This is a genomic window from Isorropodon fossajaponicum endosymbiont JTNG4 (genome assembly GCF_016592615.1).
Lineage (GTDB): Bacteria > Pseudomonadota > Gammaproteobacteria > PS1 > Pseudothioglobaceae > Ruthia.
On the sequence record NZ_AP013043.1, the window covers coordinates 1,147,560 to 1,262,902 of the forward strand.

Annotated in this window: 130 protein-coding genes, 2 tRNA genes and 18 pseudogenes (1 of these 150 only partly in view); 54 read left to right on the forward strand and 96 right to left on the reverse strand. The window is 37.1% G+C overall.

What is annotated here, in order from left to right; translation table 11 throughout:
• Positions 1–550 precede the first annotated feature (550 nt).
• The 3 genes and pseudogenes from CVFO_RS06710 to CVFO_RS06720 form a co-directional block, all read right to left on the reverse strand.
• Entirely contained in the window at positions 551–1,045 is a 495-nt protein-coding gene (locus CVFO_RS06710; protein WP_225879238.1) for a hypothetical protein, read from the reverse strand.
• 20 nt (positions 1,046–1,065) lie between these two features.
• A complete protein-coding gene (locus CVFO_RS06715; RefSeq protein WP_201339284.1) occupies positions 1,066–1,362 on the reverse strand; it encodes a hypothetical protein in 297 nt (98 codons plus the stop codon).
• A gap of 170 nt (positions 1,363–1,532) precedes the next feature.
• A pseudogene (locus CVFO_RS06720) lies at positions 1,533–2,258 on the reverse strand (16S rRNA (uracil(1498)-N(3))-methyltransferase).
• 66 nt (positions 2,259–2,324) lie between these two features.
• Between CVFO_RS06720 and CVFO_RS06725 the strand changes: the two are divergent.
• From CVFO_RS06725 to cysQ, 9 genes are all read left to right on the forward strand, one after another.
• A complete protein-coding gene (locus CVFO_RS06725; RefSeq protein ID WP_201339285.1) occupies positions 2,325–3,542 on the forward strand; it encodes an aminopeptidase P N-terminal domain-containing protein in 1,218 nt (405 codons plus the stop codon).
• Positions 3,543–3,546: 4 nt separating this feature from the next.
• Positions 3,547–4,566, forward strand: coding sequence for an anthranilate phosphoribosyltransferase (gene trpD, locus CVFO_RS06730; RefSeq protein ID WP_201339286.1), 1,020 nt, complete (start codon positions 3,547–3,549; stop codon positions 4,564–4,566).
• Between the two features lie 14 nt (positions 4,567–4,580).
• Complete coding sequence (orn, locus tag CVFO_RS06735) at positions 4,581–5,123, forward strand: oligoribonuclease (protein WP_201339287.1); 543 nt, start codon at positions 4,581–4,583, stop codon at positions 5,121–5,123.
• Positions 5,116–5,973: a 4-(cytidine 5'-diphospho)-2-C-methyl-D-erythritol kinase gene (gene ispE / locus CVFO_RS06740; protein ID WP_201339288.1), complete on the forward strand. Its 858-nt coding sequence runs from the start codon at positions 5,116–5,118 to the stop codon at positions 5,971–5,973. Before orn ends, ispE begins: the two co-directional genes overlap by 8 nt.
• Positions 5,953–6,027: transfer RNA gene (locus CVFO_RS06745), tRNA-Gln, on the forward strand. Before ispE ends, CVFO_RS06745 begins: the two co-directional genes overlap by 21 nt.
• A gap of 70 nt (positions 6,028–6,097) precedes the next feature.
• Positions 6,098–7,051, forward strand: a complete 954-nt coding sequence (locus tag CVFO_RS06750) for a ribose-phosphate pyrophosphokinase (protein ID WP_201339289.1) — start codon at positions 6,098–6,100, stop codon at positions 7,049–7,051.
• A gap of 102 nt (positions 7,052–7,153) precedes the next feature.
• Positions 7,154–8,965: an RNA polymerase sigma factor RpoD gene (rpoD, locus tag CVFO_RS06755; protein WP_201339290.1), complete on the forward strand. Its 1,812-nt coding sequence runs from the start codon at positions 7,154–7,156 to the stop codon at positions 8,963–8,965.
• Between the two features lie 8 nt (positions 8,966–8,973).
• Positions 8,974–9,050, forward strand: a tRNA-Ile gene (locus CVFO_RS06760).
• Between the two features lie 46 nt (positions 9,051–9,096).
• Positions 9,097–9,861 (forward strand): 3'(2'),5'-bisphosphate nucleotidase CysQ, encoded by a 765-nt coding sequence (gene cysQ / locus CVFO_RS06765; protein WP_201340435.1) that lies wholly within the window; start codon positions 9,097–9,099, stop codon positions 9,859–9,861.
• On the opposite strand, the gene nadC is transcribed toward cysQ, so the two are convergent.
• From nadC to aat, 6 genes are read right to left on the reverse strand one after another with little or no spacing between them, the layout of a single operon-like run.
• Positions 9,847–10,680, reverse strand: coding sequence for a carboxylating nicotinate-nucleotide diphosphorylase (gene nadC / locus CVFO_RS06770; protein WP_201339291.1), 834 nt, complete (start codon positions 10,678–10,680; stop codon positions 9,847–9,849). The two genes, cysQ and nadC, sit on opposite strands and share 15 nt — an antisense overlap.
• A complete protein-coding gene (gene lpxB / locus CVFO_RS06775; RefSeq protein ID WP_201339292.1) occupies positions 10,661–11,746 on the reverse strand; it encodes a lipid-A-disaccharide synthase in 1,086 nt (361 codons plus the stop codon). The genes nadC and lpxB overlap by 20 nt, the downstream gene beginning before the upstream one ends.
• A gap of 7 nt (positions 11,747–11,753) precedes the next feature.
• Positions 11,754–12,056 (reverse strand): ribosome assembly RNA-binding protein YhbY, encoded by a 303-nt coding sequence (gene yhbY, locus CVFO_RS06780; protein ID WP_201339293.1) that lies wholly within the window; start codon positions 12,054–12,056, stop codon positions 11,754–11,756.
• Positions 12,049–13,290, reverse strand: a complete 1,242-nt coding sequence (gene lysA, locus CVFO_RS06785; protein WP_201339294.1) for a diaminopimelate decarboxylase — start codon at positions 13,288–13,290, stop codon at positions 12,049–12,051. The genes yhbY and lysA overlap by 8 nt, the downstream gene beginning before the upstream one ends.
• A 6-nt stretch (positions 13,291–13,296) precedes the next feature.
• On the reverse strand, positions 13,297–13,428 hold the full coding sequence (locus tag CVFO_RS09165) for a hypothetical protein (protein ID WP_281064395.1): 132 nt from the start codon (positions 13,426–13,428) through the stop codon (positions 13,297–13,299).
• Positions 13,429–13,471: 43 nt separating this feature from the next.
• Positions 13,472–14,131 carry a leucyl/phenylalanyl-tRNA--protein transferase gene (gene aat / locus CVFO_RS06790; protein WP_201339295.1) on the reverse strand — a complete coding sequence of 220 codons (660 nt, stop codon included), beginning with the start codon at positions 14,129–14,131 and terminating at the stop codon, positions 13,472–13,474.
• Positions 14,132–14,846: 715 nt separating this feature from the next.
• On the opposite strand from aat, the pseudogene CVFO_RS06795 reads away from it, so the two are divergent.
• Positions 14,847–15,953, forward strand: a pseudogene (locus CVFO_RS06795) (IS3 family transposase).
• 79 nt (positions 15,954–16,032) lie between these two features.
• Here the strand turns inward: CVFO_RS06795 and CVFO_RS06800 are convergent.
• Positions 16,033–16,794 (reverse strand): annotated as a pseudogene (locus CVFO_RS06800) (transposase); the annotation flags it as partial.
• 134 nt (positions 16,795–16,928) lie between these two features.
• On the opposite strand from CVFO_RS06800, the gene CVFO_RS06810 reads away from it, so the two are divergent.
• Positions 16,929–17,273, forward strand: coding sequence for a PrsW family glutamic-type intramembrane protease (locus CVFO_RS06810; protein ID WP_201339242.1), 345 nt, complete (start codon positions 16,929–16,931; stop codon positions 17,271–17,273).
• Positions 17,274–17,398: 125 nt separating this feature from the next.
• Here CVFO_RS06810 and CVFO_RS09525 read toward each other — a convergent pair whose 3' ends face one another.
• From CVFO_RS09525 to CVFO_RS06820, 4 genes and pseudogenes are all read right to left on the reverse strand, one after another.
• A complete protein-coding gene (locus CVFO_RS09525) occupies positions 17,399–17,605 on the reverse strand; it encodes a DUF6685 family protein (RefSeq protein WP_425352097.1) in 207 nt (68 codons plus the stop codon).
• Positions 17,577–17,681 (reverse strand): annotated as a pseudogene (locus CVFO_RS09605) (hypothetical protein); the annotation flags it as partial. The gene CVFO_RS09525 and the pseudogene CVFO_RS09605, both read right to left, overlap by 29 nt.
• A gap of 192 nt (positions 17,682–17,873) precedes the next feature.
• Positions 17,874–18,113, reverse strand: a complete 240-nt coding sequence (locus tag CVFO_RS06815) for a hypothetical protein (RefSeq protein ID WP_225879240.1) — start codon at positions 18,111–18,113, stop codon at positions 17,874–17,876.
• On the reverse strand, positions 18,080–18,241 hold the full coding sequence (locus tag CVFO_RS06820) for a hypothetical protein (RefSeq protein ID WP_201339297.1): 162 nt from the start codon (positions 18,239–18,241) through the stop codon (positions 18,080–18,082). The genes CVFO_RS06815 and CVFO_RS06820 overlap by 34 nt, the downstream gene beginning before the upstream one ends.
• Before the next feature lie 64 nt (positions 18,242–18,305).
• On the opposite strand from CVFO_RS06820, the gene CVFO_RS06825 reads away from it, so the two are divergent.
• Both CVFO_RS06825 and CVFO_RS06830 read left to right on the forward strand, forming a co-directional pair.
• Entirely contained in the window at positions 18,306–18,593 is a 288-nt protein-coding gene (locus tag CVFO_RS06825) for a hypothetical protein (protein WP_201339298.1), read from the forward strand.
• A gap of 10 nt (positions 18,594–18,603) precedes the next feature.
• Positions 18,604–18,744 (forward strand): helix-turn-helix transcriptional regulator, encoded by a 141-nt coding sequence (locus tag CVFO_RS06830; RefSeq protein ID WP_342591006.1) that lies wholly within the window; start codon positions 18,604–18,606, stop codon positions 18,742–18,744.
• A 254-nt stretch (positions 18,745–18,998) separates the two neighbouring features.
• On the opposite strand, the gene CVFO_RS06835 is transcribed toward CVFO_RS06830, so the two are convergent.
• The 4 genes and pseudogenes from CVFO_RS06835 to CVFO_RS06850 all read right to left on the reverse strand — a co-directional run.
• Complete coding sequence (locus tag CVFO_RS06835) at positions 18,999–19,715, reverse strand: hypothetical protein (protein ID WP_201339299.1); 717 nt, start codon at positions 19,713–19,715, stop codon at positions 18,999–19,001.
• A gap of 146 nt (positions 19,716–19,861) precedes the next feature.
• Positions 19,862–21,025 (reverse strand): acylneuraminate cytidylyltransferase, encoded by a 1,164-nt coding sequence (locus CVFO_RS06840; RefSeq protein ID WP_201339300.1) that lies wholly within the window; start codon positions 21,023–21,025, stop codon positions 19,862–19,864.
• Entirely contained in the window at positions 21,022–21,903 is an 882-nt protein-coding gene (locus CVFO_RS06845) for an N-acetylneuraminate synthase family protein (protein WP_201339301.1), read from the reverse strand. The genes CVFO_RS06840 and CVFO_RS06845 overlap by 4 nt, the downstream gene beginning before the upstream one ends.
• Positions 21,904–22,207: 304 nt before the next feature.
• A pseudogene (locus CVFO_RS06850) lies at positions 22,208–22,390 on the reverse strand (integrase core domain-containing protein); the annotation flags it as partial.
• 164 nt (positions 22,391–22,554) lie between these two features.
• On the opposite strand from CVFO_RS06850, the pseudogene CVFO_RS06855 reads away from it, so the two are divergent.
• Both CVFO_RS06855 and CVFO_RS09535 read left to right on the forward strand, forming a co-directional pair.
• Positions 22,555–23,636: pseudogene (locus CVFO_RS06855) on the forward strand (IS3 family transposase).
• Positions 23,621–23,752, forward strand: coding sequence for an HPP family protein (locus tag CVFO_RS09535; RefSeq protein WP_201339302.1), 132 nt, complete (start codon positions 23,621–23,623; stop codon positions 23,750–23,752). The pseudogene CVFO_RS06855 and the gene CVFO_RS09535 overlap by 16 nt, the downstream one beginning before the upstream one ends.
• Positions 23,753–24,037: 285 nt before the next feature.
• Here CVFO_RS09535 and CVFO_RS06865 read toward each other — a convergent pair whose 3' ends face one another.
• Entirely contained in the window at positions 24,038–25,351 is a 1,314-nt protein-coding gene (locus CVFO_RS06865) for a DEAD/DEAH box helicase (protein ID WP_201339303.1), read from the reverse strand.
• 185 nt (positions 25,352–25,536) lie between these two features.
• Here CVFO_RS06865 and CVFO_RS09540 point away from each other — a divergent pair, with 185 nt between their 5' ends.
• Both CVFO_RS09540 and CVFO_RS06875 read left to right on the forward strand, forming a co-directional pair.
• Entirely contained in the window at positions 25,537–25,617 is an 81-nt protein-coding gene (locus CVFO_RS09540) for a hypothetical protein (protein WP_425352129.1), read from the forward strand.
• Positions 25,610–25,801, forward strand: coding sequence for a CPXCG motif-containing cysteine-rich protein (locus CVFO_RS06875; protein WP_201339304.1), 192 nt, complete (start codon positions 25,610–25,612; stop codon positions 25,799–25,801). The genes CVFO_RS09540 and CVFO_RS06875 overlap by 8 nt, the downstream gene beginning before the upstream one ends.
• A 13-nt stretch (positions 25,802–25,814) precedes the next feature.
• Here the strand turns inward: CVFO_RS06875 and CVFO_RS06880 are convergent, their stop codons facing one another.
• From CVFO_RS06880 to ccoS, 4 genes are read right to left on the reverse strand one after another with little or no spacing between them, the layout of a single operon-like run.
• A complete protein-coding gene (locus tag CVFO_RS06880; protein ID WP_201339305.1) occupies positions 25,815–26,045 on the reverse strand; it encodes a BolA family protein in 231 nt (76 codons plus the stop codon).
• Between the two features lie 3 nt (positions 26,046–26,048).
• Complete coding sequence (locus CVFO_RS06885) at positions 26,049–27,329, reverse strand: inorganic phosphate transporter (protein WP_201339306.1); 1,281 nt, start codon at positions 27,327–27,329, stop codon at positions 26,049–26,051.
• Positions 27,330–27,339: 10 nt separating this feature from the next.
• Positions 27,340–28,017, reverse strand: a complete 678-nt coding sequence (locus CVFO_RS06890; protein WP_201339307.1) for a TIGR00153 family protein — start codon at positions 28,015–28,017, stop codon at positions 27,340–27,342.
• The gene (ccoS, locus tag CVFO_RS06895) at positions 28,010–28,216 is read right to left on the reverse strand and encodes a cbb3-type cytochrome oxidase assembly protein CcoS (protein ID WP_201339308.1); all 207 of its coding nucleotides are present in this window, start codon (positions 28,214–28,216) and stop codon (positions 28,010–28,012) included. Before ccoS ends, CVFO_RS06890 begins: the two co-directional genes overlap by 8 nt.
• A 252-nt stretch (positions 28,217–28,468) precedes the next feature.
• Between ccoS and CVFO_RS06900 the strand changes: the two genes are divergently transcribed.
• Together CVFO_RS06900 and tilS are read left to right on the forward strand one after the other, a co-directional pair.
• On the forward strand, positions 28,469–29,419 hold the full coding sequence (locus tag CVFO_RS06900; protein ID WP_201339309.1) for an acetyl-CoA carboxylase carboxyltransferase subunit alpha: 951 nt from the start codon (positions 28,469–28,471) through the stop codon (positions 29,417–29,419).
• Positions 29,400–30,572: a tRNA lysidine(34) synthetase TilS gene (gene tilS / locus CVFO_RS06905; RefSeq protein WP_201339310.1), complete on the forward strand. Its 1,173-nt coding sequence runs from the start codon at positions 29,400–29,402 to the stop codon at positions 30,570–30,572. Before CVFO_RS06900 ends, tilS begins: the two co-directional genes overlap by 20 nt.
• Before the next feature lie 49 nt (positions 30,573–30,621).
• Here the strand turns inward: tilS and ybeY are convergent, their stop codons facing one another.
• Positions 30,622–31,059, reverse strand: coding sequence for an rRNA maturation RNase YbeY (ybeY, locus tag CVFO_RS06910; RefSeq protein ID WP_201339311.1), 438 nt, complete (start codon positions 31,057–31,059; stop codon positions 30,622–30,624).
• Between the two features lie 64 nt (positions 31,060–31,123).
• On the opposite strand from ybeY, the gene priA reads away from it, so the two are divergent.
• The 9 genes and pseudogenes from priA to nusB all read left to right on the forward strand — a co-directional run bounded on the left by priA (position 31,124) and on the right by nusB (position 38,499).
• On the forward strand, positions 31,124–33,088 hold the full coding sequence (priA, locus tag CVFO_RS06915) for a replication restart helicase PriA (protein WP_201339312.1): 1,965 nt from the start codon (positions 31,124–31,126) through the stop codon (positions 33,086–33,088).
• Between the two features lie 227 nt (positions 33,089–33,315).
• Positions 33,316–33,549 (forward strand): hypothetical protein, encoded by a 234-nt coding sequence (locus CVFO_RS06920; protein WP_201339313.1) that lies wholly within the window; start codon positions 33,316–33,318, stop codon positions 33,547–33,549.
• A gap of 151 nt (positions 33,550–33,700) precedes the next feature.
• Positions 33,701–34,807: pseudogene (locus tag CVFO_RS06925) on the forward strand (IS3 family transposase).
• 30 nt (positions 34,808–34,837) lie between these two features.
• Positions 34,838–35,119, forward strand: a pseudogene (locus CVFO_RS06930) (transposase); the annotation flags it as partial.
• Positions 35,120–35,280: 161 nt separating this feature from the next.
• The gene (locus CVFO_RS06935) at positions 35,281–35,895 is read left to right on the forward strand and encodes a YhjD/YihY/BrkB family envelope integrity protein (RefSeq protein ID WP_225879360.1); all 615 of its coding nucleotides are present in this window, start codon (positions 35,281–35,283) and stop codon (positions 35,893–35,895) included.
• The gene (locus CVFO_RS06940) at positions 35,896–36,474 is read left to right on the forward strand and encodes a riboflavin synthase (protein ID WP_201339315.1); all 579 of its coding nucleotides are present in this window, start codon (positions 35,896–35,898) and stop codon (positions 36,472–36,474) included.
• A 9-nt stretch (positions 36,475–36,483) separates the two neighbouring features.
• On the forward strand, positions 36,484–37,557 hold the full coding sequence (gene ribBA / locus CVFO_RS06945; RefSeq protein WP_201339316.1) for a bifunctional 3,4-dihydroxy-2-butanone-4-phosphate synthase/GTP cyclohydrolase II: 1,074 nt from the start codon (positions 36,484–36,486) through the stop codon (positions 37,555–37,557).
• Between the two features lie 10 nt (positions 37,558–37,567).
• Entirely contained in the window at positions 37,568–38,071 is a 504-nt protein-coding gene (gene ribH / locus CVFO_RS06950; RefSeq protein ID WP_201339317.1) for a 6,7-dimethyl-8-ribityllumazine synthase, read from the forward strand.
• 2 nt (positions 38,072–38,073) lie between these two features.
• Complete coding sequence (nusB, locus tag CVFO_RS06955; RefSeq protein ID WP_201339318.1) at positions 38,074–38,499, forward strand: transcription antitermination factor NusB; 426 nt, start codon at positions 38,074–38,076, stop codon at positions 38,497–38,499.
• 61 nt (positions 38,500–38,560) lie between these two features.
• Here the strand turns inward: nusB and CVFO_RS06960 are convergent.
• A pseudogene (locus CVFO_RS06960) lies at positions 38,561–39,339 on the reverse strand (FMN-binding glutamate synthase family protein); the annotation flags it as partial.
• Between the two features lie 163 nt (positions 39,340–39,502).
• On the opposite strand from CVFO_RS06960, the pseudogene CVFO_RS06965 reads away from it, so the two are divergent.
• Together CVFO_RS06965 and CVFO_RS06970 are read left to right on the forward strand one after the other, a co-directional pair.
• Positions 39,503–40,609, forward strand: a pseudogene (locus tag CVFO_RS06965) (IS3 family transposase).
• Positions 40,610–41,126: 517 nt separating this feature from the next.
• Positions 41,127–41,528 carry a hypothetical protein gene (locus CVFO_RS06970; protein ID WP_225879241.1) on the forward strand — a complete coding sequence of 134 codons (402 nt, stop codon included), beginning with the start codon at positions 41,127–41,129 and terminating at the stop codon, positions 41,526–41,528.
• A gap of 204 nt (positions 41,529–41,732) precedes the next feature.
• Here CVFO_RS06970 and CVFO_RS06975 read toward each other — a convergent pair whose 3' ends face one another.
• From CVFO_RS06975 to CVFO_RS07010, 8 genes are all read right to left on the reverse strand, one after another.
• The gene (locus CVFO_RS06975; protein ID WP_201339320.1) at positions 41,733–42,674 is read right to left on the reverse strand and encodes a carbohydrate kinase family protein; all 942 of its coding nucleotides are present in this window, start codon (positions 42,672–42,674) and stop codon (positions 41,733–41,735) included.
• A 65-nt stretch (positions 42,675–42,739) separates the two neighbouring features.
• The gene (gene ispH, locus CVFO_RS06980) at positions 42,740–43,666 is read right to left on the reverse strand and encodes a 4-hydroxy-3-methylbut-2-enyl diphosphate reductase (RefSeq protein ID WP_201339321.1); all 927 of its coding nucleotides are present in this window, start codon (positions 43,664–43,666) and stop codon (positions 42,740–42,742) included.
• Positions 43,663–44,070, reverse strand: a complete 408-nt coding sequence (locus CVFO_RS06985; protein ID WP_201339322.1) for an FKBP-type peptidyl-prolyl cis-trans isomerase — start codon at positions 44,068–44,070, stop codon at positions 43,663–43,665. Before CVFO_RS06985 ends, ispH begins: the two co-directional genes overlap by 4 nt.
• Positions 44,063–44,911: an acetyl-CoA carboxylase, carboxyltransferase subunit beta gene (accD, locus tag CVFO_RS06990; protein WP_201339323.1), complete on the reverse strand. Its 849-nt coding sequence runs from the start codon at positions 44,909–44,911 to the stop codon at positions 44,063–44,065. The genes CVFO_RS06985 and accD overlap by 8 nt, the downstream gene beginning before the upstream one ends.
• 20 nt (positions 44,912–44,931) lie before the next feature.
• Complete coding sequence (gene trpA, locus CVFO_RS06995; protein ID WP_201339324.1) at positions 44,932–45,729, reverse strand: tryptophan synthase subunit alpha; 798 nt, start codon at positions 45,727–45,729, stop codon at positions 44,932–44,934.
• Between the two features lie 6 nt (positions 45,730–45,735).
• Entirely contained in the window at positions 45,736–46,779 is a 1,044-nt protein-coding gene (gene hemE / locus CVFO_RS07000; RefSeq protein ID WP_201339325.1) for a uroporphyrinogen decarboxylase, read from the reverse strand.
• A 120-nt stretch (positions 46,780–46,899) separates the two neighbouring features.
• Positions 46,900–47,112 (reverse strand): 50S ribosomal protein L31, encoded by a 213-nt coding sequence (gene rpmE / locus CVFO_RS07005; RefSeq protein ID WP_201339326.1) that lies wholly within the window; start codon positions 47,110–47,112, stop codon positions 46,900–46,902.
• 74 nt (positions 47,113–47,186) lie between these two features.
• Positions 47,187–49,589 (reverse strand): heavy metal translocating P-type ATPase, encoded by a 2,403-nt coding sequence (locus CVFO_RS07010; protein ID WP_201339327.1) that lies wholly within the window; start codon positions 49,587–49,589, stop codon positions 47,187–47,189.
• A gap of 418 nt (positions 49,590–50,007) precedes the next feature.
• Between CVFO_RS07010 and CVFO_RS07015 the strand changes: the two genes are divergently transcribed.
• From CVFO_RS07015 to CVFO_RS07045, 7 genes and pseudogenes are all read left to right on the forward strand, one after another.
• Positions 50,008–50,679, forward strand: coding sequence for a hypothetical protein (locus CVFO_RS07015; RefSeq protein ID WP_201339328.1), 672 nt, complete (start codon positions 50,008–50,010; stop codon positions 50,677–50,679).
• A gap of 9 nt (positions 50,680–50,688) precedes the next feature.
• A complete protein-coding gene (gene glmU, locus CVFO_RS07020; RefSeq protein WP_201339329.1) occupies positions 50,689–52,047 on the forward strand; it encodes a bifunctional UDP-N-acetylglucosamine diphosphorylase/glucosamine-1-phosphate N-acetyltransferase GlmU in 1,359 nt (452 codons plus the stop codon).
• Positions 52,048–53,235: an MFS transporter gene (locus tag CVFO_RS07025; protein WP_201339330.1), complete on the forward strand. Its 1,188-nt coding sequence runs from the start codon at positions 52,048–52,050 to the stop codon at positions 53,233–53,235. It abuts the gene before it with no gap.
• Positions 53,236–53,530: 295 nt separating this feature from the next.
• A pseudogene (locus CVFO_RS07030) lies at positions 53,531–53,983 on the forward strand (cytochrome b/b6 domain-containing protein); the annotation flags it as partial.
• Positions 53,970–54,194 carry a hypothetical protein gene (locus tag CVFO_RS07035; protein WP_201339331.1) on the forward strand — a complete coding sequence of 75 codons (225 nt, stop codon included), beginning with the start codon at positions 53,970–53,972 and terminating at the stop codon, positions 54,192–54,194. The pseudogene CVFO_RS07030 and the gene CVFO_RS07035, both read left to right, overlap by 14 nt.
• A 27-nt stretch (positions 54,195–54,221) precedes the next feature.
• Positions 54,222–54,356, forward strand: a pseudogene (locus CVFO_RS09545) (DUF1924 domain-containing protein); the annotation flags it as partial.
• Between the two features lie 10 nt (positions 54,357–54,366).
• Positions 54,367–54,693 (forward strand): hypothetical protein, encoded by a 327-nt coding sequence (locus tag CVFO_RS07045; protein WP_201339332.1) that lies wholly within the window; start codon positions 54,367–54,369, stop codon positions 54,691–54,693.
• 238 nt (positions 54,694–54,931) lie between these two features.
• Here the strand turns inward: CVFO_RS07045 and CVFO_RS07055 are convergent, their stop codons facing one another.
• The 16 genes and pseudogenes from CVFO_RS07055 to CVFO_RS07135 form a co-directional block, all read right to left on the reverse strand.
• Positions 54,932–55,264: a helix-turn-helix transcriptional regulator gene (locus tag CVFO_RS07055; protein ID WP_225879242.1), complete on the reverse strand. Its 333-nt coding sequence runs from the start codon at positions 55,262–55,264 to the stop codon at positions 54,932–54,934.
• A 195-nt stretch (positions 55,265–55,459) separates the two neighbouring features.
• Complete coding sequence (gene trpB, locus CVFO_RS07060; RefSeq protein ID WP_201339335.1) at positions 55,460–56,665, reverse strand: tryptophan synthase subunit beta; 1,206 nt, start codon at positions 56,663–56,665, stop codon at positions 55,460–55,462.
• Positions 56,658–56,867: a hypothetical protein gene (locus CVFO_RS07065; protein ID WP_201339336.1), complete on the reverse strand. Its 210-nt coding sequence runs from the start codon at positions 56,865–56,867 to the stop codon at positions 56,658–56,660. Before CVFO_RS07065 ends, trpB begins: the two co-directional genes overlap by 8 nt.
• Before the next feature lie 19 nt (positions 56,868–56,886).
• Positions 56,887–57,825 carry a Fic family protein gene (locus tag CVFO_RS07070; RefSeq protein WP_201339337.1) on the reverse strand — a complete coding sequence of 313 codons (939 nt, stop codon included), beginning with the start codon at positions 57,823–57,825 and terminating at the stop codon, positions 56,887–56,889.
• Between the two features lie 74 nt (positions 57,826–57,899).
• Positions 57,900–58,505: a phosphoribosylanthranilate isomerase gene (locus CVFO_RS07075; RefSeq protein WP_201339338.1), complete on the reverse strand. Its 606-nt coding sequence runs from the start codon at positions 58,503–58,505 to the stop codon at positions 57,900–57,902.
• Positions 58,505–59,212, reverse strand: a complete 708-nt coding sequence (locus CVFO_RS07080) for a hypothetical protein (protein ID WP_201339339.1) — start codon at positions 59,210–59,212, stop codon at positions 58,505–58,507. The genes CVFO_RS07075 and CVFO_RS07080 overlap by 1 nt, the downstream gene beginning before the upstream one ends.
• Positions 59,213–59,222: 10 nt before the next feature.
• Positions 59,223–59,405 (reverse strand): sulfur relay protein DsrC, encoded by a 183-nt coding sequence (locus CVFO_RS07085; protein ID WP_201339340.1) that lies wholly within the window; start codon positions 59,403–59,405, stop codon positions 59,223–59,225.
• Positions 59,406–59,515: 110 nt separating this feature from the next.
• Positions 59,516–59,764: a hypothetical protein gene (locus tag CVFO_RS07090; RefSeq protein WP_225879243.1), complete on the reverse strand. Its 249-nt coding sequence runs from the start codon at positions 59,762–59,764 to the stop codon at positions 59,516–59,518.
• A 351-nt stretch (positions 59,765–60,115) separates the two neighbouring features.
• On the reverse strand, positions 60,116–60,478 hold the full coding sequence (locus CVFO_RS09245) for a TRM11 family SAM-dependent methyltransferase (RefSeq protein WP_342591007.1): 363 nt from the start codon (positions 60,476–60,478) through the stop codon (positions 60,116–60,118).
• Entirely contained in the window at positions 60,456–60,680 is a 225-nt protein-coding gene (locus CVFO_RS07100; protein WP_201339342.1) for a hypothetical protein, read from the reverse strand. Before CVFO_RS07100 ends, CVFO_RS09245 begins: the two co-directional genes overlap by 23 nt.
• A 2-nt stretch (positions 60,681–60,682) precedes the next feature.
• Entirely contained in the window at positions 60,683–61,588 is a 906-nt protein-coding gene (locus tag CVFO_RS07105) for a type II restriction endonuclease (RefSeq protein ID WP_201339343.1), read from the reverse strand.
• Positions 61,575–61,850 (reverse strand): hypothetical protein, encoded by a 276-nt coding sequence (locus tag CVFO_RS07110; RefSeq protein WP_225879244.1) that lies wholly within the window; start codon positions 61,848–61,850, stop codon positions 61,575–61,577. Before CVFO_RS07110 ends, CVFO_RS07105 begins: the two co-directional genes overlap by 14 nt.
• Positions 61,851–61,870: 20 nt before the next feature.
• Positions 61,871–62,644 (reverse strand): annotated as a pseudogene (locus CVFO_RS08860) (DNA adenine methylase).
• A 55-nt stretch (positions 62,645–62,699) separates the two neighbouring features.
• On the reverse strand, positions 62,700–65,036 hold the full coding sequence (topA, locus tag CVFO_RS07125; RefSeq protein WP_201339346.1) for a type I DNA topoisomerase: 2,337 nt from the start codon (positions 65,034–65,036) through the stop codon (positions 62,700–62,702).
• Positions 65,036–65,527: a Smg family protein gene (locus CVFO_RS07130; RefSeq protein ID WP_201339347.1), complete on the reverse strand. Its 492-nt coding sequence runs from the start codon at positions 65,525–65,527 to the stop codon at positions 65,036–65,038. Before CVFO_RS07130 ends, topA begins: the two co-directional genes overlap by 1 nt.
• A gap of 7 nt (positions 65,528–65,534) precedes the next feature.
• Positions 65,535–65,909: a DprA-like winged helix domain-containing protein gene (locus CVFO_RS07135; protein ID WP_201339348.1), complete on the reverse strand. Its 375-nt coding sequence runs from the start codon at positions 65,907–65,909 to the stop codon at positions 65,535–65,537.
• 86 nt (positions 65,910–65,995) lie between these two features.
• Between CVFO_RS07135 and rpmH the strand changes: the two genes are divergently transcribed.
• From rpmH to CVFO_RS07185, 11 genes and pseudogenes are all read left to right on the forward strand, one after another.
• On the forward strand, positions 65,996–66,136 hold the full coding sequence (rpmH, locus tag CVFO_RS07140) for a 50S ribosomal protein L34 (protein WP_201339349.1): 141 nt from the start codon (positions 65,996–65,998) through the stop codon (positions 66,134–66,136).
• A gap of 9 nt (positions 66,137–66,145) precedes the next feature.
• Positions 66,146–66,487: a ribonuclease P protein component gene (rnpA, locus tag CVFO_RS07145; protein WP_201339350.1), complete on the forward strand. Its 342-nt coding sequence runs from the start codon at positions 66,146–66,148 to the stop codon at positions 66,485–66,487.
• Positions 66,487–66,702 (forward strand): membrane protein insertion efficiency factor YidD, encoded by a 216-nt coding sequence (yidD, locus tag CVFO_RS07150; protein ID WP_201339351.1) that lies wholly within the window; start codon positions 66,487–66,489, stop codon positions 66,700–66,702. The genes rnpA and yidD overlap by 1 nt, the downstream gene beginning before the upstream one ends.
• A 28-nt stretch (positions 66,703–66,730) precedes the next feature.
• The gene (yidC, locus tag CVFO_RS07155; protein WP_201339352.1) at positions 66,731–68,356 is read left to right on the forward strand and encodes a membrane protein insertase YidC; all 1,626 of its coding nucleotides are present in this window, start codon (positions 66,731–66,733) and stop codon (positions 68,354–68,356) included.
• A gap of 8 nt (positions 68,357–68,364) precedes the next feature.
• Positions 68,365–69,225 carry a TauD/TfdA family dioxygenase gene (locus tag CVFO_RS07160; protein ID WP_201339353.1) on the forward strand — a complete coding sequence of 287 codons (861 nt, stop codon included), beginning with the start codon at positions 68,365–68,367 and terminating at the stop codon, positions 69,223–69,225.
• Positions 69,226–69,240: 15 nt separating this feature from the next.
• Complete coding sequence (gene ampD, locus CVFO_RS07165; RefSeq protein WP_201339354.1) at positions 69,241–69,765, forward strand: 1,6-anhydro-N-acetylmuramyl-L-alanine amidase AmpD; 525 nt, start codon at positions 69,241–69,243, stop codon at positions 69,763–69,765.
• Positions 69,752–69,904, forward strand: a complete 153-nt coding sequence (locus tag CVFO_RS08865; protein WP_225879245.1) for a hypothetical protein — start codon at positions 69,752–69,754, stop codon at positions 69,902–69,904. The genes ampD and CVFO_RS08865 overlap by 14 nt, the downstream gene beginning before the upstream one ends.
• Before the next feature lie 34 nt (positions 69,905–69,938).
• Positions 69,939–70,127 carry a hypothetical protein gene (locus tag CVFO_RS08870; RefSeq protein ID WP_342591036.1) on the forward strand — a complete coding sequence of 63 codons (189 nt, stop codon included), beginning with the start codon at positions 69,939–69,941 and terminating at the stop codon, positions 70,125–70,127.
• 103 nt (positions 70,128–70,230) lie between these two features.
• Positions 70,231–71,415 (forward strand): annotated as a pseudogene (locus CVFO_RS09170) (IS256 family transposase).
• A gap of 163 nt (positions 71,416–71,578) precedes the next feature.
• Positions 71,579–71,716, forward strand: a complete 138-nt coding sequence (locus tag CVFO_RS07180) for a hypothetical protein (protein WP_225879247.1) — start codon at positions 71,579–71,581, stop codon at positions 71,714–71,716.
• Positions 71,713–72,027 carry a methylated-DNA--[protein]-cysteine S-methyltransferase gene (locus tag CVFO_RS07185; RefSeq protein ID WP_201340441.1) on the forward strand — a complete coding sequence of 105 codons (315 nt, stop codon included), beginning with the start codon at positions 71,713–71,715 and terminating at the stop codon, positions 72,025–72,027. The genes CVFO_RS07180 and CVFO_RS07185 overlap by 4 nt, the downstream gene beginning before the upstream one ends.
• Positions 72,028–72,060: 33 nt before the next feature.
• On the opposite strand, the gene CVFO_RS07190 is transcribed toward CVFO_RS07185, so the two are convergent.
• From CVFO_RS07190 to CVFO_RS07230, 9 genes are read right to left on the reverse strand one after another with little or no spacing between them, the layout of a single operon-like run.
• Positions 72,061–72,477: a F0F1 ATP synthase subunit epsilon gene (locus tag CVFO_RS07190; RefSeq protein ID WP_201339355.1), complete on the reverse strand. Its 417-nt coding sequence runs from the start codon at positions 72,475–72,477 to the stop codon at positions 72,061–72,063.
• Complete coding sequence (atpD, locus tag CVFO_RS07195; RefSeq protein ID WP_201339356.1) at positions 72,478–73,857, reverse strand: F0F1 ATP synthase subunit beta; 1,380 nt, start codon at positions 73,855–73,857, stop codon at positions 72,478–72,480.
• Between the two features lie 23 nt (positions 73,858–73,880).
• A complete protein-coding gene (gene atpG / locus CVFO_RS07200; RefSeq protein ID WP_201339357.1) occupies positions 73,881–74,744 on the reverse strand; it encodes a F0F1 ATP synthase subunit gamma in 864 nt (287 codons plus the stop codon).
• A gap of 13 nt (positions 74,745–74,757) precedes the next feature.
• Complete coding sequence (gene atpA, locus CVFO_RS07205) at positions 74,758–76,299, reverse strand: F0F1 ATP synthase subunit alpha (RefSeq protein ID WP_201339358.1); 1,542 nt, start codon at positions 76,297–76,299, stop codon at positions 74,758–74,760.
• Between the two features lie 27 nt (positions 76,300–76,326).
• Positions 76,327–76,878, reverse strand: coding sequence for a F0F1 ATP synthase subunit delta (locus CVFO_RS07210; protein ID WP_201339359.1), 552 nt, complete (start codon positions 76,876–76,878; stop codon positions 76,327–76,329).
• Positions 76,879–76,884: 6 nt separating this feature from the next.
• On the reverse strand, positions 76,885–77,358 hold the full coding sequence (locus CVFO_RS07215) for a F0F1 ATP synthase subunit B (protein ID WP_201339360.1): 474 nt from the start codon (positions 77,356–77,358) through the stop codon (positions 76,885–76,887).
• 36 nt (positions 77,359–77,394) lie between these two features.
• Positions 77,395–77,628 carry a F0F1 ATP synthase subunit C gene (atpE, locus tag CVFO_RS07220; protein WP_201339361.1) on the reverse strand — a complete coding sequence of 78 codons (234 nt, stop codon included), beginning with the start codon at positions 77,626–77,628 and terminating at the stop codon, positions 77,395–77,397.
• 25 nt (positions 77,629–77,653) lie between these two features.
• The gene (gene atpB, locus CVFO_RS07225) at positions 77,654–78,508 is read right to left on the reverse strand and encodes a F0F1 ATP synthase subunit A (RefSeq protein ID WP_201339362.1); all 855 of its coding nucleotides are present in this window, start codon (positions 78,506–78,508) and stop codon (positions 77,654–77,656) included.
• Positions 78,508–78,870, reverse strand: coding sequence for an ATP synthase subunit I (locus CVFO_RS07230; RefSeq protein ID WP_225879248.1), 363 nt, complete (start codon positions 78,868–78,870; stop codon positions 78,508–78,510). The genes atpB and CVFO_RS07230 overlap by 1 nt, the downstream gene beginning before the upstream one ends.
• A gap of 173 nt (positions 78,871–79,043) precedes the next feature.
• On the opposite strand from CVFO_RS07230, the gene CVFO_RS07235 reads away from it, so the two are divergent.
• Positions 79,044–80,330, forward strand: a complete 1,287-nt coding sequence (locus CVFO_RS07235; protein WP_201339363.1) for an NAD(P)/FAD-dependent oxidoreductase — start codon at positions 79,044–79,046, stop codon at positions 80,328–80,330.
• A gap of 341 nt (positions 80,331–80,671) precedes the next feature.
• Here CVFO_RS07235 and recN read toward each other — a convergent pair whose 3' ends face one another.
• Positions 80,672–82,333: a DNA repair protein RecN gene (gene recN / locus CVFO_RS07240; protein WP_201339364.1), complete on the reverse strand. Its 1,662-nt coding sequence runs from the start codon at positions 82,331–82,333 to the stop codon at positions 80,672–80,674.
• A 3-nt stretch (positions 82,334–82,336) separates the two neighbouring features.
• On the reverse strand, positions 82,337–83,155 hold the full coding sequence (locus CVFO_RS07245) for an NAD(+) kinase (RefSeq protein WP_201339365.1): 819 nt from the start codon (positions 83,153–83,155) through the stop codon (positions 82,337–82,339).
• Positions 83,156–83,278: 123 nt separating this feature from the next.
• On the opposite strand from CVFO_RS07245, the gene grpE reads away from it, so the two are divergent.
• Positions 83,279–83,830: a nucleotide exchange factor GrpE gene (grpE, locus tag CVFO_RS07250; RefSeq protein WP_201339366.1), complete on the forward strand. Its 552-nt coding sequence runs from the start codon at positions 83,279–83,281 to the stop codon at positions 83,828–83,830.
• Positions 83,831–84,446: 616 nt separating this feature from the next.
• On the opposite strand, the gene CVFO_RS09555 is transcribed toward grpE, so the two are convergent.
• The 4 genes from CVFO_RS09555 to CVFO_RS07265 form a co-directional block, all read right to left on the reverse strand.
• Positions 84,447–84,701 carry an SUMF1/EgtB/PvdO family nonheme iron enzyme gene (locus tag CVFO_RS09555; protein ID WP_425352130.1) on the reverse strand — a complete coding sequence of 85 codons (255 nt, stop codon included), beginning with the start codon at positions 84,699–84,701 and terminating at the stop codon, positions 84,447–84,449.
• Positions 84,584–84,973 carry a hypothetical protein gene (locus CVFO_RS09050; protein WP_245394576.1) on the reverse strand — a complete coding sequence of 130 codons (390 nt, stop codon included), beginning with the start codon at positions 84,971–84,973 and terminating at the stop codon, positions 84,584–84,586. The genes CVFO_RS09555 and CVFO_RS09050 overlap by 118 nt, the downstream gene beginning before the upstream one ends.
• Positions 84,970–85,446 carry a hypothetical protein gene (locus tag CVFO_RS07260; protein ID WP_201339368.1) on the reverse strand — a complete coding sequence of 159 codons (477 nt, stop codon included), beginning with the start codon at positions 85,444–85,446 and terminating at the stop codon, positions 84,970–84,972. Before CVFO_RS07260 ends, CVFO_RS09050 begins: the two co-directional genes overlap by 4 nt.
• 670 nt (positions 85,447–86,116) lie before the next feature.
• Positions 86,117–86,632 carry a hypothetical protein gene (locus CVFO_RS07265; protein WP_201340458.1) on the reverse strand — a complete coding sequence of 172 codons (516 nt, stop codon included), beginning with the start codon at positions 86,630–86,632 and terminating at the stop codon, positions 86,117–86,119.
• Between the two features lie 2 nt (positions 86,633–86,634).
• Here CVFO_RS07265 and CVFO_RS07270 point away from each other — a divergent pair.
• From CVFO_RS07270 to CVFO_RS09175, 3 genes and pseudogenes are all read left to right on the forward strand, one after another.
• Positions 86,635–87,675: pseudogene (locus CVFO_RS07270) on the forward strand (IS3 family transposase).
• Positions 87,676–87,767: 92 nt separating this feature from the next.
• The gene (locus tag CVFO_RS07275) at positions 87,768–87,992 is read left to right on the forward strand and encodes a helix-turn-helix domain-containing protein (RefSeq protein ID WP_201339369.1); all 225 of its coding nucleotides are present in this window, start codon (positions 87,768–87,770) and stop codon (positions 87,990–87,992) included.
• Positions 87,993–88,005: 13 nt separating this feature from the next.
• On the forward strand, positions 88,006–88,137 hold the full coding sequence (locus tag CVFO_RS09175) for a hypothetical protein (protein ID WP_281064397.1): 132 nt from the start codon (positions 88,006–88,008) through the stop codon (positions 88,135–88,137).
• A 3-nt stretch (positions 88,138–88,140) separates the two neighbouring features.
• Here the strand turns inward: CVFO_RS09175 and CVFO_RS07280 are convergent, their stop codons facing one another.
• The 23 genes and pseudogenes from CVFO_RS07280 to CVFO_RS07385 form a co-directional block, all read right to left on the reverse strand.
• On the reverse strand, positions 88,141–89,322 hold the full coding sequence (locus CVFO_RS07280; protein WP_201339370.1) for a UbiH/UbiF/VisC/COQ6 family ubiquinone biosynthesis hydroxylase: 1,182 nt from the start codon (positions 89,320–89,322) through the stop codon (positions 88,141–88,143).
• Positions 89,322–90,641 carry a metalloprotease PmbA gene (pmbA, locus tag CVFO_RS07285; protein ID WP_201339371.1) on the reverse strand — a complete coding sequence of 440 codons (1,320 nt, stop codon included), beginning with the start codon at positions 90,639–90,641 and terminating at the stop codon, positions 89,322–89,324. Before pmbA ends, CVFO_RS07280 begins: the two co-directional genes overlap by 1 nt.
• Before the next feature lie 7 nt (positions 90,642–90,648).
• The gene (locus CVFO_RS07290) at positions 90,649–91,407 is read right to left on the reverse strand and encodes a sulfite exporter TauE/SafE family protein (protein ID WP_201339372.1); all 759 of its coding nucleotides are present in this window, start codon (positions 91,405–91,407) and stop codon (positions 90,649–90,651) included.
• Positions 91,407–92,255, reverse strand: coding sequence for a CorC family transporter (locus CVFO_RS07295; RefSeq protein WP_201339373.1), 849 nt, complete (start codon positions 92,253–92,255; stop codon positions 91,407–91,409). The genes CVFO_RS07290 and CVFO_RS07295 overlap by 1 nt, the downstream gene beginning before the upstream one ends.
• A 38-nt stretch (positions 92,256–92,293) precedes the next feature.
• Positions 92,294–92,590 (reverse strand): RnfH family protein, encoded by a 297-nt coding sequence (locus CVFO_RS07300; protein WP_201339374.1) that lies wholly within the window; start codon positions 92,588–92,590, stop codon positions 92,294–92,296.
• Positions 92,580–93,311 carry a 1-(5-phosphoribosyl)-5-[(5-phosphoribosylamino)methylideneamino]imidazole-4-carboxamide isomerase gene (gene hisA, locus CVFO_RS07305; RefSeq protein WP_201339375.1) on the reverse strand — a complete coding sequence of 244 codons (732 nt, stop codon included), beginning with the start codon at positions 93,309–93,311 and terminating at the stop codon, positions 92,580–92,582. The genes CVFO_RS07300 and hisA overlap by 11 nt, the downstream gene beginning before the upstream one ends.
• The gene (locus tag CVFO_RS07310; protein WP_201339376.1) at positions 93,308–93,547 is read right to left on the reverse strand and encodes a hypothetical protein; all 240 of its coding nucleotides are present in this window, start codon (positions 93,545–93,547) and stop codon (positions 93,308–93,310) included. Before CVFO_RS07310 ends, hisA begins: the two co-directional genes overlap by 4 nt.
• A complete protein-coding gene (locus CVFO_RS07315) occupies positions 93,548–94,612 on the reverse strand; it encodes a GmrSD restriction endonuclease domain-containing protein (protein ID WP_201339377.1) in 1,065 nt (354 codons plus the stop codon).
• Position 94,613: 1 nt separating this feature from the next.
• Positions 94,614–95,720: pseudogene (locus tag CVFO_RS07320) on the reverse strand (IS3 family transposase).
• A 272-nt stretch (positions 95,721–95,992) separates the two neighbouring features.
• The gene (locus CVFO_RS07325) at positions 95,993–96,250 is read right to left on the reverse strand and encodes a hypothetical protein (protein ID WP_201339378.1); all 258 of its coding nucleotides are present in this window, start codon (positions 96,248–96,250) and stop codon (positions 95,993–95,995) included.
• 59 nt (positions 96,251–96,309) lie between these two features.
• A complete protein-coding gene (locus CVFO_RS07330; protein ID WP_201339379.1) occupies positions 96,310–96,510 on the reverse strand; it encodes a hypothetical protein in 201 nt (66 codons plus the stop codon).
• A gap of 10 nt (positions 96,511–96,520) precedes the next feature.
• Positions 96,521–96,871 (reverse strand): glycosyltransferase family protein, encoded by a 351-nt coding sequence (locus tag CVFO_RS07335; protein WP_225879249.1) that lies wholly within the window; start codon positions 96,869–96,871, stop codon positions 96,521–96,523.
• 143 nt (positions 96,872–97,014) lie between these two features.
• Positions 97,015–97,152, reverse strand: coding sequence for a glycosyltransferase family 25 protein (locus CVFO_RS07340; protein ID WP_201339381.1), 138 nt, complete (start codon positions 97,150–97,152; stop codon positions 97,015–97,017).
• Positions 97,153–97,244: 92 nt separating this feature from the next.
• The gene (locus CVFO_RS07345) at positions 97,245–97,973 is read right to left on the reverse strand and encodes a glycosyltransferase (protein WP_201339382.1); all 729 of its coding nucleotides are present in this window, start codon (positions 97,971–97,973) and stop codon (positions 97,245–97,247) included.
• A 329-nt stretch (positions 97,974–98,302) separates the two neighbouring features.
• Positions 98,303–98,575 (reverse strand): hypothetical protein, encoded by a 273-nt coding sequence (locus CVFO_RS07350; protein WP_201339383.1) that lies wholly within the window; start codon positions 98,573–98,575, stop codon positions 98,303–98,305.
• 1 nt (position 98,576) lies between these two features.
• Positions 98,577–98,708 (reverse strand): hypothetical protein, encoded by a 132-nt coding sequence (locus tag CVFO_RS09180; RefSeq protein WP_281064398.1) that lies wholly within the window; start codon positions 98,706–98,708, stop codon positions 98,577–98,579.
• Between the two features lie 452 nt (positions 98,709–99,160).
• Positions 99,161–100,492, reverse strand: a complete 1,332-nt coding sequence (locus CVFO_RS07355; protein WP_201339384.1) for a flippase — start codon at positions 100,490–100,492, stop codon at positions 99,161–99,163.
• Positions 100,482–101,438: a GDP-L-fucose synthase family protein gene (locus CVFO_RS07360; RefSeq protein WP_201339385.1), complete on the reverse strand. Its 957-nt coding sequence runs from the start codon at positions 101,436–101,438 to the stop codon at positions 100,482–100,484. Before CVFO_RS07360 ends, CVFO_RS07355 begins: the two co-directional genes overlap by 11 nt.
• 10 nt (positions 101,439–101,448) lie before the next feature.
• The gene (gmd, locus tag CVFO_RS07365; RefSeq protein WP_201339386.1) at positions 101,449–102,543 is read right to left on the reverse strand and encodes a GDP-mannose 4,6-dehydratase; all 1,095 of its coding nucleotides are present in this window, start codon (positions 102,541–102,543) and stop codon (positions 101,449–101,451) included.
• 55 nt (positions 102,544–102,598) lie between these two features.
• Positions 102,599–104,017: a mannose-1-phosphate guanylyltransferase/mannose-6-phosphate isomerase gene (locus CVFO_RS07370; protein ID WP_201339387.1), complete on the reverse strand. Its 1,419-nt coding sequence runs from the start codon at positions 104,015–104,017 to the stop codon at positions 102,599–102,601.
• Between the two features lie 279 nt (positions 104,018–104,296).
• Positions 104,297–105,337: pseudogene (locus CVFO_RS07375) on the reverse strand (IS3 family transposase).
• Between the two features lie 267 nt (positions 105,338–105,604).
• Positions 105,605–105,877, reverse strand: coding sequence for a hypothetical protein (locus CVFO_RS07380; RefSeq protein WP_201339388.1), 273 nt, complete (start codon positions 105,875–105,877; stop codon positions 105,605–105,607).
• A gap of 224 nt (positions 105,878–106,101) precedes the next feature.
• Positions 106,102–106,509, reverse strand: a complete 408-nt coding sequence (locus CVFO_RS07385; RefSeq protein WP_201339389.1) for a DNA-binding transcriptional response regulator — start codon at positions 106,507–106,509, stop codon at positions 106,102–106,104.
• A gap of 323 nt (positions 106,510–106,832) precedes the next feature.
• Here CVFO_RS07385 and CVFO_RS07390 point away from each other — a divergent pair.
• Positions 106,833–107,940, forward strand: a pseudogene (locus tag CVFO_RS07390) (IS3 family transposase).
• Between the two features lie 98 nt (positions 107,941–108,038).
• Here CVFO_RS07390 and CVFO_RS07395 read toward each other — a convergent pair.
• The 9 genes from CVFO_RS07395 to nuoI form a co-directional block, all read right to left on the reverse strand.
• On the reverse strand, positions 108,039–108,308 hold the full coding sequence (locus CVFO_RS07395; RefSeq protein ID WP_201339390.1) for a hypothetical protein: 270 nt from the start codon (positions 108,306–108,308) through the stop codon (positions 108,039–108,041).
• 349 nt (positions 108,309–108,657) lie between these two features.
• Positions 108,658–110,112 carry an NADH-quinone oxidoreductase subunit NuoN gene (gene nuoN / locus CVFO_RS07400; RefSeq protein ID WP_201339391.1) on the reverse strand — a complete coding sequence of 485 codons (1,455 nt, stop codon included), beginning with the start codon at positions 110,110–110,112 and terminating at the stop codon, positions 108,658–108,660.
• Between the two features lie 3 nt (positions 110,113–110,115).
• A complete protein-coding gene (locus CVFO_RS07405) occupies positions 110,116–111,621 on the reverse strand; it encodes an NADH-quinone oxidoreductase subunit M (RefSeq protein WP_201339392.1) in 1,506 nt (501 codons plus the stop codon).
• Positions 111,622–111,623: 2 nt separating this feature from the next.
• Positions 111,624–113,585 carry an NADH-quinone oxidoreductase subunit L gene (gene nuoL, locus CVFO_RS07410; RefSeq protein WP_201339393.1) on the reverse strand — a complete coding sequence of 654 codons (1,962 nt, stop codon included), beginning with the start codon at positions 113,583–113,585 and terminating at the stop codon, positions 111,624–111,626.
• A gap of 3 nt (positions 113,586–113,588) precedes the next feature.
• Complete coding sequence (locus tag CVFO_RS07415) at positions 113,589–113,819, reverse strand: DUF2442 domain-containing protein (protein ID WP_201339394.1); 231 nt, start codon at positions 113,817–113,819, stop codon at positions 113,589–113,591.
• A 3-nt stretch (positions 113,820–113,822) separates the two neighbouring features.
• Positions 113,823–114,038, reverse strand: coding sequence for a DUF4160 domain-containing protein (locus CVFO_RS07420; RefSeq protein WP_342591008.1), 216 nt, complete (start codon positions 114,036–114,038; stop codon positions 113,823–113,825).
• Between the two features lie 24 nt (positions 114,039–114,062).
• Positions 114,063–114,368, reverse strand: coding sequence for an NADH-quinone oxidoreductase subunit NuoK (nuoK, locus tag CVFO_RS07425; RefSeq protein ID WP_201339395.1), 306 nt, complete (start codon positions 114,366–114,368; stop codon positions 114,063–114,065).
• A complete protein-coding gene (locus CVFO_RS07430; RefSeq protein WP_201339396.1) occupies positions 114,369–114,980 on the reverse strand; it encodes an NADH-quinone oxidoreductase subunit J in 612 nt (203 codons plus the stop codon).
• A 9-nt stretch (positions 114,981–114,989) separates the two neighbouring features.
• On the reverse strand, positions 114,990–115,343 hold the 3' portion of the coding sequence (gene nuoI, locus CVFO_RS07435; RefSeq protein ID WP_201339397.1) for an NADH-quinone oxidoreductase subunit NuoI. 138 nt of this gene lie beyond the right edge of the window; 354 of the gene's 492 nt are visible here — the last part of the coding sequence; its start codon lies beyond the right edge, outside the window; it ends in the stop codon at positions 114,990–114,992.

A 115,343-nucleotide genomic window follows, 5' to 3' on the forward strand; every position in this document is an offset into this window, starting at 1 on the left:
TTCTCCAAAAAACCCAGCAGTTATCCCTGCCCCAAATGTGTTGACATCCGAAAAGTGGATGAACCTGTAGTATTTTGGTGTACTATAGAGCTAGAAGTGCCAAGTATGGGAACTTGAATTTGTTGTAACATTTGAGTTTAATGTTCTAGGGAATATACTATTCACTTGTATTTTTGCTTGATTGTTGACATCAAGTTTTATTTTATTTTCAATAATTGCTGGATAGTTTTTGTAAGCCGTAATTGATGTTGCACCGGCAGCATATTCTGTCGTATTGGGGAGAATAATGCGTTGTTTTACTATTAACAGGTACCCTCTAACACTTGTTAAGTTAGAAACATTAGTGCGCTTATAAATTTCATATCCAACAATAGTTTGTCCAAAAACTTCGCCTGCTTCTTTATTTTTCAGTTCAAATTCATGATTAGCACTGTAAAATTTTTATAATACTGTCTATTGTTCGTCATTTTAAAATATCTCTTGTGGATTATATCGTGTTTAATATCAATTAATTAAAATTTTACCATTGTGTTAAACAATAAAAATACAACTATATCCAATTAAAGATAATGTTTCCAGGTGCCCCTGTATGACTACCATCTTTACCTACAATGCCAAATTTACCAGCCCCTCCATTTGAACCATCAGTAGCTGCATGACTTCCAATACCTTTGTTACCACCATGACCACCGTCACCTCTAGACCAAAATAATGCTGTTTTTGTAACTGGTTGTATCAAGCTTTTATGCTCTTTAGGAAAACTAATAATAATAGGATTGCCATTTGCACCATTACCACCAGTACCACCAGTACCAGATGTTGTAAAAACAACCAAACTACCCGCACTTTCATTTGCTATACTTTTTATTACAATATTTGCAGGGAGGTTTGCAAGTCCATAATTGCCAATTCTAGCATCTTTGCCGTTTGAGCCAGTATTGCCCATTAGACCCATTGCCTCCAGACCCAGCCCACGTGCAAATACCTGGACTTGTGGCGCTTTTATCACTTCCATGTGCAGCTGGTCCATAATAGTTTTTACCATTCGAGCCTGCACTACCATTATTACCTTTGTACCCCAAAATACCGATACTTAGAACTACGATTGTTTGCTGTTATAGTCAAAGCAGTAGTAATAGATGTAATTGACCCTCCATCAAATGTTAATATATCTGCATTAATAAAATAAGACGAGGCTGCGGGCCCTACAACAATATCTTTATTGATGACTATATCTTTCCCATACATTACGCTTCCTTTAAAAGGAAATGCGATATCTATATAATCCAACGTTTTTTTAGCCATTAAATTATTTTTTCCAAGCATATAATCAGCAATTTCTTGTAAAAAAACATTATTCATACAACTATGTGGTAGACTTTTAGAAAATACTCAAATATACTAATAGTTATAAACTAAAACTTTTACATAATTGTGAATAATCATCAAAAAACCACCTTTCACCAACTTAACAAAAATTTACCATTTGGCTAATCAAATATAGTCATGCAAAAGTGTCAGATTAAAAAAAATTAACTACCCCATAAAAGTTGCATATTGGCTATCGCTGCGAGTGATGCGGTTTCAGTTCTTAGTACACGAGAACCTAACAATAAAGACCGATAGCCTGCTTGTATAGCTTGATTGATTTCTATTTCACTGAGTCCGCCTTCGGGACCGATTAAAATACTTGCCTTATCAACTGCTGTCAACTCTAATAGAGTTTGCTCACAACGATGATGCAGAACAAAGCCGTTGACAATTGGTTGTTGTAGAAAATCTCTCAAATTGACAGGTGTGAGCACTTCTGGAATAACAGAACGTCCCGACTGCTCACAAGCACCAATAACAATCTTTTACCAATGTGATTGATGCTTTGTTAGTTTGTCTAGTTTGTCGCCTTTGAATCTAACCACACAGTGCTGAGTAAAAATAGGAATGGTTCTATTAACACCCAATTCCACGGCTTTTTGTATTAAAAAATCCATCTTTTCGCCTTTGGCAATACCTTGAACCAAAGTGATGTCCAATTTAGACTCAGACGTATTTTGAGTGCAAGTGTATACTTCAATCTCACAATATTTTTTTACTTGCACAAGTGTGGCTAAATAGTTCTTGCCATCACCATTAAATAAAGTAATCTCTTGGCCTTGAGGAAAGCGCAATACTTTTGCTAAATGACGTGATGCATATTCATCAAGCATCAATTTCTCATTAATTTGCAAGGGGGTATTTTGGTACAATCGTACGTGTTTCATGGTATCTTTGTGCGTAATAAATAGTGAATAGAAATGTTCATACAATTAAGCCATATTTGATAAAAAATGATACATCAAAAAAGAAGACATGCACTGCTAAACCAGCTTGACAGCAATGCAGTTATTGTTGTTAGCACCAACCCTGAGCAGAATCGTTCTGGTGATGTTAATTACCCTTTCCGCGTGCATAGTGACTTTTACTACCTAACTGGCTTCCAAGAACCTGAGGCTCTGGCAGTTTTTTCTAAAAATCACTATACAATATTTTTACGTCCTAAAGACAAAACGCGTGAAATTTGGGATGGGGAACGTTTAGGAGTTTATGATGCGCCCAATACCTTAAAATCAAATTATGCTTTTTCTATAGATTTATTAAAAATAAAATTACCCCAAATAATTCTTAACAATCAAGTTTATTTTGATGCTAAAACTTGCCAATTAGACAACGACATTTCACGCCTTTTATTAAACCATCAATTGAAATCACTCGCCCCAACTTTGCACGAGATGCGCCTTATTAAAGACGAACTTGAGATAAGCACCATGCAAAAAGCTGCTAATATTTCAATCAAAGCGCACCAATTAGCAATGCAAGCAATCCAACCCAATATGTTTGAATTTGAAGTGCAAAGTATTTTTGACGGACACTTTACTAGGAATAATGCCCAACATGCTTACACGCCTATTGTTGCAGGGGGTGAAAATGCTTGCGTACTACACTACATAGAAAATAACAAAAAACTCAATAAAGACGACTTAGTTTTAATTGACGCTGGCGCTGAAGTGGATTGCTACGCTTCAGATATCACCCGAACTTTTCCAGTTAGTGGTCAATTTTCCCGTGCACAGAAACAAATTTATCAGATTGTGCTTGATGCTCAAATCAATGCCATCAATACCATCAAACCCGGTGTAAAAATTAATGAGCCTCATAAAGTTGCTACTAATACAATCGAACAAGGTTTAATTAACCTTGGCATATTAAAGACTGGTGGTGATTTATCACAATTTTATATGCATGGCACAGGGCATTGGCTTGGCCTTGATGTGCATGATGTGGGTCAGTACAAACAAGACGCTCATCACAGAAAATTTGTAACTGGCATGATAACCACTGTCGAACCCGGCATTTATATTCGTAAGGATGATAAAATTAACCCAATTTATCACAATATTGGCATCAGGATTGAAGATGATGTATTAGTAACCACATCAGGAAATACAGTACTAACCAAATCCCTCGCTAAAGAAATCAACGACATTGAGTCACTTATGAGCCAATAACACTATGAACATACAACAAGCAATTAAACAAATTATTAAAAAACAAGATCTTAGTGAAAGTGAGATGTACGCGGTGATGAATGACGTTATGACAGGCAAAACTACTGATGCACAAATTGGTGGTTTTTTAGTTGGCCTTGCGATAAAGGGTGAAAGTGTTGATGAAATTACCGCCGCTGCCAAAATCATGCGCTCTTTGGTCAAAGGCGTCACCATTAAAAGCACTCAACACTTAGTGGACACTTGTGGCACAGGTGGTGATGGACTGGGGTTGTTTAATATCTCAACTGCATGTGCCTTTGTTGTAGCTGCTGCTGGCGGGTCGGTTGCTAAGCATGGTAATAGTAGTGTTTCTTCAAAATCAGGCAGCGCTGATGTCTTAAAGGCAGCTGGTGTTAATCTTGATATGAGTGTTGAAAAAATTAGCAAATGTATTGAAAAAATTGGCATCGGATTTATGTTTGCACCTTTTCATCACGTTGCCATGAAGCACGCCATTGGAGCGCGCAAAGACCTTGCCATTAGAACTATTTTTAATGTCCTAGGTCCATTAACCAACCCTGCTAAAGCACCTAATCAGGTCATGGGTGTTTATGCTCAATCTTTAGTTGAACCGATTGCTCATGTTTTAAAAAATTTAGGTGCTAAACATATCATGGTTGTGCATTCTAAAGATGGCTTAGATGAAATTTCAATTGCTGATGACACGTTTGTGGCCGAATTGAAAGATGGCCAAGTTAGCACTTACACCATTAACCCTGCTGATTTTAGTTTACCACTGGGTGATTTAAATAACATTAAAGTCAATAATGTGGATGAGTCATTAGTACTGATTCAACAAGCACTTGATGGTAAAGATGGCGTGGCCAAAAATATCATTGCCCTTAATTCAGGTGCAGCTATTTATGTGTGCGGGCTTGCAAATTCACTACAAGAGGGTGTTAATAAAGCGCTTAGTATTTTAAACAGCGGTTCAGCCCATCAAAAATTGGATGATTTTGTCCGTGAATCAACGGGTTGTTAATATAGGGTTTTATAATGAATAAAGAAACTAACCTCATTTGGATTGATTTAGAAATGACAGGGCTTATGCCTGAAAAAGATGCCATTATTGAAATTGCCACTATTGTTACTGATGCACAACTCCATATTATTGCACAAGGCCCTTCTTTAGCCATTCATCAAAACGATGAAATTCTAGATAATATGGACCAGTGGAATGCCGAACACCATACCAGTTCTGGGCTGCTTAGGCGCGTTAGAGAAAGTAACCTTTCTTGCAAACAAGCAGAAGCCCAGACCTTAGAATTTTTAAAAAAATATGTTAGCAAAGGTGCCTCACCAATGTGTGGCAATACCATTTGTCAAGATAGGCGTTTTTTGTATAACTACATGCCAAAACTAGAGCAATTCTTTCACTACCGTCATATTGATGTTTCCACCCTTAAAGAGCTGGTTGTGCGTTGGAAACCTAATGCAAAAATGGTCTTTGAAAAAGACTCTGCACACTTGGCACTTTCTGATATCCAAGACTCAATTGATGAGTTAAAGCATTACCGAAACATTTTTATTAATGTCTAGCATTTGGCTTGCCCCTGCAAAAATTAACTTATTTTTGCACATTAACAACAAAAGAGAGGATGGTTATCATAATTTTCAAACCATTTTTCAGCTGCTTGACTATTGCGATGAATTAAAATTTTCTATCACTAGTAATGGTGTTATTAAACGCATTAGTGGCAATGAAGATGTAGAGCAAAGCCAAGATTTAATCGTTAAAGCGGCCAAAGCACTTCAACAACACACCGGCACAACGTTGGGTGTTAACCTCTCAATCGTTAAAAATATTCCAATGGGTGGTGGTTTAGGTGGTGGCTCTTCAGATGCAGCAACCACATTAGTGGCACTTAATCAACTTTGGGATACAAAATTAACCCAAGTGCAACTGATGAAATTGGGGTTAAGTTTAGGTGCAGATGTACCCGTATTTATTTTTGCTAAAAGCGCTTGGGCAGAAGGTATGGGAGAAATTCTAAGCCCTGTTAAAACACCTAATCATTATTTTTTAGTGGTCTTTATTAACCAACATATTTCAACTAAAGAAATTTTCTCTCATTATGCATTGACAATGAGCAAACCTCAAGGGAAAATAGCCAAGTTCTCTGAACTTGTAAATACTCATAATGACTGCTTACAGGCAGCCATAACGTTAGAGGCAGAAATTGGTGTTGCACTAGAACACCTTGATACTTGCGCTAATCATATTGGTCAAGCTAGAATGAGTGGCACAGGTAGCTGTGTTTTTAATGAATTCTTAACTGAGAAAGACGCTTTGGCAGCGGCTAAAAAAGTGCCAAAAAAATGGATGAGTTTTGTATCGCGTGCAATCAACACTTCTCCGATTCATAGTTGGGCTGTCGCCAAGCGGTAAGGCAACGGGTTTTGATCCCGTCATGCGCAGGTTCAAATCCTGCCAGCCCAGCCAACTTCTTTTTATGTTTTGTCTTCTTATCAGCGTATAATATAGCTACTTTAATAGTATTGATTAATCCTCTATGTCTCTTGACAAAATTAAAATCTTTAGCGGTAATGCTAATCCTGAGCTTTCTGGCGAAATCATTTCTAGTTTAAATATCGTACAAGGTAAAGCACTGGTGGGTAGATTTAGCGATGGCGAATCCCAAGTTGAAATATTAGAGAATGTACGTGGTTGTGATGTGTTTATCATTCAGCCTACTTGTGGACCTTCTCCGGCTGAAACCTTAATGGAACTTTTGGTTATCGTTGATGCACTTAAACGCTCATCAGCTACACGAATTACTGCTGTTGTGCCTTATTTTGGCTATTCAAGACAAGATCGTAGATCACGCCTAACTCGCGTACCCATCACAGCAAAACTTGCTGCAAAAATGGTTGAATCTGCAGGTGTTGATCGAATATTAACTGTTGATTTGCACGCAGATCAGATTCAAGGCTTTTTCAATATCCCAATTGATAATATTTATGCCCAGCCTGTTTTAATTGAAAACATCCTATCTAAAAATTACCAAGACATCGTTGTTGTATCTCCTGATGTAGGTGGCGTAGTAAGAGCACGCGCTGCTGCAAAGCGCTTAAATGATGCAGACCTTGCCATTATTGATAAACGACGCCCAGCACCCAATATGGTCAAAATCATGAATGTTATTGGCGATGTTGAGGGTAGAACTTGCATTCTGATTGACGATATGGTTGATACCGCTGGTACACTTTGCCAAGCCGCTAGTGTTTTGAAACAACGGGGCGCTAAAAAAGTAGTGGCCTACGCCACACATGCCGTTCTTTCTGGCAATGCCATTCACAATATTGAAAACTCTGAGTTAAATGAGTTGGTAACAACCAACACCATTCCACTTAATGCCGATGCTGCCAACTGTTCTAAAATTAGGCAATTGTCCATTGCACCAACAATGGCTGAGGTTATCAAACGAATTAGCGAAGAGCAATCTATTAGTACTATTTTTACATAATAGTCAGATAGAAAAATACCACAACACAAGGCTATGATTTTTAGCCGATAACTTTGGGTATAATCCATCCTTTGGTTTGTCAAACACATTAACTTTAAATTTATGAAATCCACAACTAAAGCACACAAGCAAGCACTACAAAAACTCATCATGGTTGGTAAAGAGAAAGGCTACTTAACCTACTCTGAAATTAATGATATTCTGCCAGAAGACTTATTAACCCAAGAGCAAGTAGAGCCTATTGTTACGATTCTTGAAGAGTTGGATATTACTGTTTCTGATACTGTGCCAGATGCAGATACCTTGGTAGTTGAATCTGGTGCTAAAGCACAATCAACGTCAGCAGAAGCAGCAATAGCAGCACTTGCAGCACTGGATTCAGAATTTGGCAGAACAACAGACCCAGTTAGAATGTACATGCGTGAAATGGGTGTTGTTGCTTTACTAGAGCAAGAAGATGAAATCCGCATTGCTAAAGAAATTGAAGCTGGCGTGTTTGAAATCATGAAAAGCATCACTTTATATCCTGTGATTACTAACTTTTTTTTCAAAGCGCACACCCGCCTAGAAGAAGGAAAATGTAAAATGACCGATGTGATTATCGGCTATCAAGGCGATGCAGAAGACTTTGCTGCAAAAAAAGCCGCTTTTGATGCAGGTGAGTTTGATGACGATGAAGAATATGAAGATATGGAAGAAATGGAATACACAGGACCTGATGAAAATCAGGTGTACGGCCGTTTTGAAACCGTATCAAAATGCTCCGAAATTTACAACAAAACCAACGAAAAATTTGGTTTTCGTCATAAAAAAACAATTGAAGCGCGCCAACGATTATCTCAAGGCTTGTCAGACTTACGCCTAGCGCCCAAACTGGTCAATACCATGATAGAGGTTATTTGCAACCGCGTGGACCAAGTCAAAAAACAAGAAAAAACCATTCAAAATGCATGTTTAGATGCGGGCATGGATCGATTATATTTTTTTGAATCATTTTCTAATAATGAAACCAATTTTGACTGGCTTAATACCATCAAATTAGACGAGAAGACTAAAGAAAAATTAAAGGTCAGCAAAAATGAGATTTATTATGCACAAAAAAATCTCCAACAATTTGAAGAGGAAATGCAACTCACTATTGCTGAGCTTAAAGCATTAAACAAAATGTATCGTCGTGGTGATCGTCGTGCCAAAAAAGCCAAATCACAAATGATTGAAGCAAACCTTAGATTGGTGATTTCAATTGCGAAAAAATATGCCAACCGTGGATTGCAATTCTTAGACCTAATTCAAGAAGGCAATGTTGGCTTAATGAAGGCGGTTGATAAATTTGAATATCGTCGCGGTTACAAGTTTTCTACTTACGCTACTTGGTGGATTCGTCAGGCCATTACTCGCTCTATTGCAGACCAGGCGCGCACCATTCGCATTCCAGTCCACATGATTGAAACCATCAATAAACTTAATCGTGTACGTCGCCAACTCTTGCAGAAATTTGGTCGCGAGGCTTCCCCTGAAGAGTTAGCAACTGAAATGGAACTGCCAGAATACAAAATTATCAAAATTCTAAAAATTGCCAAGGAGCCTTTGTCAATGGAAACCCCGGTTGGTGATGATGAGGACTCTAATATTGGTGATTTTATTGAAGACACCAATCTATCTTCACCGGTTGAGATAACCACCAAGGAAAGCTTAAGAGAAACCACAAGCGAGTTACTTTCTAACTTATCGCCTCGCGAGACTAAAGTATTAAAAATGCGTTTTGGTATTGATATGAATACTGACCACACTTTAGAGGAAGTTGGTCGTCAATTTGATGTCACTCGTGAGCGCATTCGCCAGATTGAGGCCAAAGCACTGCGTAAGCTAAGACACCCTTCTCGTGCGCATAAATTACAAAGCTTCCTAGAATAATCCTTTAGGGGCCTATAGCTCAGTTGGTTAGAGCAATCGACTCATAATCGATTGGTCCTTGGTTCAAGTCCAAGTAGGCCCACCATTTTCATCAATACTTATCATAGCCAATGAGGTATGATAATATAACCATGTTTGATTTACTCATACCGCCATTAATTAAGCTAACCACTCAAGTTGGTGATATGATTATGTCACTTTATAAAAGTGAGCTTGATATTAAAATCAAATCAGATGAAACGCCACTGACTATTGCTGATAAAAACGCACATAAACTAATTATTGAGGCACTTTCAAAACTCACGCTAAACACCACGCCCATACTTTCAGAGGAATCTGAAGTAATTAAATTTTCTGAACGCTCTAAATGGCATGAATACTGGTTAATCGACCCACTTGACGGCACGCGTGACTTTCTTGAGCAAACAGGTGAGTTTTGTATTTGTATTGCTTATATTAAACAAAACAAACCAATATTTGGCATGATTTATGCACCACTAAGCAAAACACACTACTATACAACAGATGCAAACAAAACGCTCAAACAACAAGAACGTATTGTTCAGACATTAAATGTACACACCAGCCATCGCCCTTTAAAAATTGTCATTGGTCATTGGTCGTCACACAACAAACAATTGCAAGACCACTTAGGAAAATGTAGTACTTATGAAGTATCTCAACTGGGTAGTGCGCTAAAATTTTGTGCTATTGCAGAGGGCAAATATGACTACTATCCAAGATTTGGTCCTTGTTCTGAATGGGACACTGCTGCTGGCGTATGCATTTTACAAGGCGCAGGTGGCAGTGTTGTTAACCAAGATGGAGAGCCTCTAAGTTACAATACTAAAGACGATTTAACCAGCCCAATTTTCTTTGCTTCAAACAAATCTTAAAGACAAATCTATTGCTTGAATATTCTTAGTGACACTGCCTGTAGAGATAAAATCAACACCGGTATTAGCCACTGCTACAATGGTGTTTTCATTGATATCGCCAGAAGCCTCCAAGGGTAATTTACCTTTAGCAAAGCCAACCGCTTGTATTAAGTCACTTATGGAAAAATTATCACACAACGCTCGGGCGACACCACTAAGTGTGAGCGCTTCTTGTAATTGGCTCAAGTTTTCAACTTCAACAATTAAAGGAAGATTTGGGTATTTCTCTATTGCTAATTTAACTGCTAAGGTGATTGAGCCTGAAGCAATAATATGATTTTCTTTCAGCATAATACAATCATACAAGCCCATACGATGGTTAACACCACCACCGCATTTTACTGCGTATTTTTGTGCCAATCTTAGCCCAGGAATGGTTTTTCTAGTATCTAGCAATTGTGCATTGGTGTGACTAATTTTATTCACTAAGTCATGAGTTTTTGTCGCCACAGAGCTTAACATCTGTAAAAAGTTAAGCGCCACCCTTTCGGCGCTAATAATGGCCTTGGAAGCACCTATTAAAACACACAGAACTTGTCCTGAATTAACGCACTCACCATCTTTAACTTTCCAATCTAGTTTGATTTTATCGTCAAGTGATAAAAATGCACTTTGTGCGTATTCCACGCCACAAATAACACTGAATTCTCTTGATATAATCTCAGCTGTAATTATTTTATTTAATAACAAATCAGCAGAAACATCGCCAGAACCAAAATCCTCAGCCAATGCCAATGCCACACTATTAAGAATGTGTTTATTCGTTAATAAATTCATAAATAATACGTGCTGACTCATCACTAGCATCTAAGTCTAACTGTTGATGGATTGCATTAAACGCTTTGATTAACGCTTTATTATCACGACTCACGATTGCCATGGCATGTTTGGCGATATTGTTGCCGCTGGCATTATTTTGAATCAATTCTGGCACTAAATTTTTATTGGCAATTATATTTGGCAAGCTAATATATTTACTCTTGACCAATCTTGAAGCAATAAAATAACTAAAACTAGACAATTTATAAACAACCACCATAGGCACACCAACCAGTGCCAACTCCAACGCCGCAGTGCCCGATGCAACTAATGCCAAATCTGCATTTAACATACGCACATGTGCACACCCAAGTGAAATTTCAACTGGAGCATTCCCTACTTGGACAGTCACCCAATCTAATAATTCATCATTCGCTAAGGCTAAGTGAAAGGTTAACATTGGATCTTGCACGGACATTATTTTAGCTGCTAGCAGCATTTCAGGCAGTAATCTTTTAATTTCACTTTGCCTAGAACCCGGCATTAGAAGAATATTTTTTGTCTTAATATGTGGCTTTCTAGGTCGCAAACTTTGTGCTAAAGGATGCCCAACAAATAGCGCTCTTTGATTGTGCGCTTGATAAAAACCTACTTCAAATGGAAATAAACACAGCACTAAATCTGTTGATTGTTTAATTTTTTTAATCCGAGATTGGCGCCAAGCCCAAACCGAAGGCGAAATAAAATGCACGGTTTTTACACCTTGAGATTTAAGCTTTCTCTCAATTATAAAATTAAAATCTGGCGCATCAACACCAATAAAAACATCGGGTTTTTGATTAGAAAAATAGACAATAATAAGTTTTCGCAAATGCAATAAAGACGGCAATTTTTTTAAAACCTCACTAAAACCCATCACATTGACTTGCTTTTGATCCCAATGTTGCACACATCCAGCAGCCGTCATTTTATCCCCAGCTAAACCCTCAATACTGACATCGGAATTTTGTTTTTTTAAGGATTGAATTAGCTTGGAACCAATCAGGTCACCTGAGGTTTCCACTGCACTAATTGCAATCCTCATTGGGTGCTTACTTTTTTGGAAGGATAATTTGTGGTTCTTCATCAAAGCTACGGTAAATCACCACAATATTGCCAATTACTTGTACCAAATGGGCATTAGAAGCATTAATAACTTTATCAATTATTTTTTGCTTTTGCTCTCTCTCGTCAATACGTATTTTAATTTTTAGCAATTCATGCTTTTCCATGGTTGCCTTAAGTTCTGCCAAAACAGACTCGCTTAATCCGTGCTGTCCTATCATTATGACAGGCTTTAGACTATGGCTTTTTGATCTAAGAAATTTTTTTTGGTTGTTGGTTAATTTAATCATTAATCATATGCTCTTTGTTAAATAAATCTTGAATAGTTTCACGTTCTCGCACTAGTGTGTGTTGATTGCCTGATACCATTACTTCCGCTACTCTAGGGCGAGAGTTATAATTTGAGCTCATGGTAAAGCCATAAGCGCCAGCAGACATGAGTGCTAAATAATCTCCTTCAGATAAGGAAAGTTTTCTATTTTTGGCTAAAAAATCACCTGTTTCACAAATGGGTCCCACCAAATCCCAATTAGCATCAACGCCTTTAGAATTTTCATTAACGGGCAATACTTGATGATAAGCTTGATAAAAGGCAGAGCGTAATAAATCATTCATTGCGCCATCAATAATTGCAAATGATTTATCTGAATTTTGCTTTAAGAATTCAACTTTGGTAATAAATACACCCGCATTGCCAACAACTGCCCGACCCGGCTCTAAAATAATTTTTAAATCGCCCACTTTGTCAAGAATTGAGGCGATATAAGCATTAATATCAATCGTTTGTTCATTGTCATACTTAATGCCAACACCGCCACCTAAATCCAAATGAGTAATATGAATATTAATTTTATCAAGTTTGGCAACCAGTTCAAGCACTTTATCAAGTGCGTCTAAAAAAGGAGACACTTCTATTAATTGTGAACCAATATGGAAATCCAGCCCTTTGACGGTTAAATAGAGTGAATCATGTGCCATTTGATAAATAAGAGTAGCATCATCAATATCAACACCAAACTTATTTTCTTTAAGTCCTGTTGAAATATACGGGTGTGTTTTTGCATCAACATTAGGATTAACACGCAGCGAAATTGGTGCTTGCACGTTCATATCTTTTGCCACTTGCTCAATGCGATTCATCTCTGCCATGGACTCAACATTAAAGCAAAAAATGCCCACTTCTAGAGCACGTTTAATTTCAGCCTTTGTTTTAGCCACACCTGAAAATACACAGCGGGATGCATTTACTCCAGCAAATAAAACGCGCTCTAATTCACCAATAGATACAATATCAAAACCTGAACCTATTTTAGACAAGACATTAAGCACTGCTAAATTAGAGTTGGCTTTAACCGCATAGCAAATTAAATGCGGATGTGTGCCAAATGCCTGGTCAAACTCATACCAGTTATTCTCAATATCAGTGCGAGAATAGACATAAAGTGGCGAGTCGTAAGCATCCATTAAATCTGTTATAGCAACAGATTCAGCATGTAGTATGTGATTTTTATAAGAAAAACCCAAGATTTATTATGCCGTTTGAGTGGTATTTGGCAAGATTAATAATGACGATTTAACACGTTCCAATTCGCCCATCTTGCCACAAGCAGAAATACCAACAACAATAAAGGCTAATACTATAAATTTGATTATTTTTTCCATACCGTCTCTTGACCTGTTTTTTTATTTAAAAACAACACTTATTTTACAGCAATTCTTTTAATAGTTTAGTGAACACACGACGCCGTATATTAAAAGCACCTAAACTTTTTAAATGCGGATTCTCAACTTGGCAATCAACTAATTTATAAGGCATATTTATGAGCAAATACACAAAAGCAATTTTAGAAGCGTCTCGTACTAATGAAAACATAGACTCACCAAAAAACACCTGCCCTAAAGCAACGCCATAAAGCCTGTCTACCAATTTAGAATCTTCATACACCTCAACCGAATGTGCAAATCCTTGTGAGTGGAATTCAGTATAAGCATGTGCCATATCATTATCAATCCGGGTGCTGTCTTGATTTTTACGCTGAATGGTTTTACAATGGTGAATCACACGTTCAAAGTTTGTATTGACTTTAACCTCAAACTTATCAGAACGAATCGTTTTATTAAGGCTTTTTGAAATATGAAGCCGCTCTAAAGTAATCACCATTCTTGGATCTGGAGAATGCCAAAGCACTGGCTCTGACTTACCATACCAAGGGAAAATTCCCTGTCGATACGCACTCAAAAGTCGGCTGGTTGTTAATTCACCACCCAATGCGATTAGCCCATTGGGCTCTTTTAACGCCAGCTCAACATCTGCAAAAGGAGTATCAACAGATGACAAAACAAAATTCTTAGGTATTTCAATCACTGGAACGTCATATCAACTAGATGTAGTTTAGGGAATATAAAAAATGATTGTTATTTGATAGTCATCAAAAGATGTTGCCTAAGGCATCAGTGTGCGTTAGTGCGTCTTTATCAATTCTGCTGGTAAGTTGGTTGGTGACGTTGTACATCATATCGCCTGCATGTGTTTTAAAGGTTGGGTTGTTTTGGGTATCATAATGATAATATTTTTGGGTGTTATAACTGTTCTTTGATAATAATCTGCCCGTTTGTTATATATCTGTGGGACATTTATTTTTCTTTGTGGGGTGTAGTAACAATGCCAATATCTGTTTTGCCTTCTGCAAGAACCTTTCCAGTTTTTACTGGTACAGTCGGTGTTTCTGTAGTGATGCTTACCATTAACTGTTTTCACGTAAGTTAATGTTGCATTGCCAAATTTTCTGTAGTAGTAATTGGCTTTGGCTCGATAACTATTGGCTAGTCTTTGGTAATTTTGATAATACTGATAATACTGATAATATCTATCCGAATAATAATCTAGTCTATCGGCATAATTTTCATAACTATTACTGCAATAGTCTAATTTTATTGGACACAAAGATAGCCTTATAATACAAACCATAAGGAGGTCAGTAATGACACAATATAAATCAAGAAAACAACGAGTGACTTTTACCGTTGAACATTCTGTTCAATACCCCCTTGAGGGGGGAACACTAGATTATGCCAAACTCATGGTGCATGAGAATTACACCAATAAAAAAAATCATGATAATATCAGGAGCTTGCTCCTCAGCAGTTAGCAGATGGAGAAAACAATACCTAGCAGAGCTTGGTGGACAAACACCAGAGTCAGGCAAAGCGCTGACTTCTGAACAACAAACAATACAACTGCTTGAGAAACAACTTTGGCGCGCACAAAGGGACAATGAAATCTTAAAAAAGGCAACAGCCTTGTTCGCTGTGGACAATCACCAAGTGATATGATTATCAAGATAAACAAGGCTTGCCAACAATACAATACTAAAGAATTATGAGCATTACTCAAACTTCCTCACAGTAGTTATTACTATCAAGTCAAAGATAAGCGAGTAAACAACAACACCAACGCTATGATTAAATTAATCAAACAAACTGCTATTGAAGTTGGATACACCTATGGCAAACGCAGAATGCGAGTAGTTTTGAATAACCAAGGTTATAACATTGGTATTTACCAAACTGCAACGCTAATGAAAAAAGCCAATGTAGTTGCCATACGCCCAAGAAAGCGTCATTATTACCCTAATACTAGATTGATGTTTAAAAAGGCAAAAAACCTATTAAATCGTGTGTTTGAGCAGCAATCAATTAATACGCATTGGGTTGGTGATATTACCTATATCAAAACCTATCAAGGTGGGAGTTATTTAGCCAGTGTGTTGGATTTAGGCTCAAGACAAGTTGTTGGTTGGGCATTGTCAAAACAGCCTAATGCTCAGTTGGCAAAGGATGCGCTTAGTAATGCTGTGTCTAGACACCAGCCCAATACAAATAAACACATGTTTCACTCTGATCAAGGGACTCAATACTCTTCTAAAGTTTTTATTGATTATTGCAACAAGAACAACATTACTCAAAGCATGAGCAGGCGAGGTAATTGTTGGGATAATGCGGTCATGGAGCGTTTCTTTAGAAGTCTGAAGACTGAGAGATTAAATTATCAAAGTTTTGCAAATCATAGTGAAGTCGTGCAAAATGTAGAGGGTTATATCTACTTGTATAATTACAAAAGGATTCATTCAGCGATTGGGTATTTAACACCTGCTCAAAAGATGGCTGAATTGAAAAAAGCGGCTTGAAATGTGTCCAAGTAGGTTAGAGCATTGCACACTCACCGAAACCCTACATTTCCCTAAATCATGCCTTCATTGTGAAGATCCGCCACTGAATCAAACGTTCTAATGATTGAATAACTCGTCTTGCTGGCATGGACAAGTCCACATCAATATTCAAGCCTTCCCGATTGTAATCATCGACAACATTAAAAGTTCTAATGTGCCTGCCATCAGTGAGTGAGTCTGACATAAAATCCATTGACCAAGTTTGGTTAATAGTTGTTGGCACACTCAGTGCTTCGGGTTTATCTCTTTTGATTCTTCTTCTTGGCTTGATTCTTAGATTGAGCTCCAGTTCTTGGTAAATGCGATACACTCGTTTATGGTTAAATTTGTAGTCTTTAACATTACGTAGATATAAATAGCACAGTTTAAAACCCCAACGCTTGTGCGTTGCGGTTAAGCGCAGTAGACAATCGGCAATTAAAGCATTGTCATCACTGAGTTTTGGTTGATAATAATAAGTGCTTTTACTAATGCTACAAACTTCGTAAATAAGTTTGATACTTGTGTTCTTATTTTGTTCATTGATGTTTAAAGCCATCCTCACGCCACTGGGATGGCTTTAGAACTTTTTTGCTAAGGCATCCTTTGTAATTTGCAGTTTCAACTCACTCTCAGCATACATACGCTTGAATTGAGCATTTTCTGATTCTAGCTCTTTTAAGCGTTTAACCATAGAGACAAAATCTGTATCACCGTATTTAGATCTCCATTTGTAAAATGTGGCTTGAGACATTGCGTATTCACGGCATAGATCAGCCACAGATATGCCTGATTGGTTTTGTTTGAGTATGTTGACTATTTATGACTCTGTATATCTTGATTTTTTCATGTGAAAACTCCTTATTTTTTATTATAGAATTTTCTACTTTAGAATGGTGGTTTTTTGGGGTATTACATTAACAAATTAAAGAAGTAGTGCCACGTCATTCATTGGTGCCATTAGTAAACAATACAGGAGTAATTGCGGGCCCTGTTGGAGAGTTGGCAAAACTTTTAGCGGTTATGGCACTACTTAGTAGACAATTGATTTCAAAGAAATTAACTTTATTTTATGTGGTGTTATGTACTTTAGGTTTTTCGATGATTGAAAATGTTTATTTTTTTTTGAAATATAGTGAAATTTTGTTTATAAGGGCGAATCCAGCCCATATGGTATTTTCTGCAATATGGGGTAGTGCCTTAGGCGCTTGGCTGACTAAAGAAAAAAGTTTTTCGTATTTTTTATTTGCGTTGTTTCTGGGTAGGGGCTACATGCAAGTTGGAATTTATTTGCAATAAAAAATACAACGTTTCATATTTATCTGTTTATTGCAGTACCTTGGATTGGTCTTAGCTTTATTAAAAATCAACTTTAAATTTATACATTGCTTCATTAAATTGGTGATATTTCATTTCTTCATCAGCTACAAATAAAAAACATCATATTTATTTAGTAATTGTCTCACTATATTTTGATTAATGTTGTATTTTTCTAATTTACCCGATATTCCAACATTTTTATTTAGCTTGTTGGCAATATAGCGGGCTGATGCAAAGTGATGAGAGCCACCACTATTCATAAGAAATATCCGTTTATCCCAGCTATAAGCCTCCAAAAGAATCATGGTCATGGTGGTGAATAATTCTTATTTCATCATGTGCTAAATTTTCATTTAGTTTTTCTGTGGTAATAGGGGCTATCATTTCTTTAGAATTTGTTTTACCATGTCATCTAAATTTATAAAATCTTCAAGTTTAGATTTAGAAGCAAAAAGACCACTAACATTTTGTATATCGCAAATATAATTTCTTTCAATCTTGCAACCCTAGAACCCGTGAGGAGGATTTTGAAAAAATACCTCCTTCAAACCTCCTAAATTTTTGATAAACAGAGATAAGTCAGCTTTGCTTTTGACTGTGAGAGTCTGTAGTTTTCTGTGATTTTTCTCTACTTGATTTCATTTCTTGTTGGCGTTTGTTTTTCACAAACTCGATCAATTCACCTTGATTAATAAGGCCTTGCTCTTTAGCTTGTTTTATTTCATCAAGACTGATTTTATCAGTTGCCATATTTAGGCTGTTTTGCATAATTTTCCGGGCTTGTTCTATCTCTTGCTTTTCACCAAGAGTATCGACCACTTTTTATCATCTGAAAATTTAACACTAGCTTCTGCATTAAAATAGTCTTTGGCAACAGATTTATAAGCAGACACACGCTCAAATAAAGAATCATCTTTAGGGGTAAAGATATGAGCGTTATTAGACATGTTAAAATTATAAGCCAGTAGTTTTATTAAAAAACTAATTTTACACCATGCTAATATACTTACTTTGAATACTCAACAACCGCCCTATACAGAAGAATTAAAGCATATTGCAGATAGTATGGGCATCTCTCTGTATCAAAGGCTTACTATAGCAGAAGCATCGCTATTTTTACGCATATCAGTAGCAGAGCTTAGAAAAATTTTAAAGCAGGGAAAACTTAACCATACAGAGATAACAGAAAAAAATTATGAATTTTTTGGTTATCAACTATTAGAATTTTTATTAAGTACCACTACCAAAAATAAAATTAAGCCAATTATTCCTGGAAAAACACCTGATAGAATTATATAGAGCTAAAGAAGTGCAAAATATGACAGGGCTATCAAGAACGACTTTATGGCGATTAGAGAATAAAGGTGAGTTTCCTTATCGGGTAAGCCTTGGTGGAAACAGTGTAGGTTGGAAACTTAGCGAAATAAAAGGGTGGATTGATGAAAGATAGAGAAAATTTAATGTGTATACATACTGGTATGCATTTTTAAATAAGAAAATAAAAAACCCTTTAGAAGTCTTTTTTTAAAGGGTTTTTGTGTATAAAAACGGTGGAGATGGGGATTTTATACTCGATAACGAGAGAATCTGCAAATGAGGCTTGTTGTGTGTCCTTCTAGGACATTCTTAAGAATTTTTTGTTGGTTGTTTAGATGGTTTCTATTTTACTGGTTTGGGTTGATTTATGCAAAGGTCTCATTTAAACTAATTAACGGACTTCTTAAGTATTTTTTCTAAATTTGCATATTCAAATATATCAAGCAAAGATGTGTTTGAGCAATTATAGATTTTATTTTTTTCTAACAACATTTGGTACTGTTTAAATATTTTTCCAGTAGCTGCAAATGTATGTTGATTGTATGACTTACCTTTCATGGTTCTTGAAATTTCATTTTTTTGATGAAGCCCCTCTTTGTAAAACCTCCATTGATTTCCCTGATTGCATACATAATTATGATCTATTCCTAATAAGTATATCTCATCAAAGCCCATATAGATAGCACTTATTAAGGCATAAATACTGATAGTGTTTGCATTCCATATCATATTTGTCATCTTTATATCTTTTTTATTAAAACTGTAATATTCACCTGTATTGATTCCTGTGTAATACCAATTCACTTGATGGTTGTTAAAAAGTTCGTATTTATTGAGTATATATCTTGTATTATTTTTGTAAGTGTTAAGTCCAAATAGTATTTTTGTATGTTTAGGTATATATTGTTCCATATCTTCAAACCAATCTTTCCATTCTTGCTCTGTTTGTGGTAAATGAATTGGTGCTGTCATATAATATTTTTCAACATCACCACTCATTATTTCTTGAAAGTCTGGATGAACATAAAAGTTATTTAAAGCGAAAACAATTTCATTTTTTAATACTTTTAAATTTTCTTGTTTTATGGATGGTCCACTACCCAAAAGAAAACATCTTTGTCCTTTATGTTTGTCCTCAAGTTCTATGTTTTTTGCGACCAAGTCCTTATATTTTTTTAAAAGAATTAGAGGTTCTTATGTTGTTTATTTTGCCTAATAAAATAGGTGGCAAGAATGATTTTATTTTATTTTTAGTTACCATTATTTTTCTTTAAAATAATTTCAATAAATTCTCTTACTGCGCCATAGCCACCAGTTCTTTTAAGTTGGATAATATTTGGTATGCATTTTATTTCATCTACTGCATTTTTTGGACAGGCAGATACAGATACTTTTTCTAGCAATTCCCTATCATTAATATCATCACCAGCATAAGCAACTTCATCGAGCGTTATATTTTCCATTTTACAAATTTCCTTAACAACTTGTAATTTCTCACCATGCTCAACATCTTGATATAAATAATCCACTTTTAACTTTCTTGCTCTGTTTTCCACTATTTTTGTCTTCTCACTAGTGATAATACCTGTCTTGATACCAACATTCTTTAATAACTCAAAACCCTTTCCATCATGTGTATTAAATTTTTTAAATTCTTCACCATTCTCTCCATAATACATACCCGCATCAGTTAGCGTGCCATCCACATCACTTAAAAACAATTTTATTTTATTTTTAGGCTTTTGGTAGTCAGCATATTTTTTCATTAATTGTTCCGCAATAAGCCAATCATCCGGCTCGTCCAATTCAAGCATTGTATGTTCTAGCATTTCATAAATTTCAATCTTGCCACTTAACCTATTCTTATATTTTTTTACATTGCCAACAGAGCTAATATAAATTGCGCCATTTTCTATCAAGTTGCCAGAAAAATCTTGCCTTTTAGGACGGTATTGATAGTTGTAATTTAGTGCTTTTCCGTTTTTATCCCATAAAAATCTTTTAAAAACCGCGCATGACAACAGACTATCTGCGTTAGATTTTTGCAGCTTGTCAATTGATAGGTCAATATCTTCTGCCGTTGTAAATGGAGAGGTTGCTTGAATTAATAAAAATAAATCATCATTGGAAAAATCTTTTTTATCTAAAAATTCAAGCATCACATCTTCTGTTGAGGCCGAATTAGAAGCATTTCCCTTGTCCCTGTCATAAAGACTAACTTTAGAAAAATTAAAATGACTCACAGCTGATTTTATCTCTTTACAATCTGTAGCTACATACACTTTATCAATATGCTTAGAATTAACAACTGCAAGTAGAGCCCAATATATTAAAGGCTTGCCATTCAATTCTTTAATATTTTTAAAGGCTACTGACTGACTACCACACCTAACTGGAATAAATGCTATATTCATTTTCTATTTTTCAATTTATCTCGTTGGGCTTGTTCAATTAGCAGTATTTCACTATCTTTAAAATTCAGTGCTTTGTAAGTAGCATTTAAATCTCTTACTAATTTCTGAAGCCCTTGAGGTTCTAATGATGCAGCATGGTCTGTACCTTTCCATGTCCTATCTTTGGTAAAATGCCTCTCTATCCATCTTGCCCCTAAAGTATAAGCAGCAATATCCAAGGCAACCCCTAAATGATGACCAGAAAAACCTATTTGATTTACTCTGTTTCCATAATTATCATATAACCAGTTAATCTCAAGTAATGCAACATCCTCAGCAGGAACAGGATATCCAGAAGTGCAAGAATAAATTAATAATCTTGATTTTGCTTGGTTTGTTTGTTCAAAGAACTGAACAATTTCCTCAATTTCGTCTTTTGTTGTCATGCCGACCGACAACTGAACCTGCCCTGTAAAATCGTCTCTAAGCACCTTCAACATATCAAAATTATTATTGCAAGCCGAAGGAACTTTTAAAAACTCAGGTTCAAGAGTTATCATTTCTTTTGCAGAAGTAACATCCCACATTGAGGCGCTATAAATCATGCCGATATTATCACAATACTCTTTCAACTCTTTATTTTGAGCCACATTAAATTCTAAAAATTCTCTATGCTCTCCATAGGTCTCACCATACGAATTATGCGCTACAGGATGTTTTGCTTCGTATTGCTCTTTGGTTAATAATTCCTTATTATTTCGTTTTTGAAATTTAACATATTTAGCGCCAGACTCTTTTGCTAAATCAATTAATTCTTTGGCAATCTTTATGTTACCCATATGATTACAGCCTATTTCAGCTATTACTTTGGGTTCTTGATAGTTATGGTTAAATGGCATATTTACTCCTATTTTAAGTTTAAATAGAGATTGTCTAAAACTTTCCAATCTCTTTTGTACGTGAATAGTTATCTCCAATATGAATAATAATATCATAAAAATAATTATTCACTTTATTACAATACTTATCCCTATATTTTTTTTTCATAATCCTTCATTCCGTTTCTTTTCTATTATCTCTATTTCGTCATCTGTAAAATTATGCTCTTTAAACCAATCAATGCCATAAGGAGTGTCATATTGTAATACCCCAATTTTCCATACAACTCTAAAGTAGAGGCTTGACTTGTTTACAGTCATCTTATCACGCCACCTTTGCCCTAGGTGGTATGCCACCTAGGGCAAAGTGCGGTCGTTCGTTATTATAAACCCATAACCACTGTGTGGTTGCATCTTGTGCTTGCTCAACAGAATCAAACAAATGCAGATCTAAACACTCTTGTCTTACTGTACGGTTAAATCTCTCAATGTAGGCATTTTGAGTTGGTGCAATAGTCTAATTTTATTGGACACAAAGATAGCCTTATAATACAAACCATAAGGAGGTCAGTAATGACACAATATAAATCAAGAAAACAACGAGTGACTTTTACCGTTGAACATTCTGTTCAATACCCCCTTGAGGGGGAAACACTAGATTATGCCAAACTCATGGTGCATGAGAATTACACCAATAAAAAAATCATGATAATATCAGGAGCTTGCTCCTCAGCAGTTAGCAGATGGAGAAAACAATACCTAGCAGAGCTTGGTGGACAAACACCAGAGTCAGGCAAAGCGCTGACTTCTGAACAACAAACAATACAACTGCTTGAGAAACAACTTTGGCGCGCACAAAGGGACAATGAAATCTTAAAAAAGGCAACAGCCTTGTTCGCTGTGGACAATCACCAAGTGATATGATTATCAAGATAAACAAGGCTTGCCAACAATACAATACTAAAGAATTATGAGCATTACTCAAACTTCCTCGCAGTAGTTATTACTATCAAGTCAAAGATAAGCGAGTAAACAACAACACCAACGCTATGATTAAATTAATCAAACAAACTGCTATTGAAGTTGGATACACCTATGGCAAACGCAGAATGCGGGTAGTTTTGAATAACCAAGGTTATAACATTGGTATTTACCAAACTGCAACGCTAATGAAAAAAGCCAATGTAGTTGCCATACGCCCAAGAAAGCGTCATTATTACCCTAATACTAGATTGATGTTTAAAAAGGCAAAAAACCTATTAAATCGTGTGTTTGAGCAGCAATCAATTAATACGCATTGGGTTGGTGATATTACCTATATCAAAACCTATCAAGGTGGGAGTTATTTAGCCAGTGTGTTGGATTTAGGCTCAAGACAAGTTGTTGGTTGGGCATTGTCAAAACAGCCTAATGCTCAGTTGGCAAAGGATGCGCTTAGTAATGCTGTGTCTAGACACCAGCCCAATACAAATAAACACATGTTTCACTCTGATCAAGGGACTCAATACTCTTCTAAAGTTTTTATTGATTATTGCAACAAGAACAACATTACTCAAAGCATGAGCAGGCGAGGTAATTGTTGGGATAATGCGGTCATGGAGCGTTTCTTTAGAAGTCTGAAGACTGAGAGATTAAATTATCAAAGTTTTGCAAATCATAGTGAAGTCGTGCAAAATGTAGAGGGTTATATCTACTTGTATAATTACAAAAGGATTCATTCAGCGATTGGGTATTTGGCTTGCTACACGCTTTAGTTTCTCGTCCATGGAACTTAATTGGCGGGCATAGTGTTTCTGCTGCAGTAGGTGTTGCTTGTTTTTATTTGATTGCTGATATCAATTGCCATCCCACCAAATTAAGCCATTATTAGCAAATAGCTCATTGTGTGAACTGGCTATTTGCTAAAACACGTCAATTAATCGTTAGTCGAATAACAGGCTACGCCACCTTTTTGTGAACCTGCTACAAATAAGCAACGCGTATTTGGATTATCAACGGGTGTCCATTCGTATACTCGAATATTCCAGTCTGGTATTTCGATTAAATATTCTGAAGTTGGTGACTGTTTTAACGCCCATTGTGGTTATTTTTTCCCACAATCCAGCATGAGCCGGGGTTAAAAGTAGTGTAATAATAAATGCGATTAACTTGGTTCTCATGTTGTTTTCCTTGTAGATTTTTTATTGGGCTTACTACCCCAAAAACCTTTTTTATTGTTTGGTTTATTTTCTTGAGAATTGCTATTTTTGCCGTATCTAGGCTTATTACGGCTCTTATTTTTTTTTGGTTTTTTGGTTTTTGGCGGTAAGATTTTCTTGCCCGATTCTGGCAAATTGTGCTCTGGCACAAATCCTTCTACCATTACACGGTCTAATTTATTTTGAATGAGGCGTTCAATATCAAATAATTGCTTAGCTTCATCAGTACTAACTAATGAAATTGCCTCGCCTTTTGAACCAGCACGACCCGTACGACCAATACGATGTACATAATCTTCTGGCACATGTGGCAGGTCAAAGTTAACGACATGTGGCAATTGGTCAATATCAATGCCCCTTGCAGCAATATCAGTTGCCACTAACACGTTCACTTTGGCATTTTTAAAATCTGCCAAGGCTCTTGTACGAGCACCTTGACTTTTGTTACCATGAATGGCAGTTGCACTAATTTTTTTCTTTTCTAATTGAGTGGCAATGCGATTTGCACCATGCTTAGTACGGCTAAATACCAGCACCTGATACCAGCTATGTTCTTGAATAAGGTGTGTGAGTAGTGCTTGTTTTTTGGATTTATCAACAGGATGAATCCACTGCTTTACCGCTTTAACGGTGGAATTTCTAGGGGTGACTGATATTTCTACAGGGTTGTTAACTAAACCCTTTGCCAGTGTTCGAATGTCATTAGAAAAAGTGGCTGAAAACATGAGTGTTTGCTTTTCTGGTGGTAGGATCTTTAAAATTCGCTTAATATCATGAATAAATCCCATATCTAACATTCTATCTGCCTCGTCAAATACAACAATCTCTAGCGTGTCAAATTTCACTGCATTTTGAGAATATAAATCTAATAATCGCCCTGGTGTGGCGACTAAGATATCAACACCACCACGCAACTTTCGCATTTGTGGATTAATCTTTACGCCGCCAAACACCACACTTGATTTAAGCGACAAATGCTTACCATAAGTCGCTACACTATCGCTGACTTGTGCGGCTAATTCACGCGTAGGGGTTAGGATTAGCGTACGAACCTGATTGGATTTTGTAGGATTACCTTTTGATAATATTTCAAGAATAGGTAGCGTGAATCCTGCTGTTTTACCCGTGCCAGTTTGGGCAGCGGCCATAACATCTTTACCTTCTAAAATAGCTGGAATAGCTTGAGCTTGTATTGGTGATGGCTCGCTGTATCCTTGTTGCTCGATGGCTTTAAGAATTGAATCAGACAAGCCTAATTTTGAAAAACCCATAATTAGAGAATATTTTAAATAAAGACAGGCATTTTACATTAGCATTCTATAATAGATTTATGAATAAATATCGGACTGTTAAAAGTCCGTCTGAGGTGCTGTGTATCTCCTAGCCCCTGTGTATGGATTTGCAGATACAATCAAGCTAAAACTATTGTATCGGTTGTAAACGCCATAGTGATGAAATCACGCATTGGGTTAATTATTCAGCGGCGATACAACGAGCCATTATGAAGGATCTCAAAGAACGAAATATCGATGAATGAATGTCAACAACAAAGCGTCCAATGCCCTTATTGTGGCGAGTTAATTGAACTGAGTATTGATTGTTCGGCGCCTAATCAAAGCTATATAGAAGATTGTTCAGTTTGCTGTCATCCAATTAATATTACGGTTAATACAGACTTTGATCAACAAGTGCATTTACAAGTGACCCATGAAAATGAATAAACTTTAAAAGTTTTTAGGCGTCTTCTTCTGGCGTGCGTGTTTTGATACTGAGTGCATGAAGTGTACCATTAGTAATTTCTTCATTCATAACAGCAAGTACCATTTTTTGCCTAGCCAATAGTGACATACCCTCAAAAATTGGCGACACTACTTTTGTTGAACAGCTACAACCATCACCCTCCATGGTAACCGTTGAATTTTCTATACCTGCTTGAATTTTTGCTTGAACTTCTTCTAATGTCATTACCTATGCTCCAAACGCACCTTTAAATGCAAAGAAAAATAAAATAGACATGATTGCACCTGCGGGTAAGGTAATTAACCAAGATAAGAAAATCGTATTAATAACCCGCATGTTAAGTGCCGCCACACCTCTAGCAATACCAACACCCAATACTGCCCCTACCAAAACCTGCGTGGTGGACACAGGAATGCCTGTTGATGAGGCCAAAACTACCGTTGTTGCAGCCGCCAATTCAGCAGCAAAGCCACGAGAAGGGGTAAGTTCTGTAATGCCCTTACCAATGGTTTTCATCACTTTAAATCCATAAGTCACCAAACCAAATACAATACCACCGCCACCAACCAGCAAAACCCACGAAGGTGCAACACTTTTTGAGGCAATATCGCCACCGGCTTCCACAATACTATAAACCGCAGCTAGTGGACCAATGGCATTGGCAACATCGTTAGAGCCATGTGCAAATGCCATGGCAGATGCGGTAATAACCATCAGCACAGCAAAAAGCTTTTCCATATTGGCATAATGAAAATCTTTGTCGTCCTCAGGGTCTATCTTGATGCGTCTCATAATAAACGCAGCAATCACAGCTGCTAAAATACCAACTGCAACTGCAATCATCACACTTAAAGAGGCATCTTTAGAGATATATTTTAAAGACTCGACATGTTTAAGGCCTTTAAACAGCGTGACCAATGCAATAATAAAACCAACAAAGAATACATAAAATGGCAAATATTTTTTAGCATTGGCTAACGGGTCTTTGGTATCAATCACCAAGGCCTGTAAACTTTTAAAGATAATAACAGCGAGCGTACCAGCGAGCACTGGAGATGCCACCCAACTCATCACGATTTTAATCACTTTATCCCAAGCAACTGCATCAGCACCCACACCTACCGCGCCAAAACCAACAATAGCACCAACAATTGAATGCGTTGTAGAAACTGGCCAGCCTAGAGATGAGGCAATCAATAACCATGTGCCTGCCGCTAAAAGCGAAGCAAGCATGCCATATACTAATAAATGTGGGCTATCGGTGAATAATGACGCATCCAAAATGCCTTTACGAATAGTGGCGGTTACTTCTCCACCCGCAAGAATTACACCTGCAAATTCAAAAATAATTGCAATAACAACTGCCTGCCTAAAGGTAATAGCACCAGAGCCCACCGAAGTGCCCATAGCATTGGCAACATCATTAGCACCAATACCCCAGGCCATAAACAACCCAAACCCAATTGCCAACATAATAAAAATATCAGCATAATTTGCAATAATATCCATGACAGTCTCCTTATCTTGCTAATAGCACTTCTAGTCTTGAGCCAACTTTTTGCGCAGCATCTGCAAGCTCACCCAGCCATTCCACAGCGCGATAATAAAACATAACATCAACAGGTGGCAAACTAGACTCTAATGGAAATAATTCAGCACGAATTTCGTGCTGAATTTTGTCAGATTTGCTTTCAAGCTCATTCACATCTTTAATAATAGAGCCAACAACTTTACGCTCACGACTACCAAATGCAGTTTCTAACAACTCATCCAACTCATTAACGGCTTTAAGCGCCATGGAAGATGTTTTGATACAAACCTTAGTCAGTTCTATAACATCATCAAAAATCTCATCTGGTAGAGTCATCTTACGATTAATCATCAAACCTGAAACATCCTTAGTGATGTTGGCAATAGAGTCTTGGATTAGTAATAAATCAAGCAAGTCTCTACGTGAAAAAGGCATCATAAATGTTGAAGGTAAGCTCAAACGCAACTTCTTTTTAAGAATATCTGCTTCGCCTTCTTTGGTGCCAATATCGCTTCTAATTTTTTCAGCTTGTGCCCAATCTTGGGCATGGATGGCAACCATAAAGCCGTTGAGTTCTGAAATACATGAGTGTACTTGTGTCATGTGTTTTTGTAGTGGGCTAATGGGTGATTTACCAAATAGACCGTCAATTATATTTTTAGCCATTTTTTTTCCTCTTTTTATTTACCTTATTTTTCATATTTTTTTTAAGTTCTAAGTTTGTCTGCTCTTCGTCAAATAAAATGCGCTGACCCTCTCCTTCTAAATCATCAAACTGACCATTCTTAACGCTCATCATCAAAAGAACAACAAGAACAACGCCAACAAAAATCATACTGGGAATTAGCCAATAAATTACATCCATTTTTCTTCCTTTTTTTACTAACAAACAATATTAATGCCTTTTATTTTTTCATTATTAGCAAGAATTTTCTCACAATTAATAAAAAACACATCGAATCTTACTCATTTAAATTACACAAAATGTCCATCAGTTCATTACAAAACCAACTCAAATACATTCAAACAACAAATATAAAAGTGGCAAAAGCTAAAAATGCCAATGTTTCTGCTATAATTTTAAACATTAATATATGAACGAATTTTAAACTAGAGTATGAACTTAGACTATCTTAATTTTGAACAACCCATTGCCGAGCTAGAGGAAAAAATACAAGCGCTGGATAATATTAAAGACAAAGCAGACATTGTTAATGAAATGGAGGCGCTTAAAGTCAAGAGCAGTGCTTTAACCAAAAAAATATTCTCCTCTTTAAACGACTGGCAAATATCTCAACTAGCACGCCACCCAAAACGCCTTTATACACTTGATTATATTGCTCATGTGTTTGATGAGTTTACTGAATTGCACGGTGATCGCACCTATGGCGATGACCACGCTATTATTGGTGGCATTGCAACATTAGATGCCCAGCCAGTAATGTTTATTGGTCAGCAAAAAGGGCGAACCATTCAAGAAAAACTCAAATACAATTTTGGCATGCCTAGGCCTGAAGGTTATCGCAAAGCCTTACGCTTAATGAAGCTGGCCGAAAAATTCTCAATGCCTGTTGTTACTTTTATTGACACACCTGGTGCTTACCCTGGTATTGGCGCTGAAGAGCGAGGTCAAAGTGAGGCTATTGCTAGAAACCTATTTGAAATGTCAACCCTTGCAACGCCCATTATCTCGGTAGTTATTGGTGAAGGCGGCTCTGGTGGTGCGCTAGCAATTGGTGTGGCAGATACAATCATGATGTTTAAATACAGTATTTATTCCGTGATTTCCCCAGAAGGTTGTGCCTCCATTTTATATAAAGATGCCACCAAGGCCAACCTTGCAGCAGAATCCTTAAAGCTAACCTCAACTCATCTTAAAGAAGAGGGGCTGATTGACATCATTATTGACGAACCATTAGGTGGCATCCACCGCGACCCTTTGCAAGCAAAAGTATTACTAAAAGAGGCGTTAACACAACAACTCAATAAAATTAAACAACTACCAATAGAGCAGTTGTTACAAAACAGACAAGAAAAACTCTTAAGTTTTGGAAGATTTAAAGACTAAAGATTTATCTCTTAAGGGTAAGAAAATTATCCTTGGTCTTAGTGGTGGTATTGATTCTGTCGTACTGTTGCATTATTTAAACACGCATTATCCCAATAAAATAAGCGTCATTCATTGCAACCATCATTTATCTCAATATTGTAACGAATGGGCTAAGTTTTGCGAAAAACTATGCTCAAGCCTTAATATTACCTATTTAAGTATTGATTTATTTTTTGATAATACATCTAATATCGAAGAAAATGCACGCAAAAAACGCTACCATTCTCTATCTAAGTTATTAAAGGAAAATGAGATACTTTGCACAGCGCACCACCAGAACGACCAAGCAGAAACCCTACTTCTACAACTGTTCCGTGGTAGTGGCGTCAAAGGATTAGCCGCCATGCCTAAAGAAAAGCCTTTAGGCAAAGGCATTCACTATCGCCCTTTTTTAACAATTAACAAGTCTCAAATTATTGATTATGCTAAAAATAACAAATTAAACTGGATAGAGGACGATAGCAACAAAAACACTGATTTTAAGCGTAATTTCTTACGTTTAGAAGTTCTACCTACACTATCTGGCGTGTATAAAAATTTAACAAGAACACTTGCCAGAAGCGCAAAACACCAATCAGAAGCCTTAAAACTTATACACGTATTGGCTGATATTGATATCAAGACACATCACATTATCAATAATGCCAATCGTATTAATACAAGCAAACTTATCAAACTTGAAACCCACAGAATTAAAAACATTCTTCGCCATCATCTACATTTGCTTAACTTTTTAACACCTAGCGACAAAATAATGCATCAAATTATTGAACTGCTACACACAAAAGAAGATGCCAACCCTTTGGTATGTTGGGATAAATATGAGATAAGACGTTATCAAAATGAATTATATTTCATTAATAAAGCCCTACCAAGAAAAAATGCGTCTTGTCCATTTTATGAAGAACTCAAGGATTTTCAAAATTTTTCAATTCGTTATCGACAAGAAGGCCAGCGTCTTAAATTACTAGGAAAAACACACACTCAATCACTAAAAAAAGTCTTACAAGAAGCCAATATCCCGCCCTGGGAGCGGGGTCAGTTAAAAATGTATTATATTGATAATAAATTATGCGCCATTGAACGTATCGGCAAAATATCTAATACTTAGAGGGATAAATCTTGCTTATTCCAAATGGATGGCAGTATTTCTTGCTGGCTTAGTAAGGGTTATTAATCCCAATTTTTTCTGAGATTTTTATCTCTAGGCTTTCCATTTGCTGCGCATCTTTCGTGTCAATATGGTCATAGCCCAATAAATGCAACGTACCGTGAATTGCCATATGGGTTAAGTGATGATTAAAAGATTTATGTTGTTCAATAGACTCTTTTAAGACGACCTGTGTACAAATCACCACATCCCCTAAAATCGTCTCATCAATTTCAATCGGCAAATCACTTGGGAATGATAATACATTAGTAAGTTTATCCTGATGACGATAAACTTTATTAAGGTTTTGTATTTCCGCTTCATTGACTAAGCGAATCAATAACTCGCTTTCACCCTTGCCCAGCTCTTTAATCACTGTTTGCAAAGTGCTGCTTAAATCATGCTCATTAACAGATGAATCATGAATACTATTTTGAATAACCACCATACTTAATCTCAGGCTTAATGCTATTTATTGATAAAATAGCTTATTTTATCAAAAGTCTATTATCTTGTCATCAATCGTTGAAGTTGCCATACCCGTACCACTAAATAAAACTTTTGACTATCTATGTGATGATGAGGTGCTTGTGGGTGCGCGCGTTAAAGTGCCTTTTGTGCGTAAAAAAGTAATTGGTATTGTACTAGCTATTAAGGATAAAAGTGATTTTGATAAACTTAAATCTGTTGAAAAGGTGTTAGATAAGACACCAATTTTAGACAAACCAACCTTAGATTTCTTGTTTTGGTCAGCCAATTATTACCACCATCCAATTGGTGAAGTTATTTCAACTGCACTGCCTAAGAACCTGCGTTTAGGTAAAGAAGCAAACATTAAAAAAGTTATAGGTTTGCCAAAAAAAACACAGAAGCCAGACTTTCAACCCACAGATGAGCAAAATATTGCCATCGCACAAATCTTAAAATCAACCCATCAATATCACGCTTTTTTACTCCACGGCGTGACTGGCAGTGGCAAAACTGAGGTGTATTTACACATCACCCAAGCAGTGCTTAACCAAAAAAAACAAGCACTGGTATTGGTGCCAGAAATTGGGCTAACGCCACAAATGATCACCCGTTTTGAATCACGCCTAAAAACACGTGTAGTAGCAATTCATTCACAACTCAACGAAACTCAAAAACTAGATGCCTACCTCATGGCTAAAAACGGTGAAGCTGGCGTGGTACTTGGCACACGAAGTGCCATTTTTGCACCGATGCCAAATTTAGGCTTAATTATTATTGATGAGGAACATGACAATTCGTTTAAGCAGCAATCAAGTTTTCGGTATTGTGCTAGAGATTTAAGCTTTATCCGTGCCAAACAAGCCAATATCCCACTGGTCTTAGGCACAGCAACGCCTTCGTTAGAATTGTTAAAAAATGTGATGGATGAGAAAATTACACGTATCACACTCACCAAACGCGCAGGCGATGCCACCTTGCCAAAGGTGAGTTTGATTGATATGCGTAGTAATACTGATGGCGCCTTATCTAAAATGTTGGTTGAAAAAACCAAACAATATTTATCCGCCGGCAAGCAAGTCATGTTGTTTATTAACCGTCGAGGTTATGCACCTGTTTATTATTGCACACAGTGCGGTTGGAAAGCACAATGCGACCATTGCGACTCAACCATGGTTTATCATCGCCATATCAATCGCCTTAAATGCCATCATTGTAGCGATGAAAAAGTGCCAGAACACACCTGCCCAGACTGCTCTGAGCAAAGCCTTGAAGTGCTAGGCTATGGTACAGAAAGATTAGAAGAAACACTGTCTTCACATTTTGCAGATACCCCTATTATCCGCATTGATCGTGACACCACACGACGCAAAAAAGCCTTTGCACAACACTTAGAGCAAATTAACGCTGACGAACCTTGTATTATTGTTGGCACGCAAATGTTAGCCAAAGGGCATGATTTTTCCAACCTTGCAATGGTTGGTATTTTGGATATTGATGCTGGATTTTTATCCCTTAACTTTCGGGCAACTGAGTATTTAGCTCAATTACTCATTCAAGTATCAGGTCGCGCAGGCAGGCATAAAGAAAAAGGCGAAGTCGTTATCCAAACCCGCTATCCAGACCATCCAATCTTTAACTTTGTTTTATCGTCCCGCTACACGCAATTTGCCAGCCAACTCCTCAAACAACGCCTAAGCGCAATGATGCCGCCTTTTTCACACCAAGCATTATTATGTGCCAATGCAAAAAACAAACAAAATGCTGAGGATTTCTTGCGTGAAGCAGCCGTTTTATTAAAAAGCATACAAATGGATTCAGTAGAAATTTGGGGGCCAGTGGCTAACACCATTGAAAAGAAATCAGACTACTACTACTTCAACTTGTACCTACAATCCAACAACCGAGCAACACTCCACCAAATGCTATCCACTTTCAATCAACATATCAACACACTTAAACTCAAAAACAAAGTGCGTTGGTATTTGGATATTGACCCAATTGAGTAACGCTAGTTTTCTGTTATTATAGTTGCCACATTACTATACCTCAAAAACACAATGTTCAGCCAAGCAGTAATTGAAGAACTAAAATCTTATGTTTATTTTCTTCAAGATCCAAGAAATAATGAAATATTTTATGTGGGAAAAGGTGTTGAAAATCGAGTATTTGACCATATGGAATGTGCTATTGTTAATTCTGACAATAAAGTAAAGTATTTCAATTAAGGCACGGTTTGAGTGAAACAGTATCATTTAAAGTTGAAGCAGCAGTTATAGATTTTATTGGTATGGAAAATTTGTTAAACTTACAAGGCGGTCATTATTCAAATGATTTTGGCATTAAAACAGCAGAGGAAATTTCAGCAATGTATGAGGCTTCAGAATTAAATACTAGTAAACCAATATTACTGATAAACATTAATAAGCTTTATCGCAAGGATATGAGTTGTATGATTGCAATAGTCTAATTTTATTGGACACAAAGATAGCCTTATAATACAAACCATAAGGAGGTCAGTAATGACACAATATAAATCAAGAAAACAACGAGTGACTTTTACCGTTGAACATTCTGTTCAATACCCCCTTGAGGGGGGAACACTAGATTATGCCAAACTCATGGTGCATGAGAATTACACCAATAAAAAAAATCATGATAATATCAGGAGCTTGCTCCTCAGCAGTTAGCAGATGGAGAAAACAATACCTAGCAGAGCTTGGTGGACAAACACCAGAGTCAGGCAAAGCGCTGACTTCTGAACAACAAACAATACAACTGCTTGAGAAACAACTTTGGCGCGCACAAAGGGACAATGAAATCTTAAAAAAGGCAACAGCCTTGTTCGCTGTGGACAATCACCAAGTGATATGATTATCAAGATAAACAAGGCTTGCCAACAATACAATACTAAAGAATTATGAGCATTACTCAAACTTCCTCGCAGTAGTTATTACTATCAAGTCAAAGATAAGCGAGTAAACAACAACACCAACGCTATGATTAAATTAATCAAACAAACTGCTATTGAAGTTGGATACACCTATGGCAAACGCAGAATGCGAGTAGTTTTGAATAACCAAGGTTATAACATTGGTATTTACCAAACTGCAACGCTAATGAAAAAAGCCAATGTAGTTGCCATACGCCCAAGAAAGCGTCATTATTACCCTAATACTAGATTGATGTTTAAAAAGGCAAAAAACCTATTAAATCGTGTGTTTGAGCAGCAATCAATTAATACGCATTGGGTTGGTGATATTACCTATATCAAAACCTATCAAGGTGGGAGTTATTTAGCCAGTGTGTTGGATTTAGGCTCAAGACAAGTTGTTGGTTGGGCATTGTCAAAACAGCCTAATGCTCAGTTGGCAAAGGATGCGCTTAGTAATGCTGTGTCTAGACACCAGCCCAATACAAATAAACACATGTTTCACTCTGATCAAGGGACTCAATACTCTTCTAAAGTTTTTATTGATTATTGCAACAAGAACAACATTACTCAAAGCATGAGCAGGCGAGGTAATTGTTGGGATAATGCGGTCATGGAGCGTTTCTTTAGAAGTCTGAAGACTGAGAGATTAAATTATCAAAGTTTTGCAAATCATAGTGAAGTCGTGCAAAATGTAGAGGGTTATATCTACTTGTATAATTACAAAAGGATTCATTCAGCGATTGGGTATTTAACACCTGCTCAAAAGATGGCTGAATTGAAAAAAGCGGCTTGAAATGTGTCCAAGTAGGTTAGAGCATTGCAGTTTGAACACCAGTGGGGTAAACAGTTCCCAAGCATTGCCAAATCATGGCGACGTCATTGGGATAATGTAGCAACAATATTTGCTTATCCTGAAGCCATTAGAAAGGCAGTCTATACCACCAATGCCATTGAATCCTTAAACTCAGTGATTCGTAAATCTATCAAGAATAGAAAGATTTTTAATCACGATGATTCTGCTTTTAAAGTTGTCTTTTTGGCCATTGAAGCAGCCAGTAAGAAATGGACGATGCCAATTAGAAATTGGTCACAAGCAGTGAATTAGTTTATAATCCTGCATGAGGATAGATTAAAGGATTATGTCTGATTTTTAACGAGGGCTTTACACAATCTGGTTTACAGGGTCAAGAATTGAGGCAAAGGATTTGCCAGAATATCGCTATAAAACATAATGTATATTCTGGCACTAGCCTTTAACCATTTAAAATCAAAAAAGGTTTTGATTCGGCAGCCGTATTGGCATTTTCAACTTTGTTTGCTATTGTACCAACGCTAACTTTGGTGTTTAGTGCGTTTTCTTTATCGCCTTATTTCTCTGACTTACGGCAGCCTTTAGAAGGGTTTTTGTTCGAGCAATTACTGCCTAAAAATTATGAGTTGGTCAGTCAGTACATTCACCAATTTATTGCGAGTGCACAAAAACTTAAAGGCGTTAGTATTTTATTTTTAGCCGTGTTTTTACTGGTGAGTTCTTACCTGAGTGCGTCACAATTATTTGTTTTTATACCAATGGGTGGTATTTTTATATCAAGTTTGCCAATTATTCTTTCGGCCATTGGACTGAGCTTGTTGTATTATTTTATTCCCAATGAAAAAGTATCGTTCAAAAATGCGATTAAATCTGGCTTTATTGCTGCATTTTTTTTAGAGGTTTTAAAATCAATACTATTAATTTATATCAACTACTTTCCTTTTTATGAGCTGATTTATGGCGCATTATCCATGCTATTGTTGTTTATGCTTAGGGTATATTTTTCTTGGGCTGTAGTATTATTTAGCGCAAGTAGCAGTTTTTGTTTTCATCAGGCAGAGAGTCAATAAATGTTTACAGGTATTATTCAAACCATTGGCAAGATTAAAAGCATTCAGGCAGGCGCGTTTTGCTTTGAGGCGCAAAGCTCGTTTTTTAATGAGGTTAAAATTGGCGATAGTATTGCCGTAAATGGCGTGTGTTTAACCGCTATTGAAATAGGTGATGATTATTTTAAGGCTGATATTTCACAAGAAACACTTAGATGTACAATTTTTAATCACTTAGGTGTTAGCAATTCAGTTAACTTTGAAAAAGCACTAAGGCTTAATCAGGGTATTGATGGGCATTTGGTCAGTGGTCATGTTGATGGTATTGCTAAAGTTGTTGATCGATTTATTGAAGGTGAATCGACACGTTTTAAAATTAATACACCTAAGAATTTGATAAAATACATTGCTAAAAAAGGCTCTGTTTGTATTAATGGCGTGAGTTTAACAGTTAATGATATTAACGATTGCGTGTTTAATACTAACATTGTGCCACACACGCTAAAAGCCACAACATTGGGCGAATTAAAAATAAACAGTGAGGTTAACCTTGAAGTTGATATTATCGCTAGACACCTTGAACAATTATTACATCATTAAAAATTAGTTATGAAATCCAGTATTGAAGAAATTTTAAAAGACTACAGCCAAGGCAAAATGATTATCCTAATGGATGATGAAGACCGTGAAAACGAAGGCGATTTAATCATCCCTGCTGCAACTGCTACCAAAGAAGATATTAATTTTATGGCGACTCATGGACGTGGTTTGATTTGCCTAACCTTAACACAAGAACGCTGTAAACAGCTTAATTTACCACTCATGGTGGCGCAAAATAACGATGCAAATAGTACTAACTTTACCGTTTCAATTGAGGCGGTAGAAGGGGTAACCACAGGCATTTCAGCAGCAGACAGAGCCAAAACAATACTTGATGCAGTGGCAAAAGACGCCAAACCTGCTGATATTGTACAACCAGGGCATATTTTCCCACTCATGGCACAACCAGGTGGGGTTTTAATCCGAGCAGGGCACACAGAAGCAGGGTGCGATTTAGCACGTCTTGCAGGGTTTGAACCAGCCAGTGTGATTGTTGAAATCCTCAATGAGGACGGCTCAATGGCGCGACGCGACGATTTAGAAATCTTTGCCAAAAAACACAATATCAAATTAGGCACGATTGAAGATTTAATCTCCTATCGAGTTGAGAATGAAAAAACCATCGAACGTATTAACGAGCGTGAGTTTAAAACCGAGTTTGCCACTTTTAGACTCATCTCATTTCTTGACAGTATTCACAATGAAATGCACCTAGCTTTGGTTAAAGGCGAAATTAGCAGCAACACTGATACGTGCGTGCGTGTACACATGGAAGATACTTTTAAGGATGTGTTACGAGAAAAGTCAAACAGTTTTGGTGTTAACGTTGCATTAAAGCATATTGCCAAGTCAGATAGTGGCGTTTTGTTGCTACTTAGAATGCAAACTGACCAAAGCATTCTAGAAAATATTGACAACGTTAATGGCAATGCTCATGATGACATCAAAACCTATGGTGTTGGTGCGCAAATCTTATCTGACCTTGGTGTTAAACGAATGAGGATTTTAGGCAGTCCTAGAAAGCTTTATGGCTTAAAAGGCTTTGGTTTAGAAGTAACCGAATACGTAGACACCAACAAATAAAAGAACAATAATGGAATTTAAATTTGATAAAAACGACAATGGCGATTTTCTCGCAAAGAAAAAAGTTGCGATTATCGTGGGTTATTTTTACCAAGACATTGGCGACAAGCTATTATCAGCAGCACAAGAAACCTTAGCCAAATATGGCATCAATACTAATAATGTCAATGTGTTTTATGTCCCTGGTGCATTTGAAATCCCACTATTGGCTAAAAAATTAGCAAGCCAGCAACTAAATGGCAAAAATCTATATGATGGTATCGTGGCTTTAGGTGCAGTTATTAATGGTGAAACCCCTCATTTTGAGTTTATTTGTAACGAATGCGCTCGTGGCGTGGCAGATGTTTCTTATCAATATGAAATCCCCACTGTTTTTGGTGTACTCACCACAAACAACATGGAACAAACCATCGGTAGGGTGGGTGGCTATAAAGGCAATAAAGGCGAAGAAGCAACCATGGCAATGATTGAAATGCTCTATTTAATGCAACAAGCAGACACTCAAACTTTCTAACCATGACCTTTAAAACCCCAAAGCAACGCTCCCGTGAACGTGTGGTACAAGCGCTATACCAATATCTAGTATCAGGTGGCGAAGTATTACAAATTGAACAACAATTTTTAAACCAAAAACAAGGTAAAATCTCAAAAGTCTTCTTTTCAAATTTATTCATCAATATCCTTAAAAACAGATCTTTACTAGATGAGATTATCGCACCTACCATTAGCCGAGAAACTGATGAACTGGGCTCTGTTGAACACGCTATTTTGTATCTAGGCACTTATGAGCTTAAATTTAGCCCAGAAGTGCCCTATAAAGTCGTAATTAATGAATCACTTGAGCTGGCAAAATTATACGGTGCAGAAGGTGCGTATAAACTTATTAACGTTTCATTGGACAAACTAGCTCAAACACTTAGAAAAGTTGAGTTGGACAGTTAACACCTAATAACCTAGAATAGGCGCAACAGCACACTTGCTAGATATTAATATCTACACTTTTTTATCTTTTTGATATATCCATAAATCCTGAGTAAGTCACACCTGAAAGCAAGGCCATTTTTTGATGCCAAGTGGCTAAATCATTTTTGTTAAACTTGCTTAAATCGTTATGTCTACAGGCGCGCGCCATAACTTGCATCAATTCAGTAGAGGCATTAAAAAAATTATACAATTGTGTTGAGGCTGTTTTAATATTGAGTTTTTGACGCAGGTCTGGTTTTTGTGTAGCAATACCTGCCGGGCAATTATTAGTATTACACATTCTTGCACCAGCACAACCAATTGTTTGCATGGCACTATTAGAAATAGTGCAATACCATCAAAGCCTTAACAAAATCAATAGGGACACGTAGTCCCGCCCGTAATAATTAAAGTAACGCGACCACCGGCACCTTGCTTATCAAGATAATGGCGTGCACGCGCCAGTGCAGGAATTGTGGGGACACTAATATGGTCTCTAAATATTTCAGGTGCTGCGCCAGTGCCACCACCACGGCCATCTAATATAATGTAGTCAGCACTTGCATCTAATGCAAATTGAATGTCTTGTTCAATATGATTGGCACTAAGCTTAAAACCACATCAGTTATCTCTCTTACTCTATCAGCAAAGCGCTTAAAATCCAATGCTGATGAAAGTTCTTTAAATGTTGGTGGAGAAATAGCAGGCTGACCTTCTAGCATGCCTCGAACTTGCGATATTTTGCCTTGGTTTTTATTACCCAGGAAGATGACCACCAGTACCCGTTTTTGCACCTTGCCCACCAGTAAAATGAAAACTGCAATAGTCTAATTTTATTGGACACAAAGATAGCCTTATAATACAAACCATAAGGAGGTCAGTAATGACACAATATAAATCAAGAAAACAACGAGTGACTTTTACCGTTGAACATTCTGTTCAATACCCCCTTGAGGGGGGAACACTAGATTATGCCAAACTCATGGTGCATGAGAATTACACCAATAAAAAAAATCATGATAATATCAGGAGCTTGCTCCTCAGCAGTTAGCAGATGGAGAAAACAATACCTAGCAGAGCTTGGTGGACAAACACCAGAGTCAGGCAAAGCGCTGACTTCTGAACAACAAACAATACAACTGCTTGAGAAACAACTTTGGCGCGCACAAAGGGACAATGAAATCTTAAAAAAGGCAACAGCCTTGTTCGCTGTGGACAATCACCAAGTGATATGATTATCAAGATAAACAAGGCTTGCCAACAATACAATACTAAAGAATTATGAGCATTACTCAAACTTCCTCACAGTAGTTATTACTATCAAGTCAAAGATAAGCGAGTAAACAACAACACCAACGCTATGATTAAATTAATCAAACAAACTGCTATTGAAGTTGGATACACCTATGGCAAACGCAGAATGCGAGTAGTTTTGAATAACCAAGGTTATAACATTGGTATTTACCAAACTGCAACGCTAATGAAAAAAGCCAATGTAGTTGCCATACGCCCAAGAAAGCGTCATTATTACCCTAATACTAGATTGATGTTTAAAAAGGCAAAAAACCTATTAAATCGTGTGTTTGAGCAGCAATCAATTAATACGCATTGGGTTGGTGATATTACCTATATCAAAACCTATCAAGGTGGGAGTTATTTAGCCAGTGTGTTGGATTTAGGCTCAAGACAAGTTGTTGGTTGGGCATTGTCAAAACAGCCTAATGCTCAGTTGGCAAAGGATGCGCTTAGTAATGCTGTGTCTAGACACCAGCCCAATACAAATAAACACATGTTTCACTCTGATCAAGGGACTCAATACTCTTCTAAAGTTTTTATTGATTATTGCAACAAGAACAACATTACTCAAAGCATGAGCAGGCGAGGTAATTGTTGGGATAATGCGGTCATGGAGCGTTTCTTTAGAAGTCTGAAGACTGAGAGATTAAATTATCAAAGTTTTGCAAATCATAGTGAAGTCGTGCAAAATGTAGAGGGTTATATCTACTTGTATAATTACAAAAGGATTCATTCAGCGATTGGGTATTTAACACCTGCTCAAAAGATGGCTGAATTGAAAAAAGCGGCTTGAAATGTGTCCAAGTAGGTTAGAGCATTGCACACTCACCGAAACCTATGCCAAACTTGCCAAACAGCAAACCGATATGCTTGGTAAAGTTATGAATGAGTTAGAAGTTCAAAGAACCGCCTAAAGTGAGTTACAAACTGCTCTTGACAACCGTCTTAACGACACCACTCAAGTCAACCGAGCTTTGATGCTAATGCTAAGCCCAAAGGTATTCTGTATGGCAATGGTATTTTAACCAGAACTGAACTTAGCCCCCCACAACCGTGCCATCACTTCAATCAAAATCGGCAAAGGCTCTGAACTCATTAGCGACATCAACTATACTTATGATGAATATAACAACGTCAGCACCATGAGCAATGCCATTACCAATGAGGATTATACTTATCAATAGACACCCAAGACAGAGTCACAAACTGGTTTTATAGCAACGACAGCCTTAACACCCAAAAAGACTGTCATTACAACACAAGTAACAACCTAAGCTATAAAACCACCACTGGCAATATAGTCTATAACGATGCCAATCAACTCATTAGCCGTATGGATGACAACAACAACCTGTATCAATACTTCTATGACGCCAACGGCAACCAAACGCACAACCAATGCCAGAGACATTGAATACACCGCTTTTAGCAAAACCAAAAAGTTAATGACACAAACAGCAAACAGCACCCAAACCAATGAAATCACTTATGACGCTAACAACAACCGCATCATCCAAAAAGCTTACTATGATACGAGTACTAGCACCAACCCAAGTAAGGTAACGTACCACATTAACAAAGGCTATGAGTTAATTCAAACCACAGATGAGCACAGCAATCAAATCACCATCCACAGACATCATTTGTATGCAGACGGTAAGAGGTCGTTGTTACTTATGATAAAACAATCGTTAACGGCAAAAAAGCCGTAGACCAAGCAGGCTATCTGCACACCTGATGCGCTAGGCAACATAACCGCAGTTACAGACAATGATGGCAACCTCAAACTCTTCAGACAATCAGAAGCCTTCACCCCATTTGGTGAACACATCACCCAAGGATTGAGCCCAAGCACTAGTACAGGACACTTTTAAAAGAGTGACCTTAGAGGTACAAAAAAATAACTATCGCCTTAACTAAAACAACGATTCACCATAACTATCTTGATAGCGATTTTCAATATCAGCCATGTCAAACTCATGGTTTTGCGTACCTAGATACGTCACCTTAATAGCGCCCAATAGTCCTGCTAATTGGCCAATCGTTTTCCAATCCATATCATGCATTAAGCCATACAACAACCCAGCACGATAAGCATCACCACAACCTGTAGGATCTTGCTCAATACCTGCCTTAACAGGGGCAATATTGATTAATTTGCCATCGGTATGAATTTCTGAACCATCGCTACCTTTGGTAATAATCAAAGCATCAACTTTGGCAGCGATGGTTGACAAGTCTAGCCCAGTTTTAGCTTGTAACATTTGTGATTCATAGTCATTGACTGCTATATAAGTAGCTTGCTCAATAAAGTTAACTAACTCTTCGCCTGAAAACATTGGTATACCCTGACCTGGATCAAAAATAAATGGAATTTTTAATTGTTTAAATTGTGTCGCATGCTCAATCATGCCAACACGTCCATCAGGAGACACGATGCCAATATCAACCGCACTGGCATCAGATACCTTATTTTGATGCGATTGATCCATCGCACCAGGATGAAAAGCAGTAATTTGATTATCACTCATATCAGTGGTGATAAATGCTTGCCCTGTATATTGATCTTTGAGAATTTTGATATATGATGTGTTCATATGATGCTTTTCCATCCACGCTAAATAGGGCGTGAAATCACTGCCTACTGTTGCCATTGGCACTGAATTGGCACCCAATAAATGCAAATTATAAGCAATGTTGCCAGCACAACCACCAAACTCTTTGCGCATGGTTGGTACTAAAAATGACACATTGAGCATATGCACCTTGTCGGGCAAAATGTGGTTTTTAAAATGGTCATGAAACACCATGATGCTATCAAAAGCGTACGAACCACAAATTAATGCTGTTTTTTTCATTTTATTTTTAATAAAAGGTGAGTGTCTTTGTCCAGACTTAGCTTGCTTATTAAAAATAAAATATCCTATCTTAATTCTTTTGGTACTGGAAAGTGAATATTCTCCTTCGCACCATTCACCTCAATAACTTTAGTAACGCCCTTATCACGCAAATAATGAATGACCTCTTGAACCAAAACTTCTGGTGCTGAAGCGCCTGCGGTGACACCTATTGTGTCCACACCTTTAAGCCACAACTCGTCAATTTCATCAGCGTTATCAATTAGATAGGCGGGAATGCCCATTTTTTCCGCAGTTTCTCTAAGACGATTTGAATTAGATGAATTGCTAGAACCTAATACCAACAATACATCAGAAGATTGCATCAAAATTTTAACGCCATCTTGGCGATTTTGTGTAGCATAGCAAATATCATCTTTTTTAGGTGCATCAATAGTGGGAAATTTTGATTTTAAATAATCCACAATATATTGAGTGTCGTCAATCGACAATGTGGTTTGTGTTGTATAAGAAATAGGGGTGTTTTTTGATAAATTCAAGCGTTCAACATCCTCAATTGTTTCCACTAATTGAACATGCCCACCCTCATTAGACTGCCCTAACGTGCCTTCAACCTCTGGATGCCCTTTATGGCCAATTAAAATAACTTGATGATTTTGTTTTTGTTTCCTGGTCACTTCTTTATGCACCTTAGTCACCAAAGGACAAGTGGCATCATAAATAGTTGCGTCTATATCCTGAGTCTGCTTACGTACTGCCATTGACACGCCATGTGCACTAAAAATAACCACTTGGTCATTAGGCACACCAGCAATATCTTCAACAAAAACAGCACCTTTAGCCTTTAGCCCATCAACTACAAATTTATTATGCACTACTTCATGACGAACATAGACAGGTGCACCATGCAATTTTAATGCACGCTCCACAATTTCAATTGCACGGTCAACACCAGCACAGAAGCCACGTGGATTTGCCAATAAAACTTTCACTGTTTTTGAAGGATCTTTACCTGAAAAGAGACATCGCTACCTGCCAGTGGGTGATTAAAATTAACGGTAATATCATCTCCCTTGATTTTATCAATACAACCCACGTAAGAATCCCCTATAGGTGTTTTAAACTCAACAACGGCATCTAACTCAATTGCTATGGTTTGTGGAAAATCTGAACGCTTCATAATTTGAAAGGCTTCTTCTGTTTCATTTCCAAATGCCTCTGACGTACTTAAAAGAAAGGCTTGCAATTGACCCACTTGAGCATCAATAATGCAGGACTCTAAGCACGAATCTAGCTGACCATCCCCCAATTCAAACTCAAGTGGCTCATCCCAAGACTCATCAACCAAAGCACCATTTACATGGCTAAGCTTGTAGAGGATTTTGTATTTAGCCATTATTAAAGGTCATGGCACTTAATATCTTATGTACTTGAGTGCGCAACTCAGACCGGTGCACAATCATATCAATCGCACCTTTTTCTAACAAAAACTCACTACGCTGAAAACCTTCTGGTAATGATTCTCGCACGGTTTGTTCAACCACTCTAGGGCCAGCAAAACCAATCAACGCATTTGGCTCAGCAATATGAACATCGCCTAACATGGCAAAACTAGCAGAAACACCGCCCATGGTTGGGTCGGTTAAAATCGAAATAAAAGGTACTTTTTTATCACTCAGCAACTTAATCATTAAAGCTGTTTTGCTCATTTGCATCAGTGAGAACAAACCTTCTTGCATGCGCGCACCCCCTGAGGCTGAAAAGCAAATCAGTGGTGCGTTGGTTTCAATGCTTATTTTTGCAGCGCGAACAAACTTCTCGCCAACTACAGAACCCATAGAGCCGCCCATAAATTTAAATTCAAAAGCGGCAATCACGACTTTTATGCCGTTAAGCGTGCCTGTTTTAACCACAAGTGCATCTTTTTCATGGGTGGTTTTTTGTGCTTGTAAACAACGGTCTTTGTATTTTTTTTGGTCTTTAAATTTTAAAGGGTCAACTGAGTTCAAATCAGCAGCAATTTCTTCTTGCCCCTGCTTGTCTAAAAAACCATCAATACGTGCCCTAGCAGTAAGGCGCATGTGATAATCACACTTAGGACAAACATAATTCAACGTCTTTAACTCTTCTGAATAAAGCGTGGTTTCACACTTAGGGCACTTACTCCATAAACCTTCTGGAATATTTTTCTTTGCTACACTGGTAATAGAGGGTAAGATTTTTTCTAACCAACTCATACGCTTTTCCCTTATTTTAATTATTTAATTGCAGTAGAAATTTCATCTGCCAAGTGCCCAACACTTGCTAACATTTTATCCCTATCATTTGCATATTGTTCAATAAATGCAACCAGTGATGAGCCTACAATAACTGCATCTGCATACTCAGACACTGCCTTTGCACTTTTAGCATCTTTAATACCAAAACCCACCCCAATAGGTAAATCAACCATTTGACGAATTCTTAAAAGATGCGTTTTAACCAAATCAACATCCAAATGCCCCGCACCCGTTACCCCTTTAAGGGCGACAAAATAAATAAAACCTGAAGCAATGGTGGCTAAAAATACTAAGCGCTCATCCGTTGTTGTTGGTGCAACCAAAAAGATAAAGTCAATGTTAACATCATCAAGGCTTTGCTTTAAATCATGCGCCTCTTCCGGTGGCATGTCTACCACTAACACACCATCAACACCGCTTTCACTAGCAGCATTAGCAAAGGCCTGATAGCCAAAAACCTCAATCGGATTAAGATAGCCCATTAGCACAATGGCGGTTGTATCGTTGCCTTGTCTAAACTTTTCAACTAGACTTAGCACGTCACGTAAACTCACCCCATCTGCCACCGCTCGTTCATACGACTTAGCAATGGTAGGACCATCAGCCATCGGATCTGAAAACGGCACACCCAACTCAATCACATCTGCACCATTTTTGACCAAAACTTGCATCAATTCAAGGGTATTATCAAGCCCGTTATCCCCTGCAGTGATAAAGGGTATAAATGCTTTTTTACCAACAGTAAGTTGGGTAAAAATTGTACTTAATCTTGACATTATGCGTTATCTTTTGCTAAATTCATGCACAGCATCTACCAGAACTTTCATGTGCTCAGGATTGACATCAGGAGAGATACCATGACCTAGGTTAAATACGTGGCCTGTATCACCTTGAAATTGTGATAAGATTTTTTTAACTTCTTTACGTATTTTTTCAGGTGATGCGTATAAAACACAAGGATCTAAATTACCCTGAAGTGCCACCTTAGTGCCAATACGCTGTTGTGCATTATTTAACTCCACTGTCCAGTCCAATGCCACACCATCACAACCACTGTTTGCAATCTGCTCTAGCCACATGGCACCACCTTTAGTAAACAAGGTGACTGGAATGGTTTTACCGTTAAATTCACGCTTGATGCCATTAACGATTTTGGTCATATATTGAAGTGAAAAATCTTCATAGCTTTGTTTATTCAACAAACCACCCCAAGTATCAAAAATCATCACCGAATCCGCACCTGCTTGAATTTGACCATTCAAATAATCAATTATTGTGTCTACTAATTTGTCTAATAATTGGTGCATGTGTACGGGGTTTTCATACATCAGCCCTTTAACTTTGGCAAAGTTCTTGCTTGAACCACCTTCAACCATATACGTGGCTAATGTCCATGGGCTACCTGTAAAGCCAATTAATGGCACCTTGTTATTTAAATCTTTCTTAATCACTGATACGGCGTCAGTGACATAAGACAACTCATTACCCACATCGGGCTTTTTTAATTGCTCAATGGAGGCTAATGTATTAAGTGGTTTTGAAAATTTAGGACCTTCGTCTTCTGAAAAATACAAGCCCAAATCCATTGCATCAGGAATGGTTAAAATATCTGAGAACAAAATGGCTGCATCTAAATCAAAACGATTAATGGGCTGCATGGTGACTTCACATGCCAGTTCAGGTGATTTACACAGGGTTAAGAAATCACCTGCTTTTGCACGCGTTGCTCGATATTCTGGTAAATAACGACCTGCTTGGCGCATCACCCAAATAGGTGTGCGTGAGGTGGGTTTTTTCAATAAGGCATTAATATAATTAAATGACATGGGCTTTTAATATAAAAAGTAATCATTATAATTATAATGATTTTGTTCGTATATCTTTACCAATCAGGCATAAAAAAGCCGCTAACGCTAAAGTGGCTTTTTTTATTGAATTTTGTACCCTTACCTCTTAAAATTGGCATAACGTGATTTAAACCTCTCAACACGACCAGCACTGTCCATAATCTTTTGTTTGCCTGTATAAAAAGGATGGCAACTAGAACATACATCTAAGTGCAATTCTTCTTTGTCAACGGTTGAGCGTGTTTCAAAGGTATTGCCACATGAGCAAACTACTTTAACGTCATTGTAATTAGGATGAATACCTGTTTTCATGTTATCTGGATTTATTATAAAATCGTAAAAGAGGATAAATTATATACTATTTGATACTTATGCGTATGCTGTTTTTACTTGTTTCTTAGACGCGCAGCATTGCCAATCACAATTAATGAACTAATCGGCATAACAATGGCTGCAAATAGTGGTGTAACCTTTGCCATCATCGCCAGTGGCACCATAAAAGCATTGTATAGTAGCGCAAAAGTGATATTTTGTTTAATGGTGCTGTTGGTATGCTTTGCTAAATTAATCAGCTCAATAATTGGACTAAGCGTGGATTTTAAAATAACCAAATCTGCACTATTAACCGACACATCACTGCCTGAGCCAATCGCAATACTGGTATCAGCTTGCACCAAGGCAGGTGCATCATTCACACCATCGCCCACCATAAGCACTGTATGGTTTTGCTGTAATTGTTTTATATAATCAGCCTTATCTTTTGGCAAAGCATGCGCAATTACATGTTCAATCCCCAGTTTTGAGGCAACCGTTTGGGTGACTACTTCACTATCACCACTTAATATGCTCACTTGCTTACCCATGGATTTAAGCCGATCAACAACCTTAGTAGCATCTAATTTAATTTGATCTTTTAAAGCAATAAAACCCAGCACACTAGATTTGTTAGCACACCAAATACAGCTCGCACCTTGTTGCTCTAATAGCCTGGATTTATTTAACAAATCAGCATCCACTTGATGCTTGATATCCACATAAGACAAATGACCAATTTTATAACTTTGCTGATTAATAACACCACGCACACCTTGACCATGGTCAGCATAAAACCCACTCACTTCTAAAGCGCTATTGGCCATATCAGCGCCAACAATTGCTTTAGCCAAAGGATGTTCAGAATGCCTTTCAATGCTAGCCATGATATTGATAAAATTGGTTTTATCAATCAAGGCTTCAATATGGCTGATGCTAAATTCGCCTTTGGTGAGTGTGCCAGTTTTATCAAAAACCACCCAGTCTACTTTGTCTAGCACTTCAAGTGCATCACTGTTTTTGATGAGTATTTTTTTCTTAATTGCTGCGCCACTTGCAACTGCAATACTCATGGGCGTGGCTAACCCAAATGCACAAGGACAAGTAATAATCAGCACGCTGGTAGCACTTAGCAATGCCCAATCAAAACCATATGGATACCAATAAATAAAAGTCGCTATTGCCAAAAAAATGGTCGTACCAACAAAATAGGGAATAATCTTATCAAGTGTGCAAATAATTGAGTTTTTGTTGTATTGCGTATTCTCAACTAAGCTAACAATTTGCCCTAAAGCCGAATTCTTTAAGGTTTTTGTCACTTTAATCATAAGACTACCACTGGTATTAACCGAGCCAGCAAATACCTCATCACCAGATTGCTTCCTAACCAATAAAGACTCTCCTGTTAATAGCGATTCATCCACTTCACTATCGCCTGATAAAACAATACCGTCCACTGCTAAACGTTCTGCAGGCCTAATCAACACAGTCCCACCTATTTTAATCGCACCTACTGGTGTAATTTTTTCCTCGCCTTTGCTAACCACATAGGCAACTTTAGGTTGCAACTGCTGCAAAGCACTAGAGGCTGATAGCGTGGATTTTTTGGCTGAGCTTTCAAGATAACGACCAATTAAAATCACAAAGATAAAATTAACCACCGTATCAAAATACACCTCATTTTTAGTAGACAACCCCAATAGCACATACACAGAATAAAAATACGTACTCAATGCGCCAATACTAATCGACACATCCATATTCATAAAACGGTTTTTAAGCCCAAAATAAGCATTTTTAAGAAACGGCATGCCCGCATAAAATAAAGTAGGCGTGGCCAATGCAAAACCCAGCCACTGAAAATAATGATGATATTCCCCATCTGCTGCACCTGTGTACATGGCAACTGAAATCCATAATAAATTCATCATTGTAAATGCGCTAAAACTAATACGATAAAGCATGGCTTTATTGGCTTTATTGGCAATAAACTCAGCCATATTCTGCTCGTACGGCATGGCTGCATATCCAAGATCTGCTAATCTTTTCATAATGACAGACAGTTGAATATCAGCATCAGTCCAACTAAGACGAATGCGCTTATCAGTCAAACTGACTCGCACCCAAACAACCCCATCAAGTGCGCCAATTGCTCTTTCAATCAGCCACACACAAGCAGCACAATGAATGGTATCGCTAATTAGGGTGATGGTTTTAGCCCCCTCATCAGCAGGCTCTAAAAAAGGCTGCTGAAAAGCATCTGCATCATAAAATTCTATTGGATATTCCAAATCAACAGCAGGCAGCAATGAATTGGTTTGTTGATGATAAAAAGAACCCAACCCACTCAAATAAATGGTTTGACACACGCTTGCACAACCAACACAACAAAAGTCTTTGTACTCACCTTCAATCGATGCTTGGACTTTATTATGACTCGTCACTTCTAATCCACAGTGATAACAGGCATTGCTCATAGTGGTTGATTTTATTGTATTTATGCCTCTAAGCGTTTACAATATCAACCCAGACTACTTATTAACTTGATACAATTTATGCAACACATAAAAACAACGATTTTTTAATAATGACTAGTCACGCCTCTTGCTTTTTAAACAAACATTTATATTCTGCACTTTTCAGACGTATAAATCACATGTTGCACCTATCATTGTGAATAAATTTTCCATAAAACTTGTCACACTACTTGGTTTGTTATTAGTGAGCGCCCAGAGTATCTCTGAATCGCCAATTCGCCTTTATAAACAATACCTATTGTGCAACACATAAAAACAACGATTTTTTAATAATGACTAGTCACGCCTCTTGCTTTTTAAACAAACATTTATATTCTGCACTTTTCAGACGTATAAATCACATGTTGCACCTATCATTGTGAATAAATTTTCCATAAAACTTGTCACACTACTTGGTTTGTTATTAGTGAGCGCCCAGAGTATCTCTGAATCGCCAATTCGCCTTTATAAACAATACCTAATTGGCACACCAAAAGTATATTTACAAAAGGTACACCCATTAGAAGATTGCTCTGCCAAATACGAAAAAGGCACACTGTGCATGCAAAAACATTCATTAGCGGGTGAGGAAGCTGAAATTGCTTTTCGGTTCTTAAACGACAGACTCGTCTCCATTGTGCTAATAATGCCACTAACAGATGTCAGCAAAATTAAGAAAATATTCTATGCGCTAAAAACACAGTTTGATTTAGTCTTAATTGAACAAGGTAATAACAAATTAGACATTATCCAAATTAGTGCCAACACTTTTAATAAGCGTGAATTTACTAAAATAATCGCTGATTTTGAAAATGAAGCCTATCAAAAACACAATATTAAATACACGTTCATCAGTAAAGAAGATTTTATTACCCAATCGCGTAAATCGCGCAACTTTGCTGATATTTTTAAAAATGCGCCCATGCAAATGCGCGCCGCAACCTACAGCGTAGATCGAAAAAATGGGCAAGTGATTGGCATTATTAGTTTTATTGTACCTGGCATTACCCAGTCTTATCTTGATCAAAACCCAATTGTAGAGGACTTTTAGACTATTCTTATGAGTGATATTCACGCTATTATTTTAGCCGCAGGCAAAGGCTCACGCATGCACTCATCCAGGCCAAAAGTCTTGCAAATCTTATCAAATAACACCTTATTGGGGCATGTTTTATCTCAAGCCAAACCTTTGTGCGATAAAATTCATGTGGTTTATGGCTTTGAAGGCAAACAAGTACAACAACAAATTAACGACTCCAATATCAACTGGGTAAAACAAACCGAACAATTAGGCGCTGGACACGCCGTAGCACAAGCAATGCCACATATTGAGGACAATTCAATCTCACTCATATTATATGGCGATGTGCCGCTGATTAAAAAAGCCACACTGGCTGATTTAATTCACCAAGCACAGCAAAGTGGCCTTTCTTTGTTGTCTGTGATTTTAGATAACCCAACTGGCTATGGGCGCATCATTCGCAAAGGCGAGCAAATACAAGCCATTATTGAACAAAAAGATGCAAATAATGCACAACTAAATATTAATGAAGTGAATACAGGCATTATGGCTGTTCACTCGCAACTATTAAAACAATATTTAAGCAAAATCAACTCAAGCAATGCCCAAGGAGAGCTTTATTTAACCGATATTATTGCTTGTGCAGTCGCTGATGGGCAAACTGTTTCATCCATCATTAGCAAAAATCAATTTGAGGTAGCGGGTGTGAATGACAAAGTACAACTAGCAGAATTAGAACGTATTTTCCAAAAAAATCAAGCAACACAATTTATGCAACAAGGACTTGGCTTAAAAGACCCAAATAGATTTGATTGCCGAGGCGCATTCACCTTTGGGCAAGATTGCGAGATTGACATTAACACACTCATTGAAGGTAAGGTATCATTAGGATGCAACACTACAATTGCACCGAATTGTATTATAAAAAACACTAAAATCGGCAATTATGTGTCAATCTTGTCAAATTGCGTTATTGAAGATTGCGTTATTGAAGAGGGTGCTACTATTGGTCCATTTGCACGCATTCGCCCACAAACTCACATCAAAACCCATGCCAAAATTGGTAATTTTGTTGAAATTAAAAAGTCCACCATTGGTGAAAACACCAAAGTTTCTCATTTAAGTTATGTGGGCGATGCCATTATCGGCAAGAGCGTCAACATTGGTGCTGGTGTCATCACTTGTAATTATGATGGTGTTAACAAACATCAAACCGTCATTGGCGATGGCGCATTCATTGGTTCTGATTCTCAACTAGTTGCACCCATCAAAATTGGTAAAAATGCCACAATTGGTGCAGGCTCTACCATCACCAAAATAGTACCTGACAATCAATTAAGTTTAAGTCGTACCAAGCAAACTAGCCTAAAAAATTGGCAACGCCCGACTAAAAAATAAATGCACTCACTACCTCGTAATGTCTGGTTGTTAACAATTAGTTTGTTGCTGTTTATGTCCCTAGGCGTTTTTGTTATTTTTCTAGGTGGTATTATTGGTCAATCTTTAGCGCCCTATGCCAGTTTATCAACCTTGCCAGTAGCAATGATTGTGCTAGGTACTGCTGCTAGCATCATTCCTGTTGTCTACATGATGTCTAAAATTGGCAGAAGACGTACTTTTTTGGGTATTTGTATCTATACAATTGCTGTCATTGCACTTGCCATCACTGCCTTACAAATAGAATCATTTTATTTGTTTTGTCTGTCCACTTTCCTGTTTGGTGCCACCACAGCAACCATGAATCAGTTTAGATTTGCTGCCATTGAAAGTGTTGATGAAAATCTCAGTGCAACAGCAACCTCGGCCGTGCTTATTGGCGGTTTGGTTTCTGCTTTTTTAGGACCAGAACTTGCAATTCTAGGAAAGGATTGGTTTGATACCACCTTTGTTGGCTCATTTTTACTACTCAGCATCTGTTTTGTACTTGCGTTCTTATTGCTGTGGTTTTATCAACCAAACCACGCACCTAAAGCCAAACAAAAGCAATCAGGCAGAAGTTTAAAAAATATCATCAAACAACCTGTATTTATCGTTGCCATGTCCAGTGCTGCAGTAGGTTACGTTATTATGAGTTATATCATGACTGCCACACCAGTGAGTATGCATGTTATTGATGGCTTTTCATTAACACAAACTAAATTTGTTATCCAATCTCACGTTATTGCCATGTTTCTGCCGTCTTTATTTGCGCCAATTATTGTCAAACTATTTGGGCTTAACAAAATGATGATAATTGGCATCATGCTATACCTGGTTTGTATTGTAATTGGCTATACTGGCCACAGTCTAAATAATTACTGGATGGCATTAATCCTCTTAGGACTTGGCTGGAACTTTTTATTTATCGGCGGCACCAGTTTATTACCACGCGCTTATCACGAGGATGAAAAATTTAAAGTACAATCCATCAATGACTTTCTAATTTTTGGTATGCAAGCCATGGCCTCATTATCAGTAGGTTGGTTTGTGTTTAATTTTGGCTGGGAAGTTGTACTATTATCAACCATTCCACTATTATTACTCCAACTATCGGTGCTATTGTGGTGGCTAAGAAAAAAACCAACACAGCCCCAAATAAAACTCTGATTTGAAATAATAGTACTCTTAAAGTAGCTCGTCTTTTATTAGACGTATGTATAAAAACCTCTACAACAAGACCTTTGCCCAATATATAACCATATTTAATATGGTTATTATTTATTCAAGCTTGACAACAACATGAAAGAATGATGCATTCCAATAACACTAACATCAATATTATGACTAGAATTTTTCATTGGTTCCTAGTTGTTTTATTTATTACTCTTTTTATGACAGGTAATAACAATAATGGAGGTGATGCAATACATATTATCTCAGGCTATTCTATTTATTAACCAGCTTTGTACTAACAAGAATTATTTGGGGCTTTATGGGTGATAAAAATGCCTTATGGGGTAATTACTTGCATAGCCCAAAATCAATACTCAATTACTTACTTAAACTGTCTAGTTCAACACCAATAGAGTTCAAAATACACAATCCTGCTGGCAGCATAATGATTTTAATAATGATGACTATGCTTGTCGCTATAGTTATAAGCGGCTTATTAATACAAGGTCTATTTGAATTTAATAGTATATTTTTGTCGTTTGTTACTTATTTTAATGACCCACAAGCCTTTATTGCAAAAGAAATACACCTTGTTTTGTCATACACCATGTTGATTGCAATTAGTTTTCACATTGTTGGCGTTCTTTACTCAAGTTATATTTATAAAGCAAACCTTCCAATGATGATGATTACTGGAGAAACTACAGTTTTTAACAAAAAAGCCAATAATGAAACTATATAAATACATGATTATGCTGCCTTTATACGCCTTTAATGTCCACTCTGAAACAATAGATTTCAACCAATTGTATCGCTCATGGGGCGTTGATATTACAATGATAGATACAACTCAAGGAGAGCAACTTTGGAAACAAGAATTAATTTCCAATAAAAGCTGTACAAGTTGCCATACTAACAATCTTAAAAAAAAATGGCGCGCATGTAAGAACTAAAAAAATTAATTAAACCCATGTCACCAAAAATCAACCAAAAAAAGATTAACTAACATCAAAAAAATAAACAAGTGGTTAAAGAGAAACTGCAAATTTACCTATAAAGGAGTGTGCACAGCAGTAGAAAAAGTTAATTTTATAGAATTTATTAGAAAAAACTAAGGAGAAAATTATGTTTAAAAAATACTTAGCAATTACGTCATTATTCGCCATATCTTTTTATTCACTTTATAGCCAAGCAGATAATATTTTTAGTAACTTTTTTGGCAAAGAGCTAGATGTTGTTGCTCCAGTTAAGAATTCATTGTATTTAGAAGAATGTGGCGCTTGTCACTTTCCTTATCACCCTGGGTTATTGCCAGCCAGATCTTGGCAGAAAATGATGGGTAACTCATCATTACAAGACCACTTTGGTGAAGATATCGTATTTGATGAACAGCAGGTAAGAAAACAACTACCTAACTATATGATTACTAACGCAGCTGAATGCACCATTTAAGCGTTCACGTAAAATCATGAAGTCCCTATCATATGATGATGTACCATTGAGCATATTAAAAACACCTTACATGCGTAGAAAGCATAGCGATATACCCAAAAAATTGATTGCCCAGCCAAAAAGTAGGGACGCTCTCAAGCTGTGAAGCATGCCATAAACAAGCCTCAAAAGGTAATTATGATGACGATCAGATCCGCATACCTAATGCTAATTTTTATTGGCAATTACAACATGATGATTAGAACAGACTTTTCACTGCAAAATAGGCTGATAGTTCGTGTCGACCTTTTAAATTAGATTTTTGATAAATAGTCGAGGCTTGTTGTTGGCGTATTGTTTTTTCCTTAGTGCCTCTTATTTGGCTAATTTCTTCGAGGCTTAAGCCTTTTAACAACAACAACAATGCCACCTCTTGTTCAGATTTACTTAAAGACCACTCTTTAAATTGAATTTCTAGAACTTTAAATAACTCATTCTTAAAAATTTTAATTTGTTTGGAATAGGTTTTTTTATCCTTGTTTGCTTGTTGCAAATCCTGTTGCAAATCCTGCGTGTAACGGCTATTAATCACAATTTCATGCCAAAACAATATAGATTGCAATAATACACAAAAAAGCAATAATACCTTCGTGTAGCAAGTGCATAAGGCTATCACCCTCTATAATATCCTTAACAAATGGTATAGTATTTGAAAAAAAGATATAAATTAATGCTATCAAAACAATCTGCTTAGAGGGTACATTCTGAGTTTTTTGAGTCCTATTCATTAAAACTCAATGCCTTCAATTTGTGCAATGGTATGGATATCTTTATCACCACGACCTGAAAGGTTAATAATGATATGTTTATCTTTGCCTAATTCTTTTGCAAGCTTAATGCCATAAGCCACAGCGTGAGAAGATTCTAGTGCCGGCAAAATGCCTTCAATTTTGGTGAGCGTATGGAATGCCTCTAATGCCTCTTCATCAGTAATTGCCACGTATTGCACACGACCACTGTCTTTTAAATAGGCATGTTCTGGGCCAACACCAGGATAATCCAGACCTGCTGAAATTGAATGCCCCTCAATAATTTGCCCGTTTTCATCTTCCATTAAATAAGTGCGATTACCGTGTAAAACACCCACACTGCCTGCACAAAGTGGGGCAGCATGTGCAGTTGGACCTTTTTCTAAGCCATATCCTGCCGCCTCAACACCATAAATTTCAACTGAGGCGTCATCAATAAATGCATGGAACAAACCAATTGCATTTGAACCGCCACCCACACAAGCCACTAAAGCATCAGGCAAGCCACCCACTTGCGTGTTAAATTGTGCTTTTGCTTCTTTGCCAATAATGCTTTGAAAATCTCGCACCATCATTGGGTAAGGGTGCGGGCCTGCGACTGTACCAATAATATAAAAGGTATCATCAATATTTGTCACCCAATCGCGCATCGCTTCATTAAGTGAGTCTTTGAGTGTTTTTGAGCCTGAAGTAACTGGAATAACCGTGGCACCTAACAATTTCATGCGAAACACATTGAGTGCTTGGCGAGCCACATCCACCTCGCCCATATAAACTACACATTCTAGCCTCAAACGTGCTGCAACCGTTGCCGTTGCCACGCCATGCTGACCAGCACCTGTTTCAGCAATGATGCGTGTTTTACCCATGCGCTTAGCAAGTAGCGCTTGACCAATGGTGTTGTTAATTTTATGTGCACCCGTATGATTTAAATCTTCACGTTTAAGATAAATCTGGGCACCACCTAGCTTCTTACTTAAATTTTGTGCATGGTAAAGTGGCGTTTCACGACCTACATAATGCTTTAAATCCTGCTCAAACTCATGAATAAAATCCTTATCATCTTTATATTTAGCATAAGCATCTTTGAGTTCAGTAACGGCTGTCATGAGTGTTTCTGCAATGAAAACACCACCATATTGCTCAAAATGACCTTTATCGTCTGGTAAATTGTAATTACTCATATTTTGGGAATGGTTTTTTTAATAATTGTAAATAGGACTTAAAAGCGAAAAGACGATTACGCTTGTTGCCCGTTAACTCATTTAAAACATCAACTCTAACCAAATCATCAACGATATTTTTAGCAGTTGTTGCAGACACTGATAACTCTATCTTAACATCTTCCACCCTGACAAATGGGGTTTCAAATAATTTTTCAAACATTTTTATATTATTGACCGACCTAGGAGCCAGTTTTTTCTTGAATTTTTTCACTCAGGCTTTCCTTAGGCTCTAAAGTTTCTATTAAAACGCCAACACTATGTTTGGTCGTTATTTCCACACCCTTAAGGAAAAATAATAACCAGCCCAACAAGTCATCCTTCATTCTAACTTGCATCAGCCTTTGATAGTATTCATCCTTATTAGCTTCAAAAAATGCTGACATATAAAGCAAGGGCTTTGATAAGAGTTTTTTATCAACTAAATATAGTGGTATTAGCATTCTACCAATTCTACCATTACCATCACAAAAAGGATGAATGGTCTCAAATTGATAATGAATAATAGCAATTTTTATTATTTTTGGAATGGCGATTTTATTATTTAGAAATTTTTCTAAATCTGACATCAGTTCATATACATCGTCTTGATGCGGTGGAATAAAATCAGCATTCTGAATACTACTTCCACCAATCCAATTTTGTGAAGTACGAAACTCTCCTGATAGTTTTTGCTTGCCCCTTCCTGATGATAGTAGTGTTGCATGTGCCTGTTGAATTAAACGCATGCAAATTGGTAGTTTATTTAGATTATTAATGGCACTTCGCACTGCGTTTATATAAAGAGTGACTTCGAGCCAATCATCTCTTTGCTCTATTTTAATGCCCTCCTCTTTTTTAAATGAATCCTCAATTTCAGTTTGTGTGCCTTCTATTTTGCTAGATAAAGTTGCCTCATTACTTATAAAACTCATGATAAACAAATCAATATTCGGCACCAATCTTGTCATAGCATTCAATTCACCTAACAAATGGATAGATTTTTCTAACTGTACTTGTAAATTATTATTGCCAACTTCAAATGTGTGATTGATGCCGTTTGGCAAAAAGCATTGATACTCATGATGTTTTCCATTATTTTTAGATTGAAAGACGCCCGCCTTAAATTTTGATATCTTCATGCTTAATATTTAGTACAAAAAGTGTAATAAATAAATCTATATTTTACTTTTTAAGGAAAAGTGAAATAAATCTATTATCTCATATTAGCTAAAAATTGTTTAATCTTGTTAATATCTTTAATACCTTTTGCACTTTCAACACCACTTGACACATCAACTGCATAAGGGTGCACTTGGTTAATAGCATCAGCCACCGTATTAGGGTTAAGCCCGCCCGCTAAAATAATAGGCAAATTAATATCAACCTTAGCCAAGTGCCAATCAAAATTCTCACCTGTACCGCCATAAATATCTTTGTTAAACGCATCCAATAACAAACCACTAGCCTGATGATACTCATCTGCCATTTTGGTGATATTAGTCTGCACATTCACACGCAACGCCTTAATAAACGGCATGGCATATTGGACGCACTCATGCGCTGTCTCATCGCCATGAAATTGCAAAGTATCCAGTGGCACTTCACACAATACCTCGTCAATAAAGTGAGCGTCCGCATTTACAAACAAGCCCACACGATTCACAAAGGGTGGCAATGCACTGACAATATCAATCGCAGTCTCTATATCAACACAACGCGGGGATTTGCCATAAAACACCAAGCCAATTGCATCAATACCAAGCATGGCAGCTTGATTAGCATTATCTGCATTGGTGAATCCACAAACCTTAATTTTCATTACTTACCTTCAGCGTCTAATTTTGCTTTAATCTTATCTCTATCAACCCACCAATCATCAGCCACTAACTGATCAACAGCGCCTGAAAGTTTTTTCAAAAACACTTCTGGCTTGTCTAGTTGTAAGGTTTTACGCCATAAATCAAACGTTGACTGATCAGTCACATGCGAATGCTCATCCGCAACAGATGCCATCATTTGTGAGGCGAAAAAAGTTAAATCATCATCCACACCACAGCGCATAGAAGTAATATAATGCGCCGTTGCAGCAGCAATGGCACGAGTATCTGCCTCTTTTGGCAACTCCTCAACCAAATGTTGTAGCATTGCAACAGTCAATTCTGGGTCAATTGGAAAAGTCACGCCTAACCACAACGCATGACCTAATGCCTTCAAAGCATCTGGCCCTTCGGATAAAAACATCACATCACAGGCCTCAACTGCCAATTCCCAAAGCTCATTATCTCTCGCGATATCAAAAGCACTAAAGGCCTTTTCCCAAGCATCTGAACCCTTATAACGCTCAACTTGAATCCTGCCAATCTCTAATAAATTCTTAATTTGTTCCTCAGCAGGCGTATCCTCAGTTTGCGCTTGGATTTGTTTTTCAAAATAATCTAGCCTGGACTGAAGCTGCTCTTCATTGGCATATAAATCCTCACCACCCTCAGCATCAAAAATCTGCTCTTTATTTAAGTATTTTCCCATCAGCTATCTCCTAATAAAAGGCCGCTTCTAAGCGGTCCTCCCAATTATCAGGCACATCCACATAATCAGGCTTCACATCCATCCTAAAAAACCGCTCATCAGATCCCTTAGACACCTGTTTCAAAACCACAACCAACGCCTCAAAATTCTCCACTTGAGGATTGGCAATAATCACTTCACTTAACAATAACATAATCTTTTAGTTGTAAAAATCTAGCATTTTACCGCACATTCGCATCAACATCTTTATGCTCAATCTTGGTCAAAATACGTAAAGACTTTAATTGTATGGTGTTTTTTAATTCAGCATGTCATGGACTCTAATTGATCAGTATATGTATCGCTAAAGAATGTCCAATTTTCTTTAAAATTATTTTCTTCTAATGCATAAGTTAAATTTCTCAACAAGCCTTTACCAAATGCAACACCGCCTAAACACACTACACTATTTTCTTGGCAAAATTTCTCGATAAAAACTTCCACACGCCTTGCTTGTGGGGTGAACTGCTGTTGCGTCTGTGGTTTCTTTATCTTTCGTTCTACTAGCACCATTCAAACAAACAATTTGATAATCATACATAACACACTCCTTTTAATTATTTTTCAAAACCATCATACTTTCTTAAATACAAACAAATGCTCATGTTTAATTAACAAAAAATTATAATCTTTACTTTTATTAACCCAAAAGCTAGTTGCCTTGCAATTATGCTGATGTTTGATAATATCTTCTTTTAATTCAAACCCCGCATTAAAAAATCTTTGCATGACCTTAAACGCCAAAGGCTGGCACATTTTATTACGCCTAGTATCCCAACTAAAATAGCACAGTATTTACCACGCTTCAACACCCGATAAAATTCTTTTGCAGCTTTTTCCATCTCATCACAAAACACATCAAAATTATGAATATATGGACAAATCCCTACTATCGTTAATTCTTATTTTTATAGTTGGATTAAATTCACTCTCAAAATCAAGCGCAGTTTCTGTAATTTGGATTGCGTTTGGATTTATATCTAACGCCAATAAATTCCTATTTAATAGTTTGCACTCTATAGCAGTTGTGCCACCACCAATCATAGGGTCAAGTAAATAATCACCTTGTTTTGAATACCTTAAAATTAAATTTCTAACAACTTCTGGCGCCCAATTCCCCCTATATGTGCTTTTATGGGTTGCCCAATTCCCACGCCGAGGAAAACTCCATACTGTGGCACATTCTTGTTCAAAACCCTCAGGATTAAGTTTTTTTATTTTTGGCATCGTTCAAGTAGTCTCTATGTTTCAAAGTAGCAGATACTTCTAACTCTAAATAATCCAAAATCTTTTTTAAAGTCTTGTTATTTAGATTATAGCTTTTGATTGCTTGATAAAAATGCGCCCTTTCAAGTCCTAACGCCTTATAAACTTCACTAGGTTTCACGTCTCTTTTTATCAATTCAATCTTAATATCTTTCTCAAACATGATTATAACCTAATTTTTATTATTGTAAATAAAATAATATACAAAAGATATAAAATTAAATACAACATATTTAAATTGATAACATGGTCATTGTGATTAAAAGTTTCTTCCAAAGGGTTGAGCGCTGTCAACCACCCCCTACCATCAGTAATCCAATTAAAATTTAAACCTTGTGATTTAACAAAATCATTCAATGCTTGATATTCACCCGCAGTTGCTTTTAATTTAGATCCGCCGCCATAATAATTGACTTCAATTAGATATAATTTTCTATTCTGTTCATTATATAAGGCAAAATCAAATCGACGATTATTTTTATCAATTCTAATTTCATAATCAAACATTGCTTTAATGCTTGCTTGTGTTGCTTGTTCTATGTAGCTAAAATTGTTATTTTCACTACAAAAATCTTGCAAATATTGAGATACAATACCCTCCATTAATTTGCCCGTTCTACCCTTCCTTGCATTGGTATCAAAACCAACCTCTACACCAAAACAATAATCTACTAAATTTTTAACGTGTTTATTTATAAAAATTTCTTTTAAACCGCTTTCATTAAAAAAGATCAACAACTCTTTTTTAATTTTTTCATCAATAGCGTTATAGAAAATATACGACTTATTCTCAGAGATTAATTCATCCACATCTGAAACAATCGGTGTATCTTGAAGCTTATTTTTTCTAGTAGCGATTAAAAGCGGTAATGCCTTCCTGATATTTGGATATTGTTTTATCAATGATATAAACTCACTTTCTATATCGTCTTTCCCAATCAAACTATTTAAAATATTAAGTTCCACATCGACTTTTGCAACATTTAATTTGACCTTGCTAAAGTCTGTGAAATAACTCCATGTAAATATTGAGTCTTGGAATGTAGTTTTTAAATCATTAAAATCGTACATTTTCATCTATCTTATTTTTAAACATCGCCCTTCCAGAAAAACTCCAATAAGTTATGTCTTGCTCTATAAATAGCCATTTTATAGTCTTTAATAATGTTTCATATTCAACGCTGCCAATGTAGCAATTTTTTAATAGTGCAAATTTCCCATCTTTTAAAATTTTGCTAGGACCTTCACAATTGTAAATTTTCTCTACAGCCTCACCCATTAAAACAGAGTATTCTTGATTTTGCTGATTAATGGCTTGTAATTCTAAATACACACTGTCATGTCGTCTTGGGGTTATTGTTTCTCTTTTAGGGTTCTTTTCTGTTGGTGCTTTGAAACTGTACATTTTTTTTGATGTAGTTTTTTAAACATATCAAACAACTGTTTTTGTTTTTCGTCTAAAAAAGCATTTTTATCGTAAGCAGTAAAACTGACAGTTTCAGTCAGTGGATAGTAAGGCGGATCAAGGTAAACAAAATCATTTGAATTTGCGTTGTCTATTGTCTTATCAAACGATTGGTTAGTAATAACGGCATTTTGCAATGCCTCACGGGCATTTAAAATTACTTCTTTATCGGCAATATTTGGATTTTTATAACTGCCTATTGGCTATTGGCGCGTATTAAAATAACCTTTTGAGTTGACACGGTAAAGTCCGTTAAAATAAGTCTTATTAAGGTAAATAAATCGTGCAGCTCTCACTAATTCTGTCAGTGTTTTAAAAATATCCCGCCTATCTAGTTCTCTAGTTTGATAATAAAACTCTTTATTATGGCTGTTCTTATAATATTCTAATTCAGTTATTAGCTTTTTAGGGCTACTTTTAACCACACTATAGGCATTAATAAGTTCTGAATTTATATCAGAAAGATATGCCTTTTTACCTTTTAGCATCCCCCTTGAATAAAGTTTAAAAAATACCGCACCACCACCTAAAAATGGCTCATGATAGTTATTAAAATCAGTGGGAAATTTGTCAAATAATTGTGTTATTAACCCTCTTTTCCCGCCTGCCCATTTTAAAAATGGCTTGGCTTGAGATTGAAGGGTGTTTTTAGAGATTGGCATAATTCATAATTAAAAACTAAAAGACACAAAGTGTTTTTAATTTTAATTAAATACTCTACCTTTTGGTAACTTTTTTCTTAACTGTCTTCTTTTTGACTTTAGGCTTGAGTTTTCCAGTAACCGCTTTTTTACATTCTTCAAGAGTTAGGTCTGCCGGGGCTTTATCGCCGAAGACTTTTTTGATGGTGATGTTTTTTTGACCTTTGCTTTTTTTCTTGCCGTTCCAAATGTAGGGGCCAAAACGGCCGTTGAGGACTTGGATGTCGGAGTCATCGAAGGCTTTGATGATGCGTTCGGCGTCGAATTTTTCTTTAGCTTTAATGAGTTCTAGTGCTTTTTCTAAGCTGACTTCTTCTGGGGTATCTTCCTTGAGTGCGACGTATTTCTTGCCATATTGGATATAGGGACCAAAGCGACCATAGTTGGCTTTAATGGTGCCAAAATCATCAGTCTCGCCGACGGTGCGAGGCATGTTAAATAATTCTAAAGCCTCATCAAGAGTAATGCTTTCAATGTCTAATGAGCCTCTGAGTGAGGCAAAGGCTGGCTTGTCTTTGTCGTCTTTATGGCCGATTTGGGCAAAAGCACCGTATCTGCCGAAACGCACGCTAACAGGTTTGCCACTTTTTGGGTCTGTGCCGAGTTCGCGCATGCCGTGGGTTTCTTCTCTGGAAATGTCAGCAGCGTCTTCAATTTTTTGATGAAAAGGGGTGTAAAAATTCTTAACTACGCCTTGCCACGGGACATTTTGTGTGGCAATGGTGTCAAAATCACTTTCAAGTTTGGCAGTGAATTTATAATCAATGATGTTGTCAAAATATTTGACTAGAAAATCGGTGAGTAAATAGGCAACATTGGTTGGGAACAATTTGTTTTTTTCAGCGCCTGTTACTTCGCTTGGCTGTGATTGAATGACCTGGTTGTCTTTGATTTCAATCAGTTGATACGCACGTTCAACACCTTCTCTGGTCTCTTTTGTGACGTAATTTCTGTCTTGCACTGTCGATACCATAGTGGCGAATGTTGAAGGCCTACCGATACCCATTTCCTCAATTTTTTTCACTAGCGAAGCTTCAGTGTAGCGAGGTTTAGCTCTTGAAAAGCTCTCTCTGGCTTTAAAACTAGCCAAACTCAATATATCGCCTTTGTTTAAATCGGGCAATAATTTATCCTCTGACGATAGATAATCATAAACTCTTAAAAACCCTGGAAATGTCAATATTTCGCCATTAGCTAGGAATTTTTCCTCAAGCCCTGAAATGTTGATTTTTATTTGGGTTTTTTGTAATTGAGCGTCGCTCATTTGGCAAGCCAATGTGCGTTTGTAAATAAGGCTATATAATTTAGCAGCCTGATCTTCAATACCAAAAATACTAGGCTTGGTTAAATCAGTTGGGCGAATTGCCTCATGCGCTTCTTGTGCACCTGTATCTTTGGTTTTATATCGTCTTATGTGGTGATAGTCACTGCCAAATTCTTTTGCAATGACTTGACCGGCTGCCTCAATGGCTATTTCTGACAGCGTGAATGAATCAGTTCGCATGTAAGTAATAGAGCCTTCACGGTACAAATTTTGTGCCAAAGTCATGGTTTGCTTAACCGAAAAGCCTAATTTTTGAGAGGCTTCTTGTTGCAAGGTTGAGGTAATAAAGGGGGGCTTTGATGAGCGTTTAGAGGGTTTTTTCTCAGTTGATGCAACGGTTAAATTAGCCGATAAAAGCGCATTAGCAAAGGCTAATGCCTGCTCTTTAGATTCAAACTCTTTGCTCAGTTTAACCTCAGACATCTCGCCACCTTCACTCACCAACTCTGCTTTGACTTTGTAAGTAGAATTGGTAATATGTTGGCTAATTTCTCGCTCTCTTTCGACCACGAGGCGCATCACTGGGGATTGCACCCTGCCAGCAGAACGCGCGCCTGAAATCTTGCGCCATAGAACAGGCGATATTTCAAAACCTACCAATCTGTCAATAATGCGGCGTGCTTGTTGAGCATCTACCAACTGATAATCAACCGTTCTAGGCTTAACAATGGCGTTAGTAATAGCACTTTTGGTAATCTCATGAAAGACAATTCTTGGGGTGTCTTTGGGCAAATTGAGTGCTTCTAGTAAATGCCAAGCAATAGCCTCACCTTCGCGATCCTCGTCCGTTGCGAGATAGACTTTTTCTGCTACTTTTACGGCCTTGCGCAAATCAGCGACTACTTTTTTCTTATCCGTGGTAATTTCATAGGTGGGGATAAAATTGTTTTCAATGTCAATGCCCATGTTTTTCTTGGGCATGTCACGGATGTGACCAATACTAGATTTAACGCTAAAGTCCTTACCTAAAAACTTTCCAATGGTTTTAGCTTTGGCAGGGGACTCAACAATAACAAGATTTTTTGCCATTATTGAATGGTGTGATTGTCATCAAGAAACACGATGGATTCTAGCCATTGCGCTGATGTTTCGCCATCAACACTATTGCCTAATACCATCATCACTACCCATTTAAGATCTTCTAAAGAGATACTAGCATCGCCCAATGACATGATTTGATCAATAATCATCTCGCGCTGATTAGCATCTAGTTGGCCAATATTTTCCATAAACAGCAAAAAGCCTCTAGATTTAGTGCTGAGTTTTATTTTTTCAGACTCAGTATAAATACGCATACCGGCTTGATAAGTCGTCTTGAATGGCTTGATTTTGCCATCTTGAATGGTGGTGATGTTTTCTAGCCAACTAAGCACCTTATCAATGTGCATTGTATCAAATCCAATGTCTGAAAGATGTGCTCTTAACTCGGTATCATCAATTTCATGGGTAGAATCTTGCTCTGCCTCTTCAAAAAGATAATCAAACATATAAGTTAGAACATCAAGAATGTTATTTGTCATAAAAATCTCACTTAGTTAGTACGTAGCCTGATCCTGTCATTTTAGCCACCTTGTTTTCAAGCTCAAGTAATAAAAGCGCTTGGGTAATTATCTGTGGGCTAAGGTTGGTTTTTTCAACCAGCTTATCAACCGTCACCGCATTATAACTCAGACATTTTAATAGCATAGCATCTGTTTTATCTACATTTTTTGCATAAGTAGCTTCTTTTTTAAGTAAAACCGACAAGCCTAGCCCTTTGGGTAGCTCGGATAATATATCTTCAATATTGTCAGTTAGCTTAGAACCTTGCTTAATAAGTTGATGGTAGCCCTTTGATAATGGATTGTGAATTGAACTAGGTATTGTAGCATTTTTTAAATATGGGTATAAAAAACGATGCAATATTAACCCTTAACAAGACAACAAATATAAGGCTGTCGAATTAAGTCATGGTAAAATTGAGAGATTTTATCATAAAGATATTCATTATGAAGCAAAAGAGAACCTTTCAACCGAGTGTCATCAAACGTAAACGTACACACGGTTTCAGATCAAGAATGAGCACCAAATCAGGTCGTGCTGTGATTAATGCACGTAGAAAAAAAAGGCGTAAGCGTTTAGCAGCTTAGCTAATTTAAGTGTCCCTTAGGCTAACACACAACTTAAGAATTTTAAAACCCTTTGATTATAAAGCTATTTTTAATCATGGCAAAATGACCAAAGGGCGATACTGGCAAATCATCGCACGAAAAATTGACACACCCACACCACGCCTTGGACTTGCCATTGCAAAAAAAGTTCATAAATTAGCTGTTGATAGAAATAGAGCCAAAAGAATGGCACGCGAAACCTTTAGAACACATCAAAATGACTTAAATCATTGGGAGTTTGTAGTAATGGCAAGGCATTCAAAGCCCGCTAAAAACTCTATAATGACTGATGACTTGCTACATTTATTCAAAAAAATAACCACTCATTAATGCGTTACTTACTCTTAATGCCCATTAAATTTTACCAACTATTTATTAGCCCCTTATTGGGTTCTAATTGTCGTTTTCAGCCAACTTGCTCGCAGTATTCCTATGACGCAATCCAAGCGCATGGCTTTTTTAAGGGGCTTGGTCTTAGTTTAAAACGTATTGGTAAGTGTCATCCATGGCATGATGGTGGGTTTGATCCCGTACCAAAAAAATAATGCTACTCTTAAATTAATTAACAATCTTATGAACAACCAAAAATTCTTTCTCATTGCTGCTATTTTTTTAAGTATTTTTCTCTTATGGGACAAGTGGGAGGTAACACATGCAGTGGGTGCAAACGGTAATTTAATCAGCCAAACCAAAATTAAAAGTGCTAGTACGACAAACGATTCCTTAGCAAATCAGAACTTAGACGTGCCCAGTGTTACAAATCGTAATGCTGAATTAGACCTTCCTAATGCTGTTGCAAAAAATCAAGGCCCATTTACAACGGTCACAACAGATTTACTAACCTTAGAGATTAGCCACAAGGGTGGCACTATCCAAAATGCATGGCTTAATGATTATCCAATAGAGATTAATTCTGAGCAAAAGTTTCAGCTGCTTAGTGATAAAACTGGTGAAATATTCCAAGCACAAAGTGGTTTATTGCCGCAAGGACAAATGCCTACTCACCACTCAATATTTAGTTCAAAAAATAGCCACTATCAAATGGATGGTAATAGTTTGGTTGTGCCCTTTACTTGGCAAAGTGAGAATGGCATCAAAGTCACCAAGCGATATCACTTTAACAAAAACAGCTACGTGGTTGGCATTGATTACCAAGTAACCAATACTACTAACAATACATTAAACATAACTGGTTATACACAACTGGTTCGCAATGCGCTTGATCAATCCAACATGATGATGCCAACCTACACAGGTGGTGCAAGGTTTGATGACCAAGATGTGTATGAAAAAATAGAGTTTGAAGACTTTGGCGACCAGCCAAAAACCACCTCCAAAGGCGGTTGGATAGCAATGATTGAGCATTACTTTTTTGTAGCTGCAATCCCAGATGCAAACCAAACACATACTTATTCATCAAAGATTATCAATGGTGAGTATTTACTAACCGTTGTAAACCCAGAACTAGCAATAGCACCTGGTGCAACAGCCACGCTACCAAGCAGTAGCCTTTATATCGGACCTAAAGAGCAAGAACAAATTAACAATGTTGCGCCGGGCTTAGACAAAACTGTTGACTACGGCGTACTGTTTATTATTGCTAAGCCATTATCTGAGTTGCTTGGCTGGATTTATTCAATAATTCACTCCTGGGGTTATTCTATTATCGTCCTTACTTTGTTAATCAAATTGGCGTTTTATAAGCTCAGCGAAAAATCATACCGCTCAATGGCAGGCATGCGACAACTCGCCCCAAGATTGACAAAGCTTAAAGAGGCCTATGGTGATGACAAACAAAAACTGGGTCAAAAAACCATGGAATTATATAAAAAGGAAAAAATCAACCCTGCCTCTGGTTGTTTACCCATCTTGGTACAAATTCCTGTATTTATCTCACTTTACTGGGTACTATTAGAAATGGTTGAATTACGCCAAGCACCATTTTGGTATTTAACCGATTTATCAACCCAAGACCCTTACTACATATTGCCACTCATCATGGGTGTTTCGATGTTTGTTCAACAAAAACTAAACCCGCCGCCACCTGACCCAATGCAAGCAAAAATTATGATGGCATTGCCTTTTGTATTTACCATTTTCTTCCTATGGTTCCCGTCTGGATTGGTGCTTTATTGGGTGGTTAACAACATCTTATCAATCACCCAACAATGGGTGATTGATAAACGCATTAACGGCTAAAAATTATTATGTCCATTCTTAGCAATTTGGATGAATACAAACGTTGGCGAGATAACAAACTAGCAAATGCTAATACTAAGATTGAAACTTGTTTAATTGAAATTAGTAATCCTTTTGAACTCACACGCTCAGAAAAAGACAGGATTAAGCTTTTTTGCCAGCAAAACAATTTTGCCTTGTTTAACATTAAGCAACAAGACAACTACCCGCAAGCCATTATTGCCATTAATAAACAGCTTGGATTAATAGATTATGACCCACATTTATACGTCCAAGACCAAGGCTTAGCGCATATTACCCAAAGCGTAAAAAAAGACCAGGCAGAATTTATTCCCTACACTGATAAGGCCATCGGCTGGCACACAGACGGTTATTACAATACAATAGAGCAGCGCATACGTGCCTTTTCTTTGTTTTGTGTCACACCTGCAAGCCGTGGTGGAGAAAACCAATGGATTGATCAGCAAATGGTGTATTTACAACTAAGGGAGTCTAATCCAGATGTTGCTAAGGCGCTTACTCATACCCAAGCCATGAGTATACCCGAGCACGTTGTGAACGGCGTTGTCAGGCGTAAAACCTCCATAGGCGCCATTTTTTTTATTGATGAACCTAGCTCACAACTTTATATGCGCTATACGCAAAGAAAGAAAAACATCAAATTTTTAGATGCTCAAAAAGTTAAGCAAGCCATTACCATTTTAGATGCACATTTAAGCGCGACCACTGAATATCACTTTAGCCATACTATGACTGCTAATCAGGGCATGTTGTGCAACAACATCCTGCACAAGCGTTCTGGGTTTATTGACAATCCGCTCAATCCAAGATTGCTGCTCAGAGGTCGTTACTTTAATCGGTTAAATTAGGGTTATAATTGAGCGATGATTAACAGTCACCGACTTGAAAGCGCCAAGCAAATCAGCTCGCCAAACTTTAATAAAAGACCCAACCAAGCCATATCTTTGATTGTTATTCATAATATTTCACTACCGCCTGGCAAATTCAACAACAACCATATTGAAGATTTTTTTACCAATCAGCTTGATACCAATCAGCACCCTTATTTTAAAACCATTAAAGACCTGAAAGTATCCACGCACCTGTTGATTAAACGTAATGGCATGATCATTCAATTCGTACCTTTTAATCAGCGCGCTTGGCATGCAGGTGAATCAAACTATAAAGGCAAGCATAATTGTAATGATTTTTCTATCGGTATTGAGTTACAAGGAGATGACAATACACCGTATGAATCGGTACAATACGAAGTCTTAAATAAGGTAGTAGATTTATTAAAGTCTCATTATCCAATAAATGCCATCAAAGGTCATAGCGATATTTCTCCGATAAGAAAAACAGATCCTGGGCCTTATTTTAAGTGGAATAAACTACATGCAATTACTTGATAAATTAAACCAACAAGCCAAAAACATCAAACTGATTATTCTTGATGTAGATGGTGTATTAACAGATGGTGGCTTATACTTCTCTGACGAAGGTATGGGGCCTAAGCGCTTTAATTCGCTTGATGGGCTAGGCAATTAAACCACTCAAACAAAATGATATTGAAGCGGCTGTTATTAGCGTCAGAAGCTCTAAAAATGTAGCACACCGGATGAAGAATTTAGGCATTGAACATTTTTACCAAGGACAAGATGACAAGGTTGTTGCTTTTAATGATCTTATCAAAAAACTATCGCTTCAAACTGAACAAGTTGCTTATATGGGCGATGACATTATTGATTTACCCGTTATGAGGGCCCTGTAAACCAGATTGTGTAAACCCTCATATTTTATAATCCCCGAAAAGGAGAAAAAACATGAGTAACACAATACCAAGAAACAAAAAAAAGCAACTTAACAACACAGGCATCAACCAGAAAAAGCTCCGTGCTTTTGCTGATGAACTTGCCAAAGACATCCACACCCAAGATGATTTAGCAGATCTAGCTGCTTCACTGGTTAAAATGACCATTGAAGCAGCATTAGGTGCTGAGATGGAACATCATCTTGGTTATCCAAAATATGGGCAAAATAGCAGCGAGCTTAATACAGACAGCAATGCTCGTAATGGCTATTACCCTAAAACCGTCAAAGGCAATCATGGTGAAGTTGAACTTGCTATCCCAAGAGACCGCAGAGGTAGCTTTGAACCTTTAATTATTGAAAAAGGTCAAACGCCGATTGGGTGCTTTTGATAGTCAGATATTAAGCCTATATGCCAAAGGCATAGGTACCCGTGACATCGTCTCAACCTTTAAAGAAATGTATGATGTAGACATCTCAGCAACATTGGTATCCAATGTCACTCAGCAGGCGGTTATCACCCAAGCGATTGAATGGCGTAATCGTCCACTTGATGAAATTTACCTATTGTCTATTTAGATGGTATTGTCATTAAAGTTAGGCAAGATAAGCAAATCATCAAAAAGACCATGTATATCGCCTTAGGTGTGAACCTTGAAGGCAGAAAAGAATACTTGGGTCTGTGGTTATCAAAAAATGAATCTTCCAAGTTTTGGCTAGGCGTTCTTAATGATATTAGTAATCGTGGCGTTAAAAACATTCTCATTGCCTCAGTCGATGGACTAACGGGCTTTCCTGAGGCAATTAATGCCGTGTTCCCCCAGACTGGTGTTCAACGGTGTATTGTGCATATGGTTAGAAACTCCCTTAAATATGTGGGTTACAAAGACAGAAAGCAGGTTGCCAGTAGTCTTAAACAAATTTACCAGTCCATCAGTGAAGATGAGGCTTTACTCGCATTAGATGAGTTTGAACACCAGTGGGGTAAACAGTTCCCAAGCATTGCCAAATCATGGCGACGTCATTGGGATAATGTAGCAACAATATTTGCTTATCCTGAAGCCATTAGAAAGGCAGTCTATACCACCAATGCCATTGAATCCTTAAACTCAGTGATTCGTAAATCTATCAAGAATAGAAAGATTTTTAATCACGATGATTCTGCTTTTAAAGTTGTCTTTTTGGCCATTGAAGCAGCCAGTAAGAAATGGACGATGCCAATTAGAAATTGGTCACAAGCAGTGAATTAGTTTATAATCCTGCATGAGGATAGATTAAAGGATTATGTCTGATTTTTAACGAGGGCTTTACACAATCTGGTTTACAGGGTCAAGAATCAGTGGAAGTAAATACTGATACCCACCATCTAGATACAATGAAGTCAAAGGTAGAACACCTAAGATTGAAACAACATTGGCTATATTTTTAAACAAAAATATCTCATTAGTGACTAAAAAAATAGGTGGTCATGGCGCAGTAAGAGAAGTTTGTGATTTATTATTAAAAGCTCAAAATACCTTTGACAAAACCATGGAAAAGTACCTAACATAACCCCATTTCAACAAAAATGTTACCAAACCCTTAAAGATAAGGTTCCTGCTGGCAGAGTTATTACCTACGCTGGCCTTGCCAAACTCATTAATCACCCCAACGCCTATAGAGCGGTTGGCTCTGCAATGAACAAAAACCCTTTTGCACCTGAAGTGCCCTGCCATCGTGTGGTTAAGTCAAATGGAGATTTAGGTGATTTTGCGGAAGATATCAAAATTAAAATAAAACGCCTCAAAAAAGAAGGCGTTGAGGTGGCTAGCAACAAAATTGTTAACTTTAAAAAAATTAACTACTTATCACTAAAAAATTAGATCAACGGTATTTTTAATTAAGGACTATGGTTCTTAAATTTTCTTACCGCGCATCTTGTTAATCATTTGCAATTGTGCCATTGACTCGGCAAGTGCTGCTTGTGTTGCTGAAATGTCTTGACTCTTAGTTGCATTTTCCATTGCCTCTTGTGTGCGCTGTTTAGCCTCTAACGCCTTAGATTCGTCTAAATCACTTGCTCTAATTGCAGTATCAGAAAAAATAGTCACAACATCTGGCTGGACTTCTACAATGCCACCAGAAACATAAATAGATTCTATACCTTTATCGGTTTCTACTCGAACTTCACCTGGTTTTAAGGTTGACAAAAGTGCTGTATGTTTTGGATAAATACCTAGCTCACCTGTGGATGCGGGTACAAATACACACAACGCCTCACCCGAATAAAGCGATTCTGTTGCACTAACGACATCAACATGAATGGTTGGCATTTATGCGTTCTCCTTGGCGGTTTCACGAACCTCGTCAATTGAGCCTGTCATGTAGAATGCTTGCTCTGGAAAATCATCCATTTCACCATCAAGAATGGCTTTAAATCCAGCAATTGTGTCTTTAAGTGAGACATATTTTCCTGGTGCACCAGTGAAGACTTCTGCCACAAAAAATGGCTGAGACAAAAAGCGTTGAATTTTACGAGCACGAGACACTGAACGCTTGTCTTCTTCAGATAATTCATCCATACCTAAAATCGCAATAATGTCTTTTAATTCTTTGTAGCGTTGCAACACGACTTGTACGCCACGAGCCACGTTATAGTGCTCTTCGCCCACGATTAACGGGTCTAGTTGGCGTGAAGTAGAATCCAGTGGGTCTACCGCAGGATAAATGCCTAATTCTGCTACTTGACGTGACAACACAACCGTTGCATCTAAATGAGCAAATGTAGTTGCTGGCGATGGGTCAGTTAAATCATCTGCAGGTACATACACTGCCTGAATTGAGGTAATTGAGCCTTTTTTAGTTGAAGTAATACGTTCCTGTAATGCGCCCATCTCACTTGCTAATGTTGGCTGATAGCCCACTGCTGATGGCATACGACCTAATAGTGCCGATACTTCCGTACCTGCAAGTGTATAACGATAGATATTGTCAATAAACAACAATACATCACGACCTTCATCACGAAAGTATTCTGCCATGGTTAGTCCTGTTAAGGCAACACGCAACCTGTTTCCCGGAGGCTCATTCATTTGACCATACACTAAAGACACTTTATCAAGTACATTTGACTCTTTCATTTCGTGATAAAAGTCATTGCCTTCACGAGTACGTTCGCCCACACCAGCAAATACTGAATAACCAGAATGCTCAATCGCAATATTACGAATTAACTCCATCATATTAACGGTTTTGCCAACACCAGCACCACCAAACAAACCAACCTTGCCGCCTTTGGCAAACGGGCAAATTAAATCAATGACTTTAATACCTGTTTCTAATAATTCTGCTGCAGGTGCCAGTTCATGATAAGCAGGCGCACTTCGGTGAATAGCCCAATCGACTTCTTGACCAATGTCGCCAGCATTATCAATCGGCTCGCCCAGCACATTCATAATACGCCCTAATGTCTTAACGCCAACAGGCACCTTAATCGGCTCACCTGTGTTGGTGACTTCCAAGCCTCTTTTTAGGCCTTCAGAACCACCCATGGCAATTGCACGCACCACATGGTCGCCCAACTGTTGCTGAACTTCTAAGATTAAGCCTGTTTCTGGAACTTTTAAGGCGTCATAAATTTTTGGCATACTGTCTGCTGAGAATTCGACATCGATAACCGCGCCAATAATTTGTGTAATTTTTCCTGTACTCATTTTGCTTTTCCTTTTTTTAAACTTTAAACAGCAGCAGCGCCGCTAACAATCTCAGAAATTTCTTGCGTAATTGCCGCTTGCCTTGCCTTGTTGTAAACCAACTCTAACTCTTTAACCATATCACCTGCATTATCAGTTGCACTTTTCATTGCAACCATGCGTGAAGATTGCTCACAGGCAATGTTTTCAACTAAGCCTTGATAAACCAAAGCCTCAATATAACGCACTAGTAACGCACTTAGAACCTTTTGTGCATCAGGCTCATAAATATAGTCCCAATAGTGGTTCATATTATCCGATTTGCCTGCCACCATTGGTACTAATTGCATAATGGTGGGTGCTTGGGTCATGGTATTTTCAAATTTGTTGTAGGCTACTGATAATTGTTGGGTTTCGCCTGCATCAAACCCGTCAAGCATGGCTTTAATCGTGCCTAACAAATCATCAAAATGAGGCGCATCACCTAAATCTGTCAATACAGATTTAACGTTCAAGCCAGAATTTTTAAAAAATGAGGTTGCTTTTTTGCCAATAGTGCAGATATCAACTTCAATACCCTTAGCTTGATATTCAACAACTTGTCTTAAAATATGCCTAAACAAGTTAGTATTTAGACCGCCACACAAACCTCTGTCACTTGAAATAATAATAATACCAACACGCTGAAGTTTTTCAGAACTGTTCATATAAGGATGTTCAAATTCTGAATGTGCATAGGCTAAATGACCAATAACATTGGATATTTTTTCGCAATAAGGGCGTGACGCTAACATTCTATCTTGCGCTTTTTTCATCTTAGAAGCGGCGACCATTTCCATGGCCGAAGTAATCTTCTGGGTATTTTTAATACTCGAAATTTGTGTTCTAATTTCCTTGCCAGCTGCCATTATCTACTCCATTCTACCAAGTATGGTTTGCCTTAAAGTCATCAATTGCCGCTTGTAGTTCGTTTGAAATTTCATCATTGTAATCGCCTGTTTCATTAATTTTATCCATTAATGATACTTGGTTTGCATTCATATAAACGATTAGCGCCGCTTCAAAATCAACCACTTTATTGACTTCAATATCATCTAACGAGCCCGAATTGGCGGCAAACAATGAGGTTGCCATCTCAGCAATTGATAGAGGCGAATATTGATTTTGTTTCATCAGCTCTGTCACGCGCTGACCACGATCAATTTGTGCCTTAGTCTCTGCATCAAGATCAGAGGCAAATTGTGCAAAAGCTGCCAACTCACGATATTGTGCCAAATCAAGACGAATACCGCTACCTAGTTTTTTAATAATATTAGTCTGCGCTGCACCGCCCACACGTGATACTGACAAACCTGCGTTAATCGCTGGACGAATACCTGCATTGAATAAATCTGTTTCTAAGAAAATTTGACCATCCGTAATTGAAATAACATTGGTAGGAACGAATGCTGACACATCACCACCTTGCGTTTCAATAATTGGTAATGCTGTTAAAGAGCCTGTTTTGCCCTTAACTTTGCCATTAGTTATCTTCTCTACATAGTCTGCATTGACACGTGAGGCACGCTCAAGTAAGCGCGAATGCAAATAAAACACATCACCCGGATAAGCCTCACGCCCTGGTGGGCGTTTAAGTAATAAAGAAACCTCACGATAAGCCCAAGCTTGCTTGGTTAAATCATCATAAACAATCAAAGCATCTTCGCCTCGATCACGAAAATACTCAGCCATAGCGCACCCTGCATAAGGTGCAATGTATTGCAGCGCTGCAGATGATGCAGCGCCTGCAGTCACAATAATGGTGTTTTCCAATGCGCCGTGCTCTTCTAATTTACGCACAACCGCTGCTACTGATGAATCTTTTTGACCAATAGCAACATATACACAACGAATACCACTGTCTTTTTGATTGATAATTGCATCAATCGCGACAGCTGTTTTACCTGTTTGACGATCGCCAATGATTAACTCACGCTGACCGCGACCCACTGGCACCATTGCATCAATCGCTTTAATACCTGTTTGAATAGGCTGGTCTACTGATTTACGATCAATCACGCCAGGTGCCATTATTTCTAATGGCCGTACACCTTGAGCATCAATGTCACCTTTGCCATCAATGGCTTTGCCTAATGGATTAACCACTCGGCCTAGCATAGCCTCACCAACAGGCACTTCAACTAGACGATTGGTACATTTAACGACATCACCTTCTGAAATATGCAAATAATCACCCAGAACAACCGCACCAACACTGTCTTGCTCTAAATTAAGTGCCATGCCAAAAGTATTATTTGGGAATTCAAGCATTTCACCAAATTGCACATCAGCCAAACCATGAATACGGACAATGCCATCACCCACACTAACCACACTACCTTCTGTACGTGCCTGGACGGCAAAGTCAAATCCTTCTATTTGCTTTTTAATTAAATCACTAATTTCATGAGCGTTTAATTGCATAGTCCTTCCTCTTTAAATTTTAATAATTTAGTGTGTTATTGATAAACGCAACCCCAACTCATTCACTCGAGCTTTGATTGACATATCGATAACTTTATCACCATCTTTAACAATAACGCCACCTACTAAGTCTTTATCTATAGTGGTGTCAATGCTTACTACTTTGTTGTATTGATTTTCCAAATCACTCACAATTTGCTTTTTTTCAGGCTCGTTTAACTGATAAGCACTAATGACATTAAACATCTTGGCATCATTTGTTGTGTTCATCAAACTTTCAAACAAGGTGGCAATACTTGGCAATGCGTTGGTGCGATTATTGTCTAATAGCACGCCAATAAATGTTGCTTCGTGCTCACTCAACTCTCTTACCAGTATTGATTTAAGTAATGCCTTAATAGTGCTTAATTTATCTTGTTTTAAAACGTTGGGAGAAGCAATAAATCTGTGCATCTGTTCATCAATAAGTAACTGCGCACTTGCATCTAAAACCATTTTCCACTGCAAATGCGATTTGTCTTGCTGTGCCAATTCAAAAATTGCATTGGCATAAGGCTTGGCGATGACGGCTAATTCCATAACTAATTACAACAGCGATTGTGACAATTTACCCAACATTTGTTGGTGTGCTTTCACATCAACTTCCTTGACAAGCACCGCACTAACGCCTTGCATAACTAAGTCAGACACTTGATTTTTTAACTCATTACGGGTTTGAATTGTGTCTTGTTCAAGCTGTGCTTGTGCTTGCGCTTTTACTTTACCCACCTCTTTTAAAGCAATGTCTTTTGCATCCTCAACCATATTTGATGCTTGACGAGTGGCATTTGCAATAATCTCAGCCGCCTGGTCTTTAGATTGATTAATCATCTCTTGAGCTTTGACTTGCGCCTCTTCTTGCTCAGAACGACCACGCTCCGCCGCCAGTAAGCCGCTTTCAATACGTTTTTTACGCTCTTCCATGACCATCACAATAGGCGGCCAAACAAATTTCATACAAAACCATGTAAACATAGCAAACATGATTAATTGCCCAAACATTGTCAAATTAATATTCATAGCTCAACCCCTTTGCATTTTAAATCGTTTTTTATTTTATGCTGCAACTGCAAATAAAATATACATTGAAATACCAACAGCAATCATTGGTACCGCATCCACCAAACCCATAACAATAAACATTTGCGTTCTAAGCATTGGAATTAACTCTGGCTGGCGTGCTGCGCCTTCTAAAAACCTTGCACCTAAAATACCAATACCAACTGCGGCACCTAACGCACCCAAGCCCATTAAAATTGAACCTGCTAAAAATAAAATACTTTGTTCCATTTTTTACTCCTATTTATAAAATAAATTAACGCTTTTTTTGGTGAGCCATGTCCATATACACAATGACCAAAGTCATAAAAATAAAGGCCTGTAACAATACAATCAAAATATGGAAAATTGCCCATGGTAAAGACAAACTCCACTGAACCCAGAATGGCAATAAGGCAATGAGAATAAAAATCATCTCTCCTGCATACATATTGCCAAATAAACGCAATGCCAATGAGACAGGCTTAGCAATTAAGTTCACCCCTTCTAAGAACAAATTAAACGGCAACATCATTTTACCAAATGGATGAAAGGTCAATTCTGCCGCAAAACCGCCCACGCCTTTTTCCTTGATACTGTAATAAATAATAAGAATAAAAATACCAATTGACATGCCAAGAGTCGCATTCGGGTCAGTGGTTGGCACCACCTTAAAGAAAACGTGATGTAGATCAGCACCAAACCAAACACCGATTTGCTGTGCTACATATGGCAACCAGTCGACTGGCACCAAATCCATGGTGTTCATTAACACAATCCAGATAAAAGTAGTCAGTGCTAGTGGTGCAACCATGGGGTTTTGACCATTAAACGAGCCACGAACGTTTTCGTTAATAAAATCAATCACACTTTCAATAAAATTTTGCGCACCTAAAGGGGTATCAGGGGTCATTTTTTTACCCACTCGGTAAAAAAAGATTAAAAATAAAGCGCCTAATACAAAAGAAACACTTAATGTATCAAGATGGAGAGCCCAAAAGCCCATTTCTTTTGCTTCGCTTACAGTGTGCGCAAGCCCCCAATGCCCGTCTGGAAATTGACCATATGTCAAATTTTGTAAATGGTGCTTAATATAGCTACCAGAAGTTATGACTTCATTTGTCGCTGACATTACTTATTTATAACCTTGTCTATTAAAAAACCAACCTGCCCCAAAACCAAGCCAATAATTAGCGCCTCTGGTGATAACTTTAAAATCAATAAACCGAATAAAGTCAATGCCACCAACAGAGCCATACGCATAATCACACTCACTGCCATCATGCCAACGCTAGCTCCTGCGCTCATATATAATTGTCTTCTTTGTTTGTTTGTGTGCCTATTAATTAAACCTGTATTTAACAAGCTAGTCATACTGCCATAAATTGCTGCTAAAGCCACACCATTGATAGCAAAATAAACACCCACTATTAACAATATGCCTAATTGTGCCTTTGACCATCCATTATCCGTTGCCAAAATATCTATCGCCATCAAACTCACAAAGTTGAGATTATACTAGTCTGGCTTATAAAAAAATCGTTTTTTTTTGTGACTTTGATCAATTAAATCACGCCTTGTTATAATTAACAATATAAGCATATTGTGATATATTTGACAAGTGTGCGCATTATCGGAATAATTGACTCATTTTGAGGAGATAAATTATGGCTCATATTGTTGTTATTGGTGCAAGCACAGGCGGACTACCTTTTGCCTACGATATTAAAAAAACATTAGGAAAGAATCACAAGGTGACGGTTATTTCCAATAATCCAAACTTTAACTTTATTCCTTCAAACCCTTGGCTAGCAGTTGGTTGGCGTAGCGAAGAAGACATCAGTTTTTTACTTGAGCCTCATTTGAAACGCAAAGATATTGAGCTGATTGTCGGCGAGGCTAGTGAAATCAAACCTAATGATAATCAAGTTATGGTTGGCGATCAAGTTGTAGACTATGACTATTTAGTGCTAGCCACAGGTCCTAAATTAGCTTTTGATGAAATTGAAGGCTTGGGTCCTGAAGGTCATAGTGTTTCAATTTGTACCACTGCCCACGCTGAATCAGCGCGCCAAAAGTGGGAAGAGTTTTGTGCAAATGGTGGTGGTCCAATTGTTGTGGGCGCCGTGCAAGGCGCTTCCTGTTTTGGTCCAGCTTATGAATTTGCATGCATCATGGATACTGATCTTAAAAAGCGAGGCATTCGTGATAAATGCCCCATCACCTTTGTGACCGCAGAGCCCTACATTGGCCATCTAGGTTTGGGCGGTGTGGGCGATTCAAAAGGACTGCTAGAATCAGAATTTAGACAACGCCATATCAAGTGGATTACCAATGCTAAAGTGACTAATATCGCCGCTGACACTGTCACCGTAGATCAAGTTAATGATGAAGGAGAAGTCATCAAAACCATTGAAGTTGCCACCCAGCATACCATGCTGTTACCCGCCTTTAAAGGCGTTGATACAGTTGCAAAACTAGCCGATGTAGATGCAGGCTTTGTCAATCCACGTGGCTTTGTTATGGTGAATGATTATCAACAATCCCCTATTAAAGATAATATTTTTTCAGTCGGTGTTAATATCGCTATTCCGCCTGTTGAGCCAACACCTGTGATGTGTGGCACACCAAAAACGGGCTATATGATTGAATCCATGGTCACCGCTGTTGTGCATAATATTGAAGAAATGATTGCCGACAAAGCACCTTCTCATATTCCAACTTGGAATGCAGTTTGTATTGCTGACATGGGTGATACAGGTGCAGCCTTTGTTGCCATGCCACAAATTCCACCTAGAAACGTTACTTGGGCTAAAAAAGGCAAAGTGATGCACCTTGCTAAAATCGCCTTTGAAAAATTCTTCATTCGCAATATGAAAACAGGCAACTCAGAGCCTGCCTATCAAAAGTACATTTTTAAAATGTTAGGTATCGAGCGTTTAAAGAAAAAATAGACCTCTAATGTGTTTTTTAAACAAGATATGTCTATATACCAATAATTGGTTTTTTTCAGAAAAAAATGAAAATTTCTATTGGCTTTAACAAATGCACCACTGGCATGCTTACATCGTTGTTCTTGTATTATTCAACATTACGGAAGTTTTAATAAACGCTATAGAAAGCAGTATTATTCATTTTAGAATGTGGTCAAATATATTTTATGGCAACCCAAGCGATTATTATGTATATATGCCTTTATTCTCTAATCAGTTTGCTTAGATTGTCTATGAGACGATAGGTCTTCTTATGTTTCATATATAAAATAGATGACCAAGGTATCAGCTAAATTCGGGCATTAAATACTCATTCCAATCATTTCTGCAGCAGCATTTCTAGCTTTCTCGGTGATAGTTGCACCCCCTAAAATACGGGCAATCTCATCCACACGTTCATTGCTAGATAACTGTGTTACTGTGGTTTGTGCACCGTCTTTATCTTGTGACTTTTGCACACGCAAATGTTGATGACCAAAAGCAGCAACTTGTGCTAAATGAGTAATGCAAATGACTTGATAATACCCGCTTAATTGTTTAAGTTTTTTCCCAACGACTTCGGCTACTGCACCGCTGATGCCAACATCTACCTCATCAAAAATCAAAGTAGGAGTGTATTCGCTGTCACTACCAATCACTGAAATGGCTAATGAAATTCGTGACAATTCACCGCCTGAGGCGACTTTTTTTAAAGGCTTAAAATCTTGTCCCATACTGGTTTTGACTAAAAAATCAACCGACTCTGCACCATTTAAATGCACGCCATCAGGCTTGGAGGGTAAAGCAGATGAAAACTCACTACCAGGCATGCCCAATACTTGCATGGTTTGTGTGACTAAGTTTGATAACTCATACGCCTTGCTGATTCTAATTTTGCTTAATTGCACTGCTTTTTCTTGATAGTCTGCTTGCAATTGATTTTTTTGATGGACAAGTTCATCAAGCGAATGAGTGCCAGTGCCTATCTCGTCCAATTGCAACTCAATATTATTTTTGATGGTTAATAATTCAGGAATTTGACAGCTATGCTTTCTGGCCAAATCATGCAACTCACCAAGACGTGCCTCTAGCGTTTTAACGGTTTCATCATCAACAGATAAACTGTTCAAATAATGGGTAAGTTCATAAATACCCTCTTGGGCTTGCAACTGAGCATTTGAGAGTAATTCTACAGCTTGGACTAGCGCCTTGTCCATGTCTAGCGCCTCAGATAAGGCATGATTAATACTTAATAGCTGGGTATTAATGCCTGTTTCGTTTTCAAGCTGATTTAATACACCTGAGACTTTCTCAATTAACGCTGCACTATTTGCACTGGTCTTAAATTCAGCCTCAATCGTAGTTAACTCTTGTTCGCTTAATACTGCATCATTTAATTCTTTGAGTTGGTGAGTGAGTAGTTCTTGTTGTTGCAGCTTCATTTGATGGTTATTATTCAAATTCTCAATTTGCTCACTCACTTGTTTGTGTGCATTTACTACCACATTAAGCGAGGTGCAAAGTGCTTGCGTATCAGCGTACGTATCCAATAATTGCCGCTGTTGATTGGGACGCAATAAAAGTTGGTGCTCATTCTGACCATGCATATCAACCAACAACTCACCGACACCGCGCATTACTGACAAAGGCACATTAATGCCACTGACAAATGCTCTTGAGCGACCATCAGCATTCAGTACTCTACGCAAAATACACTCACCCTCATCTTCTAGTGAGTGCACTTGAAGATAGTTTTGAATTTTTGGATAATGAGCCACATCAAAACTGGCACTAATTTCAGCTTTATCTGCACCAAGACGTACCAAGGTAGCATCGCCACGACCACCCAATGCCAAGTTAAGGGCTTGCAAAAGAATGGATTTTCCTGCGCCTGTTTCACCTGTAACAACGCTCATGCCTTGCTTAAAAGACAAGTCTAGCGCTTCAACAACTGCTAAATTTTTAACACTTAATTGAGACAGCATCGATTAGAGTTTACGACCCCAGTGTAATTTAGAGCGAATAATCTCAAAATAATCATAATCCTTTGGGTGTAATAAATGAATAAAACTACTGTGCTGTCGCACACGAATATCTTGGCCGGCTTTAATAGCAACTGAAGTTTGCCCATCAAAACTAGCAATCGCGCCATCATCTGAATCTTTCACTTGAATCACCACCTCACTATCACCTGGTACTAACAAAGGACGATGGCTCATGGTATGTGGACAAATTGATACCAAGCCAATAGCATTCACACCTGGGTGCATAATAGGGCCGCCACTGGACAACGCATAAGCAGTTGATCCTGTTGGCGTGGTAATAATCAAACCATCAGCACGTTGATTGTTGACAAATTTATCATCAATATAAACATCAAATTCAACCATTTTTAAATGCTCTTTTCGATGAATAACTACATCGTTTAATGCCAAAAAGTTGTCTAATGTTTCGTTGTTCTGCTCTATTTGGCAAGACAGCAGACAGCGTTCCTCTTTGGTGTATTCACCATTTAAAACCTCAGAAACGATATCAAACATGCTTGTTAATGGCACATCTGCCAAAAAGCCTAGCCACCCCAAATTAATGCCCAAAATTGGAATATTGTTATCAACAAAACTGCGCGCTGTATTAAGCAACGAGCCATCACCACCCAAAACAATAATCAAATCCGCTTGCTGGGCAATGCTTTTATCGTCAAATACTACACCCACGCCTTTTTTTGATAAAAATTCATTCAACTCAATAGCTGTGCCTTCACTCACAGAATCGTTAGGTTTGGTAATAATGCCAATTGTGTTAAACATATTTGTTAATCATTAAGATTGAATTCTTTAAAATAGTCACCATATAATCAAGCATCTTGTGGATAGTTTTGATTTTACCCGTAATCAGCACTTCTAATAAATATACATGAATTAAGCAGCAAAATGACAAAAAAGAAACCAGAAAATAAGAACCAAAAAAAAAAAGAGGATATTGAGGTCGCCATTCAAGCCGCCTCACAAATGCCTAAAGAAGATGACTTGCAAGAACAGCTGATCCAAGCGCAACAGTCTGCTAAAGATAACTGGGGCAAACTTTTAAGGTCTCAAGCAGAAATGGAGAACCTCAAACGCCGCAATGCTAAAGACGTTGAAAATGCGCACAAGTTTGCACTGGATGGCTTTGTCAAAGCATTACTTGAGGTCAAAGACTCGTTAAGTATGGGCATTAAAACTGCACAAGAAGAAAAAGCCACTGTTAAGCATATTGTTGAAGGGCTAGAAATGACCAATAAAGTTTTTCTCTCAACCTTAGAAAAATTTGGTGTAGAAATAATTAACCCAGAAGGTGAAACCTTTAACCCTGAATTACACGAAGCCGTTACCATGATACCCATGCTAGACAAAGACTCAAATTCTGTTTTAGAAGTCATACAATTTGGCTTTACTTTAAATGGCCGCTTAGTTCGCCCAGCGATGGTGGTGGTGGTCCAATAGGCGATAAGTTTCTATAGCCCAAACACAAGTCTCCACTAACAAAGTGTAGGTAATAAGATGGCTTATTGCTCACATCAAGTTTATAACGTAGATTGGTTAAGCTGGTTACAAATTTTGCTAGATACCGCCCATCTTGGTATTTATACCGCACTTAAATAAAGCATCCAGCCATGCTTATAATTTGAATTTACTTCTAATAAAATATTGTGGTTTCACGCGTACTATTTTATTTTTTATTACGTTGCCATATTCCCTATAACAACGGTTGTAAGCAACACCACCCTTTGTTTATTTCAACTTAAAGCGTTATATGTCTAAATCTACTAGATAGTGGTAAATAAATTCGCCCTTATGCGGTGTCAATATTTAAGGTACAAAACACATCCCTAGGCAAATGTACAAATGTTTGTAGTGATACTGCTATGTAGACATTGTCTGTGTTTATTATTTTTTATCCAACACGCCTTTCTAATAAATTTAGAAAGGAAATATTGATATGAAATTTACAAGTTAGATCTAGAGATAAGCACTATAGAATGGTAAAACTAATCAATCATTACAATACGGAAACCAACTTCATCTGATTTTTCAGACTTGTTGGGTATATACTGATAATTTAAACCAACAAATTTCGCACTGATAGATTTCCAACTACCGCCTTTGGCAACCTTCTCTTGGGTACTTTCATCAATAACCCATTCCCAAACATATCATACAACCCCCATGAGTTAGGGCTTAGAGATTTAACAGGTATTATAGACTCTGATTGATTGTTGCAATAATAAACATTTGCTTGGCTACAGATATTCTTCTTAACGCTAAGAGCATTAGCATTAGCTGCATACTTCCGGTGAATGGCCTTTGGCAACATATAGTGCTTTTGATGTTCTTTTGACATCCATTCAGCAAAATCAACCGCCTCTTTTTGCCGGCTATAACATTAACAACAGGATTCTGTGCATTTTCAGTAATTGCCTCATCTGACTTTCCCATACTTAATAGAAATTTATTATATTGAGCGTTGGTAACTTCACCGTCACTAGTATAAAAATCATCAACACACTCTTCATTCGCAGACAAAACACTCTCAGGTAAATCTTCATTTACAATGCATCCGCCAAAAATAGTTCTTACTACTCTCAATCATATGACACGTTCAACTCTCTATCGACAGTTACCTCGAATTTTCTAAAATATTGTTTATTGCTTTCAATTATTTTGTCAACTTTTAGAGAATTAATCTTGTTAATCTTAATATCGTTCAAATCAATCCCTGCAATACCAACACTTCTTTGTCTAGTTAGCGAATCTGCATCTTTTGAGTCTAACAAATATGCCGTATAAGTTTTCTTAGGGTTTTTAATTTTAAAATTAACCGGCTTAATTTTTCCATCTAGATTCATCTTAATTAGAATTTTAGACTTACGTGCATCATTCTTAAAATTCTGCGCCTCACCACCAATGACAACAGGAACAACCACATCATAATAAACTGCATTATCCGAAGCAACAATTCTGGCAGTAAAAACCTCTTTATCTGCATTGTATTTAACATTAATCAATCTTGGTGCGCCTAATATTTCATTAATAGCAGTATTTAAAAGTCTAGAACGCATAGAGGCAACTTGCTCTTGTCGTCTTTTCTGCTCCCAGTGTATCTCGCTGTCATAAGACCTTATTGCCGTATTATAAACACCAACCTTATCGATATAACTCTGTTTAATTGCATTTAATTTTTCTTGATAAATATTTTTTCTTTGTGCTAGCCTAATACGAAATTACTTCGTTGTTTCAAACTCATCTTTGGCAATAATTGCAGGCGAAAGAATAACTGGGTGGCTTTGGTTTTCTTAACTGAATAGGCGTCACTTCAGTTGGTCTAAGTAACCAGTCTTGAATGTAGTCTTCTACGGACTTAAGTGCTAGATTAAAAGGCGTTTCTAAACGTTTTAGTAGTTTATTGGGAGGTTGGTGATAATTGGATATTTTTTGCAAGATATCCTCCGCCTTTTGAACCTCTCCAGAAGAAACGAACCGCTTTGCTTTATTATACATTCCAGCCAATTCTCCACTACTATATCTAACATGATCCAACTTCGATATAACAGTAGTTTTAACAGAGATTTTGACGATGCCGCTTTTAGATTGACACCCACTTGCTAATAAAATCAACAAAGCATAAAAAAGTAACTATTTTAAACATATCTCTATCCTTATTTTTTAAAAAAATTATTTAATCACGAATTTCATTTGCGATTCTAGAAAGATTTTTACACTAAAAAAACTCTAATAAGACAAACAATACAAATTGGAGCAAACTCCGAAGGCGCGATATTTATCATTTATTTTGTCATCTCTACTAACTGGCACTAAAATTTTACCCATTTTCTTATCAATTGTATATTTTAAAAAATATTTTTCTAAGTTGATATTATTTTTAGCACTATTTTCAATTGCAATATCAAGACTGCCATTTTGATTTAATAAGGAATAACCATGAAGCGCGCTTTCTAGATAATTCATACCCACTAAATGTTCAATTGAATTTGGCCAATGGCCAATATCATTAAAAAAATTCTGACTTGTTGCTGTGATATTTACAATATGATCAAATGTAGTTTCTGTAAAACTTCTTTGAAAAAAATCAACTTTAGAAAAGCCAATATTAGGAAAACTAAAAAGAGAAATTAAACCCAATAAACGCATCTGTAATACCCCAAAAAACCACCATTCTAAAGTAGAAAATTCTATAATAAAAAATAAGGAGTTTTCACATGAAAAAATCAAGATATACAGAGTCATAAATAGTCAACATACTCAAACAAAACCAATCAGGCATATCTGTGGCTGATCTATGCCGTGAATACGCAATGTCTCAAGCCACATTTTACAAATGGAGATCTAAATACGGTGATACAGATTTTGTCTCTATGGTTAAACGCTTAAAAGAGCTAGAATCAGAAAATGCTCAATTCAAGCGTATGTATGCTGAGAGTGAGTTGAAACTGCAAATTACAAAGGATGCCTTAGCAAAAAAGTTCTAAAGCCATCCCAGTGGCGTGAGGATGGCTTTAAACATCAATGAACAAAATAAGAACACAAGTATCAAACTTATTTACGAAGTTTGTAGCATTAGTAAAAGCACTTATTATTATCAACCAAAACTCAGTGATGACAATGCTTTAATTGCCGATTGTCTACTGCGCTTAACCGCAACGCACAAGCGTTGGGGTTTTAAACTGTGCTATTTATATCTACGTAATGTTAAAGACTACAAATTTAACCATAAACGAGTGTATCGCATTTACCAAGAACTGGAGCTCAATCTAAGAATCAAGCCAAGAAGAAGAATCAAAAGAGATAAACCCGAAGCACTGAGTGTGCCAACAACTATTAACCAAACTTGGTCAATGGATTTTATGTCAGACTCACTCACTGATGGCAGGCACATTAGAACTTTTAATGTTGTCGATGATTACAATCGGGAAGGCTTGAATATTGATGTGGACTTGTCCATGCCAGCAAGACGAGTTATTCAATCATTAGAACGTTTGATTCAGTGGCGTGGCAAGCCCAAGGCTATCAGATGTGATAATGGTCCTGAATACATTAGCCAAGCATTAAGAGACTGGGTACAAGCCTTAGGTATTGAGTTAATGTACATCCAACCAGGTAAGCCAACTCAAAATGCCTACATTGAGAGATTTAACCGTACAGTAAGACAAGAGTGTTTAGATCTGCATTTGTTTGATTCTGTTGAGCAAGCACAAGATGCAACCACACAGTGGTTATGGGTTTATAATAACGAACGACCGCACTTTGCCCTAGGTGGCGTGATAAGATGACTAGCCTCTACTTTAGAGTTGTATGGAAAATTGGGGTATTACAAGTATAAAGTATACACATATTTAATTTTATAGGTGGTAATAATATGCAAATGAGTACTATAGATACACAGAGTGTCGGTATTAGCGAAAGGATTAAATTAGCACGTAAAAAATTAGGTATATCTGGTGATAAGGTACCGTCAGCACCTGGGCTTTCTCGCTCAATTTGTAGTCAATGGGAGCGTGGTATATCTAATCCATCTACTGCACATTTAGGTAAATTGGCTAAAAGTTTTACTAGGGGTGTCATTTGCGTGGCTAGCAACTGGGGGTAGTAAAGTTGAAAAAGTGGATAAGGGAAAACAAATCAATCAAGAGGCATTAAGAAATCTTAAGCAAACTCAACTGCTTAAAATGACTGAGGAATTTAATAAAATGGATTTAGAACAGCAAGAAAAATTAGTGGATTTTTGCAAGTGACTACTAAATATTAAATGGCGTATTACCTGAGGCTTGTTTTTGCAAGAAAGACTTTAAAGTCGGACTTTCGTTGATTAAATTCATGCCAAAGCCGCGTAGCCATCTAAGTGGTTCGTTATTTTCTTTATAAATCCAATTGAGTCCAGTCATGGTTTTTGCCATGAGCTCATTGTCCAATCTTTTGGCTCTAGCATATTTTCGTAAAACTAAATAATCGCCTAAAGGTTTATCATTAGTATGTAATTGTTTCGATAATTCTGAAACATCGGAAAAACCTAAATTAACGCCTTGACCTGCAAGGGGGTGAATATTATGCGCGGCATCACCGACTAATGCTAGATTATGTTTTACATAATCTTGTGCACTACGCTCAATGAGTGGAAAAGCTTGAATATTACTAACAACTTTAAATCGACCAAATTTATATTCAACACCTTGGGCAAGCCTATCAGCGAACAGCTCAGCTGAAAGCTGCATAAGTTCATCAGCCAAATGATTTTCTGCCGACCAAACAATGGAGGCTTGGTGTTCGCTTAAAGGTAGTAAGGCAATAATACTGTCTGACAAAAAACGCTGCCAAGTTGTATTTTGAAAACTTTGTAATGATTCGATATTGCAAACAATGGCCTTTTGCTGGTAATTGTTTTCATTAAATTCAATGCCTGCTAATTCTCTCACATGTGATTTAGCGCCATCTGCACCAATCAATAAACTGCATGTTATTTTCTGGTTATTATCCAAATCAAGCTGGTAGCCATCATTAATCTTATGAATAGCAGTTAGTTTTGTACAAATAAATTCAATATGGGTTTTTTCTAGTGCTGTATACATTGCAGATTGTAAGGCATCGTTTTCAACGATATAGCCCAATTGATTAACACCCTCATCTTCTTTATGAAAATCTAAGCTACCATGAGAGTTTTGATCCCAAACATGCGTATCGGTAAACGCATATTTACGCTTAATTAACCCCCACACGCCAATATTTTTTAATAGTGTCTCTGATTTAGGCGTAATTGCACTAACGCGTGTGTGGTACTTATCTTGCAATTTTGGATTGGGGTGATTAGGCTCAATAATAGTAATTTTTAAGCCTTTATTAATCATAGATAGAGCAAATGCTTGCCCCACCATACCACCACCGATAATGGCGATACCGTATTGCAAATTGTTTTCAGGGTGCATTACATCTCTCCTGCAATGGTCATCTGATTCACTAAAACAGAGCCAACTTTAATGTTACTACGGTGGTCAACATCTGAGCCAATACGTTCAACACCTAACAGCATTTCTTTAAGATTACCAGCAATTGTAATGCCTGACACTGGGTATTGAATTTTGCCATTATCCACCCAAAAACCTAAGGCACCACGGGAATAATCACCCGTTATGTCATTCACACCTTGCCCCATCAGCTCAGTTACCACTAAGCCCTGATGCATGTCCTTAATCATCTCATCAAGCCCACTTTCAAATCCATGTTCAATCATCACATTATTCACCCCACCTGCATTTGCCGTGGTTTTAAGACCTAGTTGATTGGCTGAGTATTGCCCCATGATATAACTTTGCACTCGACCATCTTTGACAAAATATTGCCGTCTTTTTAGTACGCCGTCTTGATCAAAGACCTTGGCACCAATGGTTTTTTTAACCAATGGGTTTTCTAATAAACTAATGCCACTGGGCATGACTTTTTGTTCAATACTGCCTAATAAAAATGTTGATTTTTTATATTGACGAGCGCCACTTAATGCACCCATTAATTGTGAAAATAATCCGCCAGACAAGCGTGGCGTGAAAATAACTGGGCATTTTTGCGATGTGAGCGACCTTGCACCCAGCTTGTTAATAGCTAGCTTTGCCGCTTTTTGACCCACTACTCCCGGTGATTCTAAATCATTATTATCTAATGCCACTGTATATTCATAGGCCGTTTGCATATCCTTGTCTTGCTTAGCAATAACGGCGCAATGCAGTGAATGCTTGGCACTTTGTTGTGCTGCCATCATGCCGTGTGAATTTACATATAAACCTTTGCCTTGGAAACTTGATAGTTCAGCACCATCTGAGTTATCAATCTGCTTTTGGTCTAATGCTGCTGCTTCACAACGCATGGCCAGCTCAATACTATTACTTGAGTCTAAATCCCACGGGTAATACAAATCTAAATCAGGCGCATTAAATGCCATTAATTCTTTTGGTGCCAAGCCGTTAAATTCATCATTTTGTGTGTATTTAGCAATTAAACAAGCAGATTCAATGGTTTTACTAATGCCCTGTTTGCTCAAATCAACACTGGATGCATGTCCTTTTTTATTGCCCATATAAACATTAATATCAAAGCTCTTATCTAGGTGATATTCTAAAGTTTCAACCTTGCCTAATCTAACAGCAGTAGAAATGCCAGAACTTGAACTTAACGAAATTTCATAATCAGTAATATCATGCTTTTTTAATAAATCAATAGCAAGTTGTACGGTGTTTTCTAATGAGGATGACATGATGAAATTATACCAAATAATCAAAATTTGTAGACTTGGGGAAACTTATAGCACTATGTGAATGATTCATACGCATGCCGTCAAATATCATAGATTTAATCGGTATCCATAATGCCATAATGCCTAATACGATAATCAACAAGCCAGATAAACGCCGCACCCAAGGTTTTTGAATTAAAAAACCCAACTGGGTAGATAGGCTTGCCATTAGCAACAAACTTGGCAATGTCCCTAGTCCAAATGCTAGCATAATTAAACCACCTTCAAGCATCGAGCCAGATAAAACAGTAAAACTAAGCGCACCATAAACCAAACCACAAGGAATACCACCCCATAATAAACCAGTAAAAAATGCACTTCTAAGATTTCTGATTGGCAAAAACCGTTGAGTTAATGGCTGTAATTTTACCCAAAGTTTAGCACCAAGTTTTTCCAATATTTGAATGCTGGATGACCAATTACCGATATATAGCCCCACCATAACCATCAACACACCTGAAAATATTCGTAAAACCTTATCAAACACACCCATTTGTAAGGTCTGTGCCAATAGCGTGCCAATTAAGCCAAAGACAGCCCCCATTAGCATATAGCTTAGAATTCTACCAAGGTTATAATTTAGATGAAAAAGTGCCACTTTTTTTGGATTGGCTCTCACTTGTGGGTCAAGTCCAGCACTAAGCATACCTACCACACCACCACACATGCCTAAACAATGCACACCGCCTAATAACCCCATTAAAAAAACACTAGTAAAAATATCCATTAAGTATTACCACCATCCAAAGAGCGCTCTACTTCAAGCAAATGAATACGTCTAGAGTCGGTTTTTAAAATTTTAAAATCAAAGCCTTGTAGTGATATCTCATCCATCTGCTCAGGCAAACGAGTAAAGCCCTTAATTACCAAGCCAGCCACTGTGTCAATATTTTCAACTTGTAATTTCACCCAGAAGAACTCATCAAATTCTTCAATAGGGGTGTTGGCTTTAAGTAAAAATCTACCTTCACCAAGATCAATAATGTTATCTTCTTCTAAATCGTGTTCATCCTCAATCTCGCCCACAATTTGTTCTAAAACATCTTCAAGGGTTACCAAACCTGCAATTTCACCATATTCATCCATCACAATTGCCATGTGTGATTTTTTTTGTTGAAAGTCTCTTAATAATGCACCAAGGGTTTTGCTTTCTGGCACAAGAATAGAATCTCGTAAATATTCCTTATAATTAAACTCAGAGCGCTGATCGCCCGCCAAAAACTCAAGTAAATCCTTAGCCAAAATCACACCTTGGATTTTGTTCTTATTGCTATTAATAATTGGAAATCTAGAGTGTGAAGATTTGATCATAATATCAAGCAATTCTTTAGTGCTTACTTGATGCTCAATCATCACCATTTTTGATTTTGGTACCATTACATCACGCACTTCTAGCTTTTCAAGTTGCATCGTGCCTTCAATAATTGAGCGAGAATGAGAGTCAATGACATGGTTTTTCTCCGCCTCTTTGAGCACTTGTAAGAGCTCATCGCTTGTGCATAGTGGCGTATGCAAGCAACGTTTTTTAAGTCTTTGTAGAAAGGAGAGTTTCGATGGAGGTTGTTCTTCGTTCATTAACGTTTATGTGGATTAAAGCATTATTTTAACAAAGTTCAAGTTTTTTTACCACTGCGCATTTTTTTACCTTGCGCGGCTCGTTCCTTGCGTACCGCTTTAGGGTCAACAATGAGTGGACGATAAATCTCAACTCGATCTTTGTCTCTAAGTATTGTGCCAAGCTTGGCAATTTTGCCAAAAATACCGGTTTTGTCTTTGATAAGGTCAATCTGTGGATAAATATCCAACATGCCCGATGCCTCAATCGCTTGCTTTAAGGTCGCCCCCTCGTTCACTTCTAGCTCAAGTAAGGTCTGCTTATCTCTTAAAGCGTAGGCAATCTCAATTTGCATCGCAAAGTTGTTGTGCTTGTTTAAAATCAAGCGTGCCTTCATAAATCGCTCGTCCAGTAATCGCTCCCATAATACCATGATGCGCCTCAACTAATAATCCGGAGATGTCTTCCATATTGGTAATGCCACCTGAAGCAATAATGGGGATTGAAGTTTGCCTAGCAAGATTAACTGTGGCTTCAACATTCACCCCCTGCATCATGCCATCGCGCGCAATATCCGTATAAACAATAGAACTCACGCCATCTTGTTCAAATTTTTTCGATAAATCCACCATATTTAGATCCGTTTGTTGTGCCCAACCTTGTGTTGCCACCAGGCCATCATTCGCATCCAAACCCACAATCACTTTACCAGGGAATTCACGACACAGCTCAAACACAAACTCAGGATTTGTTACTGCCATCGTGCCAATAATCAAATAACTAACCCCCGCCTCAATATATGCATTAGCAATATCCATATTACGAATACCCCCACCAATTTGCACGGGCAGGTCAGGGAATGCTGATACAATCTGCATCACACTCGCTGCATTCACAGGCTTACCCTCAAATGCCCCATTGAGGTCTACCAAGTGCAATCTACGCGCCCCTCGCGCTACCCACTGCGCTGCCATATCTACTGGATTATCAGAAAACACCGTAGTATCCTCCATCAAGCCTTGCCTTAAACGCACGCATTGTCCATCTTTTAAATCTATTGCTGGAATTATGATCATTTTTCGAATCCCAGCCATTCCACTGCTAATTTATCCCAAATAACTGACCCTAGATTTTTAGTTCCTATTTCTATAGCTTCATTATCCCAATCTTCTAAATTAGTCAACGATTTTAAATATGGAAAATGTTGAGATTGAGCAAGAATTGATTCTGTATTTTCTCCAAACTTAACCTTGCTATCTCTTAAATACTCCTTTTGCTCTTTTAAAGTTTCTGTGGATAAAGCTTTAAACATCTACATTTTTTCTTTTAATTCTTGATTGCCCACCGAACTATTCGTACTTATTGGCAATAAGGTAAGGTTTCCCAATGCGTGCTTTCTTTCATCAGTCACACCACTCCAATTATTTCTTTGTGGAGATATGTGTTCTATTGATTGAAAAAATGAATAATCAAAACCTTTGTTTAAAGTTTCAGACACTCCACTTCTAGCCTCTTCCACCAAGCCAATACCTTGGCCACTTGGAACAACACCATCAAACGCCGAAATAGGCATTAATTTACATACTTCCTTGCTCTCAGTGTAAATATTGATATTTTTAATTTTACTTAACCATGTTTCTTTAGAGTAAATTTTAGCCTTGTCCGTAGCCCCTTCAAATAAAAAATATCTAAATGCTTTCTTTAATACTTCTAAATTAATGTCATCTACATTTTTTTGTCTACAGAAGGGTGGTATTTTATTTTGTTCCTGTTCAACATTAATTCTAGGATTTTTTATACCTTTAGACATTAATTCTCTATAACAATTATCTATGCCAGCAGTTCCTGTTCTTGCCGACCCCCACAATACAAAAAATGCAGTAACAGCTTTAATCACATCTCTAAAGTCAATGGCATCAGAATCTTCTAACAATGACTTACTGTAAAATCTAGACAGAAGCGCAATAGAAATAATGTGTTTTTTTGCTAAAACCTGTAAGCAGGTTAGCGCTACTTTGTCATTTTTCAACTCATTTATAATAATTTCATCTGGATTCTTATTTGATAAATTCCAAATATTATAAAATTTACTAGCAATAGCTAAATTTTTAACAAGGTCTTCCTTTGTGTTAGTTTTTTTATATTCATCGCGTAGATATATTCTTTGCACTCTTAATCTTTTAGACAATGTTCTGCCATTTTCAGATAAAGAAAATGTTGTGATTAATTGACTAGTAGATGTATCCCTTCTCTTTGGGTCGAGTTTTAAATAATCTTCTATTTGCTCCATATATTTTTTAGACTGAGAGTCAAAGTACCCTTCTAAACCAATATGTTCTACTACTTTAGTGCAATAGTTTAACCTACTTGGACACATTTCAAGCCGCTTTTTTCAATTCAGCCATCTTTTGAGCAGGTGTTAAATACCCAATCGCTGAATGAATCCTTTTGTAATTATACAAGTAGATATAACCCTCTACATTTTGCACGACTTCACTATGATTTGCAAAACTTTGATAATTTAATCTCTCAGTCTTCAGACTTCTAAAGAAACGCTCCATGACCGCATTATCCCAACAATTACCTCGCCTGCTCATGCTTTGAGTAATGTTGTTCTTGTTGCAATAATCAATAAAAACTTTAGAAGAGTATTGAGTCCCTTGATCAGAGTGGAACATGTGTTTATTTGTATTGGGCTGGTGTCTAGACACAGCATTACTAAGCGCATCCTTTGCCAACTGAGCATTAGGCTGTTTTGACAATGCCCAACCAACAACTTGTCTTGAGCCTAAATCCAACACACTGGCTAAATAACTCCCACCTTGATAGGTTTTGATATAGGTAATATCACCAACCCAATGCGTATTAATTGATTGCTGCTCAAACACACGATTTAATAGGTTTTTTGCCTTTTTAAACATCAATCTAGTATTAGGGTAATAATGACGCTTTCTTGGGCGTATGGCAACTACATTGGCTTTTTTCATTAGCGTTGCAGTTTGGTAAATACCAATGTTATAACCTTGGTTATTCAAAACTACTCGCATTCTGCGTTTGCCATAGGTGTATCCAACTTCAATAGCAGTTTGTTTGATTAATTTAATCATAGCGTTGGTGTTGTTGTTTACTCGCTTATCTTTGACTTGATAGTAATAACTACTGCGAGGAAGTTTGAGTAATGCTCATAATTCTTTAGTATTGTATTGTTGGCAAGCCTTGTTTATCTTGATAATCATATCACTTGGTGATTGTCCACAGCGAACAAGGCTGTTGCCTTTTTTAAGATTTCATTGTCCCTTTGTGCGCGCCAAAGTTGTTTCTCAAGCAGTTGTATTGTTTGTTGTTCAGAAGTCAGCGCTTTGCCTGACTCTGGTGTTTGTCCACCAAGCTCTGCTAGGTATTGTTTTCTCCATCTGCTAACTGCTGAGGAGCAAGCTCCTGATATTATCATGATTTTTTTTATTGGTGTAATTCTCATGCACCATGAGTTTGGCATAATCTAGTGTTCCCCCCTCAAGGGGGTATTGAACAGAATGTTCAACGGTAAAAGTCACTCGTTGTTTTCTTGATTTATATTGTGTCATTACTGACCTCCTTATGGTTTGTATTATAAGGCTATCTTTGTGTCCAATAAAATTAGACTATTGCAGTATTGTGCTACTCATGTTCTTTCTCCTTTTTGGGGATTATAAAATATGAGGGTTTACACAATCTGGTTTACAGGGTCAAAATAAAGTTACTTTTTGTTTATAAGATTTTACCTTTGAAAGGTTATTTTTTTTGGTACTGAGTTAAGTAAAAATTTGCCAGTGCCAAATCTTCTGGATTGGTAAGTGTCTGCGTAATGTTGATACTTATTAGACAGCATGGTGTACTCTTGGCTTTTTTGCTCAAATTGCTGTGCTTGATGTTGCAACTCTAAGATTCTTACTGCAGTTTTTGCCATCGTATCCTCTAGGGCAAGGTAATCATAATCCCAAACACTGGATTTAGGTACTGAGAGCTGTTTAACCACATCACTAATGGCGTATGTTCTTTCTTCCTTAAAGCCCCATCAAGGGTGGATGATGGTTTTTATTCTACTTTGCTCATTGTATTCATAACTGCTGGTGTAGTCTTAGTTTGATTTATGCAAAGGCCTCTAGTAATGAGTTGTTGTTTTTGTTTTTTAAAATCTATATCAATCTGGCTAGACAATTTTTTTGCACCAGCACGTCTCTGGTGGCGACTAAATGAAAACCACTTTTCAAATTTACTTTTATCTTTGCGTCCCATTATTTTTTAGTTAATTAGACAAAAAATTTCTAGTAACAATCCACATTCTCCATAGAGGAGGGCGACTTAGTTCATTTTTTATTTTTGCTGATAATTTCTTTTTCTTAGTTGAAATTGTTGAACCGCCTACTTTAAAATCTTGGTGAGAGAGGCAGCCTTTATCAAAACTCCAAGTTTGTACATTATGAAACCAAAGCATTTGTTGTAGCGTGTCAACAGGCGCTTTAAAATTTTGCATTTTGTTAAAAAAAACTTGAACAGCTAACTTGCCATAAATAGCACCTTGGTTTTTAAGTGGCGGTGTTTGATAACGAATAGGCACAATGCCATTAATATTTTTTTCTTTTTTTTTGCTAGACAAACCAATCACAATATTTTCATCTTAATGTTTAAATAAAATTTCAATTACCTTCTTAAAGTTGTTATGTATTTTAACATCATTCTCTAATACAACACATGCCTTTGGAGTTATGGCTTGATACTGTCCGCCAAGCATTACGCCAGCTAAGAGCGCAGCCCGATTTCTCCTGCAGATAAAGTTGCATAATGAACCCATGAACGCTTTGATTGCTGTTGGTAAGATTGTAATATTCGGGGTTGAATTTGATGACCATCAATTGCTACCATTCTTTCAAATGGCATTTTTAATTTAGATAATTACCTATCCATATAAGACAACCTGTTAGGACCCCTGTCTAAATTAATGATATAAATAGGAATTTCTTTGATGTTCATTAAATTTTCCAATATTTTTCAATCCAAGGCGATGGCTGGATGTGTCGATACCATTTTCCACTACGTCCAATAATTGCCTCGGGTGGATTGGGCAAACCGTGGAATAAAATAACTTTTGCACCTTTGGGTATAAAAGGCGCTTGAAACCAAGACTTTATCCAAGAGGGACAACAACGATACTTAAAGCTTGGTACCCACTCATCTGGCCAATATCTCAATTTGTCTTGTTTGTACATTTCACGTGATAAGTACGCTTGTTCATGGCGCACTTCGTTTTGCACTAATTCAGAATTTTGCTTAAAATAGCTTAAAATTTCTGAATATTGCCCAATTTCAAACCTAAATATTGATGAGTTGCCCTCTATTTTTTTTGGATTTTTCTTATCATGGGCAATTAGAAAATTACCAGAGTGAGTGAAAAACCCATCTAAATTTCCAACCACCACTATGTCTAAATCTAGAAATAAAGTAGGTCCAGATAAGCCGCCAAAGTCTTGTTTGAATACAGTTAATTTTCGCCAACCTCTTTCTAGCAATCTAGGAGGCAAATCTAACTCTGGTAAATCTTGTATTTCTACCTCATCCCGTATACCTACACTATTTTCAGTGAAACATACGAATCGAAATGGTATAGAAAGATGGCGAGAAACCATGCCAAAGAGTCGATTAACATATTCAACAGGAAATTTATCGCCCCATTTCATGCATATAATATTAACTTTATTCATTTTTTTTATCTAGTTGTTCTTTTTTTTAAACTATTCTTTTGTATAAAATTACTGGCTTGTTAATCAGGCAAAACGCCAGTTTAAGTCTAGCGAATTATTCTATTTATAATGCCATAACTAATAGAATATTTTATATTAATAAAGGGCATATACGGGGTATTACAATATATAAATCTATTTATTTTAATTGGTATTAATTCTTGTTTAAAGTATAAGGCGCAAGCCAATCTATGAGCTCCGTCTATCAACTGCTGATTTTTGTCAATCGAAACTCTGCTTTGAATGTCAAAATTATTTTTATCAATACTTTCTATTAATTTTATAAATTTTTATTCTGTTCCATCAATAAAACCTCTCTCAATTTGCATTTTACGATACAAGGAAAAACCACAATCATTTTGATTGAAGTGGTTTTCTATTGCTAAATACCTAACTATCACATCAAACCTATTGAACTTGCCTTCTTTAAACTGACGGACTATTAACTTATTAGCTTCCTGTGCAATAATTAAGTCATTATTTGCCTTATAGGTCCATTGCAATAATTGTAATTTTTTCTTATATGACTTTAATTTATTTATTACTTTAATAATTAATTTCATGTTATTTTAATATTTTGATAAGAGTTTCTTTCAGTTTTTTAGTAGGAATTTCTTTTTCATCAACCTCATTTTTATATTTATAAATATACTCATAATGATGTTTTTTATAAGGATTCTTTTTAATCTCAGCCAATCTGAACACGACTTCATATTTTTTCGGTAAATAACAAAATCCATTCTTAAACCTCCTATTGCAAATGGCTTTTTCTATAAAAAAAAGTAGGTAATTCTTCGTCATTTACGCTATTATCCAATTGATAATATAGTTGATTGTATTCCTCCATTCTTATTCTAAATTTTTTTACCTCTTCAATAGTTTTAATTGAAAATACATTGTTATACTTCTTAGAAAAATCCAACAAAACCTTATTAACTTTATGAAAATCCTCCCCTCCCCCTAGTAGAAAAAAATATCCAAATCTTTTCCTATCGGATAAATTATAGGGAAATATTTAGGCATATACGGAACTTCAACTTTAACAACAACGTATTTATAAGACCTTAATTCATCAAATATTTTTGTCAAATCAAGATTATATTTTTTTTTGGAAAATAAATTGATGGATACATAAGTTCAATAATTTTTTAAATATTTTTATTTTTTGCATTTTTAGCCCATAAGCCCATAAGAAATATTGCCTGCATTTGAATGAAAAAGTATTTTTTTGTTTTCTGAAAAAAAAACATGCCGAATAAAGAAATAATTTTAGTTATAACAGTAGCATAAACAGCACCCATAACTCCAAAAATACTTATTAAAAAATAATTTAGAATTATATTTATAAAAATATACATCATATTCAAATATAATAGCAATTTTTGCTGATTCAAAATTACAAGATAACTAGAACAAATAAATGAATTAAACATGGCAATTAGACCAATTGACAAAACCCAAAGAAGGTCGGCACTTTCCTTATATTCTTCACCAAACAATATAAAAATAACCTCTTCAGAGAAAAAGTATAAAAATACAACCATTATGTACGCCAATAATGTGCTGTAACTTGATAATACAAGTGTTAAATTATAGAAACTTTTGGTATTTTTATTATACTCTTTTATCAAAAAAGGACTAATAGAGTCTGCTATTATACTGGGTATGATAAATGACATTTCGTACATCATAGCAGCGACAGAATATATTCCAACAGAATATTCATCCAACATATCTCCTATCATCACTCGATCAATTTTTGTATAAATGAGATACGACATGTAGGCAAACATCAACGACCAGCTGTCTTTCAACAGGGTAAATACTATTGATTTTTTAAAAGTTAATTTTTGAATATTAATTTTTGAATTGGTTAAAAAGAAATATACAAAACCACAGGCCAAAATAAAACTATCAAATAATATAACCCAAGCAAAAGCAATCAATGATGCATTATTAAGAATTAATACAACTTTTATAACTGAGCTAATAAACAGGCTAATGATATTGGCATAAACCACAAACTTACTCAGTACTTTAGCTTGAAAATACATATCAACTACATTAAAACTTTGAAAGATGGTGGCTGAAGCAATGATAAATACTAAAGCATTAGTAAAGCTGTCATTTGAGGTGAAATTAATAGCGATGGACAAAATTAACAATGTCGCAATTGCACCGATAACTTTTAGCCAAAATGCTGTTCCGATAAGTTCATTTGCACGACTTTCATCCTTAACCAACTCACGCACCACTATCCTATCAAGCCCAAGTGTGGCAATAGCTGCAAATAAGCCCACAAAACTTTGAGCATAACTGAACAACCCGAACTGCTCTGGACCTAGATACCGGACAACCCAAATACCAACAAACAGCCCTATAACCATACGCAGGATTTTTTCTCCTAACAGCCATGATGTATTTTTAAAATACTTCATAAAGCCACTGTGGTCTTTTAGGTCTTTAATTTTATTTAGCACTATCCATAGAGCATTGATAGGTTTTATTTAAGCCATCTTCCAAACTGGTTGTTGCTTGCCAGCCTAATTGACTAACTTTACTAATGTCTAAGCGTTTTCTTAACGTACCATCTGGCATTTCATCATTCCAAATAATTTTTCCTTCAAATTTTGTTACTTTTTTGATTAATTTTGCTAATTGCTTGATGGTGACATCTTCACCAGTACCAATATTAATATGCGATAGCATTGGATTGGTGTTATTTTTGTAAATATCTTTATTGCAAGAAATAACAAAAATACACGCTTTTGCCATATCATCAACATATAAAAACTCTCGCATTGCTTTACCTGTACCCCAAACTACTACTTCATTAGCGTTGTTGATTTTTGCTTCGTGAAAACGACGTATTAAAGCAGGAATAACGTGGGAATTTTTAGGATGGAAGTTGTCGCCTATGCCATATAAATTAGTGGGCATAACTGAGCGAAAATCAGTATTATGTTGCCGATTGTAGGATTCACAAAGTTTGATGCCTGCTATTTTAGCAATCGCATAAGGCTCGTTCGTAGGTTCTAGTGTTGATGTTAGCAAGCATGCTTCTTGCATGGGTTGTGGTGCTAGTTTGGGATAAATACAAGAACTACCTAAAAATAATAATCGTTTTGTTTTGTTTTGATAGGCGCTGTGAATAATGTTGGCCTCTATCATTAAATTGATATAAATAAAATCAGCAGGAAATTCATTGTTAGCATAAATCCCGCCAACTTTAGCGGCAGCTAAAAAGACATATTGTGGTTTTTCCTTAGTGAAAAAATCAGCCACTTGTTGTTGGTTGGTTAAATCCAACTCGCTGTGAGTTTTGTAAATTAGATTTACAAAATTTTGGTTTTTTAATTCTCTAATGATTGCTGAACCAACTAAACCTTGATGACCAGCAATATAAATTTTATCGTTAAGTTGCATCTTGGGTTAATTATTCGTTGAAATTAGGCGCTCTAAAGCCGTGTTTTTTAACCAAGGTATCGCGCTTAGCAAGATTAATGTCGTTTTCCATCATCTCATGCACCATTTCCTCCAAGGTAATTTTTGGTATCCAGCCTAATTTTTCTTTAGCTTTGGTTGGGTCACCCAGTAATGTTTCTACCTCAGTTGGTCGGAAATAACGCGCATCAACCGCAACAATTAAATTGCCAGTTTCCATATCATAACCTTTTTCGTCCATGCCTTTACCTTCCCAGCGAATGGTTTTACCCAAATGATCCCAAGAAAAATTAACAAAATCACGCACGGAGTATTGAATACCAGTAGCAATACAAAAATCATCTGGCTCATTCTGCTGTAGCATGAGCCATTGCATCTCCACATAATCTTTAGCATGTCCCCAATCGCGCTTGGCATCCATATTGCCAAGATAAACCGTATCTTGCAAGCCTAGTGAAATACGAGCCAATGCACGAGTTATTTTACGAGTAACAAATGTCTCTCCACGCACCGGTGACTCATGATTAAACAAAATTCCGTTGCAAGCATACATGCCATAGGCTTCACGATAATTAACTGTAATCCAATAAGCATAAAGCTTGGCAGCTGCATAAGGAGAGCGTGGGTAAAAAGGTGTGGTTTCTTTTTGTGGTGTCTCTTGCACCTCGCCATATAACTCCGAAGTAGAGGCTTGATAATAACGAGTTTTCTTTTCCAAACCTGAAATACGAATTGCTTCTAATATGCGAAGTGCGCCAAGACCAACAGTATCTGCAGTATATTCTGGTGTTTCAAATGACACTGCAACATGTGATTGTGCACCAAGATTATAGATTTCATCAGGCTGGATTTGTTGGATAATGCGTACCAAGCTCATTGAATCAGACAAATCGCCATAATGGAGGATAAAATTTCTATGAGAAACATGCGGGTCTTGATAAAGATGATCAATACGATCGGTATTAAACGATGAAGAGCGGCGCTTAATACCGTGAACCTCATAACCCTTCTCTAACAAAAACTCTGCTAAATAAGCACCATCTTGACCAGTTATACCTGTGATTAATGCTTTCTTTTTATTCACCATCTCGACTCCATAAAAAAATTCTCAACACGTTAATATATTTATACACTCTAATTATTCATTCTTTACTGCGGCCGTACATATCTTCAAATCTAACAATATCATCCTCACCCAAATAAACACCACTTTGCACTTCAATAACCTCTAACGATTTGTTGGTTCTATTTTCTAAAGCATGTGTTGTGCCAATAGGAATATAAGCAGATTCTCCCTTATTTAAAGTAAAGGTTTTCTTGTCATTTATAACAGTTGCTGTACCACTTACAACCACCCAATGCTCTGCACGTTTGTAATGCATTTGTAATGATAATTTTGCACCTGGGTTGACATGAAGTCTTTTTACTTGAAAATATTCACCCGAATCAATAGAATCAAACCAACCCCATGGTCTGAAAACTTTTCGGTGTATTCCACCTTCATGTCTGTTGGAATTTTGCAACTTCTCAATAATAAATTTTACCTCTTGTGCTTTGTCGTGACTAGCAACAAAAGTAGCATCAGGCGTATCAACGATAATTAAATTCTCTACGCCAATCGTAGCCACCATGTGGTGATTTGCGTTAATATAAGTATTAATCGTATCTTTAGTAATAACGTCTCCTGAAATAACATTGTTGTTGTCATCTTTTATACCAACATTATAAAGTGCTGACCATGAACCAATATCATTCCATCGTGCATCTAATGGCACAACAACAACATGATTACTTTTCTCCATCAATACATAATCAATTGAATCACTTGGTGAATCAGTAAATGCTTGTTTGTCTAAGCGAATAAAATCAAAATCTAGTATTGCATTATCAACTGCTTTATTAACTGATTTAATGATATCGGGTGAATAAATAGTTAACTCATCAATCAGTGTGTTGGCTTGAAATACAAACATACCACTATTCCAAAAATAGTTATCTTGCTCCAAATACGATTGTGCAGTTTTCAAATTAGGTTTTTCAACAAATTTTTCAACTTGGTATGCACCATCAATATTGGTTTCAGATGACTTAATATAACCATAATTAGTATCGGCTTGCGTTGGCACAATACCAAAAGTGACCAATTTTCCTGCTTGAGCTTGTTGAATAGCAACATAAACCGCCTTATGAAAGGCTTCAATGTCTTGAATAATATGATCAGCTGATAGTACAAGCAATATTACATCGTCTGATTGTTTAATTGATTGCAACGCTGCAGCCGCAATAGCGGGGGCAGTATTTCTACCAACCGGCTCAAGTAAAATTGTTGGACTCTTAATACCAATTTCTCGACATTGTTGTGCAACTAAGAAACGATGCGCAAAATTGCAAACAATCATAGGGTCTATAAAATTATCTAACCCATTTAGGCGCAAAATTGTTTCTTGCAACATGCTTTTATCACTTACTAAAGGCAGATACTGTTTAGGATGTTGCTTACGGGATAACGGCCATAACCTCGTACCAGAGCCACCAGATAAGATAACTGGCACTATATTCATAAATAATACCCTTGAATAAACGAGTTGGGACTAATCACACTCACCACCTAATCATTCCTAAATAAATCACATATATAAGTTGGTAAAAAATTGTTATTACACCATTTTATTTTAAAAACGCATAATGTTAAATATTATCATTTAATGCTTTTTAGATAAAAACATAATATTGGATAATCCAACATAACTAGCCCTTAACGTTCATTAAATAATTACTATTAAAAAACATTTATACTTGTAATACCCCAATTTTCCATACAACTCTAAAGTAGAGGCTAGTCATCTTATCACGCCACCTAGGGCAAAGTGCGGTCGTTCGTTATTATAAACCCATAACCACTGTGTGGTTGCATCTTGTGCTTGCTCAACAGAATCAAACAAATGCAGATCTAAACACTCTTGTCTTACTGTACGGTTAAATCTCTCAATGTAGGCATTTTGAGTTGGCTTACCTGGTTGGATGTACATTAACTCAATACCTAAGGCTTGTACCCAGTCTCTTAATGCTTGGCTAATGTATTCAGGACCATTATCACATCTGATAGCCTTGGGCTTGCCACGCCACTGAATCAAACGTTCTAATGATTGAATAACTCGTCTTGCTGGCATGGACAAGTCCACATCAATATTCAAGCCTTCCCGATTGTAATCATCGACAACATTAAAAGTTCTAATGTGCCTGCCATCAGTGAGTGAGTCTGACATAAAATCCATTGACCAAGTTTGGTTAATAGTTGTTGGCACACTCAGTGCTTCGGGTTTATCTCTTTTGATTCTTCTTCTTGGCTTGATTCTTAGATTGAGCTCCAGTTCTTGGTAAATGCGATACACTCGTTTATGGTTAAATTTGTAGTCTTTAACATTACGTAGATATAAATAGCACAGTTTAAAACCCCAACGCTTGTGCGTTGCGGTTAAGCGCAGTAGACAATCGGCAATTAAAGCATTGTCATCACTGAGTTTTGGTTGATAATAATAAGTGCTTTTACTAATGCTACAAACTTCGTAAATAAGTTTGATACTTGTGTTCTTATTTTGTTCATTGATGTTTAAAGCCATCCTCACGCCACTGGGATGGCTTTAGAACTTTTTTGCTAAGGCATCCTTTGTAATTTGCAGTTTCAACTCACTCTCAGCATACATACGCTTGAATTGAGCATTTTCTGATTCTAGCTCTTTTAAGCGTTTAACCATAGAGACAAAATCTGTATCACCGTATTTAGATCTCCATTTGTAAAATGTGGCTTGAGACATTGCGTATTCACGGCATAGATCAGCCACAGATATGCCTGATTGGTTTTGTTTGAGTATGTTGACTATTTATGACTCTGTATATCTTGATTTTTTCATGTGAAAACTCCTTATTTTTTATTATAGAATTTTCTACTTTAGAATGGTGGTTTTTTGGGGTATTACAGATGCGTTTATTGGGTTTATCAAGCGGTATTCGTTATGGTTTGAGTAATAATTGTCTGGTCATTAGATATGGATTTGTATTTTTCTGCGAGAAAAGCATCAAGTTTATTTTGGTTTTTTGTGCAGATTAGCAATTTAATATCCTCCCTATTAAAATTATAAATTCCAAAATTATCTAGAGGCATAATATTTGCATTTATTCTCGATATATGTCCAAGCTAATTCTGAGCGTAATAATTTTTGCAATACTTGTAAATCACCGTCTTTTTTTACGTAAGCAGACATGCCGTTATAAAAATATAGTTCTTCATCATTACTGATTTCGGCAACAAAGTCTTTTTTAACAATTCTAGGAAAAAGCAGTTTGCTTTTTATTTTTTCTAATGATTGTGTTCTGCCAAAAGCATACCAAATCGCGTATCTGCCATTGCCTTTGTCCCTCATAGAAAGTGTTTTTATGTACCAATAAATACGTATAAGCTTTGGGAAGTTTCTCAGAAAAGACACTTTCAGTTATAATTTTTATTTGATTGTTCTTGTTGTAGGCATACGGAAAAATAATTTTTTCTTTTAAGCTTGTTATGCTATTATTTTTATTCAATTTGTTTGAATTGATGATGTCTCTACATATATTTTTTTCAATTTTAGTGCCATCTTGCATACAGTATCTAGTTTTTAATTTTGTCTAAAAATGTAGAGTGTGCCATACTCTCTGCACTTTCATCCATTAATCCTTTAATGTAAACTATATTTACATCCTCTCTGTCAGCCACAGCCTCATCGTCAAAAGAAGTTAAAACAAAGCATGGAAAATTTATTCTTTCACTTAAAATAGCTTTAACTAAATCCAGGCCGTCAAAACTAATATTGGCATTTTCTTCATGTAATTTATGGTCTGTTATTATTGCATCAAAATTTTCTTTTTTAATTTCCAGCATAAAATTTTTTAAACTATTTTCTGACATTATTGTGATTAGTTCAAAATTTTTATCGGTATCATTTTTATTTACATATCTTTTAAATCTGTTAATATCATGTTCAACTCCGTCTACAAATAATATTTTATATTTTTCCATTTCTACTTTCTTATATATTTTCGAATAAACGAAATCCTAATGCCAAATCCTTTATTTTCTGGATACAATAATTTCACATTTCCATTATATTCCTTAACTATAGTGGCTACTAACCACATGCCTAGCCTTATTCAAACTTTGTTAGGTTGAATATTGCAGTGCAATGCTCTAACCTACTTGGACACAAAGATAGCCTTATAATACAAACCATAAGGAGGTCAGTAATGACACAATATAAATCAAGAAAACAACGAGTGACTTTTACCGTTGAACATTCTGTTCAATACCCCCTTGAGGGGGGAACACTAGATTATGCCAAACTCATGGTGCATGAGAATTACACCAATAAAAAAAATCATGATAATATCAGGAGCTTGCTCCTCAGCAGTTAGCAGATGGAGAAAACAATACCTAGCAGAGCTTGGTGGACAAACACCAGAGTCAGGCAAAGCGCTGACTTCTGAACAACAAACAATACAACTGCTTGAGAAACAACTTTGGCGCGCACAAAGGGACAATGAAATCTTAAAAAAGGCAACAGCCTTGTTCGCTGTGGACAATCACCAAGTGATATGATTATCAAGATAAACAAGGCTTGCCAACAATACAATACTAAAGAATTATGAGCATTACTCAAACTTCCTCGCAGTAGTTATTACTATCAAGTCAAAGATAAGCGAGTAAACAACAACACCAACGCTATGATTAAATTAATCAAACAAACTGCTATTGAAGTTGGATACACCTATGGCAAACGCAGAATGCGAGTAGTTTTGAATAACCAAGGTTATAACATTGGTATTTACCAAACTGCAACGCTAATGAAAAAAGCCAATGTAGTTGCCATACGCCCAAGAAAGCGTCATTATTACCCTAATACTAGATTGATGTTTAAAAAGGCAAAAAACCTATTAAATCGTGTGTTTGAGCAGCAATCAATTAATACGCATTGGGTTGGTGATATTACCTATATCAAAACCTATCAAGGTGGGAGTTATTTAGCCAGTGTGTTGGATTTAGGCTCAAGACAAGTTGTTGGTTGGGCATTGTCAAAACAGCCTAATGCTCAGTTGGCAAAGGATGCGCTTAGTAATGCTGGTGTCTAGACACCAGCCCAATACAAATAAACACATGTTCCACTCTGATCAAGGGACTCAATACTCTTCTAAAGTTTTTATTGATTATTGCAACAAGAACAACATTACTCAAAGCATGAGCAGGCGAGGTAATTGTTGGGATAATGCGGTCATGGAGCGTTTCTTTAGAAGTCTGAAGACTGAGAGATTAAATTATCAAAGTTTTGCAAATCATAGTGAAGTCGTGCAAAATGTAGAGGGTTATATCTACTTGTATAATTACAAAAGGATTCATTCAGCGATTGGGTATTTAACACCTGCTCAAAAGATGGCTGAATTGAAAAAAGCGGCTTGAAATGTGTCCAAGTAGGTTAGAGCATTGCACATACCTGCCAATGCATGTGCTTGAAGATTATCAGTAAAATCAAGTAATAAAGTTTCTTTATCAATTGTTTAATTTTCATTAATACCAACAGGGATGAATGTCACCTTATTATCAATTACGCTGACTTGCTTTAAGCGCACCAATTCATCTAAAATGACTTTGGGAGATTTGTCTAAAGTAACGCCTTTGGCCAATGTGACAAAATCAGGCGTGTCATCTTCAGAAGAATAAGGAATGACTGGCTCTAAATCTTGTGCCACCCAAGTGGCAAGGATTCTTGCGGGAATACTAATCCACTCACGACTGGTTTTGGTTTTGTTGTTAATAAGTTGAGTCACGTAAGTTCTTGATAGCCCACTAACAATGCTAACGGCAGCATCCGTTACTTTGCTGCTCTTGTTTTTAATATTTCATTGGCTTGCTCGACAAACACTTGTTTTATTGCAACATCAAACTCTTTATAGGTGGTGTCTAACTCTTGCCCCGTATTCACCATCGGGGCAATCGTTTTGGGAAAATTTTCTAAATTTTTTTTTTCAAAGTTCGCTGTTATATAGACAAAAGTTATTTGTGCAAGTTTATTTTTAACTTTTTTGTATTTATGCTTTATTGAGTATAAATTTAAACAGGCATTCTTGGTCAAGTATTGAGGTTTTCAGTGCTTAAAATCTTAAGGTAAGAACTGGCTTAGAATAGTGACAGTGCTAATTTCATCCAAAAATCTGGGAACAAACCAACTGCCAGTATCAAGGTGGCATTGATTGACAAAACTAACTGCATGTCTATTGATGCGTGAATGGTTATATCTTTGTCAGTTTCATCAAAATACATGGATTTAATAATTTGTAAATAATAATAAGCACTAATAACAGCAAAGATAACAGCAAAGACTGCAACCGTTATAAATCCTGCTGATATTACTTGCTGAAGGATGAAAAATTTGGAATAAAAACCAACCAATGGTGGCACACCTGCCATAGACAGCATGATAATTAGCATCATCAGTGCAAACCATGGGGAATGTTTACTAAGCCCCTTAAAGTCAGAAATTTGATCAACTTCAAAGCCTTGCTTGTTAAGTAGGATAATCATGCCAAACGCCGCTAAACTCATCAACACATAAACCAACATATAGAATGTGGCTGCGCCATAACCCGTTAGTGTTCCAGTGACAAAGCCTAACATGATAAAACCAACGTGTGAAATGGTTGAATAGGCCAACATGCGTTTGATGTTGGTTTGCATGAGTGCCACAACAGAGCCCAGTGCAATGGACAAAATAGACAGCACCATGAATAAATCTGACCAGTAGGCGTGCATGCTACCCAAGCCATCAACCAAAATGCGTACCAACATAGCAACTGCTGCAATTTTAGGTACGGTTGAGATAAAGAGTGTGACTGAGGTTGGTGCGCCTTGATAGACATCAGGCACCCACATATGAAAAGGCACAGCGCCTAATTTAAAGGCGATGCCAACCACCAAAAATACCAGGCCAAAATTAATAATTAGTATTTCTCTTGGGACAAGATTGGCGTTGGATGCAAAACTAGCAATGTCGCTAATATTAAGACTGCCACTAATGCCATAAATCATACTCATGCCGTATAACAATAAACCTGATGCAATTGCGCCTAAGAGGAAGTATTTTAGTGCTGCCTCAATAGCATCCGCCCTTTCACGTGCAATGGCAATTAGTGCGTACAATGACAAAGATAAAATTTCTAAGCCTAGATATAGGGTTAATAAACTATAGCCTGATACCATCACCATCATGCCTAATACTGATAATAAGACCAAAACAAAATACTCGCCTCTAAAAAGTGAGTGCATCCTTAAATAATGACGCGAGTAAACCATGGCAACCATGGTAGCAGCCATCATAAATACTTTAAACACAGATGCCATGTTGTCCAACACGAACGAGTCACCAAAAATGATTGTCTGAGGGTGGTTAATTAAATCAAATGCCAGTAGTCCTGTGATTAATAAGCTGAGTTGGGTTAAATAATAGGTAACTTGCTTAAAGCATTTGTCTAGGAATAAATCTAGCAATAAAATTATTACAATTGCACTGAGTAAAAAAATCTCTGGTAGTGCAATCCATAAAGATGAGGTGTCAAATTCGATAAGATTGTTCATAAGTTAAAGTTTAGACGTTAAAGCTTGATGTAATAAATGCTCAATTGAGGTGTGCATCAGCTCAATCACTGGTTGTGGATACAAGCCCATGACCAATACTGCTACTGCCAAAATAGCAAGGATTGAAAATTCACGAGCATTAATGTCTTTTAGGGTCGCTACAGCAGGATTGGTAACAGCACCCCAAAACACTCGTTTCACCATCCATAATGTATACGCCGCGCCTACAATGAGTGTGCTTGCTGCTAATACGCCGTACCAAATATTTGCTTGAATAGCGCCTAGGATGACCATAAACTCTCCCACAAAACCTGAGGTGCCTGGTAGGCCTGCATTGGCCATTGCAAATAACACAGCAAAGCCTGTGAATTTAGGCATAGAGTTAATAACACCACCATAAGTTGATATTTCTCTTGAATGCAAACGATCATACAACACACCCACCACTAAGAACATAGCGGCTGAAATAAAACCATGTGAAATCATTTGTACCATGGCACCTTCAAGACCCAATAACGCACCTTCTATTGCATCTGGCTTGTAGGCTAAAAATAAGGTGAATACACCTAATGTTACAAAACCCATGTGTGAAATTGAGGAATAGGCAATGAGTTTTTTCATATCGCGTTGAACAAGCGCCACAAAACCAATATAAACAATGGCAATGAGTGATAACACAATAATGATTTCTGAAAACTCTAATGAGGCATCAGGGGTGATGGGTAGTGAGAAGCGGAAAAAACCATAGCCCCCCATTTTTAACATGATTGCCGCTAGAATAACAGAACCGCCTGTTGGTGCTTGTACGTGTGCATCTGGTAGCCAAGTGTGCACGGGAAACATCGGTACTTTAACCGCAAATGCCATGAAAAATGCCCAGAAAATATAGCTTTGCTCCGCTAAACTTAATTCCAAATTGTGCATATCAAGGATTGAAAACGAGCCACCTTTGTTATACATATAAATGAGCGACACCAGCATAAATACCGAGCCTAAAAAGGTATACAGAAAGAATTTAATGGACGCATACACACGATTGTCCCCGCCCAAAATACCAATAATCAACAGCATAGGAATTAATGATGCCTCCCAAAATGCATAAAATAAAATGGCGTCTAATGAGGAAAACACGCCAATAATCAAACCCTCCATCATCAAAAAAGCTGCCATATAATGAGCGCATCTTTTGGTAATCACTTCCCAACCTGCAACAATGACTAAAATTGTTGAAAAGGTTGTAAGGATAATGAGTGGCATAGAAATGCCATCTACCCCGATGTGATAATGAATGTTAAATTGTGATATCCAAGAGGTTTTTTCAACAAACTGCATCAAATGTGTTGATGAATCAAAACCTGTATAAAGGCTTAGTGACATCATAAAAACAAGTATTGAAATGATGACACTCACCCAACGGGCTGTATTGGCGCGATTGTTGCCAATAAAAATCACCAATACGCCAGAGAAAATCGGCAACCAAATTAGTAAACTAAGTAGCGAATTTTCCATAATTAAAGCTCAAGTAATGGGTTATCGCCTGCAAATAGCACCCAAGTTAAAATAATTAATAAACTAAAAATCATAAAAAAAGCGTAGTGATAAACATAGCCTGTTTGGATGGGGCGTACAATTTTGCCAACCAGACCAATGAATTTTGCAGTGCCATTAACTAGTATCTTATCAATCAGGCCAGCATCAGACACCTTGTATAAAAAGTTGCCTAGTTTTTTAACACCACTGACAAAAACAATGTCATTAAAGCGATCAAAACCGTACAGGGATTCAAGCACGTAGTTGGTACGGTGGTATTTCTTTTGTATCCAATCAGCCCATTGTGTTCTATAAATTGAAAAAACCCAGGCGGTGGTAATACCACCTATCATCATCCAAAATGGCAAGGTTTGTATTGCATGAGGAATCATTGAGGCTGCGCCATGAAATTCATGCTTGAGTTCAGCCATAGAGATATGGCTTGAAGCGACGGTAATCGCATTATCTAACCAACCATTAAACAACATGGGTTCAATCGTCAAGTATCCAATCACCAAAGATGGAATGGCTAAAGCGATTAGTGGAAATGCCATTGAAGGTGCGGACTCATGTAAATGTTTAGCGGTATGTGCATCTACCCTAGACTCGCCATGAAAGACTAAGAAAAACATTCTTAATGAATAAAAGGCAGTAATAAACACGCCTGCCACCACCGCAACATAAACCCAACTTGCGTATGGTAATGATGAAAAGTGCACAGCTTCAATAATCATGTCTTTTGAGTAAAAGCCTGCAAAGCCTGGAAAGCCGATTAGAGCCAACGTGCCAATAAGTGCAGTCCAATAAGTAATTGGCATTTTTTTGCGCAACCCACCCATTTTGCGAATGTCTTGCTGATGATGCATGGCAACAATGACTGAACCTGCGCCTAAAAATAACAGTGCCTTAAAAAATGCGTGTGTCATTAGGTGAAAAATTGCGACTGAATACGCACTCACACCTAGCGCAACCGTCATATAGCCCAATTGTGACAAAGTTGAATAAGCCACCACTTTTTTAATATCATTTTGTACAATACCGAGCAACCCCATAAACAAAGCAGTAGTCGCACCTACAATCATAACCACTGTTAGCGCAACATCACTTAGTTCAAACATAGGTGACATACGCGATACCATAAAGATGCCTGCGGTTACCATGGTTGCTGCGTGAATTAGGGCTGAAATTGGCGTAGGGCCTTCCATTGACCCTGGCAGCCAAACATGCAGTGGCACTTGTGCAGATTTGCCCATTGCGCCAACAAATAATAATAGGCAAATAATAGTAATAAGGTCTAAGCCCCAAAGCTGTTGGTTCATTGTTTTATCAAGACTTGAAAATACTTCCATATAATCTAATGAGCCACTAAATGCCAATACCAAGCCAATGCCTAGTAAAAAGCCAAAATCACCCACACGATTAACCAAAAAGGCTTTAAGATTTGCTTGTACCGCGCTTTCTTTGTGGTGCCAAAAACCAATTAATAAATATGAAACCAATCCAACCGCTTCCCAGCCAAAGAAAAGCTGCATAAAGTTATTACTCATCACTAACATGAACATCGAGAACGTGAACAGAGAAATATAACTAAAGAACCTCGTATAACCTGTATCGTCATGCATATAGTCAATGGTATAAATATGCACCATGAGTGAGACAAAGGACACCACCACCAACATCACGGACGTTAAATTATCAATTAAAAAACCAACACTGGCGTTTAGATTATTAATTTGCATCCAAGTGTAGAGATTTTGATTAAAAACTTCGCCCTGCTCTAAAACGTGATAATTAAACACATACAAAGACAATACAGTTGAAATCAACACGCCTAAAATAGTCAGCACATGTGTGGCTGTTTTGCCGAGCATGGTGCCAAAAAATCCTGCAAGAATTGCGCCTACTAAAGGTGAGAGTGCAATTGTTAAATAAATATTTTCCATGCTTTATTGATTGTTAATATCGTAAATAATCGTATCAAAGCTAAAATCTTGTCCATTTTTCCATTCTATGCCATACTTAGTGGCATACACAGTACTAAAATAGCCTTTATTTTTAAGCTCTTTAAATGCACGCCCATTTAAATAGGGCTTTACATCAAAAACACCATTGATGGTTTGCATTTGGATTTCAATACAATAGTTATCTAATGGTTTTATGTTTAATACTTGTTCCATTTTTTATCTAAGTGGTTTAATTTTAAAGACGTCATCACCTTTGGATGCTAAATTCCAATCTGCTATTAATTCTTCTTGATGAATTTCCATCCAAGCCTGAACCAATTTTATCTTTTTATTAGGAATTGAGCCGCTTAAAATTTCCCCAGTTTCAATTTCAAAGCTGACCTCAAATTTGCCGTATTCTGCGTGAATATGAGCAACATTTGATAATTCCATAAAACATTGATATTACTGGCATGTCTACCCCTTTAAACTGTTAGTAACATCAACACTAATAGAACCGCGGTTTCTAAACAACAAGGTCAAAATCGCCAAACCAATGGCAACCTCAGCTGCTGCTACCGTCAAAATAAAGAAAACAAAAATTTGCCCTGCTTCATCGCCTAAGAAATGTGAAAAGGCAATAAAATTGGTATTAACAGCAACCAAAATTAACTCTACACACATTAACAGGGTAATGATATTGGTACGATTAACAAAAATACCCACCAAGCCAATGCAAAAAATAACACTACTTAGAATTAAATAATCACTCAAACTAACCATTTATTTATCCCCCTTACTAGGCGAGGTGATTGAAACAAGCCTTACCCTATCTTTGGCTTGAACATTCACTTGCTCAGAAATAGATTGTTTTTTACGGCTGGTTTCGTTTCTGTGTACCAAAGTAATAGCGGCAATGATTGCAATCAATAACAACACTGCAGCAAGCTCAAATGGATAAACATAGGTGGTATAAAGTTGCATTGCCAATACCGTAATATTGCTATAATCTGCACCGTGACGCGCTGGAGCGCTGAACACGTCTAGCCCAAATTGATTAGCGCCTAATACTAAGCTCATCTCGGCCACAATAATAGCAGCAACAATAAGCCCCAACGGCAAATAGCCTGCAAATTTTGCCCTGAGTGTTGATTTGTCGATATTAAGCATTTTAATCACGAATAAAAACAACACCATGACCGCACCAACATAAACCAAAATCAAAGTAATGGCTAAAAATTCAGCCTCCAATAAAATCCAAATACTGGCAGCACTAAAAAATGCCAGTACCAAAAATAAAACCGCCTTTGCTGCATTGCGTGAAAAAATCATCGCCAAGGAACTAGCGACAAACCAAAATGAAAGAATATAAAATATTATTTGTTCGGATTCCATGCTCTACCTTTATTTATACTTAGCGTCTTCAAGCCTAGCTTGGTTAATGGCTTGTTCATTTTGACTGCCTACTTCCAAAAGGCGCTCCTTAGTCATAATACTACCTTGTCTTGACTCAAATGCATAATCAAAAATTTGTGTCTCAACAATTGCATCAACAGGACAAGCCTCTTCGCAAAATCCGCAAAAAATGCACTTAAATAAATCAATATCATACACAGTAGTGCGACGTGTGCCATCATCTCTCATTTCAGATTCAATGGTAATGGCGTTCGCCGGACAAACGGCTTCGCACAATTTACAAGCAATACAGCGTTCTTCACCATTGGGATAGCGACGTAGTGCATGCAAACCTCTAAAACG

Bases quoted from the DNA above. Each gene is read 5' to 3' on its own strand.
- CVFO_RS06710 (WP_225879238.1), bottom strand. From the start codon at position 1,045: ATGGTAAAAACTATTATGGACCAGCTGCACATGGAAGTGATAAAAGCG.
- CVFO_RS06715 (WP_201339284.1), bottom strand. From the start codon at position 1,362: ATGAATAATGTTTTTTTACAAGAAATTGCTGATTATATGCTTGGAAAA.
- CVFO_RS06725 (WP_201339285.1), top strand. From the start codon at position 2,325: ATGATACATCAAAAAAGAAGACATGCACTGCTAAACCAGCTTGACAGC.
- trpD (WP_201339286.1), top strand. From the start codon at position 3,547: ATGAACATACAACAAGCAATTAAACAAATTATTAAAAAACAAGATCTT.
- orn (WP_201339287.1), top strand. From the start codon at position 4,581: ATGAATAAAGAAACTAACCTCATTTGGATTGATTTAGAAATGACAGGG.
- ispE (WP_201339288.1), top strand. From the start codon at position 5,116: ATGTCTAGCATTTGGCTTGCCCCTGCAAAAATTAACTTATTTTTGCAC.
- CVFO_RS06750 (WP_201339289.1), top strand. From the start codon at position 6,098: ATGTCTCTTGACAAAATTAAAATCTTTAGCGGTAATGCTAATCCTGAG.
- rpoD (WP_201339290.1), top strand. From the start codon at position 7,154: ATGAAATCCACAACTAAAGCACACAAGCAAGCACTACAAAAACTCATC.
- cysQ (WP_201340435.1), top strand. From the start codon at position 9,097: ATGTTTGATTTACTCATACCGCCATTAATTAAGCTAACCACTCAAGTT.
- nadC (WP_201339291.1), bottom strand. From the start codon at position 10,680: ATGAATTTATTAACGAATAAACACATTCTTAATAGTGTGGCATTGGCA.
- lpxB (WP_201339292.1), bottom strand. From the start codon at position 11,746: ATGAGGATTGCAATTAGTGCAGTGGAAACCTCAGGTGACCTGATTGGT.
- yhbY (WP_201339293.1), bottom strand. From the start codon at position 12,056: ATGATTAAATTAACCAACAACCAAAAAAAATTTCTTAGATCAAAAAGC.
- CVFO_RS09165 (WP_281064395.1), bottom strand. From the start codon at position 13,428: ATGGAAAAAATAATCAAATTTATAGTATTAGCCTTTATTGTTGTTGGT.
- CVFO_RS09525 (WP_425352097.1), bottom strand. From the start codon at position 17,605: ATGACCATGATTCTTTTGGAGGCTTATAGCTGGGATAAACGGATATTT.
- CVFO_RS06820 (WP_201339297.1), bottom strand. From the start codon at position 18,241: ATGTCTAATAACGCTCATATCTTTACCCCTAAAGATGATTCTTTATTT.
- CVFO_RS06840 (WP_201339300.1), bottom strand. From the start codon at position 21,025: ATGAATATAGCATTTATTCCAGTTAGGTGTGGTAGTCAGTCAGTAGCC.
- CVFO_RS06845 (WP_201339301.1), bottom strand. From the start codon at position 21,903: ATGCCATTTAACCATAACTATCAAGAACCCAAAGTAATAGCTGAAATA.
- CVFO_RS06865 (WP_201339303.1), bottom strand. From the start codon at position 25,351: ATGGGTTTTTCAAAATTAGGCTTGTCTGATTCAATTCTTAAAGCCATC.
- CVFO_RS06875 (WP_201339304.1), top strand. From the start codon at position 25,610: ATGAATGAATGTCAACAACAAAGCGTCCAATGCCCTTATTGTGGCGAG.
- CVFO_RS06880 (WP_201339305.1), bottom strand. From the start codon at position 26,045: ATGACATTAGAAGAAGTTCAAGCAAAAATTCAAGCAGGTATAGAAAAT.
- CVFO_RS06885 (WP_201339306.1), bottom strand. From the start codon at position 27,329: ATGGATATTATTGCAAATTATGCTGATATTTTTATTATGTTGGCAATT.
- CVFO_RS06890 (WP_201339307.1), bottom strand. From the start codon at position 28,017: ATGGCTAAAAATATAATTGACGGTCTATTTGGTAAATCACCCATTAGC.
- ccoS (WP_201339308.1), bottom strand. From the start codon at position 28,216: ATGGATGTAATTTATTGGCTAATTCCCAGTATGATTTTTGTTGGCGTT.
- CVFO_RS06900 (WP_201339309.1), top strand. From the start codon at position 28,469: ATGAACTTAGACTATCTTAATTTTGAACAACCCATTGCCGAGCTAGAG.
- ybeY (WP_201339311.1), bottom strand. From the start codon at position 31,059: ATGGTGGTTATTCAAAATAGTATTCATGATTCATCTGTTAATGAGCAT.
- CVFO_RS06940 (WP_201339315.1), top strand. From the start codon at position 35,896: ATGTTTACAGGTATTATTCAAACCATTGGCAAGATTAAAAGCATTCAG.
- ribBA (WP_201339316.1), top strand. From the start codon at position 36,484: ATGAAATCCAGTATTGAAGAAATTTTAAAAGACTACAGCCAAGGCAAA.
- ribH (WP_201339317.1), top strand. From the start codon at position 37,568: ATGGAATTTAAATTTGATAAAAACGACAATGGCGATTTTCTCGCAAAG.
- nusB (WP_201339318.1), top strand. From the start codon at position 38,074: ATGACCTTTAAAACCCCAAAGCAACGCTCCCGTGAACGTGTGGTACAA.
- CVFO_RS06970 (WP_225879241.1), top strand. From the start codon at position 41,127: ATGCCAATCAACTCATTAGCCGTATGGATGACAACAACAACCTGTATC.
- CVFO_RS06975 (WP_201339320.1), bottom strand. From the start codon at position 42,674: ATGAAAAAAACAGCATTAATTTGTGGTTCGTACGCTTTTGATAGCATC.
- CVFO_RS06985 (WP_201339322.1), bottom strand. From the start codon at position 44,070: ATGGCTAAATACAAAATCCTCTACAAGCTTAGCCATGTAAATGGTGCT.
- accD (WP_201339323.1), bottom strand. From the start codon at position 44,911: ATGAGTTGGTTAGAAAAAATCTTACCCTCTATTACCAGTGTAGCAAAG.
- trpA (WP_201339324.1), bottom strand. From the start codon at position 45,729: ATGTCAAGATTAAGTACAATTTTTACCCAACTTACTGTTGGTAAAAAA.
- hemE (WP_201339325.1), bottom strand. From the start codon at position 46,779: ATGTCATTTAATTATATTAATGCCTTATTGAAAAAACCCACCTCACGC.
- rpmE (WP_201339326.1), bottom strand. From the start codon at position 47,112: ATGAAAACAGGTATTCATCCTAATTACAATGACGTTAAAGTAGTTTGC.
- CVFO_RS07010 (WP_201339327.1), bottom strand. From the start codon at position 49,589: ATGAGCAATGCCTGTTATCACTGTGGATTAGAAGTGACGAGTCATAAT.
- glmU (WP_201339329.1), top strand. From the start codon at position 50,689: ATGAGTGATATTCACGCTATTATTTTAGCCGCAGGCAAAGGCTCACGC.
- CVFO_RS07025 (WP_201339330.1), top strand. From the start codon at position 52,048: ATGCACTCACTACCTCGTAATGTCTGGTTGTTAACAATTAGTTTGTTG.
- CVFO_RS07035 (WP_201339331.1), top strand. From the start codon at position 53,970: ATGAAACTATATAAATACATGATTATGCTGCCTTTATACGCCTTTAAT.
- CVFO_RS07045 (WP_201339332.1), top strand. From the start codon at position 54,367: ATGTTTAAAAAATACTTAGCAATTACGTCATTATTCGCCATATCTTTT.
- trpB (WP_201339335.1), bottom strand. From the start codon at position 56,665: ATGAGTAATTACAATTTACCAGACGATAAAGGTCATTTTGAGCAATAT.
- CVFO_RS07065 (WP_201339336.1), bottom strand. From the start codon at position 56,867: ATGTTTGAAAAATTATTTGAAACCCCATTTGTCAGGGTGGAAGATGTT.
- CVFO_RS07070 (WP_201339337.1), bottom strand. From the start codon at position 57,825: ATGAAGATATCAAAATTTAAGGCGGGCGTCTTTCAATCTAAAAATAAT.
- CVFO_RS07075 (WP_201339338.1), bottom strand. From the start codon at position 58,505: ATGAAAATTAAGGTTTGTGGATTCACCAATGCAGATAATGCTAATCAA.
- CVFO_RS07080 (WP_201339339.1), bottom strand. From the start codon at position 59,212: ATGGGAAAATACTTAAATAAAGAGCAGATTTTTGATGCTGAGGGTGGT.
- CVFO_RS07085 (WP_201339340.1), bottom strand. From the start codon at position 59,405: ATGTTATTGTTAAGTGAAGTGATTATTGCCAATCCTCAAGTGGAGAAT.
- CVFO_RS07090 (WP_225879243.1), bottom strand. From the start codon at position 59,764: ATGGTGCTAGTAGAACGAAAGATAAAGAAACCACAGACGCAACAGCAG.
- CVFO_RS09245 (WP_342591007.1), bottom strand. From the start codon at position 60,478: ATGCCAAAAATAAAAAAACTTAATCCTGAGGGTTTTGAACAAGAATGT.
- CVFO_RS07100 (WP_201339342.1), bottom strand. From the start codon at position 60,680: ATGTTTGAGAAAGATATTAAGATTGAATTGATAAAAAGAGACGTGAAA.
- CVFO_RS07105 (WP_201339343.1), bottom strand. From the start codon at position 61,588: ATGTACGATTTTAATGATTTAAAAACTACATTCCAAGACTCAATATTT.
- topA (WP_201339346.1), bottom strand. From the start codon at position 65,036: ATGGCAAAAAATCTTGTTATTGTTGAGTCCCCTGCCAAAGCTAAAACC.
- CVFO_RS07130 (WP_201339347.1), bottom strand. From the start codon at position 65,527: ATGACAAATAACATTCTTGATGTTCTAACTTATATGTTTGATTATCTT.
- rpmH (WP_201339349.1), top strand. From the start codon at position 65,996: ATGAAGCAAAAGAGAACCTTTCAACCGAGTGTCATCAAACGTAAACGT.
- yidD (WP_201339351.1), top strand. From the start codon at position 66,487: ATGCGTTACTTACTCTTAATGCCCATTAAATTTTACCAACTATTTATT.
- yidC (WP_201339352.1), top strand. From the start codon at position 66,731: ATGAACAACCAAAAATTCTTTCTCATTGCTGCTATTTTTTTAAGTATT.
- CVFO_RS07160 (WP_201339353.1), top strand. From the start codon at position 68,365: ATGTCCATTCTTAGCAATTTGGATGAATACAAACGTTGGCGAGATAAC.
- ampD (WP_201339354.1), top strand. From the start codon at position 69,241: ATGATTAACAGTCACCGACTTGAAAGCGCCAAGCAAATCAGCTCGCCA.
- CVFO_RS08865 (WP_225879245.1), top strand. From the start codon at position 69,752: ATGCAATTACTTGATAAATTAAACCAACAAGCCAAAAACATCAAACTG.
- CVFO_RS07190 (WP_201339355.1), bottom strand. From the start codon at position 72,477: ATGCCAACCATTCATGTTGATGTCGTTAGTGCAACAGAATCGCTTTAT.
- atpD (WP_201339356.1), bottom strand. From the start codon at position 73,857: ATGAGTACAGGAAAAATTACACAAATTATTGGCGCGGTTATCGATGTC.
- atpG (WP_201339357.1), bottom strand. From the start codon at position 74,744: ATGGCAGCTGGCAAGGAAATTAGAACACAAATTTCGAGTATTAAAAAT.
- atpA (WP_201339358.1), bottom strand. From the start codon at position 76,299: ATGCAATTAAACGCTCATGAAATTAGTGATTTAATTAAAAAGCAAATA.
- CVFO_RS07210 (WP_201339359.1), bottom strand. From the start codon at position 76,878: ATGGAATTAGCCGTCATCGCCAAGCCTTATGCCAATGCAATTTTTGAA.
- CVFO_RS07215 (WP_201339360.1), bottom strand. From the start codon at position 77,358: ATGAATATTAATTTGACAATGTTTGGGCAATTAATCATGTTTGCTATG.
- atpE (WP_201339361.1), bottom strand. From the start codon at position 77,628: ATGGAACAAAGTATTTTATTTTTAGCAGGTTCAATTTTAATGGGCTTG.
- atpB (WP_201339362.1), bottom strand. From the start codon at position 78,508: ATGTCAGCGACAAATGAAGTCATAACTTCTGGTAGCTATATTAAGCAC.
- CVFO_RS07230 (WP_225879248.1), bottom strand. From the start codon at position 78,870: ATGGCGATAGATATTTTGGCAACGGATAATGGATGGTCAAAGGCACAA.
- CVFO_RS07235 (WP_201339363.1), top strand. From the start codon at position 79,044: ATGGCTCATATTGTTGTTATTGGTGCAAGCACAGGCGGACTACCTTTT.
- recN (WP_201339364.1), bottom strand. From the start codon at position 82,333: ATGCTGTCTCAATTAAGTGTTAAAAATTTAGCAGTTGTTGAAGCGCTA.
- CVFO_RS07245 (WP_201339365.1), bottom strand. From the start codon at position 83,155: ATGTTTAACACAATTGGCATTATTACCAAACCTAACGATTCTGTGAGT.
- grpE (WP_201339366.1), top strand. From the start codon at position 83,279: ATGACAAAAAAGAAACCAGAAAATAAGAACCAAAAAAAAAAAGAGGAT.
- CVFO_RS09555 (WP_425352130.1), bottom strand. From the start codon at position 84,701: ATGTTGCCAAAGGCCATTCACCGGAAGTATGCAGCTAATGCTAATGCT.
- CVFO_RS07260 (WP_201339368.1), bottom strand. From the start codon at position 85,446: ATGCGTTCTAGACTTTTAAATACTGCTATTAATGAAATATTAGGCGCA.
- CVFO_RS07265 (WP_201340458.1), bottom strand. From the start codon at position 86,632: ATGACTCTGTATATCTTGATTTTTTCATGTGAAAACTCCTTATTTTTT.
- CVFO_RS07275 (WP_201339369.1), top strand. From the start codon at position 87,768: ATGAGTACTATAGATACACAGAGTGTCGGTATTAGCGAAAGGATTAAA.
- CVFO_RS07280 (WP_201339370.1), bottom strand. From the start codon at position 89,322: ATGCACCCTGAAAACAATTTGCAATACGGTATCGCCATTATCGGTGGT.
- pmbA (WP_201339371.1), bottom strand. From the start codon at position 90,641: ATGTCATCCTCATTAGAAAACACCGTACAACTTGCTATTGATTTATTA.
- CVFO_RS07290 (WP_201339372.1), bottom strand. From the start codon at position 91,407: ATGGATATTTTTACTAGTGTTTTTTTAATGGGGTTATTAGGCGGTGTG.
- CVFO_RS07295 (WP_201339373.1), bottom strand. From the start codon at position 92,255: ATGAACGAAGAACAACCTCCATCGAAACTCTCCTTTCTACAAAGACTT.
- CVFO_RS07300 (WP_201339374.1), bottom strand. From the start codon at position 92,590: ATGCAAATTGAGATTGCCTACGCTTTAAGAGATAAGCAGACCTTACTT.
- hisA (WP_201339375.1), bottom strand. From the start codon at position 93,311: ATGATCATAATTCCAGCAATAGATTTAAAAGATGGACAATGCGTGCGT.
- CVFO_RS07310 (WP_201339376.1), bottom strand. From the start codon at position 93,547: ATGTTTAAAGCTTTATCCACAGAAACTTTAAAAGAGCAAAAGGAGTAT.
- CVFO_RS07315 (WP_201339377.1), bottom strand. From the start codon at position 94,612: ATGTGTCCAAGTAGGTTAAACTATTGCACTAAAGTAGTAGAACATATT.
- CVFO_RS07330 (WP_201339379.1), bottom strand. From the start codon at position 96,510: ATGGGACGCAAAGATAAAAGTAAATTTGAAAAGTGGTTTTCATTTAGT.
- CVFO_RS07340 (WP_201339381.1), bottom strand. From the start codon at position 97,152: ATGCCATTTGAAAGAATGGTAGCAATTGATGGTCATCAAATTCAACCC.
- CVFO_RS07345 (WP_201339382.1), bottom strand. From the start codon at position 97,973: ATGAATAAAGTTAATATTATATGCATGAAATGGGGCGATAAATTTCCT.
- CVFO_RS07350 (WP_201339383.1), bottom strand. From the start codon at position 98,575: ATGAAATTAATTATTAAAGTAATAAATAAATTAAAGTCATATAAGAAA.
- CVFO_RS07360 (WP_201339385.1), bottom strand. From the start codon at position 101,438: ATGCAACTTAACGATAAAATTTATATTGCTGGTCATCAAGGTTTAGTT.
- gmd (WP_201339386.1), bottom strand. From the start codon at position 102,543: ATGGTGAATAAAAAGAAAGCATTAATCACAGGTATAACTGGTCAAGAT.
- CVFO_RS07370 (WP_201339387.1), bottom strand. From the start codon at position 104,017: ATGAATATAGTGCCAGTTATCTTATCTGGTGGCTCTGGTACGAGGTTA.
- CVFO_RS07380 (WP_201339388.1), bottom strand. From the start codon at position 105,877: ATGAGGGACAAAGGCAATGGCAGATACGCGATTTGGTATGCTTTTGGC.
- CVFO_RS07385 (WP_201339389.1), bottom strand. From the start codon at position 106,509: ATGGAAAAATATAAAATATTATTTGTAGACGGAGTTGAACATGATATT.
- nuoN (WP_201339391.1), bottom strand. From the start codon at position 110,112: ATGAACAATCTTATCGAATTTGACACCTCATCTTTATGGATTGCACTA.
- CVFO_RS07405 (WP_201339392.1), bottom strand. From the start codon at position 111,621: ATGGAAAATTCGCTACTTAGTTTACTAATTTGGTTGCCGATTTTCTCT.
- nuoL (WP_201339393.1), bottom strand. From the start codon at position 113,585: ATGGAAAATATTTATTTAACAATTGCACTCTCACCTTTAGTAGGCGCA.
- CVFO_RS07415 (WP_201339394.1), bottom strand. From the start codon at position 113,819: ATGGAACAAGTATTAAACATAAAACCATTAGATAACTATTGTATTGAA.
- CVFO_RS07420 (WP_342591008.1), bottom strand. From the start codon at position 114,038: ATGGAATTATCAAATGTTGCTCATATTCACGCAGAATACGGCAAATTT.
- nuoK (WP_201339395.1), bottom strand. From the start codon at position 114,368: ATGGTTAGTTTGAGTGATTATTTAATTCTAAGTAGTGTTATTTTTTGC.
- CVFO_RS07430 (WP_201339396.1), bottom strand. From the start codon at position 114,980: ATGGAATCCGAACAAATAATATTTTATATTCTTTCATTTTGGTTTGTC.